105 protein-coding genes, 1 tRNA gene and 2 pseudogenes (2 of these 108 only partly in view) are annotated in these 113,193 nt (G+C 66.7%); 50 read left to right on the top strand and 58 right to left on the bottom strand.

Going from position 1 to position 113,193, the window contains the following annotated elements:
* On the bottom strand, positions 1–794 hold the 5' end (the start) of the coding sequence (gene gyrA / locus B5V46_RS09490; protein WP_080616379.1) for a DNA gyrase subunit A. The gene continues 1,966 nt to the left of window position 1, outside the view; the window shows 794 of its 2,760 coding nt (coding positions 1–794); it begins with the start codon at positions 792–794; its stop codon lies beyond the left edge, outside the window.
* A 195-nt stretch (positions 795–989) separates the two neighbouring features.
* Between gyrA and B5V46_RS09485 the strand changes: the two genes are divergently transcribed.
* Entirely contained in the window at positions 990–1,259 is a 270-nt protein-coding gene (locus B5V46_RS09485; protein WP_080616378.1) for an usg protein, read from the top strand.
* A gap of 17 nt (positions 1,260–1,276) precedes the next feature.
* On the opposite strand, the gene B5V46_RS09480 is transcribed toward B5V46_RS09485, so the two are convergent.
* Positions 1,277–1,753 (bottom strand): disulfide bond formation protein B, encoded by a 477-nt coding sequence (locus tag B5V46_RS09480; RefSeq protein ID WP_080616377.1) that lies wholly within the window; start codon positions 1,751–1,753, stop codon positions 1,277–1,279.
* Positions 1,750–2,328, bottom strand: coding sequence for a YqaA family protein (locus B5V46_RS09475; protein ID WP_080616376.1), 579 nt, complete (start codon positions 2,326–2,328; stop codon positions 1,750–1,752). Before B5V46_RS09475 ends, B5V46_RS09480 begins: the two co-directional genes overlap by 4 nt.
* 316 nt (positions 2,329–2,644) lie before the next feature.
* On the opposite strand from B5V46_RS09475, the gene B5V46_RS09470 reads away from it, so the two are divergent.
* Positions 2,645–2,728, top strand: a tRNA-Leu gene (locus B5V46_RS09470).
* Between the two features lie 77 nt (positions 2,729–2,805).
* Here B5V46_RS09470 and B5V46_RS09465 read toward each other — a convergent pair.
* The 3 genes and pseudogenes from B5V46_RS09465 to B5V46_RS09455 all read right to left on the bottom strand — a co-directional run bounded on the left by B5V46_RS09465 (position 2,806) and on the right by B5V46_RS09455 (position 6,288).
* Positions 2,806–3,567: pseudogene (locus B5V46_RS09465) on the bottom strand (IS5 family transposase).
* A 349-nt stretch (positions 3,568–3,916) separates the two neighbouring features.
* Positions 3,917–5,077 (bottom strand): acetylornithine deacetylase, encoded by a 1,161-nt coding sequence (gene argE / locus B5V46_RS09460; RefSeq protein WP_080616375.1) that lies wholly within the window; start codon positions 5,075–5,077, stop codon positions 3,917–3,919.
* The gene (locus tag B5V46_RS09455; RefSeq protein WP_080616374.1) at positions 5,077–6,288 is read right to left on the bottom strand and encodes a M24 family metallopeptidase; all 1,212 of its coding nucleotides are present in this window, start codon (positions 6,286–6,288) and stop codon (positions 5,077–5,079) included. Before B5V46_RS09455 ends, argE begins: the two co-directional genes overlap by 1 nt.
* A gap of 320 nt (positions 6,289–6,608) precedes the next feature.
* Between B5V46_RS09455 and B5V46_RS09450 the strand changes: the two genes are divergently transcribed.
* Positions 6,609–7,979, top strand: a complete 1,371-nt coding sequence (locus B5V46_RS09450) for an aspartate aminotransferase family protein (RefSeq protein ID WP_080616373.1) — start codon at positions 6,609–6,611, stop codon at positions 7,977–7,979.
* A gap of 37 nt (positions 7,980–8,016) precedes the next feature.
* Here B5V46_RS09450 and B5V46_RS09445 read toward each other — a convergent pair whose 3' ends face one another.
* Together B5V46_RS09445 and moaA are read right to left on the bottom strand one after the other, a co-directional pair.
* Complete coding sequence (locus B5V46_RS09445) at positions 8,017–8,751, bottom strand: YrbL family protein (RefSeq protein WP_080616372.1); 735 nt, start codon at positions 8,749–8,751, stop codon at positions 8,017–8,019.
* A gap of 148 nt (positions 8,752–8,899) precedes the next feature.
* Positions 8,900–9,907 carry a GTP 3',8-cyclase MoaA gene (gene moaA, locus B5V46_RS09440; protein WP_155774165.1) on the bottom strand — a complete coding sequence of 336 codons (1,008 nt, stop codon included), beginning with the start codon at positions 9,905–9,907 and terminating at the stop codon, positions 8,900–8,902.
* 300 nt (positions 9,908–10,207) lie between these two features.
* On the opposite strand from moaA, the gene B5V46_RS09435 reads away from it, so the two are divergent.
* Positions 10,208–10,669, top strand: a complete 462-nt coding sequence (locus B5V46_RS09435) for a hypothetical protein (RefSeq protein WP_080616371.1) — start codon at positions 10,208–10,210, stop codon at positions 10,667–10,669.
* 372 nt (positions 10,670–11,041) lie between these two features.
* Positions 11,042–11,473, top strand: a complete 432-nt coding sequence (locus B5V46_RS09430; RefSeq protein ID WP_080616370.1) for a hypothetical protein — start codon at positions 11,042–11,044, stop codon at positions 11,471–11,473.
* 223 nt (positions 11,474–11,696) lie between these two features.
* On the opposite strand, the gene B5V46_RS09425 is transcribed toward B5V46_RS09430, so the two are convergent.
* The 8 genes from B5V46_RS09425 to B5V46_RS09390 form a co-directional block, all read right to left on the bottom strand.
* Positions 11,697–12,299: an NTP transferase domain-containing protein gene (locus B5V46_RS09425; protein ID WP_080616369.1), complete on the bottom strand. Its 603-nt coding sequence runs from the start codon at positions 12,297–12,299 to the stop codon at positions 11,697–11,699.
* A 431-nt stretch (positions 12,300–12,730) separates the two neighbouring features.
* Positions 12,731–14,029, bottom strand: a complete 1,299-nt coding sequence (locus B5V46_RS09420) for a branched-chain amino acid ABC transporter permease (RefSeq protein WP_080616368.1) — start codon at positions 14,027–14,029, stop codon at positions 12,731–12,733.
* Positions 14,026–15,036, bottom strand: a complete 1,011-nt coding sequence (locus B5V46_RS09415) for a branched-chain amino acid ABC transporter permease (protein ID WP_080616367.1) — start codon at positions 15,034–15,036, stop codon at positions 14,026–14,028. The genes B5V46_RS09420 and B5V46_RS09415 overlap by 4 nt, the downstream gene beginning before the upstream one ends.
* 208 nt (positions 15,037–15,244) lie before the next feature.
* Complete coding sequence (locus B5V46_RS09410; RefSeq protein ID WP_080616366.1) at positions 15,245–15,682, bottom strand: hypothetical protein; 438 nt, start codon at positions 15,680–15,682, stop codon at positions 15,245–15,247.
* Positions 15,683–15,684: 2 nt separating this feature from the next.
* On the bottom strand, positions 15,685–16,395 hold the full coding sequence (locus B5V46_RS09405; protein ID WP_080616365.1) for an ABC transporter ATP-binding protein: 711 nt from the start codon (positions 16,393–16,395) through the stop codon (positions 15,685–15,687).
* Between the two features lie 103 nt (positions 16,396–16,498).
* Positions 16,499–17,299: an ABC transporter ATP-binding protein gene (locus B5V46_RS09400; RefSeq protein WP_080616364.1), complete on the bottom strand. Its 801-nt coding sequence runs from the start codon at positions 17,297–17,299 to the stop codon at positions 16,499–16,501.
* A 129-nt stretch (positions 17,300–17,428) separates the two neighbouring features.
* On the bottom strand, positions 17,429–18,610 hold the full coding sequence (locus tag B5V46_RS09395) for an ABC transporter substrate-binding protein (RefSeq protein ID WP_080616363.1): 1,182 nt from the start codon (positions 18,608–18,610) through the stop codon (positions 17,429–17,431).
* A 150-nt stretch (positions 18,611–18,760) separates the two neighbouring features.
* Entirely contained in the window at positions 18,761–19,678 is a 918-nt protein-coding gene (locus B5V46_RS09390) for a GlxA family transcriptional regulator (RefSeq protein ID WP_080618004.1), read from the bottom strand.
* A gap of 313 nt (positions 19,679–19,991) precedes the next feature.
* Between B5V46_RS09390 and B5V46_RS09385 the strand changes: the two genes are divergently transcribed.
* Entirely contained in the window at positions 19,992–21,362 is a 1,371-nt protein-coding gene (locus B5V46_RS09385) for a class II 3-deoxy-7-phosphoheptulonate synthase (RefSeq protein WP_080616362.1), read from the top strand.
* Positions 21,363–21,547: 185 nt separating this feature from the next.
* On the opposite strand, the gene B5V46_RS09380 is transcribed toward B5V46_RS09385, so the two are convergent.
* Positions 21,548–22,186 (bottom strand): PAS domain-containing protein, encoded by a 639-nt coding sequence (locus B5V46_RS09380; RefSeq protein WP_196774226.1) that lies wholly within the window; start codon positions 22,184–22,186, stop codon positions 21,548–21,550.
* A 158-nt stretch (positions 22,187–22,344) separates the two neighbouring features.
* Between B5V46_RS09380 and B5V46_RS19745 the strand changes: the two genes are divergently transcribed.
* Genes B5V46_RS19745 through B5V46_RS09370 form a run of 3 tightly spaced genes read left to right on the top strand, consistent with a single transcriptional unit; the run spans position 22,345 to position 24,410 of the window.
* The gene (locus B5V46_RS19745; protein WP_155774005.1) at positions 22,345–23,238 is read left to right on the top strand and encodes a YicC/YloC family endoribonuclease; all 894 of its coding nucleotides are present in this window, start codon (positions 22,345–22,347) and stop codon (positions 23,236–23,238) included.
* A 6-nt stretch (positions 23,239–23,244) separates the two neighbouring features.
* Positions 23,245–23,886 (top strand): guanylate kinase, encoded by a 642-nt coding sequence (gene gmk, locus B5V46_RS19740; RefSeq protein ID WP_155774004.1) that lies wholly within the window; start codon positions 23,245–23,247, stop codon positions 23,884–23,886.
* On the top strand, positions 23,883–24,410 hold the full coding sequence (locus tag B5V46_RS09370) for a gamma carbonic anhydrase family protein (RefSeq protein ID WP_080616360.1): 528 nt from the start codon (positions 23,883–23,885) through the stop codon (positions 24,408–24,410). Before gmk ends, B5V46_RS09370 begins: the two co-directional genes overlap by 4 nt.
* A 67-nt stretch (positions 24,411–24,477) precedes the next feature.
* On the opposite strand, the gene B5V46_RS09365 is transcribed toward B5V46_RS09370, so the two are convergent.
* Positions 24,478–24,858 (bottom strand): hypothetical protein, encoded by a 381-nt coding sequence (locus tag B5V46_RS09365; protein ID WP_080616359.1) that lies wholly within the window; start codon positions 24,856–24,858, stop codon positions 24,478–24,480.
* A gap of 208 nt (positions 24,859–25,066) precedes the next feature.
* Here B5V46_RS09365 and B5V46_RS09360 point away from each other — a divergent pair, with 208 nt between their 5' ends.
* The 8 genes from B5V46_RS09360 (at position 25,067) to B5V46_RS09325 (ending at position 33,863) form a co-directional block, all read left to right on the top strand.
* Complete coding sequence (locus B5V46_RS09360; RefSeq protein WP_231119076.1) at positions 25,067–26,107, top strand: ATP-binding protein; 1,041 nt, start codon at positions 25,067–25,069, stop codon at positions 26,105–26,107.
* 164 nt (positions 26,108–26,271) lie between these two features.
* Positions 26,272–27,306, top strand: coding sequence for a PstS family phosphate ABC transporter substrate-binding protein (locus tag B5V46_RS09355; protein WP_080618002.1), 1,035 nt, complete (start codon positions 26,272–26,274; stop codon positions 27,304–27,306).
* A gap of 78 nt (positions 27,307–27,384) precedes the next feature.
* Entirely contained in the window at positions 27,385–28,848 is a 1,464-nt protein-coding gene (gene pstC / locus B5V46_RS09350) for a phosphate ABC transporter permease subunit PstC (RefSeq protein ID WP_080616358.1), read from the top strand.
* Positions 28,845–30,230, top strand: a complete 1,386-nt coding sequence (pstA, locus tag B5V46_RS09345) for a phosphate ABC transporter permease PstA (protein WP_080616357.1) — start codon at positions 28,845–28,847, stop codon at positions 30,228–30,230. The genes pstC and pstA overlap by 4 nt, the downstream gene beginning before the upstream one ends.
* 23 nt (positions 30,231–30,253) lie before the next feature.
* The gene (gene pstB, locus B5V46_RS09340) at positions 30,254–31,051 is read left to right on the top strand and encodes a phosphate ABC transporter ATP-binding protein PstB (protein ID WP_080616356.1); all 798 of its coding nucleotides are present in this window, start codon (positions 30,254–30,256) and stop codon (positions 31,049–31,051) included.
* A gap of 25 nt (positions 31,052–31,076) precedes the next feature.
* Positions 31,077–31,787 (top strand): phosphate signaling complex protein PhoU, encoded by a 711-nt coding sequence (gene phoU, locus B5V46_RS09335; RefSeq protein ID WP_080618001.1) that lies wholly within the window; start codon positions 31,077–31,079, stop codon positions 31,785–31,787.
* Between the two features lie 4 nt (positions 31,788–31,791).
* Positions 31,792–32,484 (top strand): phosphate regulon transcriptional regulator PhoB, encoded by a 693-nt coding sequence (gene phoB / locus B5V46_RS09330; protein WP_080616355.1) that lies wholly within the window; start codon positions 31,792–31,794, stop codon positions 32,482–32,484.
* A gap of 176 nt (positions 32,485–32,660) precedes the next feature.
* A complete protein-coding gene (locus tag B5V46_RS09325; RefSeq protein ID WP_080616354.1) occupies positions 32,661–33,863 on the top strand; it encodes a cytochrome-c peroxidase in 1,203 nt (400 codons plus the stop codon).
* Positions 33,864–34,700: 837 nt separating this feature from the next.
* Here the strand turns inward: B5V46_RS09325 and B5V46_RS09320 are convergent.
* The 8 genes from B5V46_RS09320 to B5V46_RS20665 all read right to left on the bottom strand — a co-directional run bounded on the left by B5V46_RS09320 (position 34,701) and on the right by B5V46_RS20665 (position 40,337).
* Positions 34,701–35,843 carry a hypothetical protein gene (locus B5V46_RS09320; RefSeq protein WP_155774002.1) on the bottom strand — a complete coding sequence of 381 codons (1,143 nt, stop codon included), beginning with the start codon at positions 35,841–35,843 and terminating at the stop codon, positions 34,701–34,703.
* Between the two features lie 379 nt (positions 35,844–36,222).
* A complete protein-coding gene (locus B5V46_RS09315; protein ID WP_155774001.1) occupies positions 36,223–36,663 on the bottom strand; it encodes an N-acetylmuramoyl-L-alanine amidase in 441 nt (146 codons plus the stop codon).
* Positions 36,664–36,667: 4 nt separating this feature from the next.
* Entirely contained in the window at positions 36,668–36,994 is a 327-nt protein-coding gene (locus B5V46_RS09310; protein ID WP_080616351.1) for a hypothetical protein, read from the bottom strand.
* A complete protein-coding gene (locus B5V46_RS09305; protein WP_080616350.1) occupies positions 36,984–37,442 on the bottom strand; it encodes a hypothetical protein in 459 nt (152 codons plus the stop codon). The genes B5V46_RS09310 and B5V46_RS09305 overlap by 11 nt, the downstream gene beginning before the upstream one ends.
* Positions 37,439–39,028: a hypothetical protein gene (locus tag B5V46_RS09300; protein ID WP_080616349.1), complete on the bottom strand. Its 1,590-nt coding sequence runs from the start codon at positions 39,026–39,028 to the stop codon at positions 37,439–37,441. Before B5V46_RS09300 ends, B5V46_RS09305 begins: the two co-directional genes overlap by 4 nt.
* 97 nt (positions 39,029–39,125) lie before the next feature.
* Positions 39,126–39,962, bottom strand: coding sequence for a hypothetical protein (locus tag B5V46_RS09295; protein WP_080616348.1), 837 nt, complete (start codon positions 39,960–39,962; stop codon positions 39,126–39,128).
* Positions 39,962–40,201: a hypothetical protein gene (locus B5V46_RS09290; protein ID WP_080616347.1), complete on the bottom strand. Its 240-nt coding sequence runs from the start codon at positions 40,199–40,201 to the stop codon at positions 39,962–39,964. The genes B5V46_RS09295 and B5V46_RS09290 overlap by 1 nt, the downstream gene beginning before the upstream one ends.
* A gap of 1 nt (position 40,202) precedes the next feature.
* Positions 40,203–40,337, bottom strand: coding sequence for a hypothetical protein (locus B5V46_RS20665; RefSeq protein ID WP_255377916.1), 135 nt, complete (start codon positions 40,335–40,337; stop codon positions 40,203–40,205).
* 358 nt (positions 40,338–40,695) lie between these two features.
* On the opposite strand from B5V46_RS20665, the gene B5V46_RS09285 reads away from it, so the two are divergent.
* Positions 40,696–41,451 carry a LuxR family transcriptional regulator gene (locus B5V46_RS09285; RefSeq protein ID WP_080616346.1) on the top strand — a complete coding sequence of 252 codons (756 nt, stop codon included), beginning with the start codon at positions 40,696–40,698 and terminating at the stop codon, positions 41,449–41,451.
* Positions 41,452–41,865: 414 nt separating this feature from the next.
* On the opposite strand, the gene B5V46_RS09280 is transcribed toward B5V46_RS09285, so the two are convergent.
* Entirely contained in the window at positions 41,866–43,170 is a 1,305-nt protein-coding gene (locus B5V46_RS09280; RefSeq protein ID WP_080616345.1) for a diguanylate cyclase, read from the bottom strand.
* A gap of 177 nt (positions 43,171–43,347) precedes the next feature.
* On the opposite strand from B5V46_RS09280, the gene B5V46_RS09275 reads away from it, so the two are divergent.
* Positions 43,348–44,721: a diguanylate cyclase gene (locus B5V46_RS09275; protein ID WP_080616344.1), complete on the top strand. Its 1,374-nt coding sequence runs from the start codon at positions 43,348–43,350 to the stop codon at positions 44,719–44,721.
* Between the two features lie 96 nt (positions 44,722–44,817).
* Here the strand turns inward: B5V46_RS09275 and tsf are convergent, their stop codons facing one another.
* Both tsf and rpsB read right to left on the bottom strand, forming a co-directional pair.
* Positions 44,818–45,714 (bottom strand): translation elongation factor Ts, encoded by an 897-nt coding sequence (gene tsf / locus B5V46_RS09270; RefSeq protein WP_080616343.1) that lies wholly within the window; start codon positions 45,712–45,714, stop codon positions 44,818–44,820.
* Between the two features lie 80 nt (positions 45,715–45,794).
* Positions 45,795–46,571, bottom strand: a complete 777-nt coding sequence (gene rpsB / locus B5V46_RS09265; protein ID WP_080616342.1) for a 30S ribosomal protein S2 — start codon at positions 46,569–46,571, stop codon at positions 45,795–45,797.
* 519 nt (positions 46,572–47,090) lie between these two features.
* Here rpsB and B5V46_RS09260 point away from each other — a divergent pair.
* Positions 47,091–47,867: a DUF502 domain-containing protein gene (locus B5V46_RS09260; protein ID WP_080616341.1), complete on the top strand. Its 777-nt coding sequence runs from the start codon at positions 47,091–47,093 to the stop codon at positions 47,865–47,867.
* A 14-nt stretch (positions 47,868–47,881) separates the two neighbouring features.
* Entirely contained in the window at positions 47,882–48,496 is a 615-nt protein-coding gene (locus tag B5V46_RS09255) for a LysE/ArgO family amino acid transporter (RefSeq protein ID WP_080616340.1), read from the top strand.
* Between the two features lie 12 nt (positions 48,497–48,508).
* Here the strand turns inward: B5V46_RS09255 and B5V46_RS09250 are convergent, their stop codons facing one another.
* Both B5V46_RS09250 and B5V46_RS09245 read right to left on the bottom strand, forming a co-directional pair.
* Positions 48,509–49,552, bottom strand: a complete 1,044-nt coding sequence (locus B5V46_RS09250) for a patatin-like phospholipase family protein (RefSeq protein ID WP_080618000.1) — start codon at positions 49,550–49,552, stop codon at positions 48,509–48,511.
* A 7-nt stretch (positions 49,553–49,559) separates the two neighbouring features.
* Positions 49,560–50,333: a 3-hydroxybutyrate dehydrogenase gene (locus tag B5V46_RS09245; protein WP_080616339.1), complete on the bottom strand. Its 774-nt coding sequence runs from the start codon at positions 50,331–50,333 to the stop codon at positions 49,560–49,562.
* Positions 50,334–50,724: 391 nt separating this feature from the next.
* Between B5V46_RS09245 and B5V46_RS09240 the strand changes: the two genes are divergently transcribed.
* Together B5V46_RS09240 and B5V46_RS09235 are read left to right on the top strand one after the other, a co-directional pair.
* Positions 50,725–52,557 carry an extracellular solute-binding protein gene (locus tag B5V46_RS09240; protein WP_080616338.1) on the top strand — a complete coding sequence of 611 codons (1,833 nt, stop codon included), beginning with the start codon at positions 50,725–50,727 and terminating at the stop codon, positions 52,555–52,557.
* 1 nt (position 52,558) lies between these two features.
* Positions 52,559–52,672 (top strand): entericidin, EcnA/B family, encoded by a 114-nt coding sequence (locus B5V46_RS09235; RefSeq protein ID WP_080616337.1) that lies wholly within the window; start codon positions 52,559–52,561, stop codon positions 52,670–52,672.
* Positions 52,673–52,765: 93 nt separating this feature from the next.
* Here B5V46_RS09235 and B5V46_RS09230 read toward each other — a convergent pair whose 3' ends face one another.
* Complete coding sequence (locus B5V46_RS09230; protein ID WP_080616336.1) at positions 52,766–53,389, bottom strand: helix-turn-helix domain-containing protein; 624 nt, start codon at positions 53,387–53,389, stop codon at positions 52,766–52,768.
* A gap of 60 nt (positions 53,390–53,449) precedes the next feature.
* On the opposite strand from B5V46_RS09230, the gene B5V46_RS09225 reads away from it, so the two are divergent.
* The 3 genes from B5V46_RS09225 to B5V46_RS09215 all read left to right on the top strand — a co-directional run bounded on the left by B5V46_RS09225 (position 53,450) and on the right by B5V46_RS09215 (position 56,959).
* Complete coding sequence (locus B5V46_RS09225) at positions 53,450–54,979, top strand: class I adenylate-forming enzyme family protein (RefSeq protein WP_080616335.1); 1,530 nt, start codon at positions 53,450–53,452, stop codon at positions 54,977–54,979.
* Positions 54,954–55,616, top strand: a complete 663-nt coding sequence (locus B5V46_RS09220) for a DsbA family protein (RefSeq protein ID WP_080616334.1) — start codon at positions 54,954–54,956, stop codon at positions 55,614–55,616. Before B5V46_RS09225 ends, B5V46_RS09220 begins: the two co-directional genes overlap by 26 nt.
* A gap of 146 nt (positions 55,617–55,762) precedes the next feature.
* Positions 55,763–56,959 carry a multidrug effflux MFS transporter gene (locus tag B5V46_RS09215; protein WP_080616333.1) on the top strand — a complete coding sequence of 399 codons (1,197 nt, stop codon included), beginning with the start codon at positions 55,763–55,765 and terminating at the stop codon, positions 56,957–56,959.
* Positions 56,960–56,968: 9 nt separating this feature from the next.
* On the opposite strand, the gene mfd is transcribed toward B5V46_RS09215, so the two are convergent.
* Both mfd and B5V46_RS09205 read right to left on the bottom strand, forming a co-directional pair.
* Positions 56,969–60,433 carry a transcription-repair coupling factor gene (mfd, locus tag B5V46_RS09210; protein WP_080616332.1) on the bottom strand — a complete coding sequence of 1,155 codons (3,465 nt, stop codon included), beginning with the start codon at positions 60,431–60,433 and terminating at the stop codon, positions 56,969–56,971.
* A gap of 70 nt (positions 60,434–60,503) precedes the next feature.
* Positions 60,504–61,025: a component of SufBCD complex gene (locus B5V46_RS09205; RefSeq protein WP_080616331.1), complete on the bottom strand. Its 522-nt coding sequence runs from the start codon at positions 61,023–61,025 to the stop codon at positions 60,504–60,506.
* Positions 61,026–61,143: 118 nt separating this feature from the next.
* On the opposite strand from B5V46_RS09205, the gene hemB reads away from it, so the two are divergent.
* The 3 genes from hemB (at position 61,144) to xth (ending at position 63,799) form a co-directional block, all read left to right on the top strand.
* The gene (gene hemB / locus B5V46_RS09200) at positions 61,144–62,145 is read left to right on the top strand and encodes a porphobilinogen synthase (RefSeq protein ID WP_080616330.1); all 1,002 of its coding nucleotides are present in this window, start codon (positions 61,144–61,146) and stop codon (positions 62,143–62,145) included.
* A 173-nt stretch (positions 62,146–62,318) separates the two neighbouring features.
* Positions 62,319–62,894, top strand: coding sequence for a YSC84-related protein (locus B5V46_RS09195; protein WP_080616329.1), 576 nt, complete (start codon positions 62,319–62,321; stop codon positions 62,892–62,894).
* A gap of 125 nt (positions 62,895–63,019) precedes the next feature.
* On the top strand, positions 63,020–63,799 hold the full coding sequence (xth, locus tag B5V46_RS09190) for an exodeoxyribonuclease III (RefSeq protein ID WP_080616328.1): 780 nt from the start codon (positions 63,020–63,022) through the stop codon (positions 63,797–63,799).
* Between the two features lie 67 nt (positions 63,800–63,866).
* On the opposite strand, the gene B5V46_RS09185 is transcribed toward xth, so the two are convergent.
* On the bottom strand, positions 63,867–65,051 hold the full coding sequence (locus B5V46_RS09185; RefSeq protein WP_080616327.1) for an FAD-dependent monooxygenase: 1,185 nt from the start codon (positions 65,049–65,051) through the stop codon (positions 63,867–63,869).
* A gap of 48 nt (positions 65,052–65,099) precedes the next feature.
* On the bottom strand, positions 65,100–65,522 hold the full coding sequence (gene dksA, locus B5V46_RS09180) for an RNA polymerase-binding protein DksA (RefSeq protein ID WP_080616326.1): 423 nt from the start codon (positions 65,520–65,522) through the stop codon (positions 65,100–65,102).
* 189 nt (positions 65,523–65,711) lie between these two features.
* On the opposite strand from dksA, the gene B5V46_RS09175 reads away from it, so the two are divergent.
* Entirely contained in the window at positions 65,712–66,551 is an 840-nt protein-coding gene (locus tag B5V46_RS09175; protein WP_080617999.1) for a MoxR family ATPase, read from the top strand.
* 43 nt (positions 66,552–66,594) lie between these two features.
* On the opposite strand, the gene aroB is transcribed toward B5V46_RS09175, so the two are convergent.
* Positions 66,595–67,722 (bottom strand): 3-dehydroquinate synthase, encoded by a 1,128-nt coding sequence (gene aroB / locus B5V46_RS09170; protein WP_080616325.1) that lies wholly within the window; start codon positions 67,720–67,722, stop codon positions 66,595–66,597.
* The gene (locus B5V46_RS09165) at positions 67,719–68,327 is read right to left on the bottom strand and encodes a shikimate kinase (protein ID WP_080617998.1); all 609 of its coding nucleotides are present in this window, start codon (positions 68,325–68,327) and stop codon (positions 67,719–67,721) included. The genes aroB and B5V46_RS09165 overlap by 4 nt, the downstream gene beginning before the upstream one ends.
* A gap of 60 nt (positions 68,328–68,387) precedes the next feature.
* On the opposite strand from B5V46_RS09165, the gene B5V46_RS20660 reads away from it, so the two are divergent.
* The 5 genes from B5V46_RS20660 to B5V46_RS09145 all read left to right on the top strand — a co-directional run bounded on the left by B5V46_RS20660 (position 68,388) and on the right by B5V46_RS09145 (position 73,671).
* On the top strand, positions 68,388–68,522 hold the full coding sequence (locus tag B5V46_RS20660) for a hypothetical protein (RefSeq protein ID WP_255377914.1): 135 nt from the start codon (positions 68,388–68,390) through the stop codon (positions 68,520–68,522).
* Positions 68,512–70,044, top strand: a complete 1,533-nt coding sequence (locus B5V46_RS09160) for a hypothetical protein (protein WP_080616324.1) — start codon at positions 68,512–68,514, stop codon at positions 70,042–70,044. The genes B5V46_RS20660 and B5V46_RS09160 overlap by 11 nt, the downstream gene beginning before the upstream one ends.
* Positions 70,041–70,976: a tyrosine recombinase gene (locus B5V46_RS09155; RefSeq protein ID WP_080616323.1), complete on the top strand. Its 936-nt coding sequence runs from the start codon at positions 70,041–70,043 to the stop codon at positions 70,974–70,976. The genes B5V46_RS09160 and B5V46_RS09155 overlap by 4 nt, the downstream gene beginning before the upstream one ends.
* A 54-nt stretch (positions 70,977–71,030) precedes the next feature.
* On the top strand, positions 71,031–72,338 hold the full coding sequence (locus tag B5V46_RS09150) for an HlyC/CorC family transporter (protein ID WP_080616322.1): 1,308 nt from the start codon (positions 71,031–71,033) through the stop codon (positions 72,336–72,338).
* A gap of 745 nt (positions 72,339–73,083) precedes the next feature.
* Positions 73,084–73,671, top strand: coding sequence for an invasion associated locus B family protein (locus tag B5V46_RS09145; RefSeq protein ID WP_155774000.1), 588 nt, complete (start codon positions 73,084–73,086; stop codon positions 73,669–73,671).
* A gap of 93 nt (positions 73,672–73,764) precedes the next feature.
* On the opposite strand, the gene B5V46_RS09140 is transcribed toward B5V46_RS09145, so the two are convergent.
* From B5V46_RS09140 to B5V46_RS09125, 4 genes are all read right to left on the bottom strand, one after another.
* On the bottom strand, positions 73,765–74,973 hold the full coding sequence (locus B5V46_RS09140; protein ID WP_080616320.1) for a beta-ketoacyl synthase: 1,209 nt from the start codon (positions 74,971–74,973) through the stop codon (positions 73,765–73,767).
* Complete coding sequence (locus B5V46_RS09135; RefSeq protein ID WP_080616319.1) at positions 74,970–75,236, bottom strand: acyl carrier protein; 267 nt, start codon at positions 75,234–75,236, stop codon at positions 74,970–74,972. Before B5V46_RS09135 ends, B5V46_RS09140 begins: the two co-directional genes overlap by 4 nt.
* A 33-nt stretch (positions 75,237–75,269) precedes the next feature.
* Entirely contained in the window at positions 75,270–76,361 is a 1,092-nt protein-coding gene (gene lpxD, locus B5V46_RS09130; protein WP_080616318.1) for a UDP-3-O-(3-hydroxymyristoyl)glucosamine N-acyltransferase, read from the bottom strand.
* A 63-nt stretch (positions 76,362–76,424) separates the two neighbouring features.
* Positions 76,425–77,939 (bottom strand): murein L,D-transpeptidase, encoded by a 1,515-nt coding sequence (locus B5V46_RS09125; RefSeq protein WP_231119074.1) that lies wholly within the window; start codon positions 77,937–77,939, stop codon positions 76,425–76,427.
* A 417-nt stretch (positions 77,940–78,356) separates the two neighbouring features.
* Between B5V46_RS09125 and B5V46_RS09120 the strand changes: the two genes are divergently transcribed.
* The 6 genes from B5V46_RS09120 (at position 78,357) to B5V46_RS09095 (ending at position 85,530) form a co-directional block, all read left to right on the top strand.
* Entirely contained in the window at positions 78,357–78,923 is a 567-nt protein-coding gene (locus B5V46_RS09120) for a DUF882 domain-containing protein (RefSeq protein ID WP_080616316.1), read from the top strand.
* 424 nt (positions 78,924–79,347) lie between these two features.
* Positions 79,348–80,565: an NAD-dependent epimerase/dehydratase family protein gene (locus tag B5V46_RS09115; protein ID WP_080616315.1), complete on the top strand. Its 1,218-nt coding sequence runs from the start codon at positions 79,348–79,350 to the stop codon at positions 80,563–80,565.
* A complete protein-coding gene (locus B5V46_RS09110) occupies positions 80,562–81,404 on the top strand; it encodes a glycosyltransferase (RefSeq protein ID WP_080616314.1) in 843 nt (280 codons plus the stop codon). Before B5V46_RS09115 ends, B5V46_RS09110 begins: the two co-directional genes overlap by 4 nt.
* The gene (locus B5V46_RS09105) at positions 81,401–82,297 is read left to right on the top strand and encodes an NAD(P)-dependent oxidoreductase (RefSeq protein WP_080616313.1); all 897 of its coding nucleotides are present in this window, start codon (positions 81,401–81,403) and stop codon (positions 82,295–82,297) included. The genes B5V46_RS09110 and B5V46_RS09105 overlap by 4 nt, the downstream gene beginning before the upstream one ends.
* Positions 82,298–82,440: 143 nt before the next feature.
* Positions 82,441–83,166, top strand: coding sequence for an STAS/SEC14 domain-containing protein (locus B5V46_RS09100; RefSeq protein WP_080616312.1), 726 nt, complete (start codon positions 82,441–82,443; stop codon positions 83,164–83,166).
* A gap of 189 nt (positions 83,167–83,355) precedes the next feature.
* Positions 83,356–85,530, top strand: a complete 2,175-nt coding sequence (locus B5V46_RS09095) for an AAA family ATPase (protein ID WP_080616311.1) — start codon at positions 83,356–83,358, stop codon at positions 85,528–85,530.
* 95 nt (positions 85,531–85,625) lie between these two features.
* Here the strand turns inward: B5V46_RS09095 and B5V46_RS09090 are convergent, their stop codons facing one another.
* A complete protein-coding gene (locus tag B5V46_RS09090; RefSeq protein WP_231119073.1) occupies positions 85,626–86,696 on the bottom strand; it encodes a TAXI family TRAP transporter solute-binding subunit in 1,071 nt (356 codons plus the stop codon).
* A 42-nt stretch (positions 86,697–86,738) separates the two neighbouring features.
* Positions 86,739–88,196 (bottom strand): hypothetical protein, encoded by a 1,458-nt coding sequence (locus B5V46_RS09085; RefSeq protein WP_080616310.1) that lies wholly within the window; start codon positions 88,194–88,196, stop codon positions 86,739–86,741.
* 315 nt (positions 88,197–88,511) lie between these two features.
* Here B5V46_RS09085 and B5V46_RS09080 point away from each other — a divergent pair, with 315 nt between their 5' ends.
* The 5 genes and pseudogenes from B5V46_RS09080 to B5V46_RS20220 all read left to right on the top strand — a co-directional run bounded on the left by B5V46_RS09080 (position 88,512) and on the right by B5V46_RS20220 (position 94,643).
* On the top strand, positions 88,512–91,103 hold the full coding sequence (locus tag B5V46_RS09080; protein WP_080616309.1) for a bifunctional diguanylate cyclase/phosphodiesterase: 2,592 nt from the start codon (positions 88,512–88,514) through the stop codon (positions 91,101–91,103).
* Positions 91,104–91,197: 94 nt separating this feature from the next.
* Complete coding sequence (locus B5V46_RS09075) at positions 91,198–92,715, top strand: hypothetical protein (RefSeq protein WP_155773998.1); 1,518 nt, start codon at positions 91,198–91,200, stop codon at positions 92,713–92,715.
* A 1,054-nt stretch (positions 92,716–93,769) separates the two neighbouring features.
* A complete protein-coding gene (locus B5V46_RS20835) occupies positions 93,770–94,048 on the top strand; it encodes a hypothetical protein (protein WP_369822772.1) in 279 nt (92 codons plus the stop codon).
* A pseudogene (locus B5V46_RS20830) lies at positions 94,045–94,140 on the top strand (hypothetical protein); the annotation flags it as partial. The gene B5V46_RS20835 and the pseudogene B5V46_RS20830, both read left to right, overlap by 4 nt.
* A gap of 335 nt (positions 94,141–94,475) precedes the next feature.
* Complete coding sequence (locus B5V46_RS20220; protein WP_196774225.1) at positions 94,476–94,643, top strand: hypothetical protein; 168 nt, start codon at positions 94,476–94,478, stop codon at positions 94,641–94,643.
* A 10-nt stretch (positions 94,644–94,653) separates the two neighbouring features.
* Here B5V46_RS20220 and B5V46_RS09065 read toward each other — a convergent pair whose 3' ends face one another.
* From B5V46_RS09065 to B5V46_RS09045, 5 genes are all read right to left on the bottom strand, one after another.
* Positions 94,654–95,640 carry a 2-dehydropantoate 2-reductase gene (locus B5V46_RS09065; RefSeq protein ID WP_080616307.1) on the bottom strand — a complete coding sequence of 329 codons (987 nt, stop codon included), beginning with the start codon at positions 95,638–95,640 and terminating at the stop codon, positions 94,654–94,656.
* Positions 95,641–95,749: 109 nt separating this feature from the next.
* Entirely contained in the window at positions 95,750–97,285 is a 1,536-nt protein-coding gene (locus B5V46_RS09060) for an acyl--CoA ligase (RefSeq protein WP_080616306.1), read from the bottom strand.
* Between the two features lie 20 nt (positions 97,286–97,305).
* Entirely contained in the window at positions 97,306–98,829 is a 1,524-nt protein-coding gene (locus B5V46_RS09055; RefSeq protein ID WP_080616305.1) for a tripartite tricarboxylate transporter permease, read from the bottom strand.
* Positions 98,830–98,841: 12 nt separating this feature from the next.
* The gene (locus B5V46_RS09050) at positions 98,842–99,333 is read right to left on the bottom strand and encodes a tripartite tricarboxylate transporter TctB family protein (protein ID WP_080616304.1); all 492 of its coding nucleotides are present in this window, start codon (positions 99,331–99,333) and stop codon (positions 98,842–98,844) included.
* Positions 99,334–99,413: 80 nt separating this feature from the next.
* The gene (locus B5V46_RS09045) at positions 99,414–100,391 is read right to left on the bottom strand and encodes a tripartite tricarboxylate transporter substrate binding protein (RefSeq protein ID WP_080616303.1); all 978 of its coding nucleotides are present in this window, start codon (positions 100,389–100,391) and stop codon (positions 99,414–99,416) included.
* A 176-nt stretch (positions 100,392–100,567) separates the two neighbouring features.
* Between B5V46_RS09045 and B5V46_RS09040 the strand changes: the two genes are divergently transcribed.
* The gene (locus B5V46_RS09040) at positions 100,568–101,974 is read left to right on the top strand and encodes a short-chain fatty acyl-CoA regulator family protein (protein ID WP_080616302.1); all 1,407 of its coding nucleotides are present in this window, start codon (positions 100,568–100,570) and stop codon (positions 101,972–101,974) included.
* A gap of 3 nt (positions 101,975–101,977) precedes the next feature.
* On the opposite strand, the gene B5V46_RS09035 is transcribed toward B5V46_RS09040, so the two are convergent.
* From B5V46_RS09035 to B5V46_RS09015, 5 genes are all read right to left on the bottom strand, one after another.
* Positions 101,978–102,604 (bottom strand): sugar transferase, encoded by a 627-nt coding sequence (locus tag B5V46_RS09035; RefSeq protein ID WP_080616301.1) that lies wholly within the window; start codon positions 102,602–102,604, stop codon positions 101,978–101,980.
* Positions 102,605–102,959: 355 nt separating this feature from the next.
* Positions 102,960–104,408, bottom strand: a complete 1,449-nt coding sequence (gene guaB / locus B5V46_RS09030; protein WP_080616300.1) for an IMP dehydrogenase — start codon at positions 104,406–104,408, stop codon at positions 102,960–102,962.
* Between the two features lie 213 nt (positions 104,409–104,621).
* Positions 104,622–104,900 (bottom strand): N(2)-fixation sustaining protein CowN, encoded by a 279-nt coding sequence (gene cowN / locus B5V46_RS09025; RefSeq protein ID WP_080617996.1) that lies wholly within the window; start codon positions 104,898–104,900, stop codon positions 104,622–104,624.
* Between the two features lie 75 nt (positions 104,901–104,975).
* Complete coding sequence (locus tag B5V46_RS09020; protein WP_080616299.1) at positions 104,976–105,641, bottom strand: Crp/Fnr family transcriptional regulator; 666 nt, start codon at positions 105,639–105,641, stop codon at positions 104,976–104,978.
* A 43-nt stretch (positions 105,642–105,684) separates the two neighbouring features.
* The gene (locus B5V46_RS09015) at positions 105,685–106,662 is read right to left on the bottom strand and encodes a hypothetical protein (RefSeq protein ID WP_080616298.1); all 978 of its coding nucleotides are present in this window, start codon (positions 106,660–106,662) and stop codon (positions 105,685–105,687) included.
* Between the two features lie 135 nt (positions 106,663–106,797).
* On the opposite strand from B5V46_RS09015, the gene dctP reads away from it, so the two are divergent.
* The 3 genes from dctP to B5V46_RS09000 all read left to right on the top strand — a co-directional run bounded on the left by dctP (position 106,798) and on the right by B5V46_RS09000 (position 109,973).
* Positions 106,798–107,811 carry a TRAP transporter substrate-binding protein DctP gene (dctP, locus tag B5V46_RS09010; RefSeq protein WP_080616297.1) on the top strand — a complete coding sequence of 338 codons (1,014 nt, stop codon included), beginning with the start codon at positions 106,798–106,800 and terminating at the stop codon, positions 107,809–107,811.
* A gap of 119 nt (positions 107,812–107,930) precedes the next feature.
* Positions 107,931–108,563, top strand: a complete 633-nt coding sequence (locus B5V46_RS09005; RefSeq protein ID WP_080616296.1) for a TRAP transporter small permease subunit — start codon at positions 107,931–107,933, stop codon at positions 108,561–108,563.
* Between the two features lie 9 nt (positions 108,564–108,572).
* Entirely contained in the window at positions 108,573–109,973 is a 1,401-nt protein-coding gene (locus B5V46_RS09000) for a TRAP transporter large permease (RefSeq protein ID WP_080616295.1), read from the top strand.
* A 9-nt stretch (positions 109,974–109,982) separates the two neighbouring features.
* Here the strand turns inward: B5V46_RS09000 and B5V46_RS08995 are convergent, their stop codons facing one another.
* The 4 genes from B5V46_RS08995 to B5V46_RS08980 form a co-directional block, all read right to left on the bottom strand.
* Positions 109,983–110,447, bottom strand: a complete 465-nt coding sequence (locus B5V46_RS08995; protein WP_080616294.1) for a hypothetical protein — start codon at positions 110,445–110,447, stop codon at positions 109,983–109,985.
* Positions 110,448–110,633: 186 nt separating this feature from the next.
* On the bottom strand, positions 110,634–111,188 hold the full coding sequence (locus B5V46_RS08990) for a hypothetical protein (RefSeq protein WP_080616293.1): 555 nt from the start codon (positions 111,186–111,188) through the stop codon (positions 110,634–110,636).
* Positions 111,189–111,314: 126 nt separating this feature from the next.
* On the bottom strand, positions 111,315–112,409 hold the full coding sequence (locus tag B5V46_RS08985) for an ABC transporter ATP-binding protein (protein ID WP_080616292.1): 1,095 nt from the start codon (positions 112,407–112,409) through the stop codon (positions 111,315–111,317).
* On the bottom strand, positions 112,409–113,193 hold the 3' end of the coding sequence (locus tag B5V46_RS08980; RefSeq protein ID WP_080616291.1) for an alpha-amylase family glycosyl hydrolase. The gene runs 850 nt beyond the window's last position; only the last 785 of its 1,635 coding nucleotides appear in the window; its start codon lies off the right edge, out of view — the gene reads right to left on this strand; it ends in the stop codon at positions 112,409–112,411. The genes B5V46_RS08985 and B5V46_RS08980 overlap by 1 nt, the downstream gene beginning before the upstream one ends.

The following is a 113,193-nucleotide window of genomic DNA, read 5'->3' as shown; positions in this document are numbered from 1 at the left end:
GTCTTGGCCCGCAGGATGACCGAGCCGCGCCCCTCGAGATAGGCCTTGCGCGCGCCGGACCGGCCGAGGATCAGCCCGCCGGTGGGAAAGTCGGGGGCCGGGATGTACTGCATCAGCTGTTCGCTGGTCAGGTCCGGGTCCTCGATCAGCGCCAGCGTCGCATCGACGACCTCGCCCAGATTATGCGGCGGGATGTTGGTGGCCATGCCGACGGCGATGCCGCCCGCGCCGTTGACCAGCATGTTGGGGAACCGCGCCGGCAGGACCGTCGGTTCCTTGTCCTTGCCGTCATAGTTGTCCTGGAAGTCGACCGTATCCTTTTCGATATCGGTCAGCAGCGCCTGCGCCGCCTTGGCCATCCGGACCTCGGTATAACGCATGGCCGCGGCATTGTCGCCGTCCATCGAGCCAAAGTTGCCCTGACCATCCAGAAGCGGCAGCGACATCGAGAAGGGCTGTGCCATCCGCACCAAGGCGTCGTAAATCGCGGAATCGCCGTGCGGGTGGTATTTCCCCATCGTGTCGCCCACCGGCCGCGCCGACTTGCGGTAGGGCTTGTCATGGGTGTTGCCGGTCTCGTGCATCGCGAACAGGATCCGGCGGTGCACCGGTTTCAGCCCGTCGCGCAGGTCCGGGATCGCCCGGCTCACGATCACGCTCATCGCGTAATCGAGATAGGATTTTTGCATCTCCTTCTCGATCGCGATGACGGGACCGTCATATCCGGGACGCTCGGGCCCCTTACCAGAACCGTTATCGTCTTCGTTTTCGGGGGTGTCCGGCGTGTCGTTCAACTTGGGACCCGGCCTTTCGGGGAAATTCCAGATATTGTTGGAGGAACTTTATCAGAAGCTTCATGTTGGGTGCAACCGCAGACCGACCCAGGATCTGGCAGCCCCCCGGAAAGAGTGCCAACATCCTGTTTTCATTGAAAATCAACCTTGCTCTGGCAAGCTGATCACATCCCGCAGCGACAGGAGGGCTCAGACATGTCGCTTTCCGAGACCGAGCTTATGCTCAGGGGCTACGGCCTCACCACAGCCGAACTGTATTACCGCATGCCGGATTTCAGGAACGTTCTCAACAGCTTCATCTGGCAGGACTACGATCTTGCCCCCGATCATCCGCGGCTCTTCAAGTTCATCGAGTTCTGGCAGGAGACGATCGAGGGGCCGCTGCATTCGGTGCGTTTCACCCACAGAAAGAGGATCTCCTCGGGCGAATGGCGCAATGTCGTGGGGGAATTCCGGCTGAACTGAGCCTGGCAGCGCGGCGGTCAGGCGCGGCCGCGCGCCAGGGCCATCGCCCAGACCACGACCAGGACGGCCGAGAGGAGCACGTTGTAATTGGCCATGGTAAGCCCGAACAGCTCCCAGGCGATCCGGTCGCACAGCACGACGGGCTGGACGAGGCTGGGGTTCAGGATCTGCTCGGGGGTCATCTGAGACAGGCTCGGCCCGCTGCCGGTGCAGGAGGACGGCCCGGTCCACCAGTGCCGCTCGACCCCCGAGTGATAGACCCCAAGCCCGGTCGAGACCGCCATCGTCACCATCCCGCTCAGCGCCAGCATGCGCCCGCCGATCGCCACGGCCAGCAGACCGAGGATCGGCGCCACGGCATGCGGCCAGCGTTGCCAGAGGCAGAGCTTGCAAGGCGCAAGCCCGCCCAGATGCTCGAAGCCGAAAGCCGCCAGAAGGCTGGCTGCGGAGGCGCCCGCCGCCAGCAGGATCAGTTGGTTGCGCGTTGCCGTCACAGGAACCTCACTGCATAGAAGCCGCCAATCAGCAGCAGAACGAAAAGCGTGAAGAGAAGCCCCAGATACTTCTCGATGAACATGCGTATCGGGGCGCCGAACTTCCACAACAGCGCCGCGACCAGGAAGAACCGGATCCCCCGGGCAATCAGGCTTGCGACCAGGAAGATGCCGAGATTGAGGCCGGTCGAGCCCGACAGGATGGTGATAACCTTGTAGGGAAAGGGCGTGACGCCGGCGATCAGCACCGCCCAGGCGCCATAGTCGTTATAGCGCGCGCGGAACTGCTCGAAATAGGCGTCCTTGCCGTAGAATTCGAGCACCGGGCGGCCGATCTGGTCGAAGAAGGCCCCGCCGATGCCATAGCCCGCCAGCCCGCCCAGCACCGAGCCCGCCAGTGCCACGCCGGCAATGGCGAAGGCGCGCGAGGGCCGCGCCAGGATCATCGGCACCATCAGCACATCGGGCGGGATCGGGAAGATCGAGCTTTCGATGAAGGCCACGATGAACAGCGCCCACATCGCGTTCCGGCTGTCGGCCAGCGACAGCGTCCAGTCGTAAAGGCGTCGGATCATTCTGGCCCCCGGCAAGTCTGGCGCCCAGAAGCCATGCAAGGGAGGCGGCGTCAAGCGGGGCCGGCTGCCGCTGACGGACGATTGACCGTTCCGGATGCGCGCGCTAGAGGATCGGACAGGATCTGGCAAGGAACCGGATGATCCGCGGCGGAAGGCCCCGGATTTCCTGCCCGGCAAGGCGAATCGTTTTCACGCCGCTGCGCTCTGTCCGATCCGCGCCCGGGGCAGAACCGGGCCCTTCGCGCCGGACCGAGCCCGACGGCGTGATGGGTTTGACAGGGTTCCGCTCCCCGGGATGACCGGCGGGGCGACAGGTGCGGGTGTGGCGGAATGGTAGACGCGAGGGTCTCAAACACCCTTTCCGCAAGGAGTGTCGGTTCGAGTCCGACCACCCGCACCATTTCTAAGTCGAGATAAAACTCCGGGGCGGTCTTTGCTCGGCCTGCCAAGCGATCAGGCCGGTGTTAGGGGCAGGATTCATAACCAATAGATGACGACCGCCGCGAGAGCGATGGCTGATAGGAACACCTTTGGGCATCGGTCATAGCGGGTCGCGACGCGCCTGCAATCCTTGAGCCTGCCGAACATGATCTCGATCCGGTTGCGCCACTTGTAGCGTCGCTTATCGTATTTGGCGGGCGTCTTCCGTTGTTTCCGGCCGGGGATGCAGGCGCGTATGCCCTTGTCCTGCAACGCTTCTCCGAACCAGTCGGCATCGTAGCCGAGATTCCCGAGCCGCCATTAGACGTTTGGCAGGCCGCTCAGCAGGGCCCGTGCGCCGATGTAATCGCTCACCTGTCCGGCGGTGACGAACAGGTCGATCGGTCGTCACTGACTGTCGCAGATGGCGTGCAGCTTGGCGTTCATGCCGCCTTTGGTTCGGCCGATCAGACGACCACGCCCTCCTTTTTGGCGGCCATGCTGGTCGCCGTTCGATGGGCCTTGAGATATGTCGCGGCGATCATCACGGTCTTCTCTTCGCCGTGCTCAGCGGCCAGACCTGCCATCATCCGGGCGAAGATGCCTTTCTCGCTCCACCGCTTCCACCGGCTGAGCGTCTTATGCGGACCATATTCCCTCGGCGCATCCCGCCAACGTAAGCTATTGCGATTGATGATGATAATCCCACCCAACACGCGCCTGTCGCCCCCCCCCCGGGGGGGGGCTTACCATGAGACTTCGGAAAAAAGGGGCCACACGTGCCATCTGCGCCTCGGTCAGCCAGAAGAGATCGCTCATCTCGCCGCTCCGTTTTCGGAGCCGTGAAGCATGCTGCGCGACCGAAATAAATGCATCCTGACCCCAGAATCGCGAGGCAGGCTCGGGGCCATGCATCGCATTGACTCCATAGAAGACTTCTAAGGCCGTGTACCCCGCTGCGCGGAAGCCTGAACCAGAAGAAAATTGTTCTGGCTTGGCAGCGCCTCGGCGACGATTGCACCACGACGCGACAGGACTGGATGAAGGATCGGCGCGGGTATTGCGACAGATCAACCGCAGGCCCTGATGGCCGCTGATCGGCCGGTGCCACGCAGTCTGCGTAGGAACTGGGCGATCCGGGCCAGGCCGAACGCGCCGAGATGCGGCCTCAGGCAGTCAGCACTCCGGCCAGCCCCTCCAGCATCGTAAGGCATTGGGCCAGCTGGTCGCGGCTGACATATTCGTCGGGTTTGTGGGCCTGGGCGATGGCGCCGGGGCCGCAGACGGCGGCGGCGCAGCCGAGGCTCTGGAACAGCCCGGCCTCGGTCGAGAACGGCACCGTCTCGGCGCGCTCCTGTCCGGTGAGCTCGGCCAGGAGCCTGCGCGCGGCGTTCCCTGCCAGGGGCTCGAGCCCGACCACCTCGCCGATCACATGGGTCAGGATGCGGGCCTCGGGAGCCACCGCCTGCATGTCGGGCAGAAGCTCGGCCACATGGCGCGCCATCGCCTCCTTGACGAAGGCGATATCGTCCGAGCGCACCGGGCGCATTTCCCAGGCGACCTCGGCCTTGCCCGGGATCACGTTATGGGCATGCCCGCCCGAGATCCGCCCGAGATTGACCGTGGTCCAGGGCGGCTCGAACGGACTGTCCTCCGGCGCACGGGCCTTGAGGTCGTCGGCCAGCCGCATCAGGCGGGTGACATAGCGCACGGCGGCTTCGGCCGCGTTCACGCCCGCATCCGGGTTCGAGCCATGGCCTTCGCGGCCGTGGAATTCGACGGTGTATTCGCAGCAGCCCTTGTGGGCTTCGACGATGCGCATCTCGGTCGGCTCGCCGATCAGCGCGATGGCGGGACGCAGTCCGCGGGCCGAAAGCTCGGCCACCAGCGCCTGCCCGCCGAGACAACCGACCTCCTCGTCATGGGTGAAGGCGAAATGGAGCGGGCGGGTGAGCTCGAGCCCGGCATAGAGCGGCGCCATGGCAAGGCAGGCGGCGATGAACCCCTTCATGTCGCAGGTGCCGCGCCCGTAAAGCCGCCCGTCGGCCTCGTGCAGCGTAAACGGGTCGGTCGACCAGTCCTGATCGGCGACCGGTACCACGTCGGTATGGCCCGACAACACGATCCCGCCATCGGTGTTGCGCGGCCCCAGCGTCGCGAAGAGGTTCGCCTTGTGCCCGGTCGCGTCGTGAAACAGATCGACCCGCGCGCCCAGATCGCCCAGAAGCGCGGCGATATGGACGATCATCTCGAGGTTCGACTCGGACGAAACGGTGGGAAAGGCCACCAGATCGGCGAGGATCGCGCAGGTGTCGTCAAGCCGGGTCATCAGGGTTTCACATAGAGCTTGCGGGGGCGGTTGCACAGGGTCTCGGCCGGGCCCTCCTCGCGGATCAGGATCGATTCCGTGATCTCGAGCCCCCAGTTCTCCATCCAGAGGCCGGGCATGAAATGGAAGGTCATGCCCGGCTCCAGCAGGGTGTCGTCCTCTTCGCGCAGCGAGATCGTGCGCTCGCCCCAGTCGGGCGGATAGCTGAGCCCGACCGGATAGCCGCAGCGCGCGCCCCGCCGGATGCCCGCGCGTTCCAGCGGCGCAGCCAGCGCATTGGCGATGTCGCAGGCGCGGTTGCCGGCCTTGGCGGCCCAGAGCCCGGCCTCGATCCCCTCGATCAGCGCGGCTTCGGCGGCGCGCATGTAATCGGGTGGTTCGCCCAGGAAGATCGTCCGGCAGAAGGGCGCGTGATAGCGGCGGTAACAGCCCGAGATCTCGAAGAAGGTGGCCTCGCCGCTCTCGAAGGGCCGCCCGTCCCAGGTCAGATGCGAGGCCGAGGCATCCTTGCCCGAAGGCAGAAGCGGCACGATGGCCGGATAATCGCCCCAGTCGCCATTGCCTGCCAGCGCGTCGCGGTAGAGATCGGCCACCAGCTCGTTCTTGGGCAGGCCCGGCTCGATCCGGTCCAGAACCCCGTCGATCATCCGTTCCGAGATCGAGGCGGCACGGCGCATGAAGTCGAGTTCCTCGTCGGATTTGACCGTGCGCTGCCAGTTCACGAGCGCCGTGGCATCGACCAGATGCGCTTCGGGCAGGGCGTCGCGCAGCGTCACATAGGCCTTGGCCGAGAAATAGTAATTCTCCATCTCGACCCCGATCCGCCGGGCGCCATAGCCCAGATCGTGCAGAAGCCCCGCCAGATGCTGCATCGGGTGGCGCTCGGTCGATTGCACATAGGCGTCGGAATAATGCGTGATATGGGCGCCCGCCATCCAGACCGTGCGCACTGCACCGTTTGCGTCCATCTGGCGGCCCCACCACATCGGGTCGGCATCGTGAAAGACCAGCACGCCTTGATGCACATAGAAGGACCAGCCGTCATAGCCCGTCAGCCAGGCCATGTTCGACGGGTCCTCGACAAAGAGGATGTCGATGCCCTTTTCCTCCATCGCCCGTCGCACCAGTCCAAGCCGCCGTTCGTATTCGGCCAGCGAGAAGGGCGCGCGGCCTTCGGCGGCATAGCCGAACTGGACGATTTCTTCGGTCATGGGCAGAGGGCTCCTTGCGGCAGGCCGCCGCCGGGCGGACCGGGACGGAAAGGGGGTAAAGGGGGCGATGCGGCCGATGAGACAGAAGCCGCCCTGCCACGTCAAGGGGGCGGGCAGGGGCGGGCTGCCGATGGCCCGGCCTTGCCCGCCCGGCTGCCGCCTTTCCGGGCGATGGGGTGGGAAGAACGGGCGTTCCGGGCTAGGTGTGAGGGGCAGGGGGCCCATGCCCCGGACCGAAACGCATCATGTCCCGCCGTCTGGACCGGTCGTCTGGCCCGGTCTTGCGGCCGGGCGCGATGCCGGAAGAAAGGACACGGCGGATGCTGAAGAACGACATGCTGGAACAGTGGGACCGGGAGAGCTTCTTCCACCCCTCGACCCATCTGGCGCAATTCGCCCGCGGCGAGGCGCCCGAGCGGGTGATCTCGGGCGGGCAGGGCGTCTTCATCGAGGATCGCGACGGCACCCGGCTGCTGGATGCCTTTGCCGGGCTTTACTGCGTGAATGTGGGCTACGGGCGGAGCGAGATCGCCGAGGCCATCGCCGAACAGGCGCGCCAGCTGTCCTATTACCATGCCTATGTGGGGCACGGCACCGAAGCCTCGATCACGCTGGCCAAGATGGTCATGGACCGCGCGCCCGATCACATGTCCAAGGTCTATTTCGGTCTTGGCGGCTCGGACGCGAACGAGACCAACATCAAGCTTGTCTGGTATTACAACAACGTGCGCGGGCGGCCAGCGAAGAAGAAGATCATCAGCCGCTGGCGGGGCTATCACGGCTCGGGGCTGATGACGGGCTCGCTGACCGGGCTTGCGGGGTTCCACAACAAGTTCGACCTGCCGCTGGCACCGATCCTTCATACCGAGGCGCCCTATTACTACCGCCGCCCCGATCTCGACATGACCGAGGCCGATTTCGTGGCCCATTGCGCGGCCGAGCTCGAGGCGCTGATCGCGCGCGAAGGGGCCGACACCATCGCGGCCTTCATCGGCGAGCCGGTGCTGGGCACGGGCGGGATCGTGCCGCCGCCCGCGGGCTATTGGGACGCGATCCAGCCGATCCTTGAAAAGCACGATATCCTGCTGATCGTCGATGAGGTCGTCACCGGCTTCGGCCGTCTGGGCGAGATGTTCGGGTCCTCGAAATACGGGCTGAAACCCGATCTCATCACCATCGCCAAGGGGCTGACCTCGGCCTATGCGCCGCTCTCGGGGTCCATCGTGTCGGAGCGGATGTGGAAGGTTCTGGAAGAGGGCACCGACGAATTCGGCCCCATCGGCCATGGCTGGACCTATTCGGCGCATCCCATCGGGGCGGCGGCGGGCATCGCCAATCTCAGGCTCATCGACGATCTGGGGCTGGTGAAGAACGCGGCCGAAACGGGCGGCTATTTCGTCACTGCGATGAAGACCGCGCTGAGCGAGCACGCCCATGTCGGCGACATTCGCGGCGAGGGCATGCTTTGCGCGGTCGAGCTGGTCGAGGACAAGGGCTCGCGGACCTTCTACGACCCGCCGGGCAAGGTCGCGGGCGCGGTGGTGGCTGCGATGCTGAAAGAGGGCGTGATCGCCCGGGCCATGCCGCAGGGCGACATCATCGGCTTCGCGCCGCCGCTCTGCCTGACCCGGGACGAGGCCGACCGGGTGGTCGATGTCACGGCGAGAGCCGTCAGGGCGGTGCTGGGCTGATCCCGGGGGCAGGGGCGCGCCGCCAAGGCGCGCCCGCTCAGGTGATCAGGCGGTAGCCGTCCTCGAATTCGAACTGGCGCGCGTCGGAGCACCAGCGCAGGCCACGGACCTTCTTGCCCTTGCGGAACCGGCTGTCCATGCCGCGCAGCCGGATCCGGCGGGAATAGGTGCGGGCGGTGATGGCATAGCGGTCGCCGAACCCGTCGACCAGAACCCATTGCGGGGCGCCATTGCTGCCGGGCCGGCCGCTGCCGCGATGGCCATAGACGAAATTCGCAGGCCCCATATCGGCGGCGCAGATGCTGATGTCGTAAAGCCGCTCGACAAACCGGTTCAGGCCCTCGCGGTCGGCTTCGGTGAAGGTGCCGGCCTCGATCCGCTGTTGCAGGTTGAGCGCGGTGCCGCCGCTTCCGTCGGTGATATGCTCGGTCAGGCAGCCATAGCCGAGGCTCGTCTTCACGAAGCCGTAAAGATGCGCGACCGGCAGCTCGAAATCCGGATCGAAGAGGTTCTCCATCACCAGACGGCGGTATTCGTCATATTGCTTTGCGGTCGAGCGGTAGCGCGAAGCGGGCAGGAAACGCTGCGACAGATGGCCGAAGGTCCACCAGCGGTCGAACATCTCGGTCTTGCGGGGCTTCAGAACCTTGATCAGGACCTGCGGGTAGTCGGGATGCAGGAAGACCCAGCGCTCACCGCCTTCGGCAATGCTGTCCTTCGGGTCGAGAGCGATGATGTCTTCGTCAGGGGAGCTCGGCGCGGTCTTGGTCATTCGGTCGTAACTTCGGCAAATCGTGAAACGCGCCAAGAACAGTGGCTGCGGTTAAAACGACCCCTGCCTAGGATGTTTCCCGTTTGATTTCCATAGAAATTTCCGAGCCGGCCGCGACCTGCGCTGCACCGTCGCAATAGCCCCGGGGTCAGCCGCCGGTATGGCTCATATGGCGGCTGACCTGACCGTCGGCGCGCTGGCGCGAATAGTCGAAGTCATGGCCCTCGGGCTTGGCCGCGATGGCGGCGCGGATCGCCCCGATCAGCGGCGCGTTGCTGTCGGGATGGTCGCGCAGCGGCGCGCGCAGATCGGCGCGGTCCTCCTGGCCGAGGCACATGTACAGCTCGCCCGTGCAGGTCAGCCGCACCCGGTTGCAGCTTTCGCAGAAATTATGCGACAGCGGGGTGATGAAGCCGATCTTCTGGCCGGTCTCGGCCAGCCGCACATAGCGCGCGGGGCCGCCGGTACGCTCGGCCAGATCGACGGCCGTGAAGCGCTCCTCGAGCTGCGTGCGCACATCGCGCACGGACCAGTACTGGCCGACCCGGTAATCATTGCCCAGATCGCCCATCGGCATGACCTCGATGAAGGTCAGGTCCATGTCGCGCGCGGCGCACCAGTCGACCAGGTCGAACAGCTCGTCCTCGTTGAACCCCTTCAGCGCAACGGTGTTGATCTTGATCCGAAGCCCGGCCGCCTGCGCCGCATCGATTCCGCGCATCACCTGGGCCAGTCGGCCCCAGCGGGTGACGCGGGCGAATTTCTCGTCGTTCAGCGTGTCGAGGCTGATATTCACGCGGCGCACCCCGGCGGCATGCAGCGCGGCGGCGTGTTTTTCGAGCTGCGAGCCGTTGGTGGTCACGGTCAGCTCGTCCAGCGCGCCGCTGTCGAGATGGCGGCCCATGGCGCGGAAGAAGGTGAGGATGTCGCGCCGGACCAGAGGTTCGCCGCCGGTGATGCGAAGCTTCTTCACCCCGAGCCCGATGAAGGCCGAACAGAGCCGGTCCAGCTCTTCCAGCGTCAGCAGCTCGCGCTTTGGCAGGAAGGTCATGTTCTCGGCCATGCAATAGACACAGCGGAAGTCGCAGCGGTCGGTGACCGAGACCCTGAGATAGGTGATCGCGCGGGCGAAGGGGTCGACAAGGGGCGGCTGCAGCATCATGTCGCAGACCCTAAGGCCTGGGGGAAGCTGCGGCAAGCGCCTTTCGGCTCCGGTTCGAAGCCGTTAGGCTGGCAGGCGACATTGCCAACAGGGAGACCGCCCATGCCGCGCGAGATCGTGCGCCCCCGGGCCGGGGGAAGAGCGCCGGGAACAGCCCTCCGGGACGACGGAAGAGCCGGCCTTTTCCGGGGCCGGGGCCAGCGGCCGGGACCCGAGGCCGGGCTTGGTGCCGGAGCCGGGGACAGACCGGGGACGGGTCCGGTCCTGCGCCTTTCGGGGGCGGGCCTTCTCGTCATGCTGGCCGGGTGCAACGGCCTGGGCGGGCTCTCCGGTGGCGCCGCGTCGTCGCAACAGCCGGACGAAGCCGTCGCGGGACCGCCTCTGTCGGTGATCGAAGCGCTTCCGCCCGAGCCGGGCGCGCTTGCCTCTGGTGCCGAAGGTGCGACCGGCGCCACCGCGCCGGCCGGGCTCGAAGAGGCCACGGCCCCGGTGCTGGGCTTCGAGCGCGAGCTCGGCGTGACCACGGCCTCGCTCGGCGATCCGACCGATCCCGGTTTCTGGGCGCTGACCCCGCTCACCGACGAGATCCGCAGGGGCCGGCTGGCCGATCCGGTATCGGGCAAGAGCGTGCAGGTCGAACTGCGCCCGAGCGGCGGCGCGTCCGGAGCGGGAACGCGGGTATCGCTTTCCGCGATGCAGGCGCTGGAGGTTCCGTTGATCTCGCTGACGAATCTCAAGGTCTACGCCTCCGAATGACCTCTAGCGGCGCGAAGGCAGCCGCTCCCGCCAGACCTGTCCGGCACCGGATCGGGACCGGAGCGGCCGGGCCGCAGTCCTTGCCTCATCCCGGTATTGCCGTCCCGAGGCCAGACGCGGGTCCCGTCGCCCCGGCCTTCCGAACGCGATCGGAACCGGCGATGAGCTTCGCCGCGCCTTTGCGCCCGCTGCGCGCTTTGCAGGCAATCGCGCCCCGAGAACGGGCAGGAACCGCTCGTCCGGAGGTGAATGGCCGAAGACCGGGTCTTGCGCCCGGCGCGCAGCTTTTGCATAACGTCGCACCCGCTGGACAGGACCAGCCCCAGGCGGCACGATCCAACGGCGCGCGCGTCTGAAAACAGAGGAAGGAAGATGTCCGACGAGACCGAGGCCTGGCACATGATGCCGGTGGCGATCCTGGCAGTCCTCTGGAACCTTGCCGGATGTGCCGATTACGTGATGACGCAATATGGCGTTGCCCCCTATCTGCAGCTTTTCACCCAGACCCAGGCCGCCTATTTCACCTCGGTTCCGGCCTTTGTCGACGGGGCCTGGGCGGTCGCGGTCTGGGGCGGGCTGCTCGGCGGGGTGCTGCTGTTTCTCAGGGTCGGCGCGGCACCTTGGGTGCTGGGCTTCTCGGCGCTGGGAATGACCGTCGCGGCGGTCTGGCTGATCGTCTTCCAGACACCCGGCCTGACCGAGGTCGCGGGCTATTTCGGCGATGCGATGATCGCGGGCGCAGCGGCGATGGCGATCCTGTTCTATGCCTATGCAAGACAGATGCGGGTGGCCGGAGAGATCTGAAGGCGCGCGCCTGTCCCTGGCGCGCCGGCAGGGCCGTGTGCCCGCTGGCTTTGGCAAAGATCGAGGCTCCGGAAGCACGGGGGCGTAACGGCGGCGTCCCTGCGGTGACCATGATCCTCTTGGGCATCCCCCTGCCGAGATCTCGGCGGCTGAGGCCCGCACGCCCGCAGGGCCCCGGATGATGGGAACAGAGCCGCAAGATCCCTCTGCCGGGGGCGGACAGCTAGAGACCGGTTTGCGCGCACCACACCGCCCAGGCCTCGGGCGTGTCGAGATCGGTGACGGCGCGCGCGCCCTCTAGAACGACGGGGCGGACGGTCTCGGCAGCAAGCAGGTCGTGCCCGCCGGTATCGTCCGCGACCGCGGCCAAGGCCGGAAATAGCCGCGCCGGAAACAGCACCGGATGCCCTGGGCGGCCATCTTCGGTCATGGCGCGCAGGCAGAGATCGGGCGCCTTGGCGAAGGCATCGATCATCCGGAGCAGATCGCCGGTCTCGATCCCGGGCAGATCCGGCAGAAACAGCATCAGCCCGCGCGCCCCCGCAGCCCCGGCCGCTGCAGCACCCGCGCGGAGCGAGGCGGCCATCTCATCGGACGGATCGACATAGGCGACCCTGAGATGGGGCAGGGCGTCAAGCTGTTCGGCCCGGGGCCCCGCCGCATGGCGGGGCAAGGTCACCAGCACCTCTGCGCCGCTCGCGCCCGCCACCCGCACCTGACGGCGCAACAACGCCTCGCCGCCAACGCATTCCAGAAGCTTGTCGCGGCCATGTGTCCGCGACGGGGCCCCTGCGGCAGGAACCAGGATCAGAATGTCGGTCTTCACGGCCGTTCCCCCTTTCGAACGGTCTGTGGCGATCGTCGTGCGCGTTCCGGTCCGCTTGTTGCTTTCTGCGCAAAGCCGTACTTGCGTCACATATTTGCCCGACAGCGGCGAAAAGCATTGAACATGTCTGACAAGGAGGACTGTCGGATGATCAGACAACTAAGGCCGGTGCTTCGCGGTCTTTGCCTTATCCTATGGGCAGGAAGCGCCGTCGCGCAACCCCAGGTACAGGGGCAGGGGCCGATGCTGTCGGCCGCGCCATCGCCTGTCGAGCGGCTGCTTTCGGTCGGAAGGCCGCCTGAGGCAACCATCCATCAGGCCGCCTGCTGCAGGGTCTGCCGCAAGGGCAAGGCTTGCGGCGACAGCTGCATCAGCCGCGACCGGACGTGCCACAAGGGAGCCGGTTGCGCCTGTAACGGCTGATTTTCGGCCTAGCGTTCCGGGATCAGACCACGCGGGCTGAACCGCAGCACCACCAGAAGCACCACGCCCATGGTCAGCAGCCGCATATGCGCCACACTGTCCAGAAGATGGGTCTTCAGCGCAGAGCCATCGGCCATGCCAGAGGTGATCGCGCCCATGAACCAGGCGCTCAGGGGCTCGACCTGGACCCAGAGGAACCAGATCAGGAAGCCGCCCAGCACCGCGCCCCAGTTGTTACCCGAGCCGCCGACGATCACCATCACCCAGATCAGGAAGGTGAAGCGCAGCGGCTGGAACGAGCCCGGGGTCAGCTGGCTGTCATAGGTGATCATCATCGCCCCCGCGAGCCCGCAGATCGCCGAGCCGAGCACGAAGACCTGAAGATGGCGACGGGTGACATCCTTGCCCATGGCGGCGGCGGCGGTCTCGTTGTCGCGGATCGCCCGCATCATCCGGCCCCAGGGCGATTTCAGCGCCTTCTCGCACAGCCAGATCAGCGCGATCAGGACCGCCGCGAAAAGCCCGGCATAAAGCAGCTTGACGAAGATGGTCGAGGCGGTCGTCGGATCGAGCCCCAGCGCTTCGGCCCTCGCGACGAAGGCGGCATTGGCCTGAAGATCGACCTCATAGGGCACCGGGCGCGGAATGCCGTTCACGTTCTTGACGCCGCGGCTCAGCCAGTCCTCGTTCTTCAGGACCGCGATGATGATCTCGGCGATCCCGAGCGTGGCGATGGCCAGATAATCGGCCCGCAGCCCCAGCGCGGTCTTGCCGATCACCCAGGCCGCCCCCGCCGCAAACAGCGCACCGACCGGCCAGGCCAGAAGCACCGGCAATCCGAGCCCGCCGAGATAGCCGGTGGCGGCCGGGTCGATCGCCTCGATCGCCGATACGGCCGGGTCGAAGACGGCGCGGTAGAGGAAGAACCCGGCGACCAGCCAGACCACCATCGCCAGTCCGCGCAGCGTGCCGTGGCCGATCCGCCGCCAGATCTGGATCGCGCCGAGGATCACCCCCAGCCCGACCGCCAGCGCCAGCAGGACGCGGGGGGCGCCGGCCGACCAGGCCTCGCCGACCGGCGCCATGGAGACGATCACCACCGCCAGCCCGCCAAGCGCGCTGAAGCCCATGACGCCGATATTGAAGAGCCCGGCATAGCCCCATTGCATATTCACGCCCAGGGCCATGACCGCCGAGATCAGGCCGTAATTCAGGATGTAGAGAGCCGCGTTCCAGCTTTGCAGCATGCCGGTTCCGGCGATCAGAAGAGCCACCAGGGCGAAAAGCCCGATATCGCGCTTGGTCATGCCGTTTTCCCCCGGAAAAGCCCCGTCGGGCGGAACAGGAGCACGATCACCAGGATCACGAAGCTGACCGCGAACTTGTAATCGGTGCTCAGAAGCTGGACCAGCCCGTCAGGCGCCAGGTCCTCGGGCAGGATATAGGTCAGCACCTTCTTCCAGGCATAGGTCACCGTGACCTCGGAAAAGGCGATGAGAAACCCGCCCGCGATGGCACCGACCGGGCTGCCGAGCCCGCCGACGATGGCCGCCGCGAAGATCGGCAGAAGAAGCTGGAAATAGGTGAAGGGCTTGAACGACTTGTCGAGCCCGTACAGCACGCCCGCGATTGTCGCGAGCGCGGCGACGATGATCCAGGTGATGGCCACCACGCGTTCGGGGTTGATCCCTGACAGCAAGGCCAGGTCCTCATTGTCGGAGAAGGCGCGCATCGACTTGCCGGTGCGGGTGCGGTTCAGGAACCAGAACAGCAGCGCCACCACGATCACCGCGGTCACGATGGTCAGCCCCTGCGTGGTGCGGATCGCCAGCCCCTCGTCAAGCCCGGTCAGGGTCTTGAATTCGCGCGCGGTGACGATGAAGCGCTCGCCATCGGCAAACCGCTGTTCGTCCGGCCCGATCACGATCCGGACCACGCCGTTGAGGATGAACATGACCCCCATCGACACGATCACGAGGATCACGGGCTTTGCACGCTGCGCCCGGTAGAAGCGATAGACCAGCCGGTCCGTTCCCAGCACCAGAAGCGCGGTCGCGGCAATCCCTGCGGGCAGGGCCAGAAGCGCCGTCGGCAGCGGCCCGAAGGAGACGCCCGCGCCCTGCAGCGCCCAGGTTGCGAGAATGGTCATCATCGTCCCGAAGGCCATGGTGTCGCCATGGGCGAAATTCGAGAAGCGAAGGATGCCGTAGATCAGCGTGACCCCGAGCGCGCCCAGCGCCAGCTGCGCCCCGTAGGCCGTGGCCGGAACCAGAACGAAATTTGCGAAGGTCACGAGGGCGTTGAGAAATTCCATCACTGGCAGGTCCCGATATATGTCGCGGCAACCGTCCGCCCGGCCGGACAGACAGGGCGTGTCGCGCCCCGGCCCGCGCGCGCAGACCGGCCCTCCGGGCGGCAAGGATCGGATGCGGGGCACCGCAGCCGGGCGATGCTTGCGTCATCGGTCATCGCGTCTCTCCTTCGAACGGCTCGGCGCAGCCCGGAGCGCGCCCCGACCGGTTTCATTCACTCTCGGCACAGCTGCCATAGATGTCGACCGCGATCGCCCGCACCGTGTCGCCCTCGGGCTCCGGCCGCAGGGCGCTGTGCCGGGTCAGCACGAAATCGAGCGTCTCGAACACGGTCAGCGCGCCCGCGCCCTGACCCGCCTCGAGCGCGCCGCCGCTGGCCTGCAGCAGGATGCCCTCATGCCCGGGCAGGCGGCGGAACTCATAGAACCGTCCGGCCTGATCGCCCTCGGGGGTCATCACCACCTTGGCGCCGGTCTTGCGCCCGACCTCGAGCCCGTAGCGCAATTCGGTCTGCTGACAGCTCGCGCGGCCCGGCTCGATATTGCTGACGCAGACCTGCCGGGCGACGCAGTCGAGCCGCAGATCCCGGGCCTCGGCCATCCCGGCCGACAGGGCCAGAAGACCCGCCAGTATGAAGACATGCCGCATGCTCAACCTCCCAGGAAGGTGCGCCGCACCTCGGGATCGTCGAGCAGGGCGCGCCCGGAATCGGTATAGGCGTTGCGGCCCTGCACCAGCACATAGCCCTTGTCGGCGATCTCCAGCGCCTGGCGCGCGTTCTGTTCCACCATCAGGATCGAGATGCCGGTGCGCGCGACCTCGATGATCCGGTCGAACAGCTCATCCATCACGATCGGGCTGACGCCCGCCGTGGGCTCGTCCAACATCAGGACCGAGGGCCGGGTCATCAGCGCGCGGCCCACCGCGACCTGCTGGCGCTGCCCGCCCGACAGCTCGCCCGCCGCCTGACGGCGCTTTTCGCGCAGGATCGGGAAAAGCTGATAGACTTCCTCGATGGTGGCCGAAATGTCGTCGCGGCGCAGGAAGGCGCCCATCTCGAGATTCTCCTCGACCGTCATCGAGGCGAAGATGTTGTTGGTCTGCGGCACGAAGGCCATGCCCTTGGCGACCCGCGCCTGCGGGCTCAGCCGTGTGATATCCTCGCCATTCAGCCGGACCGCGCCCGAACGAAGGTCCAGCATCCCGAAGACCGCCTTCATCGCGGTGGACTTGCCGGCGCCGTTGGGGCCCACGATCACCGCGATCTCGCCCTTCTCGACCGCCACCGTGCAGCCATGCAGGATATCGGCCCCGCCATAGCCGCCGGTCATCCGGTCTCCGATCAGGAATGGGTCTTCCATCCGCGCGCCTTCTCGTCCTTCTTCCTGGTCCAAATCCCCCTGCCAAGGCCCGCCAGAGGCGCGGACGGCCGGCTTGAGATACTGGTTTCAGATATCACCGCTCTCAGATACCGGCCCCGGAAGCGGGGGCCGCCTTGATCCTGTTCTTCAGCCCGGTGCCCAGATAGGCCTCGATCACCGCCTCGTTCTGCATGATCTCATCCGCCTTGCCCTGGGCCAGCACCTTGCCCTCGGCCATCACGATCACCGGGTCGCAAAGCCGGCCGATGAAATCCATGTCATGTTCGATCACGCAGAAGGTGTAGCCGCGCTCGCGATTGAGCCGCACGATGGCGTCCCCGATGGTGTTCAGCAGCGTCCGGTTCACCCCCGCGCCCACCTCGTCGAGAAACACGATCTTGGCGTCCACCATCATCGTGCGCCCAAGCTCCAGAAGCTTCTTCTGTCCGCCCGAGAGATTGCCCGCCTTCTCGTCGGCGACATGCGAGATGGTCAGGAAGTCCAGCACCTCGTCGGCCTTGCGGGCCAGCGCGCGTTCCTCATCGGAGATGCGGCCGCGGCGGAAGCAGGCCGACCACAAACTTTCGCCCGACTGCCCCGCAGGCACCATCATCAGGTTCTCGCGCACCGTCATCGACGAGAATTCATGCGCGATCTGGAAGGTCCGGAGCAGCCCCTTGTGGAACAACTCATGCGGCTTCAGCCCGGTGATATCCTCGCCATTCATGATCACCCGCCCCGAGGTCGGGGGCAGCACGCCGGCAATGACGTTGAACAATGTCGACTTGCCCGCGCCATTCGGTCCGATGAGCCCGGTGATGGAGCCCGTGGCGATCTCGATCGAGGCGCCGTCCACGGCGTGGAACCCGCCGAAATGCCTGTGAAGATTGTCTACCCGGATCAAGCCCAGCCTCCCGATACGAGCCGCGTGCCTACATCATGGGAGCGGCCCGGAAAACCCCGGGCCGCCTTTTCTTCCGTCAGGCCGACACTTTGCCGCATTTAGGGGCAAAAATGCGCAATTTTATGTCGCTTAGCGATAACCGGTCGCCACGAACTCGCCGTCCTCGACCTTGACAACGCGGTAATTGCCCCGGCTCTCGCCGCCTCCGATGAACTCCAGCGCGGTGGCGCCGACATAGTCGATCTCACCGCCCTCGGCGAGGATCCGAAGCGCCTTGTCCAGCTCGCCCGGGTAGATCTCTTCGCCGGGCGCGTTGGCCACGTCCATGATCTTGTCCTTGTAGACCTGCGGATCGGTCGAGCCCGCCGCCTGCATCGCCAGCAGGAGCAGCGCCGTCGCATCATAGCTTTCGCCCGAGAAGATCGCGGTGGAATCGAAGGCCCCGTCCACGATCTCGGCGTATTTCTCGGCGCCGGGCCTGTCATTGCCAGGCAGCTGACCGGTCGAGCCGTCGATCTCGTCGCCGAATTTCTCGGTGGTGGCGTCCGAGACCATGCCGTCGGGGAAGTGGAAGCGGTCGAAGGCGCCCAGATCGAGGGCCGAGCGCACGATGCCCGCGCCGCCCCGGTCGGCATAGCCCGCCACCAGCAGCAGATCGCCCCCGGCGGCGGCCAGCGCGCCGACTTCGGCGGAATAGTCGCCTTTGTCATCCTCATGCGCGGTCGAGATCGTCACCGTGCCGCCGGCGGCGGTGAAGGCGGTCTCGAAGCTGTTGGCCAGGCCCTTGCCGTAATCGTTGTTGGTATAGGTCAGCGCGACCGAGTCGATCCCGTCATCCTTCAGGATGCTCGCCATGACCTCGCCCTGACGGGCATCGGAGGGCGCGGTGCGGAAGAACAGCCCGTCATCCTCCATGTCGGACAGCGCCGGCGAGGTCGCCGAAGGCGAGATCATCACCATGCCGTTGGGCCGCGCCACGTTCTGAAGCACCGCACCGGTCACGCCCGAACAGGCCGCGCCCATGATCCCCTTGACGCCGTCCGAGGTGATCATGCGTTCGGCCGCGGCCGTCGCTGCAGAGCTGTCGATGCAGGTCGAGTCGCCGCGCACCGCAACCACGGTCTCGCCGTTCAGAAGCCTGCCGCTGTCATTGACCTCCTTGATCGCCAGATCGGCCCCGGCGCCCATGGCGACGGACATGGATTCGATCGGCCCGGTGAAACCCAGCAGAACGCCGATCTTGATATCCTCGGCATTCGCGCCGCCCGCGCAGGCCAATGTGGCCGCGCTGGCCAGAAGCAGCTTCTTCATCCTGTCAACTCCCTTTCGGAATGAAATCCCGCAAAACGTTAATTCGCAATTTTCGCAAAGGAAAGGGTGTCTTCGGGTTCAGGTCATGTCCCGATGCGGAATGCCGCAGCGCCATACAGGCGGCGGGGAAGGGACAACAGGGGCGGGCGCTCAGGCCTCGGCGCGTCCGCTCCGGCTGCCACGCTCGCGATAGGGCGTGGTGTCGTAATGCGCGCGGTAGCATTTCGAGAAATGGCTGGGCGAGGCGAAGCCGCAGGCCAGCGCCACGTTGATGACGCTCATGTCGGTCTGCATCAGAAGGTTGCGCGCCTTCGACAGTCTCAGCTCCATGTAATAGCGCTTGGGGCTGCGGTTCAGATAGCGCCGGAACAGCCGTTCCAGCTGACGCGTCGACATGCCGACATCGCGCGCCAGCGTCGCGGGCGAGATCGGGTCCTCGAGGTTCTTCTCCATCACCTGGATGACCTGGCTGAGCTTGGGGTGGCGCACCCCGATCCGGGTCGGGACCGACAGCCGCTGGGTGTCCTGATCGGTGCGGATCGAGGAATAGATCAGCTGATCGGCCACCGCATTGGCCAGATCCTGGCCATGGGTCCGGGCGATCAGCGTCAGCGCGAGGTCGATCGAGGCGGTTCCGCCCGCCGTCGTCATCCGGTTGCCGTCGATCACGAAGACCGAGCGGGTCAGCTCGATCTCGTGGAAATCCTCGAGAAAGCCGTCCTGGTTCTCCCAGTGGATCGTCGCGCGCCGGCCGTCGAGCAGCCCGGCCCTGGCAAGAGCATGCGCGGCGGTGCAGATCCCGGCCATCGCAAGCCCCTTGCGCGCCTCGCGCCGGAGCCATGAAACCAGCGTCCGCGTGGTCGCCGCCTGGATGTCGAGGCCGCCGCAGACGATCACCATCTCGTCGCGCCCCAGCGGCTCGAGGCCGATATCGGGCCTGACCCGCGTGCCGTTCGAGCAGCTCACCTCTTCGCCGCCCTCTGCGGCCAGGCGCCAGCGGTAGAGCGTCCGGCCTGCCATCCGGTTGGCGATGCGAAAGGGCTCGATGGCACCCGCGAAGCTCATCATCGTGAAGCGGTCGAGCAGGACGAAAACGAGGTCTTGCGTCCGCCCTTCGGCAGCGGCCGCCAAGCTTGGGCCGTATCTCTCGGGAGCTGCTGGCAAAGGTCCCTCCGCGCGTCTTGTCCGATCAGCGATACAGGTTTGCCTGCCGGGATCAAGGCCCGGCGCGGTGTTGCGCAGCGTTGCCGAACCGACCGTCCGGCGCGCGCGGATTGCATGCGGATCGCGGCGTGCCCGGGCACAGGGCGAATTCCGGGTAGCCGGATGCGCCCCGACGACCTATAAGGCCGGAACTGATGACGAGCATGGAACCATGACGATGACGACCTGGCAGAAATCGGATTGGCGTGCGCGCCCGCGGGTGCAGATGCCCGATTACACCGATCCGGCGGCACTGGCCGCCGTCGAGGCGCAGCTTGCCAAGTATCCGCCTCTGGTCTTCGCGGGCGAGGCCCGGAACCTGACGGCGAAACTCGGACAGGCGGCGCAGGGCAAGGCCTTCCTGCTGCAGGGCGGCGACTGTGCCGAGAGCTTTTCTGAATTTTCCGCCGACACCATCCGCGACACCTTCAAGGTGCTTCTGCAGATGGCCATCGTGCTGACCTGGGGCGCCAAGGTGCCGGTGGTCAAGGTCGGCCGGATGGCGGGCCAGTTCGCCAAGCCGCGTTCGGCCGCGACCGAGACCCTGAACGGGACCGAACTGCCCAGCTATCGCGGCGACATCGTCAACGGTTTCGATTTCACCCCCGAGGCGCGCATCCCCGACCCGTCGCGGATGCTGCAGGCCTATACCCAGGCCGCGGCCTCGCTTAATCTGCTGCGCGCCTTCTCGAAGGGCGGCTTTGCCGATATCCACCGGGTGCATGCCTGGACGCTGGGCTTTCTCGAGCGCGACGAGGCCGAGAAATACCGCGACATGGCCAACCGGATCAGCGACACGCTGGCCTTCATGACCGCGGCGGGTGTCAATGGCGAGACCATGAACGGGCTCTCGTCGGTCGACTTCTTCACCTCGCATGAGGCGCTTCTTCTGGAATATGAAGAGGCCCTGACGCGGATCGACTCGACCTCGGGCAACTGGATCGCTGGCTCGGGCCACATGATCTGGATCGGCGACCGCACCCGTCAGATCGACGGCGCGCATGTCGAGTTCTGCCGCGGCGTGATGAACCCGATCGGGCTCAAATGCGGCCCCTCGATGGTCGAGGACGATCTCAAGGTCCTGATCGGGAAGCTGAACCCCGACAATGTGCCGGGACGGCTGACGCTGATATCGCGCTTCGGCGCGGGCAAGGTGGGCGATCACCTGCCGCGGCTCATCCGCGTGGTGCGCGAGATGGGGGCCGAGGTGCTCTGGGTCTGCGACCCGATGCATGGCAACACCATCAAATCGGCGAGCGGGTTCAAGACCCGGCCCTTCGATGCGGTGCTGCGCGAAGTGCAGGAGTTCTTTGCCGTGCACAAGGCCGAGGGCTCGATCCCGGGCGGGGTGCATTTCGAGATGACCGGCAAGGACGTGACCGAATGCACCGGCGGCGTGCGCGCCGTGACCGACGAGGATCTGTCCTCGCGCTATCACACCGCCTGCGACCCGCGGCTCAATGCCAGCCAGGCGCTGGAGCTGGCCTTCCTCGTGGCCGAGGAACTGTCGGCGCGCAATGACGCCGCGGCCGCGGCCGCGGCGATGTGATCGGGCCGGACGGGCAGGAGCGGCCTGGCGCCGCCGCTGCCCCAGTCTTGCCGCATTGCATGAGATAGCGGCTGCATCTGTCGGATTTAAAATAAAAACCCCGCGCACCTTCCTGGCGGGCGGGTGTCTTGATCCGGACGGGCGATCCCCGTCGCCCGGGCCCCGCGCAGGACAGTTCGGAAAATTCAGCAGGCCGGTTCGGGTTCCTCGACGCCGCCTTGGATGACCGTCAGTTTCGGGCGGCCACTCTCGCCCTCGGCAAGGGCAGGGCGCTGGGCGGGATTGGCGGTCTCGCCAAGGATCTGGAAGCGCCGGGGCGTCCAGCCGACGGTGCCGACCGTTGCCAGCGCACCGAGGATCTTGGCGGGGGTGCCGTTCTCGCGCGCCAGGGGCAGCAGCAGCATGCCCGCGAACAGCGCCGCCCGGTTATAGCTGCGCGGCGAGATCAGCGTCAGCCGGAGCGCTGTGCCATCGCCGGTCATGAGCGCCTCGATCTTGTCTTCCAGCTCCGGGCGCGATTCCGGCAGGATCATCGCCGAAAGCGGCATGCCGCGCATGTCCATGCCCATCAGATCGGTCATGTGCTGGCCGGTCAGCCGCAGCCGCAGGTGGCGCGGTGCCATGGCCTCGGCCACGAAACAGTTCGACAGCGCCCGGGAGAATCCGCGCGGGTCAAGCTGGGTCCGGCTGGGCAGACCGCCCTGATCGTCGCGCAGCTGCGTCCAGTAGCGTTCGATGTCGTCCAGGGCGGACAGGGCGCCACCGGTTCGATATCCCGACAATGCGATCACCGCAGCGCGGGGATGGGTCTCGGACTCCGCCATGGCAGTCTCCTTGCATCTCGGTATCGCCGCGGGCAGCGTGACCGCGACATTGTCGCCCCCTGCCATAAGTGCTATCGCGGGACGATCCCCGTTGAAAGGAATTTGCCACAAAATGGCCACGTATTCGCGCCTTTTCTATACCGAAGGTTAACGGCTCCATGTTGCAGTCGATGACCGCCTTTGCCGCCCGGTCCGGGCAGACGGAAACCCATGCCTGGACATGGGAATTGCGCGGCGTGAACGGCAAGGGGCTCGACCTCCGTCTGCGCCTGCCGGACTGGGTGCCCGGGCTCGAACCCGCGGTGCGCGCGGCGGTCCAGAGCCGTGTGACGCGCGGCAGCCTGACCCTGAACCTGCGCATTTCGGCCCGCGATTCGGGGCGGGGCGGGCTGCAGATCGACCCGGCGGTCCTGCGCTCGGTGCTGGCGATGCTGGGTCATGTCGAGGCCGAGGCGGCCCGTCAGGGGCTGTCGCTTGCGCCGTCGAGCGCGGTCGAGATCCTCGCCTTGCGCGGGCTGGCCGAGAGCGCCGAGCCCGAGCCCGAGACCGCCCCGCTCCTGGCCGCGCTGAGCGCCGATCTGACCCCGCTTCTTGACGAATTCATGACAATGCGGGCCAGCGAGGGCGCGGCACTGGAACGGGTGCTTTGCGACCATCTCGCCACAATTTCGTCACTGACCGACCGCGCAGCCGAGGCCGCCGAGGCCCGACGCGACCAGATCGGGGAAACGCTGCGGGCGAGCCTCGCCCGGGTGATGGAGGCGGTCGCGGGGGCCGATCCCGACCGGGTGGCGCAGGAACTGGCGATGATCGCGGTCAAGGCCGATGTCACCGAAGAACTCGACCGGCTCCGCGCCCATGTCGCCGCCGCCAGGGCGCTTCTGGCCTCCGGCGAGCCGGTCGGTCGCAGGCTCGACTTCCTGATGCAGGAATTCAACCGCGAGGCCAACACGCTCTGTTCCAAGGCCCAGTCGGCCGGGCTGACCCGGGTCGGGCTTGACCTCAAGGCGGCCATCGATCAGATGCGCGAACAGGTCCAGAACGTGGAGTAAGAACCGATGGCGGCACGGCGCGGATTGCTGATCATCCTGTCCTCGCCCTCGGGCGCGGGCAAATCGACCCTGGCCCGCAGGCTGCGTGCCTGGGACCCCGAAATCGCGTTCTCGGTCTCGGCCACGACCCGGGCGCCGCGGCCCGGCGAGATCGACGGCAAGGATTACCATTTCCTGACCGAGCCCGCCTTCAAGGCCCAGGTGGCGCGGGGCGCGATGCTGGAACATGCCCATGTCTTCGGCAATTTCTACGGCTCGCCCGAGGCGCCGGTGCGGGCCGCCATCGAGGCCGGGCAGGACGTGCTGTTCGATATCGACTGGCAGGGGGCGCAACAGATCCGCGCCTCGGCGCTCGGCCCGAACACGCTGTCGGTCTTCCTGCTGCCGCCCTCGATCGCTGAGCTGCGCCGGCGTCTGGTCGACCGCGGCCAGGACACAGCCGAGACCATCGCCGGACGGATGCAGAAAAGCTGGGACGAGATCAGCCACTGGGACGGCTACGATTTCGTGCTGGTGAATGACGATCTCGACGCCACCGAAGAGAAGCTCAAGACCATCCTGACCGCCACCCGCCTGAGACGCAGCCAGCAGCCCGGCCTGACCGGGCATGTGCGCGCGCTTCAGGCCGAATTCGAGGCCCTGCCATGACCCTCTACACGCTTGACGGAGTTACGCCGACCCTGCCCGAGGACGGCGATGTCTGGATCGCGCCCGATGCCAATGTGATCGGCAAGGTGATCCTCGGGACGGGCGCCTCGGTCTGGTTCGGCGCCACGCTGCGCGGCGACAACGAGCCGATCACGGTGGGCGAGGGGACCAATATCCAGGAAAACACCGTCTGCCATACCGATATGGGCTATCCGCTGACCATCGGCGCGGGCTGTACCATTGGCCACAAGGCGATGCTGCATGGCTGCACCATTGGCGAGAATACCCTGATCGGGATGGGCGCGACGGTGCTGAACGGGGCCAGGATCGGGCGGAACTGCCTGATCGGCGCGGGGGCGCTGGTGACCGAGGGCAAGGAAATCCCCGATAACAGCCTGGTGATGGGCGCGCCTGCCAAATTCGTGCGCCAGCTCGATGCCGATGCGATCGAAGGGCTGCGCCGGTCCGCGCGTCACTATCGCGAGAATGCCGCGCGCTACCGCACCGGTCTGACGGCCGGGTGAGCGCGGAGGTGCCGCTGGGCGGCAGCGCCGTCTTGCGCCGATCCTGTCGACCGCGGCGGAAGCCCTGCTAATGCCGCGCGCGCGGGATCATATGCACCGTCAGCTTCGGACAATGCGCGGCGATTTCCCGCCGGATGATCTCGGTATCGGGCAGAACCGGGGTCACCACGACGTAAAGCCCGCGATAGCCGCCGAGCTGAAGCTGCTGGGCCAGGTCCATCGCGTCGAACTCGTCGGTCAGCAGCGGCGAGACGATCATGTCGACGCATTGGATCGACGACAGCGCGGCCTGCACCAGGGCATAGGGCAGATGTTCGCAACGCGCTCCGGCGAAAGGCATCCCCAGTTGCGGTTGTTCGAGCTGATCGAACCCGATCAGAAGCACCATTCCGGTGCTGGTGATCGCGGAGGCCATCTGCGCGGATCGGTCTGTGCTGGTGTTTCCCATAGTCGCACTCCCTTTGGCGACTGGCCGTGATGGCCCAATGTCTGAACAAACTCGGTTAACCAAACTGTCAACATGTCTGTTACGCCATGCACACTTGTCAGCCTATAGCGCGAGACCGTCCAATCTGGCAATTGCCTAAAGGTCGGTTCCGTCGCGTTTGGCCGTCACGTCAGGGGCGACCGGGGTCATTGCCGCAATGGGGTGAAAGGTGAACGAATCTCTCGGATTGTCGATCATCGCCGGGGTGCCGGTTCCGGTTCTGCTGATCGGGGCGGACGAGCGGATCAGCGGCATGAACGGCGCCGCCGAGGCGCTGTTCGGGGCGGCCGGCGCCGGGCGGCATTACATCACCGTCCTGCGCCATCCGGCGCTGCTCGACTGCGTCGAGGAGGCCCTGCGGCTGCGTCAGCCCCGCCGGGCGCGCTATCCGCGCAGCGCGCTTGGCCGCGACACGACCTATGACGTCACCGCCAGCCCGCTCGTCGGGGTCGCCGCGGGCGGCGTGGTGCTCAGCTTCACCGACATTTCCGATCTCGAGCAGGCCGGGCAGATCCGTCGCGATTTCGTCGCCAATGTCAGTCACGAACTGAAGACGCCGCTGACCGCGCTGATGGGGTTCATCGAGACGCTGCGCGGGCCTGCGCGCGATGACGAGTCGGCGCGCGAGCGGTTTCTCGGCATCATGGCGCGCGAGGCCGAGCGCATGAACCGGCTGGTAGCCGACCTTCTGTCGCTCAGCCGGGTCGAGGCCGAGGAACGGATGCGGCCCGGTGCGCGGGTCGATGTGGCGGCGCTGTTGCGCAGCGCGGTGCAGACCCTGCGCCCGCTTGCCGAGGAGGCCGGGGTCGCGCTGACGCTGAGCGGGGCCGAGGCGGAGGCGCCTGTGCTGGGCGACGAGGACCAGCTGACCCAGGTGTTTCACAACCTCATCGAGAACGGCATCAAATATGGCGGCTCGGGCGGCGTTCTGCGGCTGGAGATGACCCGCTCGGAACGCGAGTTGGCCTTTCGCGGCCCCGGCCTCAGGGTCGACGTGATCGACGAAGGCGAGGGTTTCGACCCGGTGCATATCCCGCGCCTGACAGAGCGGTTCTACCGTGTCGACAACCACCGCTCGCGCGAGATGGGCGGCACCGGTCTGGGGCTTGCGATCGTCAAGCATATCGTCAACCGGCATCGCGGCCGTTTCCGCATCGACAGCACGCCCGGCAAGGGAAGCACGTTTTCGGTGACGCTTCCAACGATTTAGCAACCTGAGGCGGCATAATTGCGCATCGACACAAGATGTCGCGGCCGGGCCGGGCGCTTGTCATGAAACCGTTACGCATTTGTCACAAAAGATTGGCGACGCAGGATTACGACCCGCCCGAGGCCGCCGGAAACCGGGTGGCCAGAACCAATCAGGAGCTTTCCATGTCCCTTGCGAAACTGACCGCCTCGGCACTGGCCATCGCCGCCGTTTCCGCGACCGCCGCCGCCGCGCGCGACAATGTGCAGGTGGCCGGGTCCTCGACCGTGCTGCCCTATGCCTCGATCGTCGCCGAGGCCTTCGGCGAGAATTTCGACTTTCCGACCCCGGTGGTGGAATCGGGCGGCTCCTCGGCCGGCCTGAAACGCTTCTGCGAAGGCGTCGGCGAAACCTCGATCGACATCGCGAACGCGTCGCGCGCGATCAAGGACAAGGAAGTCGAGGCCTGCAAGGCCAATGGCGTCTCGGACATCATCGAGGTCCGGATCGGCTATGACGGCATCGTCTTCGCGAGCCAGCTGAACGGCCCCGCCTTCACCGCCTTCACGCCCGCCGACATCTATCGCGCGCTGGCCGCCGAGCTGCCGGTCGACGGCAAGATGGTCGCCAATCCGAACGCGACCTGGGCCGATGCCAATCCCGAGCTGCCCGCCGTCGACATCGCCGCCTTCATCCCCGGCACCAAGCATGGCACCCGTGAAGTGTTCGAGGAAAAGGTCCTGATCCAGGGCTGTGAAGAGACCGGCGCGATGGCCGAGATGGAAGCCATGGGGCTGGACGAGAAAGCCGCCGAGAAGGCCTGCAAGACCGTCCGCACCGATGGCCGCTCGGTCGATATCGACGGCGACTATACCGAGACGCTGGCCCGGATCGATTCCAACCCGAACGGCATCGGCGTGTTCGGACTGGCCTTCTACGAGAACAACACCGACACGCTGAAAGTGGCGACCATGTCGGGTGTCGCGCCCTCGACCGAGACCATCGCCTCGGGCGATTACCCGGTGTCGCGCCCGCTCTACTTCTACATCAAGAAGGCCCATATCGGCGTGATCCCCGGCCTGAAGGAATTCGCCGAATTCTTCGTCTCTGACGAGATGGCCGGCCCCGACGGCCCGCTGGCGGCCTATGGCCTCGTGTCCGACCCCGAGCTGGCCGCGACCCAGGCGAAGGTTGCCAACGAAGAAACCATGAGCAACTAAGCCCTCGACTTCGGGGCGGGCGGCGGACCGGCTGCCCGCCCCGGTTCGAGGGATTGTCATTTCAAAGACGGAGCGGTCATGCCTGTTTTCTGGCTCGTCCTCATCCTGCTCGCCCTGGGCGCGCTCGGCTTCGTGCTGGGACGGCGCCGGGCGCTTGGCGGGGCGGGGGGCGACATACGCCTGCTGCATTCGCTGCCGGCCTATTACGGCACCAATGTGGCGCTTGTGACCATGGTTCCGGCCTTCCTGATGCTGGGGGTCTGGCTGCTGGTTCAGCCCGTCGCCATCGATGCGCGGGTTTCGGCGCTGCTGCCCGAGGCGGCCATCACCGGGGGCACGACACGCGGTCTGGTGATGAGCGATGTGCGCCGGGTGGCCGAGGGGCTCGACAAGGCGGTGGCCGAGGGCGAGATGACCCGCCGCGAGGCGCGCGACATCCGCGCCGGCTTTACCGATATCCGTAACCGGCTGGGCGCGGTCGGCGTGGCGCTGGGATCGAATGTCGGCGCGCCCGAGCTTTACGCCGCTCAGCGCTATCGCACGCTGTCGGGCGAGGGCCGGATCGCGATGACAGTGGCGGTGCTGGCGCTGGCGATGGGCGGCTTCGCGCTGTCGCTGATCCGCACCACGCCGACCTTCCGCGCCCGCAATTCGGTCGAGACAGGCATCCGCTATGCCCTGATCTTCGCCGCGACCGTCGCCATACTGACCACCATCGGCATCGTGCTGTCGCTGATCTTCAACACCATCGATTTCTTCCGGCTTTATCCCGCGCGGGAGTTCTTCTTCGGCACCACCTGGAGCCCCAGCTTCGGCGGCGGCTCCGAGCTTGGCATCCTGCCACTTCTGTGGGGCACCTTCTACATCTCGGTCATCGCGCTGGCGGTGTCGGTGCCGATCGGGCTTTTCGCGGCACTTTACCTGTCGGAATACGCCTCCTCCCATGTCCGCGCCGTCGCCAAGCCCATGCTCGAGGTGCTGGCGGGCATTCCCACCATCGTCTACGGGCTGTTCGCGCTCTTGACGGTCGGGCCGCTGCTGCTGAAGGTCTTCGGCCAGGACGGGGTCGGGCTGATGCAGGCCGGAACGGCGGTGATTACGGCGGGGCTGGTGATGGGCATCATGCTGATCCCCTTCGTCAGCTCGCTGTCCGATGACATCATCAACGCGGTGCCGCAATCGATGCGCGACGGCTCGCTCGGGCTGGGCGCGACCCGGTCCGAGACCGTCAAGCAGGTGGTGCTTCCGGCAGCGCTGCCGGGCATCGTGGGCGCGATCCTGCTGGCCGCGAGCCGGGCCATCGGCGAGACCATGATCGTGGTGCTGGGGGCAGGGGCCGCGGCCAAGCTGTCGATGAACCCCTTCGATGCGATGACGACCGTGACCGCCAAGATCGTCAGCCAGCTGACCGGCGATGCCGATTTCGCAAGCCCCGAGGCGCTGGTCGCCTTCGCGCTGGGGATGACGCTTTTCGTCATCACGCTGGGGCTGAACATCTTTGCCCTTTATATCGTGCGCAAGTACCGGGAGCAGTACGAATGACCGACATCCCCGTCTCGGATGTGCGCCCGGTTCCGGCCGCACCCGCCCGCACAGGCTCGCTTTTGACGGCCGATGCCCGCACCCGCCGCCGCAACGCCGCCGAGACCCGGTTCCGGCTTTACGGGATCGTGGCGGTCGGCATCGGGCTCTTCTTCCTCGCGGCGCTGCTTTACGCCATCGTCACCAACGGGATCGGCGCCTTCCAGCAGACCGGCTACACGCTGCAGATCGAATTCCGCGAGGATGTGCTGGACAAGACCGGCACTCGCAATCTGGACGATATCAAGTCGGTCAAGACCTTCGCCTATTCGCCGCTGCTGCGCGAGGCGATGCTGCGCGAGATCGAGGCCCATGGCATCGAGACGCCGCTGGCCGATGCCATGATCAAGGGCTTTTCCTCGCCGCTCGACAAGCTGTTCTCGGACGGGGCACGCTCGACCCTGCGCGACATGGTGCTGGCCGATCCAAGCCTGATCGGCCAGACCGTGACGGTGCGCATCCTCGCCTCGTCGCGGGTCGACGGCTATCTCAAGGGACGCGTCAGCCGCGCCTCGATCGAGCGCGACAAGAACCTCGACGCGGCCCACCTGGATCTGATCGACAAGCTGCGCGAGGCGGGCATCGCGACCAAGGCCTTCAACCTTGCCTTCATCACCGGGCCCGACGCCTCGGACGCGCGCCCCGAACAGGCCGGGATCGGCGTCGCCATGCTGGGGTCGTTCTACATGATGATCGTGGTGCTGGCGTTGGCGCTGCCGATCGGGGTCGGGGCCTCGATCTATCTCGAGGAATTCGCGCCGCAGAACCGCATCACCGACCTGATCGAGGTGAACATTTCCAATCTCGCCGCCGTGCCCTCGATCGTCTTCGGGATCCTCGGGCTCGCGGTCTTCATCCAGTTCGTGCATCTGCCGCAATCCGCGCCGCTGGTCGGCGGGCTGGTGCTGTCGCTGATGACGCTGCCGACCATCATCATCTCGACCCGCGCCGCGCTGAAGGCGGTGCCGCCCTCGATCCGCGATGCGGCCCTGGGGGTAGGGGCCTCGAAGATGCAGGCGGTGTTCCACCATGTGCTGCCGCTGGCGATGCCCGGCATCCTGACCGGCACCATCCTCGGGCTGGCCCAGGCGCTGGGCGAAACCGCGCCGCTTCTGCTGATCGGGATGGTGGGCTTTGTCGCCTCGAACTATCCCGACGGCGTCGCCTCGGGCTTCATGGCGCCGAACTCGGCCATGCCGGCCCAGATCTACGAATGGGCCAAGCGCGCCGATCCGGCCTTCTATGAACGGGCCTGGGGCGGCATCATCCTGCTGCTCGTCTTCCTGATGACAATGAACATCATCGCCATCCTGCTGCGCCGCCGCTTCGAGCGCCGGTGGTGATCGGCTGCGAAAGGACCTCCGACATGTATGACAATTCCGATCTTGCGCGGGCGACGGTGACCGGAGAGACCAAGATCGCGGCCCATGGCTGCCAGGTCTATTACGGCAACAGCCAGGCCATCCGCGATGTCGATATCGATATCGCGGACAAGACCGTGACCGCCTTCATCGGCCCCTCGGGCTGCGGCAAATCCACCTTCCTGCGCTGCCTGAACCGGATGAACGACACCATCGACATCTGCCGGGTCGAGGGCGACATCCGTCTGGACGGCGAGGACATCTACGATCCGCGCGTGGATCCGGTGCAGCTGCGCGCCAAGGTCGGCATGGTGTTCCAGAAGCCGAACCCGTTTCCCAAGTCGATCTATGACAATGTCGCCTACGGGCCGCGCATCCACGGGCTGGCCCGCAGCAAGGCCGATCTGGACGAGATCGTCGAGCGCTCGCTGCGGCGCGCGGCGATCTGGGACGAGGTCAAGGACCGCCTGCAGGCACCCGGCACCGGGCTTTCGGGCGGCCAGCAGCAACGGCTCTGCATCGCCCGCGCCGTCGCGACCGAACCCGAGGTTTTGCTGATGGACGAGCCCTGCTCGGCGCTCGACCCGATCGCCACCGCCCAGGTCGAGGAGCTGATCGACGAGCTGCGCACGCAATATTCGGTGGTGATCGTGACCCATTCGATGCAGCAGGCCGCGCGCGTCAGCCAGCGCACCGCGTTTTTCCATCTCGGCAGTCTGGTCGAATATGGCGAGACGGCGAAGATCTTCACAAATCCGGGCGATCCCCGCACCGAGAGCTACATCACCGGCCGCATCGGCTGAGAAAGGACCTTTCATGTCGGATGTTATGAAAGACCCGCATATCGTCAAATCCTACGACCGCGAGCTCGAATCGATCCAAGCGCTCATCATGAAGATGGGCGGGCTGGTCGAGATCGCGATCCTCGAGGCCGCGACCTCGCTCGAGACGCGCGACGAGGAACTGGCCGAGCGCGTGCGCGACGGCGACAAGGCCATCGACGCGCTCGAGGAACAGGTCAACGAGGAGGCCGCGCGGCTGCTTGCGCTGCGCCAGCCCTCGGCCGGCGATCTGCGCACGGTGCTGTCGGTGATGAAGATCTCGGCCAATCTCGAACGCTGCGGCGATTATGCCAAGAACATGGCCAAGCGCACCGGCGTCCTGGTGCAGATGGCCCCGATGGAGGGCGCGGCCGGGGCGATCCGGCGGATGGCCAAGGCGGTCGAGCTGATGCTGAAGGATGCGCTCGACGCCTATATCCAGCGCGATGCCGAACTGGCCGAGGATGTGCGCCAGCGCGATCTCGAGGTCGACCAGATGTATAATGCCTTGTTCCGCGAATTCCTGACCTTCATGATGGAGGATCCGCGCAACATCACCGCCTGCATGCATCTGCATTTCATCGCCAAGAACATCGAGCGCATGGGCGATCATGTCACCTCCATCGCCGAGCAGGTGATCTACCTGGCCACCGGCCACATGCCCGAGGACGACCGGCCCAAGGCCGACCGCACCTCGGTCGAAACGCTCAGGAGTTGAGCCGATGAGCCCGAGCGAACAGCCGACCATCCTGATCGTCGAGGACGAACCCGCGCAGCGCGAAGTTCTGGCCTACAACCTGCAGGCCGAAGGCTTCCGGGTCTCGAAGGCCGGGAATGGCGAAGAGGCGCTTTTGCTGGTCGAGGAGCACGCGCCCGACATCATCGTGCTGGACTGGATGCTGCCCTCGGTCTCGGGGATCGAGGTCTGCCGTCGTCTGAAGACCCGGCCCGAGACCCGGGGCGTGCCGATCATCATGCTCTCGGCCCGCTCGGAGGAGGTCGACCGGGTCCGCGGGCTGGAAACCGGCGCCGACGACTATGTGGTCAAGCCTTATTCGGTGGTCGAGCTGATGGCGCGGGTCCGCGCCCAGCTGCGGCGCACCCGTCCGGCGACCGTGGGCCAGCGGCTCGAATTCGAGGACATCCTGCTCGATGCCGAAACCCACAAGGTGTTCCGTTCGGAAAAGCCGTTGAAGCTCGGCCCGACCGAATTCCGGCTGCTCTCGACCTTCATGGAAAAGCCCGGCCGGGTCTGGAGCCGCGAACAGCTTCTCGACCGGGTCTGGGGGCGCGACATCTATGTCGATACCCGCACCGTCGATGTCCATATCGGGCGGCTGCGGAAGGCGCTGTGCCAACATGGCGGCCCGGATCCGGTTCGCACGGTCCGCGGGGCAGGCTACGCCCTCGGCTGAGGTCGGCCGGGCATTTCCGGTCGAGTGTTTCCGTTCGATTGTTTCCGGCCCGGCGTTTCCGATTTTTTTTCTCAGGAATTGATCCCGGCGCGGGCGGTCCCTATGCTGCGCGCGGGTTCGGGGCGGCTCAGGACGCAGCCGGCCGCGATGATCTGAGCGAGCAGGGGATCGGAAAGATGAAACGAACCGGTACGGGAGCCGGACTGGCGCTGGTTGCGGCGCTGCTGACAGGCGGCACGCTTGGCGCTGCCGAGCCGGAGGAGGGGGCCTACAGCTCTCCCGAGGCTTTCGGCGAGGCGCTGTTCTTCGACGTCAATCTCTCGAAGTCGCGGAGCCAGGCCTGTGCCACCTGCCACGATCCGGACCATGCCTTCACCGACCCGCGGCCGACGCTGGCCGGGCGGGCGGTCTCGCTCGGTGCGGATGGGCAGTCGCTTGGCGACCGCAACACGCCGACCGCCGCCTATGCCCGGTTCTCACCGCCCTTCGGCCGGCGCGCCGACGGCATCTATATCGGCGGCCAGTTCCATGACGGCCGCGCCGCCGGTCTGGCCGAGCAGGCGGCCGGACCGCCGCTGAATCCGATCGAGATGGGGCTCGACGATGTCGGGGAGGCGGCCGCCCGCATCCTCGAGAATCCGCGCTATGGCGCGACGCTGAGCGCGCTTTACGGCGACGCGACGCCCGACGATCCCGAAGCCGTCTTCCGCGCCGCGACCTCCGCCATTGCCGCGTTCGAGGAGACCGATCGTTTCGCGCCCTTTGATTCCAGATATGACAGATACTTGCGCGGCGAAGTTCAACTGACGGACAAGGAAGAGCTTGGCCGGCTTCTGTTCTTCTCGCAGCAATTCACCAACTGCAATCTGTGCCATCAGCTGCGCAAGTCGCCGATGGCCGCGGATGAGACCTTCACCGATTACAGCTATCACAATATCGGCGTTCCGGCGAATGCGGCAGCGCGCGAGGTCAACGGCGCCGCAGGGCCAGATCTCGGGCTTTTGGCCAATCCGGCGGTCGAGGATCCTGCAGAGGCGGGCAAGTTCAAGGTGCCGACGCTGCGCAACGTGGCCGTGACCGGACCTTACATGCATAATGGCGTGTTCGAGAATCTGCGCACCGTCATCCTGTTCTACAACAAGTACAACAGCAAGGCGGCGGCGCGCCAGATCGACCCCGAGACCGGTGCGCCCTGGGCCGCGCCCGAGGTTCCGGACACGCTCTCGATGGACAAGCTCACCACCGGGCCGGCGCTCGATGACGAACGGATCGACGCACTGGTTGCGTTTCTCGAGACGCTGACCGACAGCCGTTATGAATACCTGCTGGACCGGGACAGCGCTTCGGTCGGGACCGGAGGTGCCGACGAAGACCCGTGACCGCGAACGCCCGAAACCGCTTCGGGGCCGGTCGCGCCATTTCCGCATTCTGCCGCGTGACGGGCGGGTGTTTTATCATGGCGGGGCCGTGGCTTGCGGGACAGAAAGAGGGATTCCCGGCGTCACGTCAGATCTTATGGCCATCCAGAGAGAGCGGCCATTCAGGGGTATTGGCTCCGGCGGGGCTACGGGAGCGAAGAGTGGTGCTGTCCCGCACCGCCAGATCATGATCCGATAATCATGAAATTGTAAAATCGCTGTTCGGGACAGAATATTTAGGGGAGGGGGCAACCTGTAGCGTTTTCGCCACAACTTGACAACAGGATAGGGCGTGAACGGAGGGAGAACAAGAAAACGTCTCTCTAAGTGCCGCCTTTTTGTGCGCTCAACCATAAGGTGTGGATTGCAGCGAGCGTAGAGCGAACGAAACAGCCGATTTACCCACCCCCCCGAAACTTCAATATCTTGAAGTTTCAGTTTCGGGGGCGTGGATAAATCTACCCGCGACGAAGCAAGAACGCAAACGACACCCGGTAAAGTGTAGAGGTCGCATTGGGCGCATGTGGCAGCGCGCGCAGAGCGAACGGAAAGGCCGTGCTAACTGCCCACAGACTGCGCCTGTTGCGACCCCCGGGGGGAGCCTCTCCCCCCTTTTTCAATGGGGGGCACCCCCAAAGGGAGGATTTCGCCCCTGCGTCCGCGATCCAACAAGTTGGCTGGAACGTTCCGCGAAATCAGCGTTTGCGATCACACCAAGGGACAAAGGGGCGGGAGCCGCCGCCCTTGGAGCGGGTATCGGAGGGCCGCGCCTTGCAGGTCCGGCCGTCCTCTGGGCGGTCAAGAACCGGATCGGCCTGCCGATGCCGGGAAGACGCGACGGCGGTCTTCGAGATGGGAGAGACGGCAATGGGGGTTGATACCCTTGCCGGGACGCTTCCACCGAGCTTCGGGAGCTTCGAAGCCGGGTGCGGCGCGGTAGGAGAATTCAACTTCCGTCTCTTGAGGGACGCGGACAACCCCGAGGGCTGCAAGGGTTTCTTCGGAATGGTTGTCGAGGCAGGCCCGACAGGGAAGCTCACGCCCGCATTTTCGGACAATTTCAGCTTCTCTTTGTCGTCCTGCGACCTCCCGCGCCCTTTTCTCGATTTCGTAGTCAATGCTGACCTCCTCTTCCTCAGGGCACCACGGCCCGGTAAGTATCGCTGAGTCCGCCTCTAGGTCCGCCAAAGATGCAATGAGAGAGGACCACTGCGGCGCGGGAGCGCCTCTGGTCCATACTGCGCGCTGGTTCAGCGCGACGAGCGCCCAAAGGGCGTGTTTCCGCCAGCTGCCAGAGGGCACCCAATACCCGGACAAGCCGGGAACGCGGAATTTAAGTTCCGGCATGACCGCGCCCTTGTCGGCGTAGGACGCCAGCTTATCCCAGAACCATCGGGAGCCAATGGCGGGGCGCTTGCTCATCCGGAAGAGACCAGTCGCGAAGTTCTCGGCCGAGGCGTAACGCATCGTCCCTTTGGAATTTTCTTCGGTGAACTGGTCTTTGAGACAGTAACTCAACACATAGTGCATGGCCCCTTCATCGGGGTCTTGCAGGGTAACGAAGCCACGGCCCCAGAGGGACCAGTCGAGACGGATCTTGCGCTTGCCGACGCTCATCATATCGGGACGCTTGGTCACCACGCGCCCGCGATGGCGGTATTCGCCCAGATGGAGCAGATCGACATTGGAATAGATGATGAGGTGCCAGTGGCACCGGCCGTTGCGGTCCCCTTGTTCTCCGGCGCAGAGAAACCGGATAACCGGCGGGGCGTTCAGCCGATGGGCCTCGGCATGGCGACGGGCCGCAGCACGCAGGCGGGCGAAGAAGGCGCGAACGTCTGCATAGCAGAACATACGGGCGGCATCGCGGTTTTCTTCGGTGTCATCGGCATAGGTCAGGGCAATGCACAGGGTGTGGGGCCAGCCGGTTTTTTCGGCCATGGCCCGTGCCACCCATTGGTGGCGACGTGTCGAGATACACTCATCGCAGGTCCGGCAGGCGAAAGTGAAACCGTCTTGTTCGATAGGTCGGGTGCACATGTGTTGAGTTCCTTAAAGTGCATGCTGGAACAAGGGGGATGCAAAGCCCCGGCCCCCACGTTCGTTAGGGGGCCGGGGCAGGGCGCTAAGCGCGGGCAGGTCCGGGGGCCGCTGCGGATACGGTCGAGCCGGTGCATTTCCGGGGTCCACTGGACCCGCAGCGTCGCGACCCACGCGGCTTGCCGGGAGGCTGGCAATTGCGCGACCGGCTTGAGGAAGTCGCGCCGCGCGGCTTCCAGTTCGAGCTGCTGAGCGCGCAGCTCGGGATCGTCCCACGGGGTCAAAGCCAGTCCTCGGACCGAACCTTGAAGCCGGGGCAGAGCTTCGGGGCATAGTCGTTATGCCCCGAGACCGTCTCTAGGCCGGGAAGCTCGGCCAGCTTGGCCGTGAGGGCGCACCGCTGGGCCTCGGTAAAGAAGTCCTCGAACCGGCCCATATCGGTGATCTGGCGGCTTTCGATCAGCAGAAAGCCGAGGGTGCCGGTATTGTGGCCCTTGACGTGGGCGCCGATCATCTCGAACGGGCGCCCGGGGAACCACGACCCGTCCGGCATGAAAAGACCGTGATAGCCGAAGCCGTTGAACCCCCGTTCCAAATGCCACTGATTGACGGTGACGAAGGCTTGGAACGGGGTGAAGTGTGCAAACTGGCCGTCTTTGATCGCGGCGCAGTGAAGCACCGCCTCCCGCACGGGGAGGCGTTCATTTCCTTGATAAATCATGGGGTTACTTCTCTTCTCGGAAGTGTCCTCCGGGCGTCACTCGATAGAGGCGCTTGAGGCTGACGAAATTGGAATGTTGCTCGACCTCGACGCGATAGGTTCGCGCGAGAATGCGGACCGCGATTTCCGCGGCCTCTTGGAAGTCGGGAGGCAACTCATCGCCTCCGTCCACATGGCGGATAAAGAAGCACTGATTAGGCGAGCGGAGTTCAACATCCGCAGGCCAGCCGTGCTTTCGAAGGGACTTCTTGACCAGCGTGGCGAAGCATTCCAGCGCGCCCCGATCCTTCGGGACGCGCCAGGTACGTTTGACGTAGCGCCTACTCGACACTTTGGCCCTCGTCGTCCTCGATCACCTCGACGGGCGGTTCTTCGACCGGCGGCACCTCGGCCGGGGCCTGCGGAACGCGCTCGATCGCGGAAAGGGCGCGCTCGCGGGCCTCGACGCGCTTTGTCGCGGTCTGCATCCGGGCCAGCGTCAGGCGCATTTCGCGCTCGAGCCGGGTGGCCGAGGTCGGCACATAATCCGGGTTGGCGCCGGTCTCGCGCGCGTGCGGATGCGGCTGAATGCCGATCCGGTGACGCGGATTGAGCGCGGCGAGGCCGTCCGCGACTTCGAGGTGACAGCCCTCGGGCACAAGGCCCAGGTACTGCGCCGCCGGGACTGCCCCGGCAGGGACCGCAATCTGACCGAGGATTTCACCGTCATGACTGACGATATCGAGCGTCCCGCCATTGGCCGAGACAAGGCGAGTCTTGCGGGTGATTTCAGCGCTCATTCTTCGAGGTCTCCGAACACGTTTTCATCTTCGAGGATGGCCAGCTCCTCGACGGGAGTCGGGCCGAAAATGGTCGGGGTCTGGACGACTGCGGTCGAGTTGACGACGTAGGTGCAGACCTCGGCCTGCTGGTCCGCGAAGGGGTAATGTTCGAGGTCTTCGGGGTAGATCACGCTTTCAGGCGTAACCGACATAGGCACCTCAAGCTGCCAGACGGCGGTCTTGTTCTCGACCGTTTCGGGGTCGAGCTGACGGCCAAGGCCGTAATGGACATAGGTCCGCTTGAGGCCGTTATGGCCGACATAGAGCGCAACGGTGCTTTCATCGGCTGCGGCGCAATCGCTGTCGAGGTCCCGGACAGTCACCGGAACCGGATCAAGCGCCAATTCATCGGCGACGAAATTATCCAGGCCCCAGACGTCCGACAGATACGGGTGCGGCTGCGACGACAGGGTTTCGTCGGGCTTGATGGTGGCGAAGGTCATGACGATGCCGCCAAGCTCCGTCCTGGGGATCGGAACCGAGAAGGACAGTTGCAGCATCATGTCAGAGCGCATCACGTCGCCCTCAACGCCCGTCGTGTCCGTGGCACCGACGATGGAGCGGCCGAACACGCGCGATTGCTGGGAAATGATGAAAGGCATCTTGCCGGTATCGACCGAGAGCCCATGCGCCCAGCGGAGCGCCATTTCCTCGCCGTATTGCGGATTGGCGTCGACAAACTCGCGCATCGCACGGGTCAGTCGATCCATGGTTTCGGCGTTGTAGAAGTCGGTCAGGCTGATATCCGCCGCGCCCGCGAGATCCGCAAAGATCTGAGGGATATTATCGGCATCCGCTTCAATAGCGACGCCCGCGTTACTGGAAGAACCTCCGTTTGCACGAAGCGGGCCAGACACAGTGTTGGGTTTATCCCCGGTTTGCCTCAGATACCTGCCATCCCCAATGCCATAACCGCTGTCAATGCCGCCATCTTGGCGACCGAGATAACCAATACCGCGCACCGGAATATCACCGGAAAACTGAATTCGGCCGTTGACCCGGTCCTCCGGGTCAAGAACGCCGTTCAGCCGGTCCAGCACGGTCTGCGAGATCAGGGCAGGGGTGATAGCCGTGTTCGAATGCAGAACCTGCTTGGCCTTCACATATTTCCGCTGCCGCAGGAAGTTGACGGCGGCGTTATGTCCAAGGCGGACGATCTCATTGACCTTCTTCACGCCGCCAATGGAGCGGGGATTGACCCCGCAGCGCCGCGAAATCTCGCTCTCCGGTTCCAGATCGAACAGCGGATTGCCGGAAAGCAGCTTCTCGCGAAGGACTTCGGTCATGCCGGCATAGGCCGCATCCGGGTCCTTTATGGCGTCGACCGCCTGCACCGGGACGAAAACCGAGATGAACTCGCCGGTGATGGGCGTGATCATGCGGCCCGCGATGGGGTCGAGTTCCAGCGTGATCTTCTGAGACAGGAACCCGCCTTCATTGCCACGGACGGCCACGGCCATGACGGGGGCGAGCTTGCCACCCCGGAAGCGGCCGACAAGGGTACGGCTTTCGCGGCGCACATTGCGCGCGTTCTGATAGCTCATTTCTTTTTCCTTCTAAGGCGTTGGGAGATTTTCTTGAGAGAGCGGGACAGCGCGACCCTACGAGCGGCGCAGCCCTTGCAGCGCTTCGGACGGCGGCTCATCGTTCCCACCACTTGCGCCAATCGTTGATTCGCTCGAAAGCGGACCGCTGATCCGGCGGGATCGAGGAACGAGGAAAGCGGATAAGGTCGCGCTCTGGCCCGACTTCCGCACCGATTTTGCGCTTAAGCCACGGCTTGCCGACTTCCCAACCCATGATCGCAGCGGGCACGATCAGATCGGGATAATCGTACCAGTGCATTGGCTCATCGCCGTCGAGCGTAGGAACGCGCAACGGTGCCGGGAGAAGCGGATTGTCCACCTGCATAAAGCCCGGCGACGAGTTGACCGGGCGAAGATCAACTCCGCGCCTAAGATCGACGGGGGACGGGGCTTCTAGTGGGCGAGACTGCCCAGAAGGATGCCCAGCGCCAGAAGCGCCAGCGCCAGAAGCGTCCCCACCAGCCACATTCTGAACAGAACGCGCATCGTCACCCCCAACTGCCGCACGAATGGACGGCGTATTGACGTTGTTGGCGTAGATGCCGCCAACACGGGGACGGATGGTAAGCTGCTGAACACGCTCTTTCAACTGCGCGTTTTGTTCACGCGCCTTCTGAAGCTCGCCGGTTTTCTCGGCCTTCTTGGCAAGGCCGTCCGCGAGCAGCAGACCGGCATCGGCAATGGCCTGACCCATGTAATTCTGCCCGGCCGACGCAACAGCGCCCGGAGCAGAGGTCAAGGCGGTCAGGGGATTGAACCCGGCCGCCTCGGCCCGTGCGCGGATTTTTCCATAGTCGGGGACGACATATTTCGCCTTCTTCTTGCTGCCGAAAAGGCCGCCAAGAAGGCTGGCGCCGCCCGAGATAAGGGAGCCAGTGACAACGGGATCCATTAGGCGCAGATCCCGCTATGAGAGCGGCGGGCAGGAGCATCCGCCGAGCACCGGCCAAGGCCGGAGGAGGCCTTGGCAACGTCCTCTAGGACTTTCTTGTCCGCGACCCAGAAGATATCGGCGACGATATCAACGGCCAGGTCGATCTGTGCCGCGTCGAACTTCTCGGAAACGACGGACTGAACGAGCCGCCAGATGGCTTGCTCATAGGTTTGGAGGGGTGCGCGATCTGCCTGCATGTCACAGCAGCCCGCAGAACGCGCGATAGCCCTCGGAGTAGGCCACTGCTGCCAGAGTGCCGAGCGCGCCGAGCAGCGCAGGCAGAACGGACTTCGCCGCCGTGGTCAGCGTGGCACGGAGAACCGTGTTTTTCATAGGAAACCTCTCAGTTACAGGTGACGCAACACAGCGTCACAACCGAGCGGTAGCACAGGTCCGATAATCATGATTATGTAAACAAATGATGCTGTCGCGCTGCGCCGGAAGCTGCGACCAATTCGACATTCCCTGCAACTCAGGGGTTTCCTTCGGTCCCTCCCTCGTGTTCCAATTGACGGAACAATATGCCCTGATAACAAAGGCTAGACGGTGCCTGACCGAATTTGCGCCCGAAAAACCATCCTCCTGCAGTCGTCACGGTTCCAGATATCCGGACGCGCCTGCACTTTGGCCGCATTCAGCGGGTCGCTTTGTCGTGCCGGCATGCACGACAACGCGGCCGTATGGGGTCTTCATGAGCCTCGAATACATGAGCGCATTGATCGCCGCGCGCAGCCTCGAGGAACTCTGGGCGCTTCATACCCGCAAGATGGCCGCTTTCGGCTTCGACCGGCTGATCTATGGCTTCACCCGCTTTCGTGCCGCCAACAGTTTCGGCGACCGAGACGACGTGATCGTGCTGTCGAACCATTCGCCCGAATATGTGCGCAATTTCGTCGACAAGGGCCTCTACAAGAACGCACCCATGGTCCGCTGGGCCGCGAAGCATGAAGGCACCAGCAGCTGGCGACTGGTCTCCGACCGGCTGGCGCGCGGCGAGCTGACGCCGGAGGAACTGGACGTCCTGAAATTCAATCGAGACATGGGCGTGATCGCAGGCTACACGATCAGCTTCTGCGAGATATCGGTCCGTTCCAAGGGCGCGATCGGCCTGACGGCGCGGCCGGGTCTGAGCCAGGACGATGTCGATCGGATCTGGGCCAAGCATGGCGACGTGATCCAGCTGATGAACGATGTGATGCATCTGAAGGTACACAACCTCCCTTATGCCGCGCAGCGCCCGCCCCTGACGCCACGCCAGCGCGAGGTTCTGGAATGGGTCGGCGACGGCAAGACCACGCTCGATATCGCCACCATTCTCGGCGTCACCCAGGCCACGGTCGAAAAGCATCTCCGGCTCGCCCGCGAGTCGCTGGATGTCGAGACCACCGCGCAGGCCGTGTTGAAGGCCTGGTTTCAGAACCAGATCTTCCGCGCCGAGTCGCCATAAGCAGGTTCTTGCCCGCATCGCTCCGACCGGAAATGACGCAACGTTATATCGGGGCGGTTTTCACACAACAACACCTCGCCTAAAGGTTGAAATCATTTGATTTTTTAACCAATATAAGTACGGATTACCATACTATCTTTTCGGCCGGTAAGTAGGCAATTTTTAGCCGTTCCGTGAGTGGTGGCCTTGGGCCAGGGAACATGATCGGTGCTGAATCGCATCTTTTCGCGGTGAACGCCGGACCGGGAGACCGGAGCAGGATTGGACTGTCTATTGTTCGTCGGTCTGGTTCTGCGCCTTTTCGGTCAGGCTGCCCGATCCAACGGGCGGCTTACGGAAAGGCCAATAGGGGCGGCGGGCTATTTAGGGGGGCCTCGCCGCCCCTCTCATGTGTCAGGAAGGGCCTTTTACGGGCTACCGGTCCTGTAGTGCCCCCTGCCCCGTTTCCGCCAGTTCCGAGCCCCGCACGATGGAGCCGCCACCGCGGCGTTCGGCAACGTAAAGCGCATTCTCGGCACGTCGCAACGCCGCCTCGAGATTTGCTTCGCCGAAGGCCGACATGCTGATCCCGATGGCGGCGACCGGCCGGTCCGGCTCCGGCCTCAGCACCTGTTCCAGGCGTTCGCCGATCCGGGCCAGATCGGACTCGCTCGGCACATGAGCCACAACCATGAGCATGTCCCGCCGCCAGCGCCCGATATTGTCCTCGGCGCGAAGATTGCGGACCGCCCGCCGCAGCGCCGACTGCATCTCGCGCTCATCTGCCTCCGGATCGGCGCCGCGACCGCCAGGCCGGGGAGCGCAGAGGATCACCCCGACCGGCCCCTTGCCGTCGATCAGATCCCGGTCGGGCCGGAACCTGCAGGCCCGCCCGGCCACCGGGTCGAACAGTTCGGCACGCGCATCCGCACGGGCCGTCCGCTCCAGCAGCACCCCGACCGTCAGCACCAGCGCCAGCTGCGTCGCGCCGAACAGCCCCAGCAGAGGGGGCAGCAACAGCCGCGCCGATGCCGCCTGGGGCGCCAGATGCAGGGTCGCAATGCCCACGAACCATGGCCCGATCAGCGCCAGAGCCAGAAGCATGCGCATCCGGCGTCCATGCCCCTCATGCGAGAAGAGCGGGCGCAACAACCGTTCCGAGCGCAGGATATGCGTCATGGCAAGACCGGCGAGAACCATGCAACTCAGCGAAAAGGCGGAAACCGGGCGCCCCCAGATCGTTGCCTCGAACAGATCCGTCATGGTGCTCCACCAGATCCCGGCCCAGGCCGCCGCCAGCACTGTCATTGCCGCTCCGCGATGAAATGGCTGAAGGGCAAGGCAGAGATGCAGCGTCATGAGGGCATAGGTTGTGGACAGATCGAAGGAGACGGGCCCCGGCATCCGCCCGGGCCAGAGCGCGACGGCCTCGCCCAGATAGGGGCCACCCGGCAGCAGCCCTTCGATCAGGCGCAGCCCGGCGAGCACCGCGACGCAGCCTCCGAGCATGCTCCACCAGAGAAGCTTCAGCGCTTTCCAGCCCCGCAACAGCACTGAAAGCGCGAACAGCACGAAGCCGAAAGCCTCGGCCGGATGCAGCACAGGCACATGGCGCGAAGCGGCGTTCAGGATGGAATGCAGCGTGCCGAAGGTCGCGATGGTCAGCAGTGCCAGGCCGAGGAGGCGAAGCGCCTGAGGCGTTGGCAGCTGGGTATGGCTGGTCGTGGTCGAATGGAACAAGATCGGGCACCCCGGTGAGACGGCAGATCGGTCTCGTCAGGGTAACTTTTCGCGCCTAAATCGGGGTTAAGGTTAATAACTCTGCGTCAGAGACACGCAAAGCGCGCTCCGGGTAACCAAATATTAAACCTGTCGCGGCCCTATCCTGAGGCAGTTTTGTGTCGAGCGAGCATCAGGATGGCAAGCGAAGGCCAGAGGCCTCGAAAGACCCTGACGATCCGGCTTCTGGGCCTGGCCATTCTTATCGCGATCGGTCTGGGGCTGCTGCAGAACCTGATCGATCCGCCCGAAGACAGTGCGGCCGCGCTGCATCTTCTTCCGGCGGTCGGATTTTCCCTATTCGGAGGGCTCTTTTTGCTCGGCCGCCGCGCGCCCGGCCTGCGCCGCCCCGGTCGGATTCTGGCTTGCATCGTCGCACTGCTGGCAACCGCACGGCTGTTCGAAGCCGCCAGTCCCGGCTGGGCCCGGATCATCGGGCACCCCTTGCTTGCAGACAGCCTGGAGAGAATCGCACCGCAGGGCCTTCTCTCGGTCGAAACCGCCTTCGTGCTGGCGATGCTCAATATGGCGCTGCTGGCGGAAGCGCATCAACGCCAGACGGCGCTCTTGTTTATTGCAGCGGCCTGGGTCGGCACCACCATGGGCATGCTCAAGCTCGCCTTCAACCTCACGATCTGGCGCGGAGAGATGTCTCCCTATGCGCTGGCGATCATGATCCTGGTCTGTTCGGCCCAGACGCTGAACCTGCGGGATCAGCCCTTGCTGCGGCCGCTCTTCGCCCGCACCAGCTATGGGACCTATACCCGTGCACTTGTAAGCGGGGCGCTGCTCGTGCCCTGGATATCGGGGTTTCTCTACGTCCTCAACGTGCGCCCCGATCCGGCCAGCCATCTTGCGCTGGAGCTGGCCTTCGGCTTCATCGGCTGGATCATGCTGGCGCTGGTGCTGGCGATCGGCCATCTGATGGAGAAATCCAGCCTCGCGCTCGAATACGCCGCCCGGCACGATCCTCTGACCGGGGCGTTGAACCGGCGCGGCCTGTCGGTGGCGCTGAGCGAGCGCACCGAGGTCCGTGGCGTCGTGCTGTTCGATCTCGACCACTTCAAGACGGTCAATGACATGCTGGGTCATGACGCGGGCGACAGGTTGCTCTGCAACATCGCGCAGGTCGTCACCCGCTCGCTCGGCGACAGCGATCTTCTTGTGCGCTGGGGCGGCGAGGAATTTCTTCTGGTGATGACCAGTTCTGCCGAGGTGCTTCTGGTGCAGATGGCGGAACGGCTGCGCCGGACCATTGCCGCCCAGGCGTCGATGCGGATCGGGGCCATGCCCTATCCGGTCAGCGCCTCCTTCGGGGTCAGCATGGTCAGGCCCGGCGACGACGGTATCGGGTCGGCCATCCGCCGCGCCGACAAGGCGCTTTACGCCGCCAAGATCCGCGGCCGCAACCGCGTCGTGTCGGCCGCCTCCCTTGAAGAGGCCGACAGCGATCCCCTCTCCGCCGCCACCCAGAGGAGCGACGAGGCGACGCCGCCGCGTCTGGCCTCGTGAAATCCCCCTGCCCCGCGCCTCGCGGAGCCGGCATGAAAAACGGCGCGGCCCCGTCCGGGTGCCGCGCCGCCTGTTTCTGTCAGCCTCGGGGCTCGATCAGCCCTGGACGACCTTCGCCACTTCGGCCGCGAAATCTTCCTCGGCCTTCTCGATGCCTTCGCCGACCTCAAGCCGGACAAAGCCGGTGATGGTGGCGCCGGCGGCCTGGGCCGCGGCCTCGACGGTCAGGTCGGGGTTCACCACGAAAGCCTGACCCATCAGCGTCGATTCCGAGATGAATTTCTTCATCCGGCCGGGAATGATGTTGTTGGTGATCACCGCCTCGGGTTTCGGCTTGGCGGCGGTGGCATTCTCGTCCAGCGCCTTGGCGGTCTGAACCGCAAGTTCCTTCTCGAGCACGGCCGGATCCATATCGGCCTCGGACAGCGCCGCCGGGTTCACCGCGGCGACATGCATCGCCACCTGACGCCCGAAGGCCTCGTCGCCGCCGCTCATTGCGACCAGGACGCCGATCTTGCCCATGCCCTCGGTCGCCGCGTTATGGACGTAGGCCACGACCTGCTCGCCCTCGATCCGGGCCATCCGGCGCAGGGTCATGTTCTCGCCGACGGTGGCGATCTTGTCGGTCAGCGTGTCGGCCACCGACTTGCCGCCGAGATCGGCCGCTTTCAGCGCCTCGAGATCGTCGACGCCAAGCGCCGCCTTGGCGATATCCGAGACCATCGCCTGGAATTCGGCATTCTTGGCAACGAAGTCGGTTTCCGAGTTGACCTCGACCGCGACCCCCTTGCCGCCCTCGACGACGACGGCTACGAGGCCCTCGGCGGCGGTGCGGCCGGATTTCTTGGCGGCCTTGGCCAGCCCCTTGGTACGCAGCCAGTCGATGGCGGCATCCATGTTGCCGTCATTCTCGGTCAGTGCCTTCTTGGCATCCATCATGCCCGCGCCGGTCTTGTCGCGCAGTTCCTTCACCAGTGCAGCGGTGATCGCCATGGTTCGGCTCTCCTCGTAATCCTTGGGTGACCGGGCGGGCTCTAGCCGCGCCCGGTATCAATTCCGTGACGGGGTGAGGCTCAGGCCTCTCCCTCGGCCCGGGCGTCGGCCAGCAGTTCCTCGACCGGCGCCGCTTCCAGCGCACCGAGATCGACGCCGGCGGCATTCATCTGCGCGCTCATGCCGTCAAGCGCGGCACGGCTGACCAGATCGCAGTAAAGCTGGATCGCACGGGCCGCATCGTCATTGCCAGGGATGATGTAGTCCACGCCCTCGGGCGAGCAGTTGGTGTCGACCACGGCGACCACCGGAATGCCCAGCTTGCGGGCTTCGAGGATCGCCAGATCTTCCTTGCGCACGTCGATCACGAACAGAAGGTCCGGCAGACCGCCCATTTCGCGGATGCCGCCCAGAGACGCCTGCAGCTTGATCTGCTCGCGCTCCATGTGCAGCCGTTCCTTCTTGGTCAGGCCCTCGGCGCCGGCAACCATGCGCTCGTCGATCTCGTTCAGACGCTTGATCGACTGCGAGACGGTCTTCCAGTTGGTCAGCGTGCCGCCGAGCCAGCGGTGGTTCATGTAGTATTGCGCGCATTTCTCGGCCGCCTCTGCCACCGATTTCTGCGCCTGCCGCTTGGTGCCGACGAAGAGGATGCGGCCGCCACGCGCCACGGTATCGCGGATCACGTTCAGCGCCTGGTCCAGCATCGGGACGGTCTGGGTCAGGTCGACGATGTGGATGCCATTGCGGTCGCCATAGATATAGGGCGCCATGCGGGGGTTCCACCGCTGGGTTTGGTGACCGAAGTGAACGCCAGCTTCCAGCAGCTGACGCATGGAGAAATCGGGAAGCGCCATGTCCTTGTCCTTTCCGGTTTGCGCCTGGGCGGGACGTCAAGGGCATATGCCCAACCGGCGGACCGCTGCGGGATGTCTCCCCGCAGGGCCCAGCCCCGCCTGTCGAAGTGAGGCGCCCATACCCTCATTCTTCCCCCTGCACAAGCCCTGCCTCCTGTTCCGGGTGCAAATATACCCCGTTTGTCCGGCGTGCCGGAGCGTCTGCCGGATCCCGGAAAGAAAGAAATGGCGGGCTTTTCCCGATCCTGCACTGATCCTGCCCCGATCCAGCATGATGGTGCCCGCCTCCGGACGTCTCTCCCAGAGGGGCCCGACCTTCCCGCCCCCGACCTTCCCGCACGGACTTCCGTGCAGGATTTCACGCGCAAGGCAAAGCGCCCGGGAAACAGGCAGCTCCGCGCCGCATGCCCGCCATGCCGGGCTCCAGGGTTCCAAATTGGTCCGCAGGCGGACCGGGGCTATTGTCGCGCGGCGGTGCTGCGCCTAGCTAAGGGGCGATAAGGGAGAATCCAGCCAAGCATGTTCGAACCCAAAGATCCCTCCGCCGAACCGGCCGATCCGCAGGACCCGCAACCGCGCAAGTTCTGGCGCGGCGTGCTGGCCAGGCTGCGCAACAACTTTCTGGCCGGTCTGGTGGTGATCGCCCCGGTCGGGCTGACCGTCTGGCTGATCTGGACCGTGACCGGCTGGATCGACGGCTTCGTGCTGCCCTTCGTGCCGCAGAAGTTCCAGCCCGAGCAATATATCGGCATCGATATCCGTGGCCTCGGCGTGATCTTCTTCCTCGTCTTCACGCTTGTCGTCGGCTGGATGGCCAAGGGCATGATCGGACGTTCGTTCATCGGCTGGGGCGAGCGGGTCGTGGGCCAGATGCCGGTGATCCGCTCGGTCTATAACGGGCTCAAGCAGATCGCCGAGACCGTCTTCGCCCAGACCGAGACCAGTTTCGACCGCGTCGTCCTGATTCAGTATCCGCGACCGGGGCTCTGGGCCATCGCCTTCGTCTCGACCAATGCCAAGGGCGAGATCCGGCGGCTGGTCCCGGCCGATGACCCGATCCTGTCGGTGTTCCTGCCGACCACGCCCAACCCGACCTCGGGCTTTCTTCTCTTCGTGCCGCAGAGCGAGGTGATCGAGCTTGAGATGAGCGTCGAGGAAGCCGCCAAGATGGTGATCTCGGCCGGGCTCGTCTCGCCCGAGGACCCGCAGGTTCTGGCCGCCGCAGCAGCTGCTGCTCCGCGCGCGCTGCAGCAGGCGACACGGCGAACGCGCGATCGCGAGAAGATCGGCGCCTGATCCGAGATGGAACGATGACCTTGCTGGCCCCGGCGCTGACCGGTTTCGCGACCTCGCTGTCTCTCATTCTGGCGATCGGCGCGCAGAACGCCTTCGTCCTGCGTCAGGGGTTGCTGCAATCGCATGTCTTCGTGCTGTGCCTGTTCTGCGCGCTGTCGGATGCGCTTCTGATCTCGGCCGGCGTCGCCGGCTTCGGGGCCATCACCGGCGCCCTGCCCTGGCTGCCCGGGGCGCTGACGCTGGGCGGCGCGGCCTTCCTGATCGTCTATGGCTTGCTTCGCGCCCGCGCGGCGCTGAAAGGCGGACACCGGCTCGAGGCCAGCGGCCGCTCGGGCGCGGTCTGGACGGTGCTCGGGACAGCGGCGGCCCTGACCTGGCTCAACCCGCATGTCTATCTCGACACGCTGGGCCTGATCGGCGCGATCTCGACCGAGTTCGGCCCCGGCGGGCCGCGGCTTGCCTTCGGCCTCGGGGCCGTCGCCGCCTCGTTCTGCTTCTTCTTCGCGCTCGGCTATGGTGCGCGGCTTCTGGCTCCCGCCATGGCGCGCCCCCTCGCCTGGCGGCTGCTCGACGGGCTGATCGCGGTGGTGATGTGGGCCATCGCCGCGCGGCTGCTGCTGGGAAGCTGAGCCGGTCCCGGCTCAGCCATCCGCACAGATCCGCCTGAGATCGACGCTGCTGGCCTTCTGCAGGTTGGGCTTGACCTCGCACAGGAAGCGCTCGGCCGCCGCCTGACCGGCCGCCTTGAGTTCGGCCAGAACGATCGGGCTCGGCATCAGCTTGGTGACGATGTTGAGGCTGTTCATCAGCCGGTCATCCGAGATCATGTGAATGCGCGGCAGCTTCAGCGGGCCGGGATCGATCCGGCCTTCGTCGATAAGCTCCTGAAGCTGCGAGATCGACCGCAACTCGCGCAAGAGCGAAGAGTTGAAGCTGATCTCGTTGATGCGGTTCTGGATGTCCTGCGGCGTGGTCGGGACCTCGTCGCGTTCCATCGGGTTGATCGACACCACGACGATATCCTCGGGCAGTTCCGGTGCGAAGAGCGGAAAGAGCGCCGGGTTGCCGGTATAGCCGCCATCCCAATAGGCCTCGGTCCGGCCAGTCGCGGGGTCGTCGATCTCGACCGCCTGGAACAGGGTCGGCAGGCAGGCCGAGGCCAGCAGAACGTCGCTGTTGATCTCGTCGCCCTTGAAGATCCGCACCTTGCCGGTCCGCACATTGGTGGCGCCGACGAACAGAAGCGGCTCGGCCCGGGCGCAGACGCGCCCGAAATCCAGCCGGCGCACGACCCGCTCCAGCGGGTTGCGATAGAACGGCCCCAGCGCATAGGGGCTGACCGAGCGGCTGGCGGCGTCGATCAGCGAGACCGGCATCGCCTGTTCCATGAATTGCGCCACCGCGCCCGCGCCGGGCAGGAAGGCCGCCATCCAGCTGGTCAGCCGCATGTCGCCGACCGCGCCGACCTGTTGCCAGAACCAGTCGAGTGTCTCGCGCGCGGTCTGATGTCCGCCGGAAACGAGCCCGGCCTTGACCGCCGCACCGTTCATCGCGCCGGCCGAGGCGCCCGAGATCGCGGCGATCTCGATCTCGGGGTCCTGCAGCAGCCGGTCGAGGACGCCCCAGGTGAAGGCGCCATGCGCGCCCCCGCCCTGCAGCGCCAGATTGATGCGCCGGGTTGTCATCGCCGGCTCACAGCGCGGTCCAGCCGCCATCGACACTGATCGTCGTGCCGGTGATCTGTTTCGCCGCATCCGAACAGAGGAACACGGCCGTGCCGCCGATCTCTTCGACGGTCGCGAATTCCTTCGAGGGCTGGCGATCCAGCATCACCTCGCGGATCACCGTCTCGCGGTCCATGTCATGCGTCTTCATCTGATCGGGGATCTGCGCCTCGACCAGCGGCGTCAGCACATAGCCCGGACAGATCGCGTTGCAGGTGATGGGCTCTTCGGCGGTCTCGAGCGCGGTGACCTTGGTGAAGCCCACGATGCCGTGCTTGGCCGCGACATAGGCGCTCTTGAAGGGGCTCGCGGTCAGGCCATGGGCCGAGGCGATGTTGACGATCCGTCCCCAGCCCGCCTTGCGCATCATCGGCAGCGCCGCGGCGGTGGTGTGGAAGGCCGAGCTGAGATTGATGGCAAGGATCGCGTCCCATTTCTCGACCGGAAATTCCTCGATCCGGGCGACATGCTGGATGCCCGCATTGTTGACCAGGACATCGCAGGCCCCGGCGCTCTCGATCAGCGCACGGCACTCCTCGCCCTTCGACATGTCGGCCTTGATGTAGCGGACCTTCACCCCGTGCTGTGCGGCCATGTCTTCGGCCAGCTTGTGATCCTCGTCACGGTCGGTGAACGAGTTCAGAACGACATCGGCCCCGGCCCGGGCCAGCTCATGCGCGACACCAAGCCCGATGCCCGAATTCGAGCCGGTGACGATGGCGACTTTTCCGGAAAGCGACATGGAAAACCTCTTTCGTGAATGCAGTTGCAGAAATCCTATATGGCGCATGGCTGCCGCGATAGCAGGAAACACACGGCATCGGGAGCCAACGTGAATTGGGTGTGCCCTGCGCGGGCTGTAGTCATTTCCCGCCCGGCCATCGGGCCGGATGAGTCTCACATTGGAAATGCGACTGCCGCGCAAAGAAAAAAACGCCCGCACGAAGCGGGCGTTAAGTTATTGAGGCAGGTTTCATACAGGCAAGAAACCTATCGAGCAGTGCCCTCTTTATACGCAATCTCGCGCCGAGGTCCAAGCTAAAAGTTTGAAAAGCCAAAGCGCTCCGCGTAGGGTCCGACGCAAAGAAAACAAGGCCCGGAACAAGGCCAGCCGGAAACGAGGCCCGAGCCCCATGACAGCCATCCACCAGCGCGCAGCCCGAGCCGCGGGAATCGCGTTTACTATGATTCTCTCCACGATTCTCTCTGCCGGGCAGACCCCCGCCGGGCCCCCTGCCCATGGCATCGCCATGTATGGCGCACCGGCCCTGCCACCCGATTTTGCGTCCCTGCCCTATGTCAATCCCGACGCCCCCAGGGGCGGCCGGATCGTGCTGGGCGAGACCGGCAGCTTCGACAGCCTCAATCCCTTCATCCTGAAAGGCACCCCGCCCTGGGCGCTGGCGCATGAAAGCTATGAAAGCCTCCTGGGCCGGTCCTGGGACGAACCCTTCACGCTTTACGGCCTGCTTGCCGAAACCGTCGAGACCGGCCCGGATCGGAACTGGGTCGAATTCACCCTGCGCCCCGGGGCGCGGTTCTCGGATGGCAGCCCGGTCACGGTCGAGGATGTGCTCTGGTCGGTCGAGACGCTGGGCCGGATCGGCCATCCGCGGTATCGCAACGGCCATGACAAGATCGCCCGGGCCGAGGCGGTGGGGCCGCGCCGCGTCCGCTTCACCTTCAACGCGCCCGACCGCGAACTGCCCTTGATCCTCGGGCTCAAGCCGATCCTGAAGAAGGCGCAATGGCAGGGCCGCGACTTCGCGCAAAGCGGGCTGGAGCCCCCGATCGGCAGCGGGCCCTATGTGATCGCCTCGGCCGAGCCCGGGCGCCAGGTCACGCTCAGGCGCAACCCCGACTACTGGGGCCGCGATCTGCCCTTCAACCGCGGCCAGCACAATTTCGACGAGATCCGCCACGACTATTACGCCGACGGCGCGGCGCTGTTCTCGGCGCTGAAGGCGGGCGAGGTCGATGTCTTCCGCGAGACCAACGAGGCCAAGTGGCAGACCGCCTACGACTTTCCGGCGATCCGCTCGGGCGCGATCCTGCGTGCCGACATCCCGCATGGACGGCCCTCGGGCATTGCCGGGCTGGCGATGAACACACGCCGCGCGCTTTTCTCCGACTGGCGGGTGCGCGATGCGATGGTGCTGGCCTTCAACTTCGAGTTCATCAACCAGACCATGACCGGCAGCGCCCTGCCCCGGATCACCTCGTATTTCTCGAATTCCGAACTCGGCATGCGGCCCGGCCCGGCCGAGGGCAAGGTGCGCGCGCTGCTCGCCCCCTTTGCCGATACGCTCCTGCCCGGCGCGCTCGAGGGCTATGCCCTGCCGGTCTCGGACGGACGGCCGCAGAACCGGCGGAACCTGCGCGCGGCCCTCGAGCGGCTGGCAGAGGCGGGCTGGAGGGTCGGCCGCGACGGGGTTTTGCGCAATGCCGAGGGCCGGCCCTTCCGCTTCGAGATCCTGCTGCCGCAGGGGGCGACGGACAGCACGCGGATCGTCACGCTCTTTGCCGATGCGTTGCAGCGTCTTGGCGCCGAGGTCCGCGTGACCGAGGTCGATACCGCGCAATATGTCCAGCGCACCACCAGCTATGATTTCGACATGACCTTCTACACCCGGGCGCTGTCGCTCTCGCCGGGCAACGAGCAATGGCTCTACTGGGGCTCGGCCGGGGTAGAGGTCCCCGGCACCGGCAACTGGATGGGGATCGACAGCCCTGCCGCCGAGGCGATGATCCGGACCCTGCTGGGCGCGGAGGAGCGCAGCGATTTCGTGGCGGCCGTGCGGGCGCTCGACCGGGTGCTGACGACGGGGCGCTACGTGATCCCGATCTGGTATGCGCCGCAGTCCCATCTTGCCCATTCCGCAAGGCTGCATTACCCGGCCCGCATTCCGGTTTATGGTGACTGGGTCGGCTTCCTGCCGGATGTCTGGTGGTCAGAGGAGAACTGAGATGACACGACTGCTTTTCATCACGCTTGCGCTGGCGCTGGCGAGCTGTTCCACCGTCGAGGGCGTGGGCAAGGACATCTCGGCCGGGGCCCGCACCGTGCGCAACGCGCTCTGAGGGGATGCGGGGGGTCTTGGGGCCCCCACCGAGGCCCCCTTCATCGCCGCGGCAGGGCGAGAACACCTCCGGACCGCCTTGCCGCGCCGCCTCTCACTCGACCGAGGTCACCCAGAGGATCGTCGCATCCTCCTGGCTGATCGAGACCACGTTATGCCCCATCGCCGCGTCGTAATAGGCGCTGTCGCCACGCCGCATGTCCACGGGGGCATAGAACTCGGTATAGAGGCGCACGACCCCGGTCAGCACATAGAGGAATTCCTCGCCCTCATGCCGCACCCAGCCGTCGAACTCGCCGACATCGCGGGCGCGGATCCGGGTCCGGTAGGGCATCATCCGCTTGCGCGCCAGCGCCCCCGCCATCAGCTCGTGCTCGTAGGTGGCAGTGGCATGGGCCGCGCCCTCGCCGGTGCGCGTCACCGCCATCCGCCCGCCCGCCCGGGCGCCGCGCATCGGCGTGAACAGCTGCGGCACGGACACGCCCAGCCCGGTGGCAAGCTTCTTGAGCGCGTCATAGGTCGGCGACATCTGGTCGTTCTCGATCTTCGACAGGGTCGAGCGCGCAAGCCCGGCATGGCGGGCGGCCTGTTCCAGCGTCCAGCCCTTCTCGGTACGCAATTCACGTACCCGACGCCCCAGATCGAGAGGCTCGGCGGCTTGCGCCTCGCTCTCGGCACGGATGATCCGGATCAGGCTATGTTCGCGCTCATCGGCCATGCTCTCGGCTCTTAGTGCTTACCCCTTGCAACCGCAAGGCCGCGCGGCTAGCACCGGGCCATGCATGCGATCTTCGATGAGGGCGCGTCTGCGCCCTGCCCCGCCCCGTTCAACCTGGCCGCATATGTGCTGGCCCCGGCCGCGCTTTCTCCGGAAAAGGTGGCGCTGGCCATCATCGGCCCGCATGGCGCCGAGCGCTGGTCCTATGCCCGGCTCGAAGCGGCCGTGCGCGGTCTGGCCGCGGGCCTTCTGGAAATGGGCCTGCCCGAGGGCGGGCGCGTCCTGCTGCGGCTCGGCAACGGGGTCGAATTCCCGATCGGCTATCTCGCCGCCATCGCCGCAGGGCTGGTGCCGGTGCCGACCTCGGCGATGCTGACCCGGACCGAGATCGGCAAGCTTGCCGCCGAGATCGAGCCCGTGGCGATCCTTGCCGGGCCGAATGTGGCGCTGCCCGACGACTGCCCGGCGCCGGTGCTCGACATAAAGGCCCAGAGGGGCTTCTACGATCATGCGCCCGCCGATTATGTGCAGGGCGCCCCGGACCGGCCGGCCTATATCGTCTACACCTCGGGCAGCTCGGGCCAGCCACGCGGCGTGATCCATGCCCATCGCGCGATCTGGGCGCGGCGAATGATGTGGGAGGGCTGGTACGGGCTCTGCCCCGAGGACCGGCTGCTCCATGCCGGGGCCTTCAACTGGACCTATACGCTTGGCACCGGTCTTCTCGACCCCTGGACCATCGGCGCGACCGCGCTGATCCCGGCGCCGGGGGTGCTGCCGGGCGAGCTGCCGCTTCTGCTGCGCCGCTTCGATGCGACGCTCTTTGCCGCCGCGCCGGGCGTCTACCGCCAGATGCTGAAAAAGCATCCGCAGATCGTGCTGCCGAAGCTGCGCCACGGGCTGTCCGCGGGCGAGAAGATGCCCGAAGCCACCCGCGCCGCCTGGCGCGAGGCGACCGGCACCTTCGTCTATGAGGCACTCGGCATGTCCGAATGCTCGACCTTCGTCTCGGGCAGCCCCGCGCGGCCCGCCCCGCTTCCCGCCTCGGGCTATCCGCAGGCCGGGCGCCGCATCGCCGTTCTGGGCCCCGACAATACCCCCGTCGCGCGCGGCGAGCCGGGCCAGCTGGCGGTCTCGAACCGCGATCCGGGGCTGATGCTGGGCTATCTCAAGGCCGAGGCCGAGACCCGTGCGCGCTTCGAGGGCGAATGGTTCCTGACCGGCGACATGGTCGAGATGGCCGAGGACGGCGCCATCACCTATCTGGGGCGCGGCGACGACATGCTGAATGCGGGCGGGGTCCGGGTCTCGCCGCTCGAGGTCGAACGCGCGCTGATGGAGCATCCCGAGATCCACGAGGTCGCCGCGACCGAGATCGCGGTCAAGGCCGACACCACCGTCATCGCCGCCTTCTATACCGGCACGCCGCAGGACGAGGCCGGGCTTGCCGCCTTTGCCGCCGAGCGGCTGGCCCGCTACAAGCAGCCCCGGCTATACATCCATCTCGACGCGTTGCCGAAGACCCCGAACGGCAAGCTGAACCGCCGCCTGATCCGGCAGACCCATGAGGCTGCGCTTGGTCCGGCTTGACATCTTCGCCGACCCGATCTGCCCCTGGTGCCTGATCGGCAAGCGGCTTCTGGACGCGGCCCTGGCCGAGCGGCCCGACCATCCCTTCACCATCGCCTGGCAGCCGTTCCAGCTGAACCCCGAGATGCCGCGCGCGGGCATGGACAGGCGCAGCTATCTCGAGGCCAAGTTCGGCGGCCAGACCGGGGCCGTCCGAGCCTATGCCGAGATCGACCGGCACGCCCGCGCCGCCGGGATCGCGCTCGACCTTGGCGCCATCGCCCGCACGCCGAACACGCTCGATGCGCAGCGGCTGATGCACTGGGCCGGGATAGAGCATCGTCAGCCCGCAGTCGTCGAGGCGCTGTTCCAGGCCTATTTCATCGACGGACGCGATATCGGCGATGGGGCGGTGCTGGCCGATCTCGCGGCCTCGGCCGGGCTCGACGGCGCGCTGGTGGCGCGGCTCCTGGACAGCGATGCCGATCTCGACGGGATCCGCGAGCGCGACGCTCATGCCCGTTCCCGCGGCGTGACCGGGGCGCCGACCTTCATCCTCGCCGATACCCATGTGCTGGTCGGGGCGCAGCCGACCGCGCTCTGGCTGCAGGTCATTGCCGAACTGGTCGGCGAGGCCCCGAAGGCAGGTCTTCAATAGCTCCTCCGGAGGCCAGGGCCGCCTTGTGCGGCACCGCACAGCCTGGGTGCCTTGTCCGGACCGACCGGATGGTCTAGGGCACTGCCTTCGGCGTCGCGCTCCCCGGCGCCCGTGCCGATGCCTCCCGTTCTACGAAAGGACCTGCCATGGCCTCAAGGCGTCTCTCGCGTGTAGAATTCGTCGCCATGACGGCCCTGCTCTTCGCCACGGTCGCCTTCTCGATCGACGCGATGCTGCCCGCGCTGCCCGAAATCGGCGCCGAACTGACCCCGGACAACCTGAACAAGGCGCAATTCGTGGTCACGAGCTTCATGCTGGGCATGGGGGCGGGCACGCTGATCATGGGGCCGCTCTCGGACTGTTTCGGACGCAAGCCGGTGATCCTCGGCACCGCCACCGCCTACATGCTGGGCGCGGCCATTGCCGGGCTCGGGCAAAGCCTCGAATGGCTGCTGATCGGCCGCGTGATCCAGGGCTTTGGCGCGGCGGGGGTGCGGGTGGTGGCGCTGGCCGTGGTGCGCGACCTCTATTCGGGCCGCGACATGGCCAAGATCGTCTCCTTCGTGATGACCATCTTCACACTTCTGCCCGCACTCGCCCCCTCGATCGGGGCGGTGGTGATGGCGGGCTTCGGCTGGCGCGGCATCTTCGGCTCGTTCCTCGTCTTCTCGCTGACCTCGATGGGCTGGTTCGCCTTCCGCCAGGCCGAGACCCTGGCGCCGGAAAACCGCCGCCCGATGCGCCCCGGCCCGCTTCTGGCCGCTGCGCGCGAGGTGGTGACCTCGCCGGTCGCGCGGAGCGCGACGCTGGTGCAGACCTTCATCTTCGCCGGGTTCTTCGGCTTCCTGACCTCGACCCAGCAGATCTACGACATCTATTTCGACCGCGCCGACAGCTTCCCTCTCTGGTTCGGGGTGGTCGCGCTCTGCGCCGGATCGGCGAGCTTTCTCAACGGCATGCTGGTCGGACGGCTGGGCATGCGCTTCATGATCCGCACCGCGCTGATGAGCCAATTCCTGCTGTCGGGGCTGATGATGGCCGCATTCTGGCTGCACCTGCTACCGGGCTGGGCCGAGTTTCCGGCCTTTCTGCTGTGGTCGATCACCTTCTTCGGGATGAACGCGCTGACCATCGGCAACCTGAACGCGCTGGCGATGGAGCCGCTCGGCCATGTCGCGGGCATGGCGGCCTCGATCATCGGGGCCTTCGCGACCGTGGTCTCGGCGCTGCTGGCCTCGCCGATCGGGCTGCTCTTCGATGGCACGCCCCAGCCGCTGACCGTCGGCTGCTTTCTCTCGGTCGGCGTGGCGCTGGCGGTGATGCTGACGGTGCCCAAGCGCTAGGCGCGCCGGTCAGGCGGTTTCGCGCAGCTTGTCCGCCAGGTCGCGGGCGATGGCGAAGGCACCCTTGATCTTGTCGCTGTCCTTCTTCCAGTCGCGGCGCAGGATGATCTTGTTGTCCTTGACCCTGGCCAGCCCCTGCTGGTCCTGGATGAAGGCCACAAGCCCTGCCGGATTGGCGAATTTGTCATTGTGAAACTGCACCGTGGCGCCCTTGGGCCCGCCATCGAGCCGGGCGATGCCCGCACGCTTGCACATCGCCTTGATGCGCACGACCAGCAGAAGCGTGTTGACCTCTTTCGGCAGCTTGCCGAAGCGGTCGATCAGCTCGGCCGCGAAACCTTCCAGCTCGACCTTGGTCGAGAGCGTCGAGAGCCGCCGGTACAGCCCCAGCCGCACGTCGAGATCGGGGACGTAATCGTCGGGGATCAGCACCGGCACGCCCAGATTGATCTGGGGCGACCAGTCGCTGTCGGTATCCGTCATGCCCTCCAGCTCGCCCGACCTGATCTTGGCGATCGCCTCTTCCAGCATCGACTGGTAAAGCTCGAAGCCGACCTCGCGGACATGGCCCGACTGTTCCTCGCCGATCAAGTTGCCGGCGCCGCGGATGTCGAGATCCTGTGAGGCCAGCGTGAAGCCCGCCCCCAGCGTGTCGAGCGAGCCCAACACGCGCAGCCGTTTCTGCGCCTGCGCCGTCAGGGGCGCGCGGGGCTTCGTCGTGAGATAGGCATAGGCGCGCGCCTTCGAGCGCCCGACCCGGCCCCGGATCTGGTACAGCTGCGCCAGCCCGAACATGTCGGCGCGGTGCACGATCATCGTGTTCGCGGTCGGGATGTCGAGCCCGGATTCCACGATGGTCGTGGCCAGCAGCACGTCATATTTGCCGTCGTAGAAGGCATTCATCCGCTCGTCGAGATCGCCCGCCGCCAACTGGCCATGGGCGGTGATGAAGCTGACCTCGGGAACCTGCTCGCGCAGGAAATGCTCCATGTCGGGCAGGTCCCTGACGCGGGGCACCACGAAGAAGCTCTGCCCGCCGCGATAATGTTCGCGCAGCAGCGCCTCGCGGATGGTGACGGTATCGAATTCGCTGACATAGGTCCGGATCGACAGCCGGTCGACGGGCGGCGTGCCGATGATCGAGAGATCGCGCACGCCGGTCAGGCTCATCTGCAGGGTGCGCGGGATCGGGGTCGCGGTCAGGGTCAGCACATGCACATCCGAGCGCATCTGCTTCAGCCTCTCCTTGTGGGCGACGCCGAAATGCTGTTCCTCGTCGATGATCAGCAGGCCCAGATTGCGGAACTTCACGCTCTTGGCCAGAAGCGCATGGGTGCCGATGCAGATATCGACCGTGCCCTCGGCCAGCCCCGCGCGTGTCGCGGCGGCCTCCCTGGCGGGCACGAAGCGCGAGAGCTGCCGGACCTCGACCGGGAAGCCCCGGAACCGCTCGGCAAAGCCCTTGGCATGCTGGCGCGCCAGCAGCGTCGTCGGCGCCACCACCGCGACCTGCACGCCCGACATCGCCGCGACGAAGGCCGCGCGCATCGCGACCTCGGTCTTGCCGAAGCCCACATCGCCGCAGATCAGCCGGTCCATCGGCGTGCCCGAGGCCATGTCGGTCAGCACGTCCTCGATCGCGGCCAGCTGGTCGTCGGTCTCCTGATAGGGGAAGCGCGCAGAGAACGCCTCCCACATGTGATGACCGGGCTCCAGGATCGGGGCATGGCGCAGCACACGCTCGGCCGCGACCCGGATCAGCTTGTCGGCCATCTCGCGGATGCGTTCCTTGAGCCTGGCCTTGCGCGCCTGCCAGGCGCCGCCGCCCAGCCGGTCGAGCAGCCCCTCGTCATGGCCATAGCGGCTGAGCAGCTCGATATTCTCGACCGGGACGTAAAGCTTGCCATCCTCGGCATAGACCAGAAGCAGGAATTCATGCGGCGCGCCGGGCTTGCCGGTGGCCGGGTCGGGCACCGCCACGGTCTCGAGCCCCATGTAGCGGCCGACCCCGTGCTCGACATGCACGACCAGATCGCCGGGCGAGAGCGACTGCGTCTCGGTCAGGAAATTCTCGGCCCGGCGGCGCTTTTTCGGACCGCGGATCAGCCGCTCGCCCAGCACGTCCTGTTCCGAGATGACGGTCAGCCCCGGCCCCTCGAAACCATGTTCGAGCGCCCAGACCGCCAGATGCAGCCCGCGTGCCCCGGTCACCTCGCGAATATCCGAGACCAGCGTCGCGTCGGTCAGCTCCTCGTCTTCGAGCAAGCCCTTCAGCCGCTCGCGCGCGCCCTCTGAATAGGAGGCAACCACGACCGCGCCCTCTTCGCGCCGCGCCTGGATATGATCCTTCAAGGCGCTGAAAAGACTGACTTGTTCCAGCTTGCGCTCGGGCGCGAAATTGCGCCCGATACGGCCGCCCGCATCGATCACGCCCGGGCCCAGACCCTGCGGCAGCGGGGCCAGCTGCACCAGCCGGCGATCGGCCAGGGCAGCCTCCCAGGCGGCGTCGTCAAGATACATCAGGCCCGGCGGACAGGGCTTGTAGACCGTGTCGATCCGGCCCTTCTGCGCCATCGCCTCGCGCCGGTTCTGGTACTGGTCCTCGATGGTCTCCCAGCGCGCCAGCCGCGCAGGCGTCACCTGATCGTCGAGATAGACCGCGGCCTCCGGCAGATAGTCGAAAAGCGTCTCGAGCCGGTCATGGAAGAAGGGCAGCCAGTGCTCGACGCCCGCATGCTTGCGCCCCGCGCTCACCGCCTCGTAAAGCGGGTCATCGGTGCCCGCCGCGCCGAATTCGATCCGGTAATTCTGCCGGAAGCGGGTGATCGCGGCCTCGTCCAGAATGACCTCCGAGACCGGCGCCAGTTCGACCGATTTCAGTTTCTCGGTGGTGCGCTGGGTCGCCGGATCGAAGCGGCGCGCGCCGTCGAGCACATCGCCGAAGAGATCGAGCCGCACCGGCCCGGCCTCGCCCGGCGGATAGATATCGACGATGCCGCCCCGGATCGCGTAATCGCCGGGTTCCATCACCGTCGGCGCCTGGGTGAACCCCATCCGGACGAGAAAGGCCCTCAGCGCCGCCTCGTCGATCTGCATGCCGACCCGCGCGGTGAAGGAGGCCCCCTGCAACAGCGCGCGTGCGGGTACCCTCTGGGTCGCGGCATTCAGCGTGGTCAGCAGGATAAAGGGGCCGGACAGCCCCGCGGCCAGCCCCGCCAGCGTTGCCATCCGCGCCGCCTCGACATCGGCATTGGGAGAGACCCGGTCATAGGGCAGGCAGTCCCAGGCCGGAAAGTCGAGCACGACCGCCTCGGGCGCGAAGAAGGCCAGCGCCGCGCGCATCGCCGCCAGCCGCTTGTCGTCGCGGGCGACATGAAGGATGGGCCGGCCGCTCCGGGTCAGCTCGCGGGCAAGAAGCCGGGCATCGTACCCTTCGGGGGCGCCGCCGGCGGTGATATGACGCTGCTCTTCCATGAGGGGGTTCAGATACGGGCGCGGGGGCCGGTGTCAACCGCAACCCGCACGGGCCTGCGATCCCGGCCTACTACAGTCCGGTCACAAGCATGTTGATCCACATGCCCCATGTCACGGTGACGAAGACCGAGACGATGCCAATCGCCTGCACCCCCAGCCGGTGCCAGCGCAGCATCCGGTAAAGCGCCTCGCCCTCGGGGCCGCGCGCCGCATAAAGCCGCGCCGTCCTGACCGACCAGAGCCCGACCAGGGTCATCGGCGCGACAAGCAGGAACACGGCCTGGCAGAATTCGACCCGATAGCCGAAGCCAAGGACCGCCAGCATGGTCAGCGCAAAGCCGGTGAAGCCCGCGATCCAGAGCCCGCCCGCAGCGACGAGAGAGAGATAACGCCGCGCGGTGATACCGGCCAGCGTCGCCACATCCTCGGCCGCCTGCCCGCCCTGACGCCCTGCGCGCTGGATCAGACCGAAGGGCACGCCCAGCACCCAGTGGCTTGCGCCCGACCACAGCACGGCCAGCGCGATCCAGTACCACAGATTCGAAAAGGATCGCATGTCGATCAGGTCGAAGAGTTTGACGTAAAGATCCACCCGCCCGCCTTTCCTGCCTCGCCTCCGGCCCGGCCCGCACCTGGGACGATTCCCGCTCTTTCGGCCGAACCCGGTTGGGTGTAACGCAGTCGCAGCAATTGTTGAAGGAGCCCTTGCCATGCGCCCGACCGTCGCCCCCTTCCCTGCCACGCGGCTGCGCCGCACCCGCCGCAGCGCCGCGCTGCGCGCGCTGACCAGCGAGACCACGCTGTCGGTGGGCGACCTGATCTGGCCGATCTTCGTGCGCGCGGGCGAGAATATCGAGGAACCCGTGCCCTCGATGCCGGGCGTGATGCGTCGTTCGGTCGATCTGTCGGTCGAGGCGGTGAAGGAAGCGGCCGCGCTGGGCATCCCGGCGGTCTGTATCTTCCCCTATACCGACGTCTCGCTGAAAACCGAGCTCTGCGAGGAAGCCTGGAACCCAGACAACCTCTCGAACCGGCTGATCCGCGCGATCAAGGCCGAGGTCCCCGAGATCGCGGTGATGACCGATATCGCGCTCGACCCTTACAATGCCAACGGTCATGACGGCATCGTGCGGGACGGCGAGATCGTCAATGACGAGACCGTCGAGGCGCTGGTAAAGATGGCCCTGGCCCAGGCCGATGCGGGGGCCGACATCCTCGGGCCCTCCGACATGATGGACGGCCGGATCGGCGCGATCCGCACCGCTCTCGAGGAAAACGGCCATCAGGGCGTGACCATCATGTCCTATTCGGCGAAATACGCCTCGGCCTTCTACGGCCCGTTCCGCGACGCGGTCGGCGCCTCGGGCGCGCTGACCGGCGACAAGAAGACCTATCAGATGGACCCGGCCAATTCCGACGAGGCGATGCGCCTGATCGAGCGCGACCTGATGGAAGGCGCCGACATGGTGATGGTGAAGCCCGGCATGCCCTATCTCGACATCTGCCGCCGGGTGAAGACCGAATTCGGCGTGCCGACCTATGCCTATCAGGTCTCGGGCGAATACGCGATGCTGATGGCCGCGATCCAGAACGGCTGGCTCGATCATGACAAGGTGATGATGGAAAGCCTGATGGCCTTCAAGCGCGCGGGCTGCGACGGCATCCTGACCTATTTCGCCCCCGCCGCGGCGAAGATCCTGAACGCGCGCTGAAGCCGCGCGCAGGCGCCGTCCGGCCCCACCTCGGTCCGGGGGTCGGCCGGTCGGCGCCGATATGACCGCCAGGACCGCGGTCGCGGCGTCTCGCGTGGTGACAGCTGCCCGGCTGCTCTCTATAGTTTGCGCAAAAGGCCACCAAGGCCACAACAGCATGGGGCACGAGAGCAATGTTCAACGACAAGACCTCCCACCTGATTTCCCGTCGCGGCTTTGTCGTGGCGGCCGGAGCCGCGACGACGCTGGCCGCCTGCGGCAACGGCGTGGGCAGCAATGGCGCGCGCGATCTTGATGCCCGCGTCGACAAGACCCGCGACTACCTGTTCAAGCGCTATCCGGCCACGCGCGATCTGGCGCAGAAGGCGCAGGGCATCCTCTGGATACCGCTGATGACAAAGGCCGGATTCTGGTTCGGCGGGGCCTACGGGCGCGGCGCGCTCCGGATCGACGACATCTCGGTCGACTACTATTCGGCGACCCAGGCAAGTTTCGGGCTGCAGATCGGCGCCCAGCAATATGCCCATGCCCTGTTCTTCATGACCCCCGAGGCGCTCCGCCAGTTCCGCTCGGGCATGGGCTGGTCCGCGGGGGCCGATCTGGAATATGCGGTCACCAACGATGGTGGCATGGTCTCGGCCGATACCATCACCGCGCTCGACCCGGTGATCGCCGTGGTCTTCGGTCAGGCCGGACTGATCTTCGGCGCGACGCTCGAAGGCACCAAATACACCCGCATCATCCCCTGAGCGAAGCCCGCGCGCCGAAGTCCCGCGCGGCCCGCTCCGGCGGGCCGTTTCCGCGTGGACATTCGCGGGAGCGGCAGGGATAGTCGCCCCGGACAGCCGAACCCGAGAGCCGAAGCGGAGGCCCCATGCAGATCGCGACATTCAACATCAACGGCGTCAAGGCGCGCCTGCAGACGGTGCTCGACTGGCTCGACGCGGCCGCGCCCGACGTCGCGCTTCTGCAGGAGATCAAGTCGGTCGACGAGGCCTTTCCCCGCGCGCCCTTCGAGGAGCGTGGCTACAATCTCGAAACCCATGGCCAGAAGGGTTTCAACGGAGTCGCGATCCTGTCGAAATACCCGCTCGAGGATGTCCGGCGCGGGCTGCCCGGCGATGACGGGGACAGCCAGGCGCGCTGGATCGAGGCCACCGTGGTCGACCGCCGCGCGGTCCGGCTCTGCGGGCTCTACCTGCCCAACGGCAACCCGGCGCCGGGACCGAAATACGACTACAAGCTGGCCTGGATGGCGCGGCTCGAGGCCCGCGCGCGGGACCTTCTGGCCTCCGAGGAAGCGATCGTGATGGCGGGCGATTACAACGTCATCCCGCAGGACGAGGATGCCGCCCGGCCCGAGGCCTGGGCGAAGGACGCGCTGGCTTTGCCCGAGACCCGCGCGGCGTTTCGAAGGCTGCTGAACCTCGGCTTCACCGAAGCCTTCCGCGCCCGGGTCGCGGGCCCGGGGCATTACTCGTTCTGGGATTACCAGGCCGGGGCCTGGAACCGGAATGACGGGATTCGCATCGACCACATGCTGCTCAGCCCGCAGGCGGCCGATCTCATGACCGACTGCCGGATCGAGTCCGAGCTTAGGGCGGGCGAGAAGCCCTCCGATCACGTGCCGGTCTGGCTGAGCCTCGACGCCTGAGCCTGGCCCGTCATCCTGTCGCCGCGCCCGCGCGGTCGGGCCGACGGCGGACGGGTCCGGCCGATGCTCAGCTTGCCGCCGGATAGCTCAGCGTGGCGTCGTAACCGTAAAGCCAGTCGAAGCGGCGCAGCGCGACCCCCGGCGCCATGAGCCCGCCGATCCGCAGCGCGGTCTGGGCCGCAAGCCGGAGCGGCGGAAAGCTCAGATGGTAGTTCCGGGCATTGCGCGACGCCATCTCGACGATCCGCTGCGCGCGCGGGCGCCGTTCGGCCTGATAGGAGGCAAAGGCCGCTTCGGGCTCGGCATGCCGCGACAGGGCCGCCGCCAGAACCCAGGCATCCTCCAGCGCCATGTTCGCGCCCTGCGCCATGAAGGGCAGCGTCGGATGCGCGGCATCCCCCAGGATCACCGCCGAGCCGCGATACCAGTGCTCGGCCACCGGATGCCGGAACAGCCCCCAGAGATTGACGCTTTGTACCTGCTCCAGCAGATACGGCACCTCGCCGCCGAAATCGGCAAAGATCGCGCGCATCCTGTCGGGATCTCCGGGAAGGTTCCAGCCTTCCTCGACCCAGGCCTCGCGCTCTTCCACGGCGACGATGTTGATCAGATCGCCGCCGCGCAGCGGGTAATGCACGAGATGCCGCCGTGGACCCATGTGGATATGAGCCTCGGCCGGCACATGGCCCCGCGCCGGAACCAGCGCGCGCCAAGCCACCTGCCCGGTGAAACGCGGCGCTGCGGTCCCGTTCAGGGCCGCCCGCACCACCGAATGCAGGCCATCGGCACCGATCACGATGTCGCTGCTGGCCCGCGCCCCCTGGGCCGTGATCAGGGCGGCACGCGCGCCGTCGAAATCGAGCGTCGTGACCTCGTGCAACAGCCGGATCTGAACCCCCGCCGCCCGGGCCGCCCCGGCAAGCAGGTCAACCAGATCGGCACGATGGACGAAGAAGTAATCCTTCGCCTGCCGCTCGAGGTCGAGCTTCAGAACCGGCGCGCCGTTGCGGAAGTCACGCAGCACCACCGCCCGGGCCCGCCCAGAGCGCTCGGCCAGCGCCTCGGCCAGTCCGAGCGCGCGCAGCACCGCCACTCCGTTGGGGCTGATCTGAAGCCCGGCGCCGACTTCGCGGATCGCATCGGCGCGTTCCAGCACCACCACATCCGCACCCTGACGCGCCAGGGCCGTCGCCACCGCCAGCCCTGCGATGCCAGCCCCGAGAACCGTCACCTTCCGATTGCCCAGAGACATTCCGGCACCTCTTACCCCAGGGCCATCCGGCCCGCACACGCGCCGTCGTCAGTCGTCGCGATGAACCTTTTCACGCCGCTCGTGCCGCTCCTGCGCCTCGAGGCTGAGCGTCGCGATCGGACGGGCGTCGAGCCGCTTGAGAGAGATCGGCTCGCCGGTCTCCTCGCAATAGCCGTATTCGCCCTCTTCGATCCGCCTGAGCGCCGCGTCGATCTTTGCCACCAGCTTGCGCTGCCGGTCCCGGGTCCGCAATTCCAGCGAGCGGTCGGTCTCTTCGCTGGCACGGTCGGCGATGTCGGGAATGTTCCGGCTCGAATCCTGAAGACCTTCGAGCGTCTCCCGGCTTTCGTTCAGAAGATCATTCTTCCAGGCAATGAGTTTGCGGCGGAAATATTCGAGCTGACGCTCGTTCATGAACGGCTCGTCCTCTGCGGGACGGTAATCGTCGGGCAAGAAAACTTCGGCTTTCATCCCTGCTCCTTCTACCGGGCCGGGCGAAACCTGTTTCATCATCATTCTCCCCCGGCGCATCTGGGCTCGCGTTTAGACCAATCGCCGTATCGTGTCACGAGGTTTGTGGTCCCTTACATGCCGCTTGAAGCTTTGTGAAGGGGCGCTATGGTCGCCCCCGATTTCAATGTATTGAAAGGCGGAATTGCGATGAAATTCGGCTCTACCGACGCCTATGTCGCCGCAGACGACCTCTCTGTCGCCGTGAATGCCGCAGTCACGCTCGAACGTCCGTTGCTGGTGAAAGGAGAGCCGGGCACCGGCAAGACAGAGCTGGCAAGGCAGGTTGCACAATCCCTGAGCATGCCGTTGATCGAGTGGCACATCAAGTCCACGACCCGCGCCCAGCAGGGCCTGTACGAATACGATGCGGTGAGTCGGCTGCGCGACAGCCAGCTTGGCGACGAACGCGTGCATGACGTCGGCAACTACATCCGCCGCGGCAAGCTCTGGCAGGCCTTTGCAGCCTCCGGTCGTGTCGTGCTGCTGATCGACGAAATCGACAAGGCGGACATAGAATTTCCGAACGATCTTTTGCAGGAACTCGACCGGATGGAGTTTCATGTCTACGAGACAGGCGAAACCGTGAAAGCGCTGGAACGTCCGGTTGTCATAATTACGTCGAATAACGAAAAGGAATTGCCCGACGCATTCCTGCGCCGCTGTTTCTTCCACTATATCCGTTTCCCCGATCTCGACACGATGAAGAAGATCGTCGAGGTCCATCACCCGGGGATAAAGCAGGAGCTCCTGCATGTCGCCCTGACCCGCTTCTACGAGATCCGCGAGACCGACGGGCTGAAGAAACGGCCCTCGACCTCTGAGGTGCTCGACTGGCTCAAGCTCTTGCTGGCCGAGGACATGAGGCCCGAGGATCTGCGCAAGGACGGCCGCTCGGCGCTGCCGAAGCTGCATGGCGCGCTGCTGAAGAACGAGCAGGATGTGCAGCTGTTCGAACGGCTCGCCTTCATGGCGCGGCGCGGGGGCTGAACGCCCGCGCCGCGCCCCGGTTCTCAGACGTCGGCGAAGGGCCTCAGCGCCCGCCCCCGAGACCGGCCAGCGCGTCGTCGAGAAGGCCGCGAAGCTCTCCTGCATCGACCTCGGTCGCGACGAAGGCCGCGCCGATCCCGCGGGCCAGGACGAAGCGCAGCTTTCCGTCCAGCACCTTCTTGTCCTGCGCCATCAGCGCGATCAGCCCGTCCGCATCGGGCAGATCGCCCGGAATGTCGGCCAGATCCTTCTTCATCCCCATCGCGTCGAGATGGGCACGCACCCGGCTCGGATCCTCCTGCGAACAAAGCCCCATCCGGGCCGACAGCTCGAAGGCCAGCGCACAGCCGATGGCGACGCCCTCGCCATGCAGAAGCCGGTCGGAATAGCCGGTCGCGGCCTCCAGCGCATGGCCGAAGGTGTGGCCGAGGTTCAGCAGCGCGCGGTCGCCCTGCTCGGTCTCGTCGCGTTCGACGATCCGTGCCTTCGCCTCGCAGGAGCGTTTCACCGCCGCGATCCGGGCCGCGACATCGCCCGCCGCCAGCGCCGGGCCCTGGGCCTCGAGCCAGTCGAAGAATTCCGCATCGCCCAGAAGCCCGTATTTCACCACCTCGCCATAGCCAGCGAGGAAATCGCGCGGCGCCAGCGTGCCCAGAACGCCGGTATCGGCCAGGACCAGCGAGGGCTGGTGAAAGGCGCCGATCAGGTTCTTGCCGCGGGCCGAGTTGATGCCGGTCTTTCCCCCGACCGAGCTGTCGACCTGGGCCAGAAGCGTCGTCGGCACCTGCATGAAACGCACGCCCCGGCGCAGCACGGCGGCGGCAAAGCCCGCCAGATCGCCGATCACCCCGCCGCCAAGCGCAACGACGATATCGCTCCGCTCGACCTTCTCTTCGATCAGCCATTCGACGGCGCGACCGAACTGGGCCCAGCATTTCGTCGCCTCGCCCGCGGGCAGCGCCAGCGCCGGCGCCTCGATAGGCCCGAGCCCGGCGCGGAACGCCTCGAGATGAAGCCCCGCCACGGTCTCGTCGGTCAGGATCGCCACGCGCGGGCGCCGCAGCAAGGGCCCGATCTCGGCCCCGGCCCGGGCCAGAAGCCCCTCGCCGATGCGGATGTCATACTCGCGCCCCGGCAGGGCCACATGCACCGTTTCGATCGTCTCGCTCACGCCGCCTCCAACACATCGGGCCGGGTCTTCAGCGCCTCGATCACGCGCCCGGCCATGTCCTCGACCGAATAGCCCGGATCGGCGCGGACGGCCAGATCGGCCTGCGCATAGACGGGGCGGCGTTCATGGTAAAACTCCGCCAGCGTGCCGTAGGGGTCCGGGGTGCGCAAAAGCGGCCGGGTGTCCTTGTGCCGCACCCGCTGCCACAGCAGATCGAGGCCTGCATCGAGCCAGACCGAGACCCCCAGATCGGAAATGGCCGCGCGGTTCGCAGCCCCCATGAAGGCGCCGCCGCCGGTCGACAACACCCCCGGTGCGGCGCGCAGAAGCCGCGTGATCACCTCGGCCTCGCGGGCCCGGAAGAAGGCCTCGCCATCGCGGGCGAAGATCTCGGGAATCGTCATGTTGGCGGCTTTCACGATCTCGGCGTCGGAATCGAGAAAAGGCACGTCGAGCCGCCGCGCCAGGGCACTGCCGACCGCCGTCTTTCCTGCTCCCATCAGCCCGACCAGAACCACTGTCTTCTTCAGCTTTGTGCCCACCTGGGCAACCTCCCGCCACTGCTGTCGATTTCTGTCCCTGAATGGCGTGAACTCCGGAGAAATGCCAGTTATAATCGGGTCCAAGCGGGAAACGCGCGAGCAGACCGAAAGAGGCAGAGCAGCATGGTGCGACTGATCAAGGCACTGTTTATCATCATTATTCTATTGTTCCTCGGGCTGGTGGGCTTTGCCTATCTGGGCGATCTGGATCCGGCGCAGCAGACGGTGACCGAAAGCCTCACCCTCGATGTCGACTGAGGCGCGCATCGCGGCGCTCGTCGCGGGCGCCCTGACATGGGCCGCGCCCGCGCTGGCCGAGCGGCCGCTCTCGGCGATCGACTGGCTGTCGGATTCGGTCGCGGCCGCAGGCCCGCGCAAGCCCCCGCCCGTCATCACCCCGGTGCCCGGCGCCGAGCCGATCACGGTGGTTCCGCTGGGCACGACGCTGCTCGATGCGGTCGGATTGCTGCCGCCACAGGTCAGCGGCCTGCCGCGCAGCTTCTGGGGGCCGGGCGAGACCCAGGCCATCGCCCGCGCGGTGCGGGCCGAGCGGGTCGATACCCTGCCCGCGGTGCAGGCGCTTCTGGTCACGCTGCTGCTGGCCGAGCTGGACCCGCCGACCGGCGGCGGCCCCGACGGGCAGCTTCTGCTGGCGCGGCTCGACAAGCTGCTCGATCTGGGCGCGCTCGATCAGGCGCAGGCGCTGGTCGAACGCGCAGGCCCGACGGCGCCCTCGCTGTTCCGGCGCTGGTTCGACATCTCGCTGCTGACCGGACAGGAGGACCGCGCCTGTTCGGCGATGCGGGCCAATCCCGGCATCGCCCCGACCTTCCCGGCCCGGATCTTCTGTCTGGCGCGCGGCGGCGACTGGAACGCGGCCGCCCTGACACTGGAAACCGGCCTCGCGCTCGGCTTCGTCAAGCCCGAGGAAGACGTGCTTCTGGCCCGCTTCCTCGACCCGGCTCTGGCCGAGGAGAGCGACGCGCTGCCGCTGCCGACCCGGCCCTCGCCGCTGATCTTCCGGATGCGCGAGGCGATCGGCGAGCCGCTCTCGACCACTACCCTGCCCGTCGCCTTCGCCCGCGCCGACATGCGTAGCTCCGCCGGCTGGAAGCCGCGGATAGAGGCCGCCGAGCGGCTGGCCCGGACCGGGGCGCTGACGCCGAACGAGCTGCTCGGGGTCTGGACCGAACGCAAACCCGCCGCCTCGGGCGGGCTCTGGGACCGGGTCGCGGCCTTGCAGGCCTTCGATCTGGCGATTTTGTCGGGCGATCCCGAGGCGGTGACCGAAACCCTTGCCCCGGCCTGGAAGGCCATGGCCTCGGCAGAGCTCGAAGTGCCCTTCGCCCAGCTTTACGGACCGCGGCTGGCGCGGCTGACCCTGCCCGGCGCGACCGGGGCGCTGGCGTTCCGGATCGGTCTGCTCAGCGACGAATATGAAGCCATCGCCCAGGGCCGCGAGCCGCAGACCAACGAAGAGGCGTTTCTGGTCGGCATCGCCCGGGGCGGCGAATTGCAGGGGGTGCCGCCGCTGGGTTCGCTGGCCGCCGCGCTGCGGGACGGCTTCGACCGGCCCGGGCTGGGGGCAGGCCCGTCGCGGCTGATCGAGGAGGGCCGGCTTGGCGAGGCCGTCCTTGCTGCCATCGATCTGCTGACCGACGGCGCGCAGGGCGACATTCTCGACGTGACCCGCGGGCTGGGGTTGTTGCGCCAGCTCGGGCTCGAGGACGCGGCCCGCAAATCGGCGCTGCAACTGATGCTGCTGGAGCGGCGGGGATGACGCCGGATGCCGCGCGCTGGATCTCGGCCTTTCTCGAGGCCAAGGCCGCCGAACAGGACGCGACCGCCAATACCCAGCTTGCCTATGGCCGCGATCTGAAGGATTTCGCGGGTTTTCTCGAGCGCCGGAAGCGGTGCTTCGAAACTGCCGACGAACCCCTCATCACCGCCTATCTCGTCGCCTGCGAGGCTGAGGGGCTGGCCAGGACGACACGCGCGCGGCGGCTGTCGGCGATCAAGCAGCTCTACCGCTTCGCCTATGAGGAGGGCTGGCGGCCGGACAATCCGGCGCTGCAGATCCGCGGCCCCGGCCGGGCGCGAAGCCTGCCGATGACGCTGAGCCATGACGAGGTCGAGCGCCTGATCGCGGCCGCGGGCCAGAGCCCCCGCGACGCGATCCGCAATACATGCCTGATGCAGGTGCTCTATGCGACGGGCATGCGCGTGAGCGAGCTGGTCACGCTGCCGGTCGCCGCGGCGCGGGGCGATCCGCGCATGCTGCTGGTCCGGGGCAAGGGCGGCAAGGAACGGATGGTGCCGCTGACCCGGGACGCGCGCGACGCGCTGACCGCCTGGCTTGCCGAGCGCGACGCGGCCGAAGAGGCCGCCCAGGCCAGGGGGCAGCCCGCCAGCCGCTATCTCTTTCCGGGCCGCGGCCGGGACGGGCATCTGACCCGGCACCGGTTCTATGTGCTGATCAAGGAATTCGCGCTGGCGGGCGCGGTCGATCCGACCCGGGTCACGCCGCATACGCTGCGTCATGCCTTCGCCACCCATCTTCTGGCCGGGGGCGCCGACCTGCGCGCGATCCAGACCCTTCTGGGCCATGCCGATATCGCCACCACCGAAATCTACACCCATGTGCTGGACGAGCGGCTGCGCGAGCTGGTTCTGACGCATCATCCTCTGGCCCGCGACGCCGATCCGTCTTGAACGGGCGCCCCCCTGCCCCCATAACCAGAGGGACGATCCCGAACAGAGAGATCCATGGACACCCCCACCGCGGTCGCAGATGCGGCCTTATTCATTTCAGCCAGCGCCATCATTGCCCTGCTGCTGATGTCGGCCTTTTTCTCGGGGTCGGAAACCGCGTTGACGGCCGCCTCGCGCGGCAAGCTCCGGGCCCGGGCCGACAAGGGCGAGAGCGGTGCCCAGACCGCGCTCGACATTACCGAGGACAACGAGCGCCTGATCGGCTCGGTTCTGCTGGGAAACAACTTCGTCAACATCCTCGCGACCTCGCTCGCGACCTCGCTTTTCACCAGGATCTTCGGCGATTCGGGCGTGGCGCTGGCGACGCTGGTGATGACGCTCGTGGTGCTGGTCTTCGCCGAGGTGCTGCCCAAGACCTATGCCATCACCAATCCCGAACTCGCTGCCTCGCGGGTCTCGCCCCTGATCCGGCTGATCATCCTGATCCTGTCGCCGATCGTCAGCGCGGTGCGCGTTCTGGTGCGGCAGATCCTGGCCCTGTTCGGCGTCCGGGCCGATCCCGACAGCCAGATCATGGCGGTGCGCGACGAGATCGCCGGAGCGCTGCAGCTCGGGCATTCCGAAGGCGTGGTTGAAAAGGAAGACCGCGACCGCATTCTCGGCGCGCTCGATCTCGGCGACCGGACCGTCGAGGAGATCATGCTGCACCGCTCACAGATCGAGGTGGTCGATGCCGACCTGCCGCCCGAGGCGATCCTGTCGCAATGCCTTGAAAGCTCGCATACGCGGCTGCCGATCTACAAGGGCGACCCCGAGAACATCATCGGTGTGATCCATGCCAAGGATCTTCTGCGCGCGGTCGAGCGGCTGATGCGCGGCCCCGACGGCTCGCCCGAGAAGCTGTCGGAGATGCGCGTGCTCGAACTGGCACGCAAGCCCTATTTCGTGCCCGACACCACCACGCTTGACGACCAGATGCGCGAGTTCCTGCGTCGCCACACCCATTTCGCGCTGGTGGTCGACGAATACGGCTCGTTGCGGGGGCTGATCACGCTGGAGGACATCCTGGAAGAGATCGTCGGCGAGATCACCGACGAGTTCGATGTCGACAGCGAGCGCCCGCTGCGCCGCAGCGAGGACGGGGCGGTGCTGGTCGATGGCGCGATGACGATCCGCGATCTGAACCGGGCGATGGACTGGAACCTGCCCGACGACGAGGCCAATACCATTGCGGGGCTGGTGATTCACGAAGCCCAGTCGATCCCGACCCCGGGCCAGGTGTTCTCGTTCCACGGCTTTCGTTTCGAAGTGCTGCAGCGCCAGGCGAACCGGATCACCCGGCTGAAAATCCGTCCACTCTGACAACCGGGGCGCTCCCGCCCCCGGCCGGCAGGGCGCCTCCGGCGCCCCTTGTCCGGGCTTGGGCCCAGCCGCGCCCGTTCCGGGCGCGGCGCCTGCGGCGCGGGGTATTTCCGCCAGGAAGAAGAGAGGGCTGTCCGCGCGGGCATTCTTAGGGACGCGCGGGTCTCGCCGGGCGAGGCCGCGACAGCGAGGGGCCGCGCTGAACAGACGGTTGATGAAGCGAATATACGCCCGGGGATTTCGGACAGCGGCAGGGCGACTGCAATCTGCGCCTCATCGTCGCAGAAAACCGACCTCCTGCCCCGCCGACTTTGTTTCTTCGAAAACTTTAGGCGGATTGGACAATACTTATTTAACTTTTCGCTGCCAATCTTCTTCCTATCCTGCTTTCCGGGCCTTCGGTTCGGGCGGGTCTTCCTCCCTGATGGACTGGCCGCATCTCCGCGATGCGGCCTTTTTTTGTCGCCCCCAGGTTGCGCGCGCAATAATCTTTGCATGTTGACGCTCCCTGGCAAACTTCGTAGCCTGTCCTTCATCAAAAAAAGGTCGGCCCGTCCGACAGGGAGCAAGCACTAAGGGAAAAGGGTCGCGGCGCGGCCCTTTTTTCACGTCTGGAAAAGCCTTGCCTGCCCTGCAATTGCCCACTGACAGCAGGTCGCAGCTGGTGTAGACCGGCAGCGACGAGCATCCAAGAAAGGCAGGCATGACGATGCGAGAGTTTATCGGACCCCTTGGACTGGCCCTCATGACCGCGATCGCGGCGCCGGCTCTGGCCCAGGAGGCCCCGGCCCAGCCCGAGGGCAACGCGGCTCCGGCCCAGGTCGAAAGCACTCCGGCCGGAGATCTGCAGATGGGCCAGGAAGAGGCGCCACAGGCGCCGAAGGCCTTCGTGAAGGACACCTTCAAGGACTGGCGCGTGATCTGCGTCGAGATCGAAGAGCGCGAATCCTGCAACATGCAGCAACTGATGCGCGACAGTGACGACAATGCCGTGGCGCAGATTTCGGTCGCGCCGATGCCGCCGGCGGCAGCGCCGCGCGTCGCAGCCGTCGAGATTGCGACCCCGCTCGAGACGCTGCTGTCGGAGGATCTGCGGATCCAGATCGATTCCGCTCAGGCGAAGCGCTATCGCTTCTCCTTCTGTACCCCGCAAGCCTGCGTGGTGCGCTTTGCGCTGTCGGCCGAGGATCTCGCGGCCTTCAAGGGCGGCAAGGGAGCCACCGTCTCGATCGTTCCGCTGGCCGCCCCGGACCAGAGAGCCGATATCAAGATGTCGCTTTCGGGCTTCACCGCCGCATTCGACGACGCGCTGTCGACGATGTCGGGCAACTGAGACACGGATCTTCCCGCGTGATCCGGACAGAAAAACGCCGCCCCTCGGGGCGGCGTTTCTTGTCAGGAGACCCTGAAGACCGGCGCGACAGGATCAGACCTTGCGCAGCGCCAGAACCGCGTTGAGCCCGCCGAAGGCGAAGGCATTCGACAGCACAGCGCTGACCTGCGCCTCGCGCGCCACATTCGGGACCACGTCGAGCGCACATTCCGGGTCCGGCTCCTGATAGCTGACCGTCGGCGGGATCACCCCCTCGCGCAGCGCCATGATGCAGGCCAGAAGCTCGACCGCGCCGGTGCCGCCGATCAGATGGCCATGCATCGACTTGGTCGAGGACATCATCAGCCGGTCGGCATCGGCACCGAAGACATCGGCCACCGCCGCGCATTCGGTCTTGTCATTGGCCGCAGTACCTGTGCCATGGGCATTGATATAGCCGACATCCCCGGGCGCGAGCCGGGCATCGCGCAGCGCCCCCGAGATGGCACGGGCCGCGCCCTGACGCGAGGGCATCACGATGTCGGAAGCATCCGAGGTCATGGCGAAACCGATCACCTCGGCCAGGATCTCGGCACCACGGGCCTTGGCATGGTCGTAATCCTCGAAGACGAAGACCGCCGCGCCCTCGCCCTGGACCATGCCGTTGCGATTGGCACTGAACGGGCGGCAGGCATCCTTCGACATCACCCGCAGCCCTTCCCAGGCCTTGATCCCACCGAAGCACAGCATCGATTCCGAGCCGCCGGTGACCATCACCCGGCTCAGCCCCGAACGGATCATCTGGAAGGCCTGCCCCATCGCGTGGTTCGACGAGGCACAGGCCGTCGCCACGGTGAAACTCGGCCCCTTGAGATTATAGGCCATCGAGACATGGCTCGCGGCCGCATTGTTCATCAGCTTCGGCACGACGAAGGGGTGAACGCGGTTCTTGCCCTCCTCGTAGACCGAGCGGTAATTCTCGTCGAGCGTGTTCATGCCGCCGCCCGAGGTCCCGAGCACCACGCCTGCCTCTTCAGACAGCTCGCCGTCGAAGGTCAGCCCGGACTGCCCGACCGCCTGTTGGGCCGCCAGCAGCGTGAACTGGGTGAAACGGTCGTAAAGCGCGATCTGTTGGCGGTTGAAATGGGCCTCGGGGTCATAGCCCCGGACCTGACCGCCGATCCGGATCGACAGCCGCTCGATATCGCGAAGGTCAAGCTCGCCGATCCCGCAGCGCCCCTCGCGGAACGCAGCCAGGGTCTCGGCGACCGAATGGCCGAGCGCGTTGATCGTGCCCTGGCCGGTAATGACGACGCGCTTCATGCCTGTTTTTCGGCAACCAGGCCTTCCACGGCTTTCACGATGGCCTCGACCGAGGAGATGTCGAATTCGCTTTCGGTGGGTTCGTTGGCGTTGAACGGCACCTGGATGTCGAAGGCCTCTTCGATCGCGAAGATCGACTCGACCAGGCCGAGGCTGTCGATCCCGAGATCTTCCAGCGTCGAGTCCATCTTCACGTCCGAGGGCTCCAGCACCGCCTGTTCAGCGATGATCTCGATCACCTTGTCCTTGACGCTATCAGACATGAAAAGCCTCTCTGCCCTTGAATCAGCGTGGGTTTAGTCTCTATCGGCCAGCTTTGAAACCGCTTTTTGCAGCTCGGCCACCTGAGCGAACAGCCGCGGCAGGCGGCGCAGGCCCTTGTAGGATTCGATATGGGTTTCCATCCGCATCGCGGGATAGCCCAGCAGCACCCGGCCGGCCGGCGCATTGGAAAAGATCTTGGTCGCGCCGCCCGCGATCACGTCATCGCCGACGAAGATGTTGTCATTGACCCCGACCTGCCCGGCCAGCACCACACGGTTGCCGATCCGGGCCGAACCGGCGACGCCCACCAGGCCGCACATCAGGCAGTCTTCGCCAACCTGGCAGTTGTGGCCGATCTGCACGAGGTTGTCGATCTTGGTGCCCGAGCCGATGCTCGTGTCGCGGATCGTGCCCCGGTCGATGGTCGAATTGGCACCCAGCTCGACATCGTCGCCGATCGTGACAGAGCCCAGCGAATGGATGCGGGTGTAACGCTGCTGACGCGCGCTGCCGGTGTCGCCCAGGGTCTCGCGCACCGCCTCGACCGCCGATTTCTCGGGGGTAACGAAGGAAAAGCCGTCTCCGCCCACCGTCGCGCCCGGCTGGGCGATGAAGCGGTCGCCGATCGTGACCCGGGCGCAGATCCGGACGCCATACATCAGCAGAACATCATCGCCGATGCGCACATCCTCGGCCACCACCGCATGGGCGGCGATGCGGGCATTGGCACCGATCCGGGCCCGCGCACCGATCACCGCATAGGGGCCGATGGCAGCCCCCGGCCCGATCATGGCCGAGGGATCGACGATGGCGGTCGGGTGGATGCCGGGGCCGATTTCGGGGCCCGGATCCATCATCCGGGTCAGCCCGGCCATGGCCAGACGGGGGCGCGGCGCGAAGATCGCGGCCTTCAGCCCCATCGCCCGCCAGTCGGCGCCCGACCACAAGACCGCGGCCTGCGCCGCGCCTTCGGTCAGACCGTCGGCATATTTCGGGTCCATGGCCAAAGCCAGCTGGTCCGCGCGCGCCGCCATCGGTTCCGCCGCACCGGTCACCTTGAAGTCGAGAGCGCCCTCGGCGGGTGCGCCAAGGGCGGTTGCGATCTCCTGGATCGTGAAGCTCATGCCGTTCTCCTGCCCGATTATCCGGAACGCCCCAGGGCGCCCCGGCTGGTTCTGGCGGGAGATTTAGCCCTGAACCTCGGGCAGCGCCACCCCGGCGGCCTGCAATGCGTCGAAAATGGCACCGTCGCGCCCGTAGACATCGCGACGATACTGCATCCGCCCCTTGGGATTGCCCATCGCGGTGCGGTAGATCAGATGCACCGGCAGCGGCGGGTCAAGATTGACACGGGTCTCGCGACCGCTGCGCAGCTTGGACTCGAACAGTCCCTTCGGGTCGTCGGTCTGCCCGGCGAGCAGTGCATAGGCAAAGTCGAACGGATCGTTGAGCCGGATGCAGCCATGGCTGAAAGCGCGGGTCTCGCGATTGAACAGCGACTTCGACGGCGTGTCGTGCAGGTAGATGTTGTAGCGGTTGGGGAACATGAACTTCACCCGCCCAAGCGCATTGCCGTTTGACGGCGGCTGCTTGAGGTCGAAGGGGAAATTCGACGCGGTATATTTGCTGAAATCGACCGCGGCACGGGTGACCACGCGCCCCGCGCCGTCGACCAGCATCAGATGCCCGGCCGCGTTGGGGTTGTTCTGGAATTGCGGCAGGTATTCGCGCACGGCGATCGAGCGCGGCACGTTCCAGGTCGGATTGACGACCATGTGGTTCATCATGTCCGAGAATTCCGGCGTCCGGTAGTCGCGCGCATTGCGGCCGACGACCGAACGGGTCTCGAAGACGGTCTCGCCGTGATCGACGATACTGGCATGGAAATCGGCGATGTTGACCAGCACATGCCGGTCCCCGCGCGCATTGCCCAGCCAGCGCTCGCGCTCCATCGCCACCAGCACCGAGCGCAGGCGGCGTTCGGGCGGGACGTCGAGCTCTTCGAGGGTGCTGGGGCCGACAATGCCATCGGCATTGAGCCCGTGGTCGAACTGGAAGGCCTGCACCGCCTTCTGCAGCGTGGCATCATAGGTCTGGGTCGCGATGCGCGGCAGGTAGCCCATCGCGATCAGGCGGTTTCTCAGCGCGATGACGCGCGGGCCGGACTGGCCGGGCTCGATCTTGCCGACGGCGCCGATCTCGGGCCCCCAGCCGCCTTCGGCGATCAGTCGTTCAAGCCGGATCTTCTCGCGCATCAGGCGGGCATATTCGGGGCTTTGCGGCGAGAGGCCGCGCAGATAGGCCAGCGGCGAGGGTGCCGCGGCAAGCCTCGCGATCAGCGTCGCGGGCGCGGGCCGATCGAGCTTGCGCTTGATCTCGGACAGCACCGCCCCCGGGGTGAGAACGCCCCGGCTCGCGTCATGCGCATAGTCGAGATACATCCGCATCGCCGCGACCTCGGCCCGGCCGATGCCGCGCTGGGTACGGGCGTCACGGAAGGTCTCGACCAGGCGTTCGACATCGTAGCGGGCGGCCGGAAGCCCCTGTGCCGAGGCGTCCTGCAGGACCGTCACCAGCGCGCGGCGACGCGCCTCGGCCTCGGCCGAGGTCCAGAACGGCGCATAATCGCGGTCGCGATAGAAGGCGGAGATCGCATCGTCCTGCGCGGCGGCGGCAGCGACCGCTTGCTTGAAGGCGGTCATTTCGGTCTCGGCAAGGGCCGGGGCCGCAACCCCAAGGCAAGCGGCTGCAAGGCCCGCAAAAGCGGCCCCGCGGAGGAAGGTCATGGGCATCAATTCTTTCCCGTCAGGCAGTTCCAGTCGCGCGAATGGCACCCACAATCGGGCAATTCCGAAGTTCTGTCCACTTAGATTAGGCGCCACAACCAAAACGCGGGGTTAACCGTGGCCGTTCCGCCTCATCGTGAAAAAAACGTCGCGCGCCCCCGAAATGAGCAAGATCTTGCCAATTTGACCCACCCCGAAGGGGGTGCGGCGATTCCTTCCTTGGCCCGGCCGCCGAGTTATGAGATAGGGTGGCAGGGTTCCGGGGACGGGCCCGACCATAAAAAACACCGCGAAAACGCGGGATTGGAGCGAATTGGGGCAGGCGGAGCAAACATGACGACACCCAGAAACTGTTTCACACGCCGTGGCGTGTTGGCGGCTTTTGCGGCGACTGCCGCGGTGGCTGCACCGACATATTCGAATGCTTTCGGACTGATGCGCGGGGCTGGCGATGTGCGGCGCCTGCGGATGTATTCGGGCCGAACCGGCGAAAGCATCGACACTGTATACTGGATCGACGGCGAGTATGTCGGCGAGGCAGTCAAGGAAATCAACCACTTCATGCGCGACTGGCGTTCGGGCTCGGTGATCCCGATGGACCTTCGCAATCTCGACATCCTGGCGGCCGCGCATGGCCTCATGGATGTGCGCGAACCCTATATGCTGCTTTCGGGCTATCGCACCGCGCAAACCAACGCGATGCTTCGTGCGCACTCTTCGGGTGTCGCCAAGAAATCCCTTCACATGCAGGGTCAGGCGGCGGATGTCCGGCTCAAGAGTCGGTCGGTCGATCAGATCGCGCGCGCAGCAGGCGCCTGCCATTCCGGCGGTGTCGGGCGTTATTCCCGCTCCAACTTCGTGCATATGGATTGCGGGCCGGTACGCAGCTGGGGCCGCTGAGGCGGATCCGGCGACAGTTTGCCATGACGCGAAGCGGCACGATACCGGACTGCGACAGCCGGTCCGGCAGTCGTGTCGTGTCGCCTCATGCCCCGGAATTGCCCCGTCCCGGCGCATCCCGAAGATGTGTTGCGTCCCCGACATCATGCCCTCCCAACGCCGGACATCGCGTTCGGTTCCTCATGTCGGGGCGGTCCCGCGACTCGGGCCGCGTCCGCAGACGGGCCTGCATCCCCATGGATCGCGGCCCCGCGCGGGGATCGAAGGCCCGCACCGGGCTGGAAAAATCCCGGAACCGCATTGATTTCCACATCGGTGGGGCTGACATGAAAGTTTCAAATGACAGTCACCTCGCCGCTCCGGTAACGAACGCCGCATGGGCGGCGCGATGCCGCCGGTTTTAAGACCCCGAAAGGAGATGTCGATGAAGATTGCGGTTCTTGGCGGAGACGGTTTTTGTGGCTGGCCCACATCGCTGCACCTGTCCAACCTCGGCCACGAGATACACATCATCGACAATCTCAGCCGACGCTGGATCGACACCGAGCTGGGCGTGCAGTCGCTGACGCCGATGGACTCGATCCAGGAACGCTGCCGGATCTGGAAGGAAGTCTCGGGCGAGCAGATCCATTTCCACCTGATCGACCTCGCCAAGGAATATTACCGGCTCCGCGACTGGCTGGCCGAGAACCGCCCCGACGCGGTGATCCATTTCGCCGAACAGCGCGCCGCGCCCTATTCGATGATCTCTGACCGCCACAAGATCTACACCGTCGACAACAACATCAACGCCACTCACAACCTGCTGGTGGCGATGGTCGAGACCGGGCTCGACGCGCATCTGGTGCATCTGGGCACGATGGGGGTGTATGGCTATTCGACCGTCGGCGCGCCGATCCCCGAGGGCTATCTCGACGTCTCGATCGACACGCCCGACGGGTCGAAGGAGATGGAGATCCTCTATCCGACCCGGCCGGGCTCGGTCTATCACATGACCAAGTCGCTCGATCAGATCCTGTTCCAGTTCTACGCCCAGAATGACGGCGTGCGCGTGACCGACCTGCATCAGGGCATCGTCTGGGGCACCAATACCGACCAGACCCGGCGCCATCCGCAGCTGGTGAACCGGTTCGATTATGACGGCGATTACGGCACCGTGCTGAACCGCTTCCTGGCCCAGGCCGCCATCGGCTATCCGCTGACCGTGCATGGCACCGGCGGGCAGACCCGCGCCTTCATCCATATCCAGGACACCGTGCGCTGCATCGAACTGGCGCTGAAGGATGCCCCCGCCAAGGGCGACCGGGTGAAGATCTTCAACCAGATGACCGAGACCCACCGGGTTCGCGATCTGGCCGAGCTGGTGTCGAAGATGACCGGTGCCAGGATCGCCTATCTGCCGAATCCGCGCAAGGAAGCCGCCGAGAACGAGCTGATCGTGAAGAACGACAATTTCCTCGGCCTCGGGCTCGATCCGATCACGCTGCAGGAGGGCCTGCTGGAAGAGGTGGTCGAGATCGCGAAGAAATTCGCCCACCGGGTCGACCGCAAGCGCGTGCCCTGCGTCTCGGCCTGGACCCGCGATCTGGCCAGCCGGGTCGAGCGCGATCCGGAAGGCAAGCGGCTGAAGTCGGTCTCGTGACCGAGGGCCTGAGGCCCGCACGGGGCGCAGGGGCACGGCATGCCTATGTGACGCTGGTCACCAACGCGGATTTCGCGTTGGGGGCCAGGGCCCTGATACGCTCGCTGAAACGGACGGACGGACGGGCCTCGGATATCTGCGTGCTGCATACCGGCGGCGTGGCCGAGGCGGATCTCGCGCCCCTTTCCGATCTGGGCGCGCGGCTGGTCGAGACCGACCTGCTGCCGACCTCGGACGCCTTCAACGCCGCCCATGCCCGCGACAAGCTGCATCGCGATGCGCCCTTCACCAAGGGCACCAAGCCCGCCTTCCACACGCCGCTCGACAATTTCTGCAAACTCCGGCTCTGGCAGCTCGATTACGAGCGGGTGATCTTTCTCGATGCCGATACGCTGGTGCTGCAACCGATCGACCGGCTGTTCGACTACCCCGAGCTTTGCGCCGCGCCGAATGTCTATGAAAGCCTGGCCGATTTCCGGCGCATGAATTCGGGCGTCTTCACCGCTCGGCCCGATCCCGCCACCTTCGGGACGATGATGGCCCGGCTCGATGCGCCGGGCGCGTTCTGGCGGCGGACCGACCAGACCTTCCTGCAGGAGTTCTTCCCGGGCTGGCACGGGCTGCCGGTCTTCGACAACATGCTGCAATATGTCTGGTTCAACCTGCCCGAACTCTGGTCCTGGCCCGACATCCGCGTGCTGCATTTCCAGTATGAAAAACCCTGGCAGGACCACGACAAGGCCGACCGCCTCAAACCGCTGATCGATCTCTGGCGGGCCCATGCGGATGGCAGCCAGATCCCCGACACCACCTCCCTGCCCGGACCCGCCGCCTCATGACCCTGGCCGTCACCGGCGCCACCGGCCTTGTCGGGCGTTTCTTCGTCGAGGACGCGCTGGGCGCGGGCGAGCCTGTCACGATCCTCGGCCGCACCCCGCCGCCACCCGGCTTCTTCCCGGCGCCGACCGGGTTCCGCCCCTATGCGCTTGGCGACCGCCCGGACCTGAGCGGCATCGACGCGCTGATCCATTGCGCCTTCTCGCATCTGCCGGGACGCTACCGGGGCGGCGAGGGCAGCGACCCCGAGGGTTTCACCCGCGCCAATCTCGACGGCTCGGTCGCGCTTTTCGAAGCCGCCCGCGCGGCCGGAACCGGCACCGTCCTGTTCCTGTCGAGCCGCGCGGTCTACGGCCGCTACCCGCCCGGGACCGCTCTGACCGAGACGCTCACCCCCTATCCCGACACGCTTTACGGCAAGGTCAAGGCCGAGGCCGAGCGCCGCCTCTTTGCCCTCGCCAGCGACAGCTTCGCCCCGGTCGCCCTGCGTGCCACCGGCATCTACGGCGCCGCAGGCCCCGGCCGGGCCCATAAATGGCAAGCGCTCTTCGATGATTTCCGCCAGGGCCGCCCGATTGCGCCCCGCCGCGGCACCGAGCTGCATGGCGCCGATCTCGCCGCTGCCGCCCGGCTGCTGCGGGACACCGGCGCCCGCGGGATCTTCAACGCCTCCGACATCCTGCTCGACCGCCATGACCTGCTGGCGCTTGTGGCCGAGGCCGAGGGGATCCTCCATCCGCTGCCGCCCCGCTCGGACGCGGCCGTCAGCGTGATGCAATGCGACCGCCTCGCGGCCCTGGGCTGGACGCCCGGCGGGATCGCCCGGCTCAAGGCGAGTCTTCCCGCGCTTTGCCGCCCCCGACCGGCCCTGACCGGCCCGGGCCCGGCCGACTGACCGCCCGCACCCGGCCTGTCTCTTCTTCCTGGCGAAAATACCCATGACACGGACTGCCATCCCTCCCCGCCACCCGGGGATGGAACCTTGGCGGGGCGTCCCTACATATTCCTCAAGACGTCATCAGTGAGGATTTCCGAACCATGATCGACATTACCGAGGAAACGGCCGAAGGCCTGCTCGAAATCCGGGCCACGGGCCGCGTCACCGAACAGGATTACGAAACCGTCCTGATCCCCGCCGTCACCCGCGCCCTCGACTGGGGCATGCCGATCCGGCTGCTCTACCAGATCGGCCCCGATTTCGAGGGCTATTCCGCGGGCGCGCTCTGGGCCGATGCCCGGCTCGGGCTGAAGCGCTGGCGCGGCTTCGGAAAGATCGCCGTCGTCACCGACAGCGACAAGATCGAAGCAGGCGTCCGGATGTTCGGCTTCACCCTGCCCTGCCCGGTCCGCACCTTCGATCTCGACGAGCGCGACGCCGCGCGGCTCTGGCTGCGCGAATCGCTCGGCACGATCCATCTCGAGGAAATCGGCGCCGACGCCCTCGAGGTCCGGCTCATCGGGCGCCTCGACAGCGCCAGCTACAAGACCCGCAGCCCGGATCTCGACGCCTATGCCGCCGCGCATGAGCGGTTCCGGCTGATGGTCGATCTGCGCCGCTTCGAGGGCTGGCAAGGGCCCTCGGCGCTTGGCGAGCATGTCAACCTGATCCGCCATCACCGGCATCAGCCCTGCCGGATCGCCGTCGTTGGCGACAAGTCATGGATGAAGCTTGCGGAAACCCTGCTGCCGATGATGCTGGATGCCAAGGCCAAGTATTTCGACGAGGACGATTATACCGCCGCCCGGGCCTGGCTTCTGACCTGAGCCCGCGCAGCGCCCGGTTGCCGGCCCGTCTCCCCCGGGCCGGCTTCGCCCTGTCCTCGCGGTCCCTGGCGATGACCGCTGCCTGCCAGCCCTGAAACGAGACCCGATGCAAGATTCGACGCGAGACTCGACGGGGCTGCGCTGTTCCCGCATGATCGCTCAGGTGGCAAGAGGAACACGGCATAACGCATGTACGTTGCATTCTTCGGACTGGCGCAACGCCCGTTCGGCCTGGCGCCCTGCGAGGGGGCGGTGCATTGGACCGACCCGCATTGGCATGATTTCGAACGCCTGCGCCTGGCGCTGATCGACGGCGCGCCTCTGGCGCTGGTGCTGGGCGACACCGGCACCGGCAAGACCACCTTTCTGCGCGCGCTCCTGCGGGACGACACCCTGACCGGGATCTTCCGGCCCGCCTTCCATGCCAATCCGATCGGAGACGGTCCCGCGCTCCTGCGCTGGATCCTCTCGGCCTTCGGCGCCGAGGCGGGCGCAGCCGAGCCCGACAGGCTCCTGGCCCGGGTCGAGACCGTGATGGCCGAGATCCGTGCCGCCGGCCGGCTGCCGCTGCTGGCGATCGACGAGGCGCAGGGCCTGTCAACGGCCGGTCTGGAGATGCTCGACCGGGTGGCCCGCCCCGGACAGGGCGCAGGCGCGGCCTTCCGGCTGGTGCTGTCCGGCCTGCCCGAACTCGAACCCCATCTCGAACAGAGCCATCCCTCCTTTCTGGATCTGGCGCAGGACAGCCAGGTCCGGCTGCAGCCGATGACCGCGACCGAGACCGCCGATTATATCCGAAGCCGCATCGTAGCGGCCGGAGGGGAGGCCGACGCGCTTTTCGACCCAGAGGCACTGGCGCTGATCCACCGTCATGCCCATGGCCTGCCGCGATTGGTCAACACGATCTGCGACCGCGGCCTGAACGCCGCTTTCGGCGCCGACCGGACCTGCCTCGACGGCGCTTTCCTCCGCGAGCTGCTGGCCGACTGGCAGGATACCGCCGGCGATGGAATCTGCCTGTTCGAAGGCCCCGCGCCTTCGCTGCCGCCGCGGCCGAAGGCGGCCCCGCCGGGCGCGCGACTGCGCCCCGTTGCGCAATCGCCACCGCCCGAGACGGCCCCCGAGACGGCGGCTGCCGGCTCTGCGCGGCCGGAAGCTGATCGGGTCAACAAGCCTGTCTCGGCGGCGGCTTCCGTCCCCGAGCCCTGCCCCGCGCCGGCCCGCCTCCGCCCGCGCAGGACGCGCCTTCTGGCTGCCACGACCGGCGCCGCGCTCGGCCTTGCGGCGGTCTTCGTCGGCAGCACCCTGATCGTCGGGGGGCCAGACGATCCGGCATCTCCGGGCAATACAGGCGCCCCGCGCCTGGCCACTGCCAGCCCCTTTTCCGAAGGCCGCAGCGAGGCGCCGCTCGCTGATCGGCTGCGCGCAGCGGAAACCGCCAGCGCTGAAACGGGTGCGGCAGCCGAACACCTGACCAGGACCCGGATCGCGGCCGCCGAGGCCCGTCTTGCCGAGACCCGCGCCGAGCTCGACCGTCTTGCGGCGCGGCGTCGCGACGCCATCCAGGAGACCGCCGCCGCCGAGGCCAGACGCGCTGCGGCCCGTGTCGCCGCCGACCGCGCCACGGCAGATTTCGCGCAATTGCAGGACAGGATCGCCGAAGCGGAACTGCGGCTCGACGCGCTGAACGGGCGGCTGAGCGCGGGCGGCGCCGCGCCGCTGACAGGGGTGCAGGCCACCGCCGCGCGTCCCGTTCCAAAGCCCGACCCCGGCTCCGGCCCGCCCCCCGAGCAGCGAACCGAGCAGAGCCCCGAGCCGAAGCTAGATCCGGCCGCCTCTCCGCTCATGCTCGACGCCGCACCGGCCGATGCGCGCGTGGCGCAGCGCCAGTACCGGCATGCGCTGGCCAGCAGCGATCCGCTTGACATCGCCATCGCCTATTCCCGGGCGGCGGTGAACGGTCAGAGCCGTGCCGCCTATTACCTCGGCCAGATCTACGAGGTCGGCGACGGCGTCGAGCGCAATATCGACACCGCGCGGCACTGGTACCGGATCGCCGCGACCGAGGTGGTGGCAGCGCAGGTCCGGCTGGACGACCTGCCCGAAGGGCCCGCCGATCCCGACCGGGCCACCGCCCGGCCGCTGGCCGCGCACCTGGCCGGGGGCGTCATCGAGCTGGTCTGGCAGGGAAGCGGCCCCTTCCTGGTCGAACTGGCTGCCGAGCCCGGCCCGCCACAGGCCCGCTTCGCCACGGCTCTGACGGCGGCCCGCCTGAGCCTGCCTGCGGACCTGGCCCTGAACTGGTGGCGGATACGCGCCGGGCGCAATGCCCCCACCGACTGGCAAAGGATCGAGCCGCGCTAGCGGAGCGGGCGGCGGCCCGGGCGGTTGGCATCGGACATGCGCCCGGGATACGCGCAGAGCGATGGGCGGGCTTCCGGACGGCACCGGATGCCCGTTCAGCAACCGCCGATGGCGGCGCAGACCCGATGACGGTAAAGCGCATTCGCCTCGCTCGCGCCGGGCCCCATGGTCGCGCCCTCGCGGGTGCATGGCAGCGAGAATTCGGGATCTATCCCCATGTTGACGCAGGCGGCCACCTCCCAGCCCGGCGGGATATCGGTCAGATCGACCTGCTTCCATTTCGGATGGCCGGTCTCCTTCAACTCCTCGAACCGCGCCAGCAGCAGGTGCGAGAGGCTGCGCACCGCATCGCAACTGGCGCGGTGATAGCGGTTCTTGCGGATCTGATAGTCATAGGTCATCAGAACCGCCTTGACCGCCACCGCCTCGACCGGCCCGGACTGGAACGGATAGGTGTCCGCAGGGATTGTCGCGGGCGTATAGACCGCCTGCAGAACAGGGTCTGTCAGCGCCAGCAGATGGAAACGCCCGGCCTCGATCCCGGGGGTCTGGAAAAGCTTGGTCGGCGCGCCCGCGACATAGAAGAAGGCATCGATCTCGCCTGCCAGGAGCTGGCGCAGCGCCTCGTCGGGGCCGATCTTCACGCGCTCTGCCGCCACCTCGGCCAGGTCGAGCACCAGCGTTGCGGTGACATAGGTCCCGCTGTTCTCGACACCGACCGCAACGCGCCTGCCCGCCATTTCGGCGAGGCTGCCGATCTCGGAACGAGCCAGCAGATGGACCTCTTCGTTGTAAAGGGGAAAGGCGATCCGTACCCCGGCGATGGTGCGCGCCATCTCCGGATCGTTCGCGGCATAGGTGCGCAGATATTCCAGAACGTCGCTCTGGACGATGCCGAACTGGGTAAAGCTCCGTTGCCGGACACCGACGAAATTCTCGAGCGATCCGGCGCTTTCCAGGACATTGAGCGTGATGCCGCATTCCGCGGCGATACCGGCAATGTCGCGGCCGAACTGGATATAGGTGCCGGTCGGGCCGCCGGTCAGGATGTTCTTCTCGAAGGTCTGGGCCGGGACGGAGGCCGCCGGAACCAGGCCCGCGAGCGCGGTGAAAACCATGATGAGGCCTGCCTTCAGGCCGGAAAAGGGACGACTGAAAAGGGACATTCGGCAACACTCCTCACAGCGCGGACGGACGGCACCAGCTTGCTAGCACCGGCCGAGGCCGCGGATCAGCGAAACGAGAGTCTGACGGTTGATCCCGCCGAAGACGGTGCGCAGCGCATCGGGCGCGCACATGCCCTCGCCGAGCAGCCGTTCAAGCTCGGCGCGTTCGGCCTGACTGGCTTCGGCAAGCCCCGGGGCCTCGGAAACCGCCCGGGCGACCGCCTCGGCCGGGGGCGCCGCCCCGGCCCGAAAGGCCGGCCGCGTGCCCGGCGGGAGGGCGGGAGCATCCGGTTCCGGGGGCGCGGTGTCGGCCGCCTCGGTCATCGGCGCAGCGGTTGCGGGCAGCAGGCGCCGCGCGGCCTCGATATCGGCAGCAAGCTGTGCGGCCCGGGCCTCGAGGGCCACGACCTTCGCCTCGGCCGCCCGCTCGCGCTCCTCGGCCATCACCCGCGCCTCCTCGACCAGCGTCGCCGCGCGGGCGCGGCCGTCTTCCGCCGCAGCCTCGGCCTCCTGCCGTGCCAGCTCGGCCGCGTCGCGCGCCGCAGTTGCCGCCTCGAGCTCCTCACGCAACGATGCCAGCGCGGCTTCGGCCTCTTGTCCATCCGCCAGCAGGCCCTCGTGCCGGGCCTCGGCCGCGGCGATCTTCTGCGCCAGTGCCGCAGCCCCGGCTTCGGCCGCATCCGCCGCCTCCTGCGCGGCCGCCGCGCGTTCCCGTGCCGCGCGCTCGGCCTCGACCGCCCGTTCCTGCGCGTCCCGAAGATCGGCCAGCCGGCTTTCGGCCGCGCTGCGCTCCGAACCGGCCTGTCTCGCCGCGGCCTCGTGCTTTTCCCGAAGCGCCTCGACCGTTTCCAGCGCCGCCCGGGCTTCGGCGGTCTGCGCGCGGACCGTCTCGAAAGCGGCCTCCGCTTCGGCCATCCGGGCGGTCTCGGCCTCGAGCCGGGAACGGATGTCGGCCAGCGCCGCCTCTGCCTCTTGCCGTTCGGCCTGCGCGGCCCCGGCGGCGGCCCTTGCCTGCTTGACAGCTTCGGAAAGTTCCGCCGTCTCCTGTCCCGCCGCATCGCGCGCGGCACGGGCCGCCTCGGCCGCGCCTTCCGCTGCTTCGGCGACATCGGTCGCCGTCTCGATCCGGGCCGTCAGCGCGGCCAGCTCGGCCTCGCGCCCCGTCAGCTCCGCGCGCGCGGCCTCGATCCGGCCGCTCAGGTCCGACAGCTCGGCCTGCCCCGAAGCCTCGGCCTCGGATTGCTGCTGTGAGATCCGGTCAAACCGCGCCTCGGCCTCGGCCAGCGCGTTCAGCGCCAGGCGCAGCCGCTCCTGCGTCTTCTGCAGTACCGCCTCGGCCTGGGTGCTCTCTTCCGAAAGCGCCGCGATGATCCGCCGGTAGGAGGCCGCCTGCTGCGACAACTCGGCGACGCCCTCGGGCGTGCCGTCATCCTGACAGATCCCCACCGTGCCCGATATCGACAGCACGGCCGCCGCCGTGGCCAGCCAAGCGTAACGCATCCGTCCCTCGCCTCGTCAAAGCGGTCCCCCCGGACCGGATACAGAAAATTGTGCCCCCGGGCCGGACTCAAGGCAAGGGCCGAAACCCGGACCCCGCCGCAGCGCCTGCCCTCCGTATCGCCCCCCCCGGCAACGCGCCGTTCCGCGCCCGTCGCGGACCGCTCGAATTGTCCGGGTTTTCTTCGGCTGCGTTAAGACTGCGCCAAATCCGGGGTCGCAGGATGCGCCGGCGAACAAATTGTGAACAGGAATGCCCCGCCACCGCCTGCCCTCCACCGACCGGACCGGCGCGCATCGACCGGCCATGCCGTGCCGATGACCCGGCTCGATGTCGACCGAAGGTTCCTGCTGTTGACTGCGGCGGGGTACCTGACGGCGCTTGCCGCCATCGCCGCGGCGCTGTGGCTCGTGGCCATGCCGGCGCTGCACAAGCTGCACCGGGCCGCGCTCGAGACCCAGGCCCAGACCCGCGCGGCCAGCGTGCAGGATGCGCTGACACTGGTGTTGTCGGATGCAAGGGAACTGGCCGAGGCGCCGGCCACGGCCGCCTATCTCGCCGGGTCAGGCCGGATTCGTCCGGCGCAGATGCGACGCGACCTGGAACGGCTAGTCGACGGGGTGACGGCGCAGGCCTTGCTGTTCGACCGCCAGGGTCATGTCCGGCTGCGAACGCCAGGCCGGGTCCGGCGTCCGGTCTTCGGCCTTGCCGAAACCCGCCAGGGGCTCAGCAGTCTCGAAAACGGGCTCATCGGCAACGCGCCCATCGTGTCCTACCGGCCCGGCAAGACGCCGGTCGAGGCGGCCTTCCTCATTTCGTTGCCCATCCTGTCTGACGGGCCGCCGCGCGGCATGCTGGTGATCGAGAAGCATCTCGACCTCAGCCGGGTTCTGGCGGGCGACGCGGTCTCTGCCGCGACACAGCTCGCCACCGGATTTCAGGTGCAGATGTATCCCGAATGGAGCGGCGACCGCACCGATCCGATCGCCGCACCGGTCGTGGGTACCGATTTCTACGTGAAGATCGCACGCAATACCAAGCTCACCGCGCGGCTCGGCTGGGAAATGGGACGCGAGGTCTTCCTGTTCACCGGCTTCGCATTGCTGCTGCCCTTCATGGCAATGGGGCTGGCCGGGCGCCGCTTCATCGTCGCGCCGCATCGCGCGCTGGAAGACAGCCGCCGGCGCCTGGCATCCCAGCAGGTCGAACTGGCCGAACTGGCGCAGATCGCCAGGATGTCCCATGATTCCATCCTGGTCTCGGATCGCGACCGGCGCATCGTCTGGACCAATCCCGCCTTTCTGACCATGACAGGCTATACGGCAGAGGAAGTGCTGGGCCAGAATGCGGATGCGCTTCTTCAGGGGCCCGGCACCGACCCGGACGTCAGTCGCAGCCTGCGCGAGGCCATCGCCGACACGCGTCCGGTCCGCGCCGAAATCCTGAATTACCGCCGCGACGGAACGCCGTTCTGGGCCTATCTCAGCATCACGCCGATCTTTGACAGCCAGGGACAGGTCGCCCGTTTCGCGACCATTTCCTCCGATATCACCCGCCGCAAGGCCTATGAAGGCCAGCTTGAAAGCGTCCGGCGCAAGCTTGAACAGCAGGCCCTTCAGGACAGCCTGACCGGCCTGCCGAACCGGCGCGCGCTTGAACACCTGTTCGAGGCACTCGGCTCCGAGGCGGATCCGCGCACGATCATCCGCATTGATCTCGACCATTTCAAGAACGTCAACGACACCCTTGGCCACGCAGCGGGTGATCATGTCCTGACCCGGATTGCGGCGATCCTGCGCAACTGCATCGCGCCGGGCGATGTCGCGGCAAGGATCGGCGGTGATGAATTCGTGATCCTGCTCGGGAGCGGGCGCGATGCCATTGAGGCGCAGGCCATGGCCGAACGGCTTCGCGACGAGATCCTGCGCGACATCCCGTTCCAGAACAAGACCTGCCGGGTCGGGGCCAGTTTCGGTATCTGTGCCGCCGATGGCCGGCTGGTCGACAATTCCGCGCTGCTGGTCAGTGCGGATGCCGCGCTTTACGCATCGAAAGACGGCGGACGCAACGCGATCACGCTCTATACGCCCTCGCTGCACCGCGACGTGCAGGAAAAGCGCCGCCTTGCCCTCGAGATCGAACAGGCCGTGCTGCGCGAGGAATTCGTGCCCTATTTCCAGCCCCAGTTCGATGCCGCGACCCATGCGCTGGTCGGCATCGAGACGCTGGCGCGCTGGCGCCATCCGCTGCGCGGCATCCTGCCCCCATCCGCGTTTCTCGGGCTTGCCGGGCAGATGTCGATGCTGCCCGAGATCGACCGCATCATCTATCGCAAGGGGCTCGAAGAGGTCGCCGCGATGAACCGTGCGGGCCTTGCCATCCCGAAAATCTCGTTCAATGCAGGCGTCGCCCAATTGCGCGATTCCGATCTGCCCGGCATCGCCGCGGGGATCGAGATCGGGTCCACGCGGATCGCGCTCGAAGTGCTCGAAAGCGTGCTGGTCGAAGAGCAGAACGAGGAATTCTGCTTTCACATCGATCTGTTGCGCGAACAGGGCTTCGGCATCGAGGTCGACGATTTCGGATCGGGCCATGCCTCGGTGGTGGGCCTGATGCAGCTTGCACCCGACGTGATGAAGATCGACCAGCGTCTGGTCGTGCCGGTCACCCGGACCGAGCGGGCCCGACGGCTGGTGCGCAGTATCGTCGATATCGGCCGGACCTTCGGTATCGGCGTGACGGCCGAAGGCGTCGAGACCTCGGCCCATGCCGAAATCCTCGCTGGGCTCGGTTGCGACACATTGCAGGGGTTTCATTTCGCCCGCCCGCTGTCCGCAGACGATTTCAGCAGACGGCTGGCTGCGGGCCGGTTCGGCGACCGCGGCCCGGGCGCGTCCTCGGTCGCCTGAGCCTTCCCTGGGCAGCCTGTTCCGGCAGTCTTCAAGACTTTCGTAACCCATTGGGCGTACCACCGGGAGTGACTGGATGAGCAGGGAGAACCCCGTGACTGGTTTTGCGAACGAGATGTCCCCGGCGTCGGCAAGCTTCGGCCCGGACAGCGCGGCCGCGACGGCCGATGCCACCGTCGAGCCTCGGCCTACACACCTTCTGACCATGTCGCGCGGCGCGCCCGAGGCGGTTCCGGCCTCGGCAATGCGTGTCCTTCGCGCGATGGGCGTCGAGGCCATCATGATGCCCGGCCAGGGCGTGGGCCTCACCTTCCGGCGCGAGATCCCGAATTTCCTTCGGCTCGACCCGTTCCGGCTCACCGATCTGGCCCCCGTGCCCGCTCCCGAAGAGGAGGCAGAGATCGTCCCCGACGACCCCGGCCTCGTGGCGGGGGTATCGGACGAGGATGACGAAATCGCGCCTGCCGGTGACGCGGTCGAAACTGCCGGGATGGCCGACGAAGTCGTCCCGGATGCGGCCCCGGAAGATGAGCCTTCCGACTCCGGGGACGCAATGCCCGAAGACGCCGCCGACGAGCCCGCTTTCGAGGCGGCCATCACGGAGGATGAGGCCTCGGTTCTGGAAGCGATGGCGGAGGAAGAGTTCCCGGATATTCCGGGCGTCCCCGAGACAGAGCTCCGGACGCCACCCGATACCATGTCCGAAACCGGGGACGAAGCCGTCGCCGACCTGGCCGTGCTGTCCGATGAGGCCGGTCCGGGCCCCGATATCGCGCCTGAAGACGACGCCGCCACCGGGGCAGAGCCCCCTCTCTCCGACAATATCGCGCCGGAGGCAGACGACCTCCTTCCCGACATGTCCGAGGCAGAGACAGAGGCCGGGGAAGACCAGCCCGCGGCCGACGGCTCAGACAGTGCGCCAGAGGACGAATTCCCCGATCACACTGGCGAACCGGACGAGGCCGCGGCCGAGACTTTCGGCGCCGCTCTCGACCGGGTGATGGATCGGCTCGACCTGATCGAATTCATGCTCGGCAATCCGCGCGACGATCAGGCAGATGCGGATCCGGGAGAAAGCCTCGGAACGCGGATCTCGACCATCGAGGCCGCAATGACACGGATCGAGGACCGCCAGCAACGTCTGGCCGAAGGTCTCGAGCGGGTCGAAGCCGCTGTGGAGCGGATCGAAACGGCGCTTTATGCGCTCGCCCAATCGTCGAGCGCCCCGACCGACGATGCCGACAGTTCGGAGGCCGCCATCGAGGCGATCGAGCAGCGGATCGAGGCCATTGCCGAACGTCTGGGCGAGGTTCAATCCTCGCATTCGGGCGAGATCGCCGATCTGCTCGAACGGATCGAGCGACTGGCCGAGGCCCAGCCCGAGGGCAGTGTCAGTGGCGACGACATCGCTGCCCGCGCCATCGAGATCGACGCCTTGTCAAGCCTCGTGACCGCGCTGTCCGAACAGCTGATGGCCGGCCATGGAGCCGAGCGGAAGGACAATCTCGATGCCGTTCTCGACCGGCTGAACGCGACCCAGGAGAGCATCGCTGCGATGGTCAGTCAGTTGCTCGAAGGCCGCCCCGTCGCCGAGCAGCGGTTCGGCGCCTGAAACATCTATCGCAGCTTGGGTCCGGGACCGGCGTCTTCCCCCATGCGCCGCCCGGACAGACAAGGCCCCCGATCCGATCCGCGATCGGGGATCGGATCGGGGGTCTTGTCTGCTACGCAAGACGGCAGGCCGTCCACTCTCCGTTGCGGGATCCGGGCTCGGCAGGCTCCGGCCGCCGCTCGTCCGGCCTGCACCCGAACTAGATGCGCGCGGTGATCGGCGCTCAGCCCCGCCTCCGGATTCGGTCCTGAAATCGCGTCCGGAAACGCGGCCTTGGCCCGCGGGACACGCCCTCTTCCGAAGCGCGAGCGACCGCCACGCGCCCCCATCGTCAGAGCGCGAGGCCGGCTGGGCGAATATGACATAGGCCGCCTGATGGGGAACCGGAAAGCGGATCTCGGTGATAATTTCACTCTCCTCCAAGGCGGTATCGAACATGCCCCTAGATAGCCGTCGAGCATGATCTCGCGGATGTTGGTCCGGGTCGCTGGCCTGAGGCAAGCACCACCTCCGTATCGCCGACATGGGCGACCAGATCGGCCAGTGCCGGTGAGGACGCTGCCGCCTCGTCGCAAATGGCGTTGCTGCGCCGATGCAAGGCGCGCCGTCATCGACAAGGCGGATATCCTTGAGTTCGTCGATGCCTGACAGACTGACCAGCCGGGCGACGCTTGGCAAGCGCTGCTTGAGCGCTGGGATCAGAGCCTGCCCGCCCCGCCTGCTATTCGACCAAGGCAGGAGCCCATCGGCGCCGTGCTTCGAACTTGGTGCCGATGAGCGCGCCAGCCACGCCGTACCAGGCTTAGGCCCGCCCCGGTTCCCGCTCGGCCTTCACCTCCAACCGGCCCAAAGGCAGATACCCTATGAGCGCCGCTCCGATCCGCCCGACCGTCCCCCCGATTTGCCAGTGCGATGGTGATCGACAATCACCCCGGTTTTTTGCGATGCGCTGTCAATGACACTGAAATCGGCGGTCGGCATCGGCAAGCTCTAAACCAGCGGCCATCTCGAAGACGCGCCCCGTCGGCTCGGCACCGCGCGGCGCCCCGATATCTTGCTGCTCGATTTCAACCTGCCGGATGTCAGCAGGCTCGACGGGCTGATCCGCCTCAAGACCACGCTCGGGGCGACACCGGTCGTCGTCCTGTCCTCGATCGCCGGTCCGCGCCTCATCGGCACCGCGATCCGGGCGGGGGCCGTCGGTCGCGTGCCCAAGCGCAGTACGCGCGACGTCTTCCGTTATACAATTGTCTCCATCGCCGAGGGCATCGAGATTGCCGATGATCCGGAGCAGACCGCTGCCAAAGGTCGGGAACATGCGATCCGCTCTTGACGTCGCAGCATCGACGCATCCTGCAGGCAAGCGGCGGGGATAAGTTCGACCAACAGATTACATTCGACCTCTCGATTGTCGAAACCAATGTTAAGGCCCATGTAACCGCGATCATGCCCAAGCTCGGGGTCCAGAGCCGCGCCCAGGCGGGGCTGATCGCCCAGGAGGCCAGCTTCTCCGGGGGGATGTGCGATCCAGGCTAGAGGCATCTTCCGCAGGGAAGGCAGCCATTTCCGGCGAAGGCCGTCTTCGGGAGGGGATGGATGGACCGGAAAGCGAATCCCGCGCGGGTGCTCTCGAACCGCAGATGCTGGCCGCAGCGATGCTGACCGGACTTGACACCGGCACTCCTGATCGGCGGCTCGGCAGGCGGCGGCACCCGGTTAGAACGCATGCAGGACGGCACGGGCGGCCCTTCCCCTCGGCCATGGCGCTCAGCTTCCTCCGCAACGACTGCCCGCTACGGGCCTTCAGCCATGATCATCTGCTGCCCGGCCGGGTGCGGATCGCGTGCGGCGTCGCGCTGCTGACCAAACCTCTCTCGCCCGCGGCACGCCGCGTCGTCTTTGCCGAGATCGCAGAACAACGGGCCTGAGCGCCCGAAATCACGCTCCGTAAAGCCCCGCGACCCGCGCCCTCAGCGCGACCAACGCCAGAACGGTATCGATGGCAGGCGTCGGCGTGCCGGTGATGCGGCCCAGCTCCTGCACCGACCCCACCAGCGCGTCGATTTCCATCGGCCGCCCCAGATCCAGATCCTGCAGCATCGAGGTCCGGTGCGCCCCGACCGCGGCCCCTCCCTCGATCCGGCGCTCGACATCGACCGGGAACTTCACCCCAAGCTTCTCGGCAACCGCCTGCGCCTCGAGCATCATCGCCCGCGCCACGGCCCGCGTGCCCGGATCGGTGCAAAGCACATCCAGCGTGGCATGGGTCAGCGCCGAGATCGGATTGAAGGACAGGTTCCCCCAAAGCTTGACCCAGATCTCGTCCCGCAGCTTCGGGCGCACCGGCGCCTTCAACCCTGCCGAGGCCAGCGCCCTTGACAGCCGGAGCGCGCGTTCCGATTTCGACCCATCGGGCTCGCCCAGCGAAAAGCGGTTGCCCTCGATATGCCGGACGACACCGGGCTCGATCACCTCGGCGGCCGGATAGACGACACAACCCAGAACCCTGTCGGGCCCGAACCCGTTCCATTGCGCATCGCCCGGATCGACCGAGGCGAGCCGCGTGCCCTCGAGCGCGCCGCCGATCCTGTGGAAATACCACCAGGGCACCCCGTTCACGCCGGACACGATGGTCGTCCCCTCGCCGATCAGGGGTTGCATCCTGCGAACCACCGGCGGCACCGAATGCGCCTTCAGCGTCACGACCACATAGTCCTGCCGTCCGAGCTCGGCGGCATCCTCCGCGACCCTGACCGGCACCGTCTCGTCGGTACCGCTCTCCTCCTCGATCAGCCGAAGCCCCCGCGCCTTCATCGCCGCAAGATGCGGGCCGCGCGCGACAAGGCTCACCTCGGCCCCCGCCTGTGCCAGCTTCGCGCCCATATAGCCGCCAATGGCACCCGCCCCGAACACACAGATCTTCATCGAAAAACGCCCCTCGTTCCGCCAGCGGGCCCGAAAGGCCTGCCGCGTTCCTCTTCTTCTTGGGAAAAATACCCGCCGCGCAGCGTCCGGGCAAAGCCCGGAAACCGGCTCAGGCCGGCTCCGACAGGCCCAGCTTTTCGGCCAGGCCGATCCGCTGCAGCTTGCCGGTCGCCCCTTTCGGGATCTCGTCGAGGATCACCACCTTGCGCGGCACCTTGAAATCGGCCATACGCGCGGCCGCGAATTCCCGGATCTCGCGTTCGCTGGCCCCGGCGCCCTCCTTCAGCACCACCGCCGCCGCGACCTCCTCGCCCAGCTTCGGATGCGGCAGCGCGAAGCTCACGCATTGCGCAATCGCCGGATGATCCATCAGCACCCCGTCGACCTCGAGCGGGCTGACCTTCTCGCCGCCCCGGTTGATGATCTCCTTGAGACGCCCCGTCAGATGCAGATAGCCGTCCTCGTCGAAGGCGCCCTGATCGCCGGTGCGGAACCAGCGCCGCCCCTCGGCCTCGAAGAAGCTTTTCGCATTGGCCTCGGGATTGCCCTCATAGCCCGGCGTCACGTTGGGCCCCGAGATCACCACCTCGCCGGTGCCCTCGATCAGCCGGTTCTCGGCCTCATGGGCGATGCGCACCTCGGGGCCGGCCGCCACGCCGACCGATCCGGGCTTCTGGCTCCCGCGCGGCAGCGGGTTGCAGCACATCTGATGCGCGGCCTCGGTCATCCCGTACGCCTCGATCAGCGGCGCGTCGAAGGTCTCGACCAGCGCGGTCATGACCTGCGCGGGCAGCGAGGCCGAGGAAGAGCGCAGGAAACGCAAGGGCACCGCCTCGATCACATCGCGGTTCCGGCCCGCGCGCGACAGGATCGCCTGATGCATGGTCGGCACGGCGCTGTACCAGCTGGGCCGCGCCTCCGACATCCAGCCGAAGAATTTCAGCGCATCGAAGCCCGGCGCGCACCAGATCGAGGCCCCGGCCGACAAAGACGCCGTCACCGCCGCCAGGAGCCCGTGAATATGGAACAGCGGCATCACGTTCAGGCAGCGATCCCCGGGCTTCAGCGCCAGCGAGTCGCGGATATGGACCGCCGAGGCCGCCACATTCGCCTGCGTCAGCGGCACGATCTTCGGCCGCGAGGTGGTGCCCGAGGTATGCAGGATCAGCGCCACATCCCCGGGGCCCGGCGCGGCGGCATCGCAGGCACCGCCCCCGCCCTCGGCACTCAGCGAGAAGCGCCCGGCAGGTTCGTCCGGATCGACCGACAGTCGCAGCACGCAAAGCCCCAGCCGCTCTGCCGCGGCCGCCGCAGGGCCGTCATAGCCCTCGGGCAAGACGACGGCCCGGGCCTTCAGGTCCTCGAGATAGAAGGCGAATTCCTCCTCGCGATAGGCCGGGTTCAGCGGCGCCGTCACCGCCGCCTGCGCCACGGTGACGAAGGCTGCGGCCATTTCGGGCCCGTTCGGCAGTACGATGGCCACCCGGTCGCCCCGGCCGATGCCCGCGCCATGCAGCGCCTCCGCCACCCGCCTCGCCTGATCGCGAAGCCCCGCGAAATCGAGCCAGTCGCGCCCCGGCGCCCCGATGGCCGGCGCGGCATTGTCCTGTCCCTGAAGAAGGTCCGAGATGGTCTGCAAGGTCATGTCCTTTCTGTCTCGTTACATCACTCGGCCGGAGCCGGTCGGGAGCTGCCATTGCGGCCCCGGCGCAGGGCCCGGATCAGCGGCAGCGCGAAAAGCAAGACCGAGATCGCCACGAAGATCGCCGCGATCGGCCGCTCGATGAAGACCGTCAGGTCGCCATGTTCCGCGATCATGGTCTGACGGAAACTCTTTTCCATCAAGGGTCCCAGCACCAGCGCCAGCACCAGCGGCGCCAGCGGGTAATCGGCCTTTCGCAGAAGGTAGCCCGCGACCCCGAAGCCCGCGATCATCCAGACGTCGTGCAGGCGCTGATCGGGCGCGTAGCCGCCGACGATGCACAGGACCAGCACCATGGCGCAGAGCACAGACAAAGGCATCCTCAGCGCCCAGACGAAGACCGGGATCAGCGCGATATTGACCAGCACCGCCGCCAGGTTCGCGGTGTAAAGCGAGCTGATCAGCCCCCAGACGAATTCCTTCTGCTCGACGAACAGCATCGGGCCGGGCGTCAGCCCCCACATCACCATGCCCCCCAGCAGAAGCGCCGTGGTCGGCGAGCCGGGAATGCCCAGCGTCAGCATCGGCAGGAGCGAGCCGGTCGATGCAGCGTTATTGGCGGTCTCGGGCGCGGCCACGCCCTCGGGGTTGCCCCGTCCGAAACTGTCGGGACGTTTCGAGATCGACTTCGCGACGCCATAGCTCATCAGCGCGGCGGGCGTCGCGCCCGCCGCCGGCAGGATGCCGACGAAGAAGCCCAGAACCGAGCCCAGGCTCATGGTCCGCCACATCCCGCGCATCTTCGACAGCCCCGCCCGCAGTTCCCCGAAGGTCAGGCGCGCGGGCGTCACCATGGGCGCATTGCGCGAGGTCTCGATGGTGTAAAGCACCTCGCCCACGCCATAGACCCCGATCGCCAGCACCAGAAACGAGATCCCCGAATAGAAGCCCGGCAGATCGCCGAACACCAGCCGCGGCTCGCCCGAGATGATGTCGAGCCCGACGGTCGAAAGCACGAGCCCGAGGCAGATCATCACGACGGTCTTGAGGATGTCGTCGCCCCCCAGCCCCACGAAGGTGGTGAAGGCCAGCAGCACCAGCGCGAATTCCTCGGCCGGACCGAAGGCCAGCGCCATGTCGGCCAGCGGCACCGCGAAGATGGTGAAGAGCAGGACCGAGATCGTGCCGCCGATGAAGGAGGCGACGGCGGCCACGATCAGCGCCAGCCCCGCCTCGCCCTTCTGCGCCATCGGCCGGCCGTCGAAGGTGGTGGCGACAGCGGTCGAGGCGCCGGGAATGCCCAGCAGGATCGAGCTGATCGCGCCGCCATACATCGCCCCGTAATAGATCGCGGCCAGAAGGATGATGGCCGAGCCCGGCGGCACGATGAAGGTCAGCGGCAGCACGATCGCCACCCCGTTGACCGATCCGAGCCCCGGCATCGCCCCGATGAAGATGCCGACCGTCACCCCGATCAGCACGATCAGGAGGTTCAGCGGCGAGATCGAGCTGGCAAAGCCGTCGGCCAGAAGCGCAAGAACGTCCATCTCCGGGCCTCCTCAGAAGAACATCGCGTAAAGCGGGTAGAACAGCGGCTCGGTCACGCCCTTGGGCAGCAGGATCTTCAGCGTCACCTCGAAGAAGAAGAAAAGGAAGACCGGCGTCGTCAGCGTCAGGATGCCGGTCAGCAGCCAGCCATGCCCGCCCATCAGCCGCAGATAGGCCAGCAGGAACAGCATTAGCGCGATATAGGCCCCCAGAAGCGGGATCAGCGCGATGGCGCCCAGCAACAGCCCGACCACGCCCAGGATCTGCGGGATCGCGTCGGCATCGGGGATGAAGGTCTCGCCCGAATGCGGCCGCGTCACGAAGCTCCGCGCCAGGATCGCGCCCGAGGCGGCCAGCATCCCGAGCCCCAGCCAGAACGGAAAGGCGCCCGCCCCCGGTCCGGTCTCGGCCTCCCAGCCGACCGGCAGGCGCTGGGCATACCACATGACGAAGACGGAAAAGGCCATCAGGGCCAGGGCGATGAGACGGTCGGCGGCAAGCATGGGCGTCGCTCCTCCTTCTGCGGTGATGCTGGACCTGCGGGCACGGGATGCGGGCGTACGCCCGTCGGGCCGGGTCCGGCTCAGCTCGACGAGCTCATGTCGCGCAGGATCTCGGCATGCTTGTCGCGTTCCTCGAGGAAATAGGCCTGCAACGCGTCGCCTGTCAGGAAATCGGCCAGCAGCGCCTGTTCCTCGGTATATTTGCGCCATTGCTCGGTCTCGCTGAGCTGGCGGAACATCTCGGTGTAATAGGCCACCGCGCCTGCGGGCATGTCCTTCGGCCCGACGAAGGAGCGCTGCATGGTATAGACCAGCGGATGGCCAAGCTCGGTGAAGGTCGGCAGATCGGGGAAGCGCGTCAGCCGCTCGGCAGTCAGCACTGCGATGGGGCGCGACTTGCCCGCGCGGTAAAAGCCCATCTGTTCCGACGGGTTGTTGACGGTCGAGGAGACATGCCCGCCGATCAGCGCGGTCGCCACATCGCCGCCACCCTTGTAGGGCACATAGGTGAGCTTGATGCCGAATTCCTTCTCGAGCATCGCGGTCACCAGGCTGTCCTCCTGCCCGGTGCCGGTGCCGCCCATCTTGAAGCTGCCGCCTGCCGCCTTCACCGCGGCGACATAGTCGTCGAGGTTGTGAATGTCGCTGTCGGCCGCGACCCAGAGCACGAAACTGTCCAGCGCCATCCGCGCGATCGGCGTGAATTCGGCGATGTCGACGCCGATATCGGCGCGGAGCGGCGTCGTGTAATAGCTGTTCAGCGTCGCCATGATGGTATGGGCGTTGCCCTCGCGGTCCTTGAGATAGCGCAGCGCCTCGGCGCCCGAGCCGCCCCCCTTGTTGACCGGCAGGACCGGCATCCGCGACAGGCCCTGTTTCTGGATGATCGCCTGGAACAGCCGCGCCAGCTGGTCGGCCCCGCCGCCCTGCCCGGCCATGATCACCATCTCGACGGGCTTGATCGGCTTCCACTCATCGGCGAAGGCCGGAGCGGCCGCGCTCAGCGCCGCGGCGCCCATCAGGGCAAGGCTCGCCCGACGTGTGAATGCATCTGTCATCTTGATCCTCCCGAACTGAGCGCGGAGCGAAACCTGCGGGCATGTTCCCTCCCTTCCCGCAGATCCCGTCCCGTCGCAGGATCGAGAATAGGCATGGGGCCTGATTTTTCACACGAAACCGCGTCGATCTGTTAAGATCGGATCTTACAAGCCGCAGTTGTGTAATGTTGTAAATCATGCGAAAAGCGTTGATAGGATCGAAACTGCGCCAGTTGCGACGCGATCATGGTCAGACCCAGGCCGAAATGGCGCGCCAGCTGAATATCAGCCCGGCCTATGTTAACCTGCTGGAAAACAACCAGAGATCGTTATCGGTCAAGGTGCTGATGGCGCTGGCCGAGGCCTATGGCGTCGAGATCCGCGAGCTGCTGAGCGACCGCAATGCCGGACGGCTGGCCGATCTGCGCGCGGCCGTCGCCGACCCCGCCTTCGGCCGCGACCGGCCCGACCTGCAGGAGCTGCGCGGCGCCATCGACCATGCCCCCCGGCTTGTCGACCTGTTCCTGCAGCTCTATCGCAGCCATCGCACCGCCGTCGACCGGATCACCCGGGTCGGCGGCAACGGCTCCGGCACCGCGTTGCTGGTGACATCGCCCGAAACCGCGGTGCATGACTTCTTCCGCGAGAACCGCAACTATTTCGACGCGCTGGAAACCGCGGCCGAGAATGTGCGCGCCCAGTTCGCGGGCGATCCGGATGACATCTATGCCCAGCTCAAACGCTATCTGCGGCAGAAGCTCGGGATCGAGGTCCGGCTCGCCCCCGCCGCCGACATGCCCGATGCGCTGAGGGTCTTCGACCGGAAGGCGGGCGAGGTGCGCCTGTCGCAGGCGCTCGACCATGCCAACCGGGCCTTCCAGCTGGCCCATGTCCTGGCGCTGGCCGACATTCCCTATCTGCTCGAGTCGATGATCGAGGAAGGCGGCATCGACAGCGATCTGGCCGCCGCGCGCTGCCGGGTCGAGCTGGCCAACTACTTCGCCGCGGCGCTGTTGATGCCCTATGCCCCCTTCCTCGCCCTGGCCGAAGAGACCGCTTACGATGTCGACCGGCTGGGCGCGGCCTTCGGCACCTCCTTCGAGCAGGTCAGCCACCGCCTGACCGCGCTCCAGCGCGACGGCGCGCGCGGCGTGGGTTTCTTCCTGATCCGGGTCGACAAGGCCGGCAACGTGACCAAGCGGGTCAATGCCAGCCCCTTCGCGCTGGCCGAGAAGGGCGGCTCCTGCCCGGTCTGGAATGTGCATAACGCCTTCGCGACGCCCGGCGTGATCCTGCCGCAGCTGGTCGAGATGCCCGATGGCAGCCAGTTCTTCACCCTCAGCCGCACCGTCAAGCGCCCGGTCTTCAGCCCGCATCTGCAGGATAACCGGCTGGCGGTGGCGCTGGGCTGCGAGCGCGGCGAGGCGCATCGGATCGGCTATGCCCAGGCCATCAATCTGGGCGCCGACGGGCCGGTCGCAAGGATCGGGGTCAGTTGCCAGCTTTGCCCGCGCCAGGCCTGTTCGCAACGCGCCCATCAGCCGCTGCACATGGATCTGCCGATGGATGCCGACCGGCGCGGCAAGACCCGCTATGAAAGCTGAGCGTCAGCGGCCGCACCCCGGACCGGGCCGCGAACGGCCCGGCTGGGGCCTGCCCGGCCGCCTTGTGCATCGGTGCCGCAAGGTCGCCGCGATCAACCCCAGGTCGAGCGCGAGGGAGGCGATCCGGCTGTAGCGCAGATCGTCATGGACCCGGTCGCAGAAATGCGCACCCTCCCGCGCCCCTTCCCGGGCATCGGCAAGCCCGGTCAGCCCCGGGCGCATCGCCAGATAGCCGTTTCGCGCCAGACCATAGCGTGCCAGAACGGCAGGCGTGGCCGGGCGCGGTCCGACAAGGCTCATCTCGCCCCGAAGCACCGACCAGAGCAATGGCAAGCCGGACAGGCCGGCACGCCGCACCCAGCCGGCGACCTCCCCGTCGCGACGCCCGAGATGAAAGACGAGACAGCGGATGGGTCTGCCTCCATGCCCGATCCGCCGATGACAGGCGAAGCCCTGCCCGGTCCCGGCCCGCAGGAGCAGCCAGATCGCCAGCATCAGCGGCGCCGTCAGCGTCAGAAGCAGCGCCGCGACCAGCAGATCGAACGCCCGCTTGCCCCGATAACCGCCCAGCCGTTCGGTCGGCATCGCCCCCGCCTCGGCGCGCGGCACCTGCAACAGAGTGATGTTCATTCCGACCCCTCCCGGAGACACGCTGCGTGCCCGCGGCCAGGATCGACGAAAACAGGTAAGCCAGTGGTTAACGATATCAAAGCGAATAAATAAAATTAACAATATTATTCATATTATTACGCGCACGTCCTCATGTGATATATGAGGTTTGGAACAGAGACAGTAGGCCCGGGCGTTGCTCCGTCGATCTGCCCTCTGCCCTCTGCCCTCTGCCCTCTGAGGACGCGCCCGGTCGGGCGCTTGCCCGAAGCTGTTATGCCAAAGGCAAACCAGCGGCAGTCCTTCCGGGACTGCCGCTGGTCTGGGTTTCAGTGCCTTTCAAGGCCTTTCAGCGGGCCACAGGCCCTGCTCCGCCTCACATGACTCGGTAATTCGGGCTTTCGCGGGTGATCGTCACGTCATGGACATGGCTTTCCTTCAGCCCCGCCCCGGTGATCCGGACGAAGCTGCAGTTCCGGCGCATCTCCTCGACGGTGGCGCAGCCGGTATAGCCCATCGCGGCGCGGAGCCCGCCCACCAGCTGATGCACCACGGTTCCGGCCGGCCCCTTGTAGGGCACCTGCCCCTCGATCCCCTCGGGCACCAGCTTGTCGGAGGCCGCGTCCTTCTGGAAATACCGGTCGGCCGAGCCCCGCGCCATCGCGCCAAGCGAGCCCATGCCGCGGTATTCCTTGAAGGACCGGCCCTGATAGAGCACGACCTCGCCCGGGGATTCGTCGGTGCCCGCGATCATCGAACCGACCATGGCGCAGGAGGCGCCGGCCGCGATCGCCTTGGCGAAATCGCCCGAATACTTGATGCCGCCATCCGCGATCACCGGCACATCTCCTGCCGCGGCGGCGCAATCCATGATCGCCGTCAGCTGGGGCACGCCCACCCCGGCCACCATCCGCGTGGTGCAGATCGAGCCCGGGCCGATGCCCACCTTGACCGCATCCGCGCCGGCATCGATCAGGGCCCGGGTGGCCGCGGCGGTGGCGACGTTGCCGGCCATGATCTGCACGTCATTCGAGGCCTTGCGGAGCCGCTCGACCGCCTTCGCGACGCCCTCGGAATGGCCATGCGCGGTATCGATCACGACCATGTCGACGCCGGCATCGACCAGCGCCAGCGAGCGTTCGAAGCCGGCATCGCCGACCGTGGTCGCGGCGGCAACGCGCAGCCGGCCGAGCTCGTCCTTGACCGCCTGCGGGTTCAGCACCGATTTCTCGGTATCCTTCAGCGTCAGAAGCCCCGTCAGCTTGCCCGCCACGTCGGTGATCAGAAGCTTCTCGATCCGGCGCGCCTTCATCAGGTTCAGCGCCTCGGCCCGGTCGACGGGCTCGCGCAGCACGGCAAGGTCGCTGCCGGTCATCATCGCGCCGACCTGGGTCGCGTCGCTGGAGGCAAAGCGCATGTCGCGGTTGGTCAGGATGCCCACCACGTGGCCGCGTTCGTCGACCACCGGGAAGCCGGTGAAGTTATAGCGTTCGATCAGCGCCTTGGCATCGCCCAGCGTCTGGTCGGGCCGCAGCGTGATCGGGTTGTAGACCACGCCGGATTCGAAGCGCTTGACCCGGCTGACCTCGCGCGCCTGTTCCTCGACCGTCAGGTTGCGGTGGATCACCCCGATGCCGCCGGCCTGGGCCATGGCGATCGCCATGCGGCCCTCGGTGACGGTATCCATGGCCGAAGACAGAAGCGGGATGTTCAGCCTGATCTTACGACTGACAAGGGTCGAGGTATCGGCCGTGCTGGGCAGAACCGAGCTTGCGGCGGGAACGAGAAGGACGTCATCGAAGGTGAGGGCCTCGCGAATCTCCATGGGAGTTCTCCTGGGGGAGTTTTCGTTTGGCGCTTCCCTATTTCACGCAAAGGAAGAAAAGAAAAGGGCCAATCGGCCGGAAAGCTCGACGCCCCCGGTCCGCACGGCGCCAATGGCCCCGCTGCCCCGGCCTTCGGCCACCCCTTGCCGCCCCGTTCCGGCGGCCGCAAGGCGCCTCCGGCGGGGGTATTTCGGCCAGGAAGAAGACCGGGTTCAGCAGCAGGTCTGCTCGAGATCGTAGAGCAGCTCTTCGGCCGCGGCGTCGCCCAGTTCCTCGAAGAAGGCGGCGAGACTGTTCACCTGGCTGCCCACGAAATGCAGGTTGTCATTGCCCATGCGGGCCTTCTCGGCAAGCTTCTGCTCGAAATAGCCGACCCAGCGGGACTGGCTTTGGGCCATATGGGCCGTGAGCATGGCGATCAGGCGGTCGGCCTTGCGGTCGCAATCGATGCCGTAGAAGCTCACGTAGCGGTCGGGGGTCTGGTCGGTCATGGCCATGCGCTCCTCTTCCGGCCCGGGCGCGCCCGGGGACCGGATGCTGATAGGCGATGGCGGCGACCGGTTCTGTCAGCCGGGCGACAGATCGACCATCGCCTCGAGCCGGGCAATGTCGAGAAGCCTCAGATGGCGGCGGTCCGGCCGGGACAGGACACCCTCGCGGATCAGCCGGTTGATCAGGGTCGAGAGGGTCTGGCGCGAGGTCCCGAGCGCCGTGGCGAGGGATTCGGTGCTGTCGATCAGCCGGATCAGCGCGCTCTGTTGCAGCGCGCGTTCGTTCAGCAGGAACCGCGCGAAGCGCGACTCGACCGGCCGGAAGGCGAGATCCTCGATCAGGTTCAGCGCGCCATGCAGGAGCTGGCCCACCTCGCGAAAGGCGGCAAGGCCGAGGGCGGGCTGGCGGCTGACCAGGGCCAGCATCTCGCCGACCGGCCAGGAGATCACGGTGCATGGGCTGACCGCCTCGACCCAGGCCCGGGTATGGGTGACATAGGCCCCGCCGGGGCGCAGGTAACCGATGGTCAGCGCCCGCGCCGTGCCGTTGAGGCAGATCCGGGCCAGCCCCTCGTCCAGAACGAAAAGCCGGTCGGGAACGTCTGCCTCGCCGTCACCAATGCCGGGGCGGCTCAGATCGCCCGGCCGCGCGATGGCCGCGCCCGGCTGGAACCGGCGGCGAAGCCCGCCGGGCAGTTCGCCAAGCCAGGCGGAATGGGGAAACGGGGAGGTATCCTGCATGATCCCAGCCTAGCGCGCGTCGGCCGCCCAAGGCCAGAGCCGCTTAGGCCCGGGCGGCATTGGTTTGCGCCGCGAGCCGGTTTTTTGCCCAAAGCTGCATCACGAAAACGAGGATCGGCGGGATTGCCAGCGTCGCCGCAACCAGCGCGCCACCGCCCGCGATGCGGAAAAGATCGCCCGGGGACGAGCCCTCGAGCGCGGTCGCAAGCACGAGCATCAGGCTTGCGAAGGCCGCCATCGGAAAGCTCAGCGCCCCCCAGAGCGGCGAGGCCCCGGCGGCCAGCAGCCAGCGCGCCGAGATCAGCAGCGCCCCCAGCAGCACCGCCGCGACGACAGCCGCGGCCAGCGCGAGCGGCATCAGCCCGAGCGAGACGGCCACGGTGCCGATCAGGCAGGCCGGAGCCAGGTGGATCGCCAGCAGCGGGCGCAGCGGCGCGGGCAGCCTCTGGCGCAGCATCTGGACAAGGCTCGCCGCCCAGATCGCCAGCGCCGCGCCGGTGGTTGCGTAAAGCAGGAGGGTGGCCAGCCCGGTATGACCGAGCGGCACGGCGGACAGGCAGGCGAGGATGAAGCCCACGAAATGCAGGTGCCAGACCGGCGTCACGCGGCGTTGCTCGGCCGGGCCGGTGGCCAGAAGCCACAGCAGCAGCCCAACCAGCCCGGTGTGAAGTGCAAGCCCCGCCCAGAGCAGGAGCGCGGCCAGCGCCGGGACCAGCGGCACCAGGGCCGCCGCCAGCAGATAGACCGACAGCACCGCCGCCGACAGCCCCGCGCGGCCCGGCAGGACCCGGAAATCCTCGATGAGGACCTTCGGGCGTCGCCAGAGCTTCAGCCCATAAGATGCCAGCATAAAAAGGAAAAGCGTGGTGATGGCGCCAAGGATCAGATCGCCCGCACCGGGCGATACCCCGAACGGATCGACCGCGCGCCGCCAGGCAAGCCCGAGCCCGAGAGCGCCGAAGACAGGCGGGAAGATCGCGGGCGGGGTCTGGCTGCCGAAACCTGGGCGCGGGGCGAACATCGGAGCGTCTCTCCTTCTTGACCGGTCCCCTCTGCCATGGCGGACCGCTCCGGGCAAGCGCTGCCAGTTTTTGCTTTACCGACGCGCGCGGCCGGTTACTCTCGACCGAAAAGGGAGATCAGGGAGGATCCACCGATGAAAGCTGCGATCGGCGCCATGGCGCTGGGCGCGTTCGGCTGCTGTCTGGCAGGCGAGGCGCTGGCGGAGACCTGGAATGTCTCGCTCTGGGGCAAGCGGCGCGCCTTCACCGAGAATGTCGAGAAGCTTGCGGAACTGGTCAGCGAGAAGACCGGCGGCGCATTCACGCTGTCTCTCTCCTATGGCGGGCTGTCGAAAAGCACCGAGAATCTCGACGGGATCCAGATCGGCGCCTTCGAGATGGCCCAGATCTGCGCGGGCTATCACCGCGACAAGAACCCGACGCTGACGGTGCTGGAGCTGCCCTTCCTGGGTGTCGACAGCCTGGAACAGGAACGCGACCTGTCGATGGCGCTCTACCGCCATCCGGCGGTCGAGGCCGATCTGGCGCGCTGGAACGCGACGCTCCTGATGCCTACGCCGATGCCGCAATATAATTTCGTGGGCGTCGGCGAGCCGCCCCGGGGCCTTGCCGATTTCAACGGCATGACCGTGCGCGCGACCGGCGGGATCGGCGAGGCGATGGAGATCATCGGCGCGGTGCCGACCTCGATGGATGCGACCGAAGTGCGCCAGGCGCTGGATTCCGGCGTGGTCAAGGCGGTGTCCTTCGCGCCCCATGCGCATATGTCCTTCGGCACCATCGACACCGGCACATGGTGGACGACGAACCTCAACCCTGGCACGGTGAACTGCCCGGTGGTGGTCAACAGCGACGCGCTGGCGGCACTGTCCGAAGAGCATCGCGCAGCGCTGCTGGGCTCGGTCGACGAGGCGCTGGCGCATTACATCGATTATTACAACAGCGAGACCATGGCGCGCTGGGGCCCTGCGCTCGACGAGCGCGGGATCGAACGGATCACCTTCGCGCCCGAGGCCATGGCCGAGTTCCGCGAGGCAGCAGCGGGTCCCGTGGCCGCGGCCTGGATCGAAGAGATGAGCGCCCGCGGCCTGCCCGCGCAGGAGCTTTACGAGACCGTGACCGGGCAAGTCGGGCAGGTCGGGCAGTAGTCCCCCCGACCTTCCGGAAACAGGTCCGGGCCGGGCGCTTCCTGCCCCGGCCCGGCACCGTCGATCCGCCGCCCCGTCCGGAGCGCGACGACAGACCCGACCCTGCGAGGAGAGGACCCATGGCCATCCATGCCCCTGTGCTGGAGGATGACAGCCCACTCTCGCGGCTCGACCGCGGGCTTTACCGGCTCGAGCGGCGGCTTGCGCTGCTGGCGGGGCTGACGGTCTTCGTGCTGATGCTGCTGGCCGTGGTGTCGGTCGGCGGGCGGCATCTCTTCAACCAGCCGCTGCCCGGCTCTGTCGACTGGATCCAGCAGGGCATGCCGCTGATCGCCTTTCTGGGCATCGCCTATACCCAGCGCGATGGGGGCCATATCCGGATGGACATTCTGGTGGCGCGGCTGTCGGGCCGGGCCTTGTGGGCGGCCGAGGCGCTGACGACGCTGGCCATGCTGGTCGTCATGGTGCTGCTGGTCTGGGGCAGTTTCGCCCATTTCCAGCGCAGCTTCGACTGGGGCGCGCCGATGTTCAGCCGGGACAGCTCGATCGACATCAACCTGCCGCTCTGGCCCGCCAAGCTTCTGGCACCGGTCGCCTTCTCGGTTCTGTGCCTGCGGCTGGGGCTTCAGCTCTGGGGCTATGGCCGGGCCTTCGTTCTGGGGCTGGCGGCCCCCGTGGCGGTGCCGCTGGTGGTGTCCGTGGCCGATCAGGCAGCGGCCGAGGCGACCCATGTCTCGGGCGCGGACGATTAGGAGGAAGCCATGGACCCGATCGGGATCGGCCTCGCGGTCACGGCGCTTCTGTTCGTCTCGGTCCTGCTGGGCATGCGGGTGGGCTTTGCCGCCGCGCTGGCAGGGCTTCTGGGGCTGATCTGGATCTTCTGGTCGAAGAAGGGCTATGGCGCGGACGCGTTCGGCTGGGCGCTGACGGTCGCGGTCAAGACCGCGGGCCAGGTGCCGCATTCGAAGGTGGCAAGCCAGGCGCTCAGCCTCATTCCGACCTTCATCCTGATCGGTTATCTGGCCTATTATGCGGGACTGACCCGCGCGCTTTTCGATGCGGCGAAGAAATGGTTCGGCTGGCTGCCGGGCGGGCTTGCGGTCTCGACCGTCTTTGCCACGGCGGGCTTTGCCGCCGTCTCGGGTGCCTCGGTCGCGACCTCGGCGGTCTTTGCCCGGATCGCCATCCCCGAGATGCTGAAGATCGGCTATGACAAGCGCTTTGCCGCGGGCGTCGTGGCGGCGGGCGGCACGCTGGCCAGCCTGATCCCGCCCTCGGCGATCCTGGTGATCTACGCCATCATCGTCGAGCAGGATGTGGGCAAGCTGCTGCTGGCGGGCTTCGTGCCCGGCATGGTCTCGGCCTGCATCTATGCGCTGCTGATCGTGGCGCTGGCGCTGGCCCTGCCCCGCTTCGGCCCGGCTGTCCGGGGCTTCACCTGGGGCGAGAGGGTTCGCGCCCTGCCCAGGGCGCTGCCGATCCTCTTCGTGGTCTGGACCATCGTCTTCTTCGTCTACAACCCCTTCGGCGGCGATGCCTGGGGGACCCCTACCGAGGGCGGGGCCATCGGCGCCTTCGTGGTCTTCCTGATGGCTCTGGCGCACGGGATGCGCTGGGCGCAATTCAAGGACGCGCTGCTCGAGACCGCCAAGCTCTCGGCCATGATCTTCACCATCATCTGGGGCGTGCTGATCTATGTGCGCTTCCTGGGCTTCGCCGATCTGCCGGGCGCCTTCTCGGACTGGATCGCCGGACTAAACCACCCGCCGATGCTGACCTTGGTGATGATCCTGCTGGCCTATGCGGTGCTGGGCATGTTCATGGACGCGATCGGCATGCTGCTGCTGACCCTGCCCGTGGTCTATCCGGCGGTGATGGCGCTGAACGGCGGCGAATATGTCTCGGCCGCGGACAGCGCCTTCGGCATGTCGGGGCCGATGTGCGCGATCTGGTTCGGCATCCTCGTTGTCAAGATGGCCGAACTGTGCCTGATCACGCCGCCCATCGGGCTGAACTGCTTCGTGGTGGCCGGCGTGCGCGACGATCTGAGCGTGCAGGACGTGTTTCGCGGTGTCGCGCCCTTCTTCGTGGCCGATGCGATCACCATCGCCGTGCTGATCGCGGTGCCGGGCATCGTGCTCTGGCTGCCGGGCCTTGCCTGATCGGGGCCGCTACGAGACGCCCGCGTCCCCCTCGGCCAGGGCCTCGGCCCCAAGCTCGCGCAGGAAGGCCGCGATATTCTCGCGCGCCGCGCCCTCATTGGCATAGCGCAGCCGCTCGGTCCCGAGGAAGGCCTCGCCCAGCCGCGCGGTATGGCGGGTGACGATGCGCCGTTCCCAGCGGGTCTTGCCGGCGCGGTCCTGCAACCGGTAGCGCACCGTCAGCCCGACCTGCATGTCGAACCCGAAAAGCGGCTGGGTGATCTCCTCGATCTCGGACCTCAGCACGTAACGCCCCGAGGCGGAATAGGCCCCCGACAGCAGAAGCGCGCAGCGCAGCGCGGCCTTGAAATCGGCATCGGCAATCTGCGAGGCCAGCGCCGGATTGGTATCCTTGCCGCCTGCAGTCCCGATGCCGGAAATCACGCTGCGATGAGGGTTGCCTGCGGGCAGCGGCGCGATGGCGGCGGGGATCATCGCGGTCTCGTCCGCCCCATGGGCGCAGGCCGCCAGAACCGCGCAAAGCGCGAGCGCTCCGAATTGGCGGGGATCGGCATGGTCATCCTCTCACAGACTCCCACAGCGGCCGCGCCGGGCGGCGTCCCGAGAAGCATGCCAGACCTTTGCGGGCCGCAGGGCGACGCGATGCCACAACCGCTCCGGCTAGAACGGCCCGCCGGTCGGCGCGCCCTCGGCGCTTGCGCCAAGCGCGCGCAGCAACAGCGCGATATTGTCCTTGGCGGCGTTTTCGCTGGCGATCCGCAGCCGGTCGACGCCGCGCACCGCCTGCCCCAGCGGCGAGGTGTAAGAGGTCGTCACGGTCTGATCGAAGACCGCCCGGCCGGTCGCGTCCTGGATGGTGTAATGCACCACCATCGCCACCTGCACTTTGGTACCGGTCTGGGGCTGGGTCACGCTCTGGACATCGGCATTCAGCCGGTAGGCTCCGCCGGGGGTCAGGATCCCGGCGCGCGTCAGCGACTGCGCCAGATCGGAGCGGAAACCCGGTTCCGAGAATTCGGCGTTCCAGATCGGGTTCGCGACCAGCCCGTCCGCGCCGGTGACACGGCCGACCGCACCCGCCCAGGTACTGCCCTGTGCCACCGGGCCGATCACGCCGGGCGCCATCGAGCCCATCGGCCCGGTCTGGACACAGGCGCCAAGCATCAGCAGCGGAAGCGCGACAAGCAGGGACCGGCGGGCCATCATACGCGGCATCGGAGGAAATCCTTCCTTCATGGGGCGGCCCGCCCGCGGCACCGGTCGGCGCCCGGACGGGCCTGTCGCGCCTGTTCTCGGCCCTGCCCCGCGCGCCGTCAAGCGCCGCCCGCGCGCCCCGGCGGGCTATCGCCAGAGCAGCGACTGGCCCCCGGCAAAGAGATGCACCCGGCCCGGATCGGCGGTCATCCTGAGGGTCTTGCCGCGCAGCCCGGCATGGACCCCGGACAGCTTGGCGATTACCGGATCGGCCTCGGGGGCCTTGCGCTCGAAATAAAGCTGGGTGACCTCGCCCAGGGCCTCGAGGATCTCGACCCGGCCCTCGAAGGCGTAGTCGTCACCTTCGGTCGGCTCCATGTCCTCGGGGCGGATGCCGACCCGGACCTTGCGGCCCTCGTCGCCGGACCCGGTCGGCACCTGCGAGGCAATCGTGCCGCCGCCCGCCGCCAGCTGCAGATGGGTCGTCTCGCCGGTCCTTGAAATGACGCCCTCGAACAGGTTCATGGCCGGGCTGCCGATGAACTGCGCCACGAATTCCGAGCGCGGCTTCTCGTAAAGCTCGAGCGGCGGTCCGACCTGGGCCACCCCCTTGTCGGCCAGCACCACGATGCGGCTGGCCAGCGTCATCGCCTCGACCTGGTCATGGGTGACATAGATCATCGTGCTGTCGGGCATCGCCTCCTTCAGCTGGGCGATCTCGATCCGGGTGGCCACGCGCAGCGCCGCGTCGAGATTCGAGAGCGGCTCGTCGAAGAGATAGACCTTGGGGTCGCGCACGATGGCGCGCCCGATGGCCACGCGCTGGCGCTGCCCGCCCGACAGCGCCTTTGGCAACCGGTCGAGATAGGGCTCGAGCTGAAGCGTGCGTGCGGCCCGGGTCACGGCGGCCTCGATCTCGTCGCGCGAGCGCCCGGCGATCTTCAGCGCGAAGGCCATGTTGTCGCGCACGCTCATATGCGGGTAGAGCGCGTAGGACTGGAACACCATGGCGATGCCGCGCTGCGCGGGCGGCACGTCGTTCACGCGCAGCCCGTCGATGCTCAGCGTGCCCGCGGTGATCCGTTCGAGCCCCGCGATCATCCGCAGAAGCGTGGACTTGCCGCAGCCCGAGGGCCCGACGAAGACCACCAGCTCGCCGGTCTCGATCTCCAGATCGATCCCCTTCAGCACCTCGACCGCGCCATAGCTCTTGCCCACGCCGCTGAGTGTCAGACCCGCCATCACGCCCCCTCCCGTCGCAGCATCAGCGAGGGCTGCCAGGGCCCCAGATGCACCAGCCCGTCCGCCCCCGGCCGGGCCGCGTTGATCTCGGCGCCCAGAGGCTGCCAGTTGCCCTCGGGCGGGACCAGCGCGGCCGGCATCTCGCCCAGATTGATCGCGACGAACATCTCGGCCGTCGCGTCATAGCGCCGGAAGGACAGCACATGGCCCTCGGCGCGCACCGTGTCCATCGCGCCCCGCGCCAGCACCGGATTGGCATGGCGAAACGCGATGGCGCGGCGGTAATGGTGGATCGGCGCCTCGGGCGCGTGCTCCTGCGCCGCCACGGCCAGCCCGATATGGGTCTCGGGGATCGGCAGCCAGGTACGCGGCGCGGCCGAAAACCCGGCATGAAGTTCCTCGGCCGCCCAGACCATCGGCGTGCGGCAGCCGTCGCGCCCCTTGAATTCGGGCCAGAAGGCGATGCCGTAAGGGTCCTGCAGCGCCTCGAAGGGCACATCGGCCTCGGGCAGGCCAAGCTCCTCGCCCTGATACAGACAGACCGAGCCGCGCAGGCAGATCATCAAGGTCAGAAAGGCGCGTTGTGCGGCGGGCGAGAGGGTCCAGCGGGTCGGGTGGCGGACGACGTCATGGTTCGAGAGCGCCCAGCAGACCCAGCCCTCGGCCGCGACCCGGTCGAGCCGCTCATAGACCTGCGCGATGCGCGCGGCGGTCAGGGGCGCACTGCCGAGGAAATCGAAGGCATAGCACATCTGCACCTTGTCTCCGCCCGAGGTGTATTGGC

This window comes from Rhodovulum sp. MB263, from assembly GCF_002073975.1.
GTDB lineage: Bacteria > Pseudomonadota > Alphaproteobacteria > Rhodobacterales > Rhodobacteraceae > Rhodovulum.
Note: the sequence above shows the minus strand (reverse complement) of the source record. Positions and strands in the feature narration are given on the sequence as shown.

Bases quoted from the DNA above. Each gene is read 5' to 3' on its own strand.
- B5V46_RS09135 (WP_080616319.1), bottom strand. From the start codon at position 75,236: ATGTCTGATAGCGTCAAGGACAAGGTGATCGAGATCATCGCTGAACAG.
- B5V46_RS09095 (WP_080616311.1), top strand. From the start codon at position 83,356: ATGTACGTTGCATTCTTCGGACTGGCGCAACGCCCGTTCGGCCTGGCG.
- hemB (WP_080616330.1), top strand. From the start codon at position 61,144: ATGCGCCCGACCGTCGCCCCCTTCCCTGCCACGCGGCTGCGCCGCACC.
- B5V46_RS09140 (WP_080616320.1), bottom strand. From the start codon at position 74,973: ATGAAGCGCGTCGTCATTACCGGCCAGGGCACGATCAACGCGCTCGGC.
- B5V46_RS09055 (WP_080616305.1), bottom strand. From the start codon at position 98,829: ATGGACGTTCTTGCGCTTCTGGCCGACGGCTTTGCCAGCTCGATCTCG.
- B5V46_RS09060 (WP_080616306.1), bottom strand. From the start codon at position 97,285: ATGACCTTGCAGACCATCTCGGACCTTCTTCAGGGACAGGACAATGCC.
- B5V46_RS09300 (WP_080616349.1), bottom strand. From the start codon at position 39,028: ATGAGCTATCAGAACGCGCGCAATGTGCGCCGCGAAAGCCGTACCCTT.
- B5V46_RS09365 (WP_080616359.1), bottom strand. From the start codon at position 24,858: ATGGGAAACACCAGCACAGACCGATCCGCGCAGATGGCCTCCGCGATC.
- B5V46_RS09410 (WP_080616366.1), bottom strand. From the start codon at position 15,682: ATGCGGCATGTCTTCATACTGGCGGGTCTTCTGGCCCTGTCGGCCGGG.
- B5V46_RS19745 (WP_155774005.1), top strand. From the start codon at position 22,345: ATGTTGCAGTCGATGACCGCCTTTGCCGCCCGGTCCGGGCAGACGGAA.
- tsf (WP_080616343.1), bottom strand. From the start codon at position 45,714: ATGGCGATCACCGCTGCACTGGTGAAGGAACTGCGCGACAAGACCGGC.
- B5V46_RS08990 (WP_080616293.1), bottom strand. From the start codon at position 111,188: ATGCCGCGTATGATGGCCCGCCGGTCCCTGCTTGTCGCGCTTCCGCTG.
- B5V46_RS09240 (WP_080616338.1), top strand. From the start codon at position 50,725: ATGACAGCCATCCACCAGCGCGCAGCCCGAGCCGCGGGAATCGCGTTT.
- phoB (WP_080616355.1), top strand. From the start codon at position 31,792: ATGAGCCCGAGCGAACAGCCGACCATCCTGATCGTCGAGGACGAACCC.
- B5V46_RS08985 (WP_080616292.1), bottom strand. From the start codon at position 112,409: ATGGCGGGTCTGACACTCAGCGGCGTGGGCAAGAGCTATGGCGCGGTC.
- lpxD (WP_080616318.1), bottom strand. From the start codon at position 76,361: ATGAGCTTCACGATCCAGGAGATCGCAACCGCCCTTGGCGCACCCGCC.
- B5V46_RS09325 (WP_080616354.1), top strand. From the start codon at position 32,661: ATGAAACGAACCGGTACGGGAGCCGGACTGGCGCTGGTTGCGGCGCTG.
- rpsB (WP_080616342.1), bottom strand. From the start codon at position 46,571: ATGGCGCTTCCCGATTTCTCCATGCGTCAGCTGCTGGAAGCTGGCGTT.
- B5V46_RS09290 (WP_080616347.1), bottom strand. From the start codon at position 40,201: ATGCAGGCAGATCGCGCACCCCTCCAAACCTATGAGCAAGCCATCTGG.
- B5V46_RS09175 (WP_080617999.1), top strand. From the start codon at position 65,712: ATGAAATTCGGCTCTACCGACGCCTATGTCGCCGCAGACGACCTCTCT.
- B5V46_RS09285 (WP_080616346.1), top strand. From the start codon at position 40,696: ATGAGCCTCGAATACATGAGCGCATTGATCGCCGCGCGCAGCCTCGAG.
- xth (WP_080616328.1), top strand. From the start codon at position 63,020: ATGCAGATCGCGACATTCAACATCAACGGCGTCAAGGCGCGCCTGCAG.
- B5V46_RS09315 (WP_155774001.1), bottom strand. From the start codon at position 36,663: ATGATTTATCAAGGAAATGAACGCCTCCCCGTGCGGGAGGCGGTGCTT.
- argE (WP_080616375.1), bottom strand. From the start codon at position 5,077: ATGACCCGGCTTGACGACACCTGCGCGATCCTCGCCGATCTGGTGGCC.
- mfd (WP_080616332.1), bottom strand. From the start codon at position 60,433: ATGGAAGAGCAGCGTCATATCACCGCCGGCGGCGCCCCCGAAGGGTAC.
- B5V46_RS09120 (WP_080616316.1), top strand. From the start codon at position 78,357: ATGACGACACCCAGAAACTGTTTCACACGCCGTGGCGTGTTGGCGGCT.
- B5V46_RS08995 (WP_080616294.1), bottom strand. From the start codon at position 110,447: ATGATCCCCGCCGCCATCGCGCCGCTGCCCGCAGGCAACCCTCATCGC.
- dctP (WP_080616297.1), top strand. From the start codon at position 106,798: ATGAAAGCTGCGATCGGCGCCATGGCGCTGGGCGCGTTCGGCTGCTGT.
- B5V46_RS09370 (WP_080616360.1), top strand. From the start codon at position 23,883: ATGACCCTCTACACGCTTGACGGAGTTACGCCGACCCTGCCCGAGGAC.
- B5V46_RS09215 (WP_080616333.1), top strand. From the start codon at position 55,763: ATGGCCTCAAGGCGTCTCTCGCGTGTAGAATTCGTCGCCATGACGGCC.
- B5V46_RS09220 (WP_080616334.1), top strand. From the start codon at position 54,954: ATGAGGCTGCGCTTGGTCCGGCTTGACATCTTCGCCGACCCGATCTGC.
- B5V46_RS09045 (WP_080616303.1), bottom strand. From the start codon at position 100,391: ATGACAGATGCATTCACACGTCGGGCGAGCCTTGCCCTGATGGGCGCC.
- B5V46_RS09050 (WP_080616304.1), bottom strand. From the start codon at position 99,333: ATGCTTGCCGCCGACCGTCTCATCGCCCTGGCCCTGATGGCCTTTTCC.
- B5V46_RS09295 (WP_080616348.1), bottom strand. From the start codon at position 39,962: ATGGATCCCGTTGTCACTGGCTCCCTTATCTCGGGCGGCGCCAGCCTT.
- B5V46_RS09000 (WP_080616295.1), top strand. From the start codon at position 108,573: ATGGACCCGATCGGGATCGGCCTCGCGGTCACGGCGCTTCTGTTCGTC.
- B5V46_RS09430 (WP_080616370.1), top strand. From the start codon at position 11,042: ATGTCCGACGAGACCGAGGCCTGGCACATGATGCCGGTGGCGATCCTG.
- cowN (WP_080617996.1), bottom strand. From the start codon at position 104,900: ATGACCGACCAGACCCCCGACCGCTACGTGAGCTTCTACGGCATCGAT.
- B5V46_RS09260 (WP_080616341.1), top strand. From the start codon at position 47,091: ATGTTCGAACCCAAAGATCCCTCCGCCGAACCGGCCGATCCGCAGGAC.
- B5V46_RS09415 (WP_080616367.1), bottom strand. From the start codon at position 15,036: ATGGAATTTCTCAACGCCCTCGTGACCTTCGCAAATTTCGTTCTGGTT.
- B5V46_RS09235 (WP_080616337.1), top strand. From the start codon at position 52,559: ATGACACGACTGCTTTTCATCACGCTTGCGCTGGCGCTGGCGAGCTGT.
- B5V46_RS20660 (WP_255377914.1), top strand. From the start codon at position 68,388: ATGGTGCGACTGATCAAGGCACTGTTTATCATCATTATTCTATTGTTC.
- B5V46_RS09475 (WP_080616376.1), bottom strand. From the start codon at position 2,328: ATGATCCGACGCCTTTACGACTGGACGCTGTCGCTGGCCGACAGCCGG.
- dksA (WP_080616326.1), bottom strand. From the start codon at position 65,522: ATGAAAGCCGAAGTTTTCTTGCCCGACGATTACCGTCCCGCAGAGGAC.
- B5V46_RS09150 (WP_080616322.1), top strand. From the start codon at position 71,031: ATGGACACCCCCACCGCGGTCGCAGATGCGGCCTTATTCATTTCAGCC.
- pstA (WP_080616357.1), top strand. From the start codon at position 28,845: ATGACCGACATCCCCGTCTCGGATGTGCGCCCGGTTCCGGCCGCACCC.
- B5V46_RS20665 (WP_255377916.1), bottom strand. From the start codon at position 40,337: ATGAAAAACACGGTTCTCCGTGCCACGCTGACCACGGCGGCGAAGTCC.
- B5V46_RS09105 (WP_080616313.1), top strand. From the start codon at position 81,401: ATGACCCTGGCCGTCACCGGCGCCACCGGCCTTGTCGGGCGTTTCTTC.
- B5V46_RS09250 (WP_080618000.1), bottom strand. From the start codon at position 49,552: ATGACAACCCGGCGCATCAATCTGGCGCTGCAGGGCGGGGGCGCGCAT.
- B5V46_RS09020 (WP_080616299.1), bottom strand. From the start codon at position 105,641: ATGCAGGATACCTCCCCGTTTCCCCATTCCGCCTGGCTTGGCGAACTG.
- B5V46_RS09445 (WP_080616372.1), bottom strand. From the start codon at position 8,751: ATGACCAAGACCGCGCCGAGCTCCCCTGACGAAGACATCATCGCTCTC.
- B5V46_RS09390 (WP_080618004.1), bottom strand. From the start codon at position 19,678: ATGATGAGCTTCGCGGGTGCCATCGAGCCCTTTCGCATCGCCAACCGG.
- B5V46_RS09035 (WP_080616301.1), bottom strand. From the start codon at position 102,604: ATGAACATCACTCTGTTGCAGGTGCCGCGCGCCGAGGCGGGGGCGATG.
- B5V46_RS09435 (WP_080616371.1), top strand. From the start codon at position 10,208: ATGCTGGCCGGGTGCAACGGCCTGGGCGGGCTCTCCGGTGGCGCCGCG.
- B5V46_RS09255 (WP_080616340.1), top strand. From the start codon at position 47,882: ATGACCTTGCTGGCCCCGGCGCTGACCGGTTTCGCGACCTCGCTGTCT.
- B5V46_RS09005 (WP_080616296.1), top strand. From the start codon at position 107,931: ATGGCCATCCATGCCCCTGTGCTGGAGGATGACAGCCCACTCTCGCGG.
- B5V46_RS09195 (WP_080616329.1), top strand. From the start codon at position 62,319: ATGTTCAACGACAAGACCTCCCACCTGATTTCCCGTCGCGGCTTTGTC.
- B5V46_RS09320 (WP_155774002.1), bottom strand. From the start codon at position 35,843: ATGGCCGAAAAAACCGGCTGGCCCCACACCCTGTGCATTGCCCTGACC.
- B5V46_RS09385 (WP_080616362.1), top strand. From the start codon at position 19,992: ATGACGACCTGGCAGAAATCGGATTGGCGTGCGCGCCCGCGGGTGCAG.
- B5V46_RS09245 (WP_080616339.1), bottom strand. From the start codon at position 50,333: ATGTCGCTTTCCGGAAAAGTCGCCATCGTCACCGGCTCGAATTCGGGC.
- B5V46_RS09065 (WP_080616307.1), bottom strand. From the start codon at position 95,640: ATGAAGATCTGTGTGTTCGGGGCGGGTGCCATTGGCGGCTATATGGGC.
- B5V46_RS09185 (WP_080616327.1), bottom strand. From the start codon at position 65,051: ATGTCTCTGGGCAATCGGAAGGTGACGGTTCTCGGGGCTGGCATCGCA.
- B5V46_RS09145 (WP_155774000.1), top strand. From the start codon at position 73,084: ATGACCGCGATCGCGGCGCCGGCTCTGGCCCAGGAGGCCCCGGCCCAG.
- B5V46_RS09225 (WP_080616335.1), top strand. From the start codon at position 53,450: ATGCATGCGATCTTCGATGAGGGCGCGTCTGCGCCCTGCCCCGCCCCG.
- B5V46_RS20220 (WP_196774225.1), top strand. From the start codon at position 94,476: ATGGCGCTCAGCTTCCTCCGCAACGACTGCCCGCTACGGGCCTTCAGC.
- B5V46_RS09230 (WP_080616336.1), bottom strand. From the start codon at position 53,389: ATGGCCGATGAGCGCGAACATAGCCTGATCCGGATCATCCGTGCCGAG.
- phoU (WP_080618001.1), top strand. From the start codon at position 31,077: ATGAAAGACCCGCATATCGTCAAATCCTACGACCGCGAGCTCGAATCG.
- B5V46_RS09405 (WP_080616365.1), bottom strand. From the start codon at position 16,395: ATGGAAGACCCATTCCTGATCGGAGACCGGATGACCGGCGGCTATGGC.
- B5V46_RS09115 (WP_080616315.1), top strand. From the start codon at position 79,348: ATGAAGATTGCGGTTCTTGGCGGAGACGGTTTTTGTGGCTGGCCCACA.
- B5V46_RS09100 (WP_080616312.1), top strand. From the start codon at position 82,441: ATGATCGACATTACCGAGGAAACGGCCGAAGGCCTGCTCGAAATCCGG.
- B5V46_RS09125 (WP_231119074.1), bottom strand. From the start codon at position 77,939: ATGACCGCCTTCAAGCAAGCGGTCGCTGCCGCCGCCGCGCAGGACGAT.
- B5V46_RS09305 (WP_080616350.1), bottom strand. From the start codon at position 37,442: ATGAGCGCTGAAATCACCCGCAAGACTCGCCTTGTCTCGGCCAATGGC.
- B5V46_RS09040 (WP_080616302.1), top strand. From the start codon at position 100,568: ATGCGAAAAGCGTTGATAGGATCGAAACTGCGCCAGTTGCGACGCGAT.
- B5V46_RS09080 (WP_080616309.1), top strand. From the start codon at position 88,512: ATGACCCGGCTCGATGTCGACCGAAGGTTCCTGCTGTTGACTGCGGCG.
- B5V46_RS09275 (WP_080616344.1), top strand. From the start codon at position 43,348: ATGGCAAGCGAAGGCCAGAGGCCTCGAAAGACCCTGACGATCCGGCTT.
- guaB (WP_080616300.1), bottom strand. From the start codon at position 104,408: ATGGAGATTCGCGAGGCCCTCACCTTCGATGACGTCCTTCTCGTTCCC.
- B5V46_RS09015 (WP_080616298.1), bottom strand. From the start codon at position 106,662: ATGTTCGCCCCGCGCCCAGGTTTCGGCAGCCAGACCCCGCCCGCGATC.
- B5V46_RS09455 (WP_080616374.1), bottom strand. From the start codon at position 6,288: ATGACCGAAGAAATCGTCCAGTTCGGCTATGCCGCCGAAGGCCGCGCG.
- B5V46_RS09380 (WP_196774226.1), bottom strand. From the start codon at position 22,186: ATGGCGGAGTCCGAGACCCATCCCCGCGCTGCGGTGATCGCATTGTCG.
- B5V46_RS09420 (WP_080616368.1), bottom strand. From the start codon at position 14,029: ATGACCAAGCGCGATATCGGGCTTTTCGCCCTGGTGGCTCTTCTGATC.
- B5V46_RS09450 (WP_080616373.1), top strand. From the start codon at position 6,609: ATGCTGAAGAACGACATGCTGGAACAGTGGGACCGGGAGAGCTTCTTC.
- pstC (WP_080616358.1), top strand. From the start codon at position 27,385: ATGCCTGTTTTCTGGCTCGTCCTCATCCTGCTCGCCCTGGGCGCGCTC.
- B5V46_RS09155 (WP_080616323.1), top strand. From the start codon at position 70,041: ATGACGCCGGATGCCGCGCGCTGGATCTCGGCCTTTCTCGAGGCCAAG.
- B5V46_RS09485 (WP_080616378.1), top strand. From the start codon at position 990: ATGTCGCTTTCCGAGACCGAGCTTATGCTCAGGGGCTACGGCCTCACC.
- pstB (WP_080616356.1), top strand. From the start codon at position 30,254: ATGTATGACAATTCCGATCTTGCGCGGGCGACGGTGACCGGAGAGACC.
- B5V46_RS09160 (WP_080616324.1), top strand. From the start codon at position 68,512: ATGTCGACTGAGGCGCGCATCGCGGCGCTCGTCGCGGGCGCCCTGACA.
- B5V46_RS09395 (WP_080616363.1), bottom strand. From the start codon at position 18,610: ATGAAGAAGCTGCTTCTGGCCAGCGCGGCCACATTGGCCTGCGCGGGC.
- gmk (WP_155774004.1), top strand. From the start codon at position 23,245: ATGGCGGCACGGCGCGGATTGCTGATCATCCTGTCCTCGCCCTCGGGC.
- B5V46_RS09090 (WP_231119073.1), bottom strand. From the start codon at position 86,696: ATGTCCCTTTTCAGTCGTCCCTTTTCCGGCCTGAAGGCAGGCCTCATC.
- B5V46_RS09355 (WP_080618002.1), top strand. From the start codon at position 26,272: ATGTCCCTTGCGAAACTGACCGCCTCGGCACTGGCCATCGCCGCCGTT.
- B5V46_RS09085 (WP_080616310.1), bottom strand. From the start codon at position 88,196: ATGCGTTACGCTTGGCTGGCCACGGCGGCGGCCGTGCTGTCGATATCG.